The 100983-nt window shown below is 46.5% G+C and carries 64 protein-coding genes, 5 tRNA genes and 1 other RNA gene; 19 read left to right on the top strand and 51 right to left on the bottom strand.

The window, feature by feature from the left end; genetic code table 11:
- Positions 1 to 64: 64 nt before the first annotated feature.
- From ltaE to C7R92_RS25915, 16 genes are all read right to left on the bottom strand, one after another.
- Positions 65 to 1120: a low-specificity L-threonine aldolase gene (gene ltaE, locus C7R92_RS25990; RefSeq protein ID WP_106836146.1), complete on the bottom strand. Its 1056-nt coding sequence runs from the start codon at positions 1118 to 1120 to the stop codon at positions 65 to 67.
- The gene (locus C7R92_RS25985; RefSeq protein WP_106836145.1) at positions 1117 to 2373 is read right to left on the bottom strand and encodes an ATP-grasp domain-containing protein; all 1257 of its coding nucleotides are present in this window, start codon (positions 2371 to 2373) and stop codon (positions 1117 to 1119) included. Before C7R92_RS25985 ends, ltaE begins: the two co-directional genes overlap by 4 nt.
- A complete protein-coding gene (locus tag C7R92_RS25980) occupies positions 2348 to 3400 on the bottom strand; it encodes a PLP-dependent cysteine synthase family protein (protein ID WP_069851620.1) in 1053 nt (350 codons plus the stop codon). Before C7R92_RS25980 ends, C7R92_RS25985 begins: the two co-directional genes overlap by 26 nt.
- Positions 3390 to 4916, bottom strand: a complete 1527-nt coding sequence (locus C7R92_RS25975) for an argininosuccinate lyase (protein ID WP_106836144.1) — start codon at positions 4914 to 4916, stop codon at positions 3390 to 3392. The genes C7R92_RS25980 and C7R92_RS25975 overlap by 11 nt, the downstream gene beginning before the upstream one ends.
- Before the next feature lie 52 nt (positions 4917 to 4968).
- On the bottom strand, positions 4969 to 6240 hold the full coding sequence (locus tag C7R92_RS25970) for an MFS transporter (protein ID WP_106836143.1): 1272 nt from the start codon (positions 6238 to 6240) through the stop codon (positions 4969 to 4971).
- Positions 6241 to 6330: 90 nt separating this feature from the next.
- On the bottom strand, positions 6331 to 7230 hold the full coding sequence (locus C7R92_RS25965; RefSeq protein ID WP_106836142.1) for a GHMP family kinase ATP-binding protein: 900 nt from the start codon (positions 7228 to 7230) through the stop codon (positions 6331 to 6333).
- 29 nt (positions 7231 to 7259) lie between these two features.
- Positions 7260 to 16022 carry a non-ribosomal peptide synthetase gene (locus C7R92_RS25960; RefSeq protein WP_106836141.1) on the bottom strand — a complete coding sequence of 2921 codons (8763 nt, stop codon included), beginning with the start codon at positions 16020 to 16022 and terminating at the stop codon, positions 7260 to 7262.
- An 18-nt stretch (positions 16023 to 16040) separates the two neighbouring features.
- A complete protein-coding gene (locus tag C7R92_RS25955) occupies positions 16041 to 18068 on the bottom strand; it encodes a condensation domain-containing protein (protein ID WP_106836140.1) in 2028 nt (675 codons plus the stop codon).
- A 79-nt stretch (positions 18069 to 18147) separates the two neighbouring features.
- Entirely contained in the window at positions 18148 to 27714 is a 9567-nt protein-coding gene (locus C7R92_RS25950; protein ID WP_106836139.1) for a non-ribosomal peptide synthetase, read from the bottom strand.
- 10 nt (positions 27715 to 27724) lie between these two features.
- Positions 27725 to 34840, bottom strand: a complete 7116-nt coding sequence (locus C7R92_RS25945) for an amino acid adenylation domain-containing protein (protein WP_106836138.1) — start codon at positions 34838 to 34840, stop codon at positions 27725 to 27727.
- 936 nt (positions 34841 to 35776) lie between these two features.
- Positions 35777 to 40993, bottom strand: coding sequence for an Ig-like domain-containing protein (locus C7R92_RS25940; protein ID WP_106836137.1), 5217 nt, complete (start codon positions 40991 to 40993; stop codon positions 35777 to 35779).
- A 233-nt stretch (positions 40994 to 41226) separates the two neighbouring features.
- On the bottom strand, positions 41227 to 41754 hold the full coding sequence (locus C7R92_RS25935; protein ID WP_106836136.1) for a hypothetical protein: 528 nt from the start codon (positions 41752 to 41754) through the stop codon (positions 41227 to 41229).
- On the bottom strand, positions 41735 to 43519 hold the full coding sequence (locus C7R92_RS25930; protein WP_106836135.1) for a sensor histidine kinase: 1785 nt from the start codon (positions 43517 to 43519) through the stop codon (positions 41735 to 41737). Before C7R92_RS25930 ends, C7R92_RS25935 begins: the two co-directional genes overlap by 20 nt.
- Positions 43516 to 44196: a response regulator transcription factor gene (locus C7R92_RS25925; RefSeq protein WP_017251702.1), complete on the bottom strand. Its 681-nt coding sequence runs from the start codon at positions 44194 to 44196 to the stop codon at positions 43516 to 43518. The genes C7R92_RS25930 and C7R92_RS25925 overlap by 4 nt, the downstream gene beginning before the upstream one ends.
- Positions 44197 to 44447: 251 nt before the next feature.
- A complete protein-coding gene (locus tag C7R92_RS33185; RefSeq protein ID WP_106836134.1) occupies positions 44448 to 47018 on the bottom strand; it encodes a winged helix-turn-helix domain-containing protein in 2571 nt (856 codons plus the stop codon).
- A 241-nt stretch (positions 47019 to 47259) separates the two neighbouring features.
- Positions 47260 to 48378, bottom strand: a complete 1119-nt coding sequence (locus C7R92_RS25915; RefSeq protein ID WP_106836133.1) for a hypothetical protein — start codon at positions 48376 to 48378, stop codon at positions 47260 to 47262.
- A gap of 136 nt (positions 48379 to 48514) precedes the next feature.
- On the opposite strand from C7R92_RS25915, the gene C7R92_RS25910 reads away from it, so the two are divergent.
- The gene (locus C7R92_RS25910; protein ID WP_106836132.1) at positions 48515 to 49588 is read left to right on the top strand and encodes an RDD family protein; all 1074 of its coding nucleotides are present in this window, start codon (positions 48515 to 48517) and stop codon (positions 49586 to 49588) included.
- 107 nt (positions 49589 to 49695) lie between these two features.
- Here C7R92_RS25910 and C7R92_RS25905 read toward each other — a convergent pair whose 3' ends face one another.
- The 4 genes from C7R92_RS25905 to brnQ form a co-directional block, all read right to left on the bottom strand.
- Positions 49696 to 52017, bottom strand: coding sequence for a S9 family peptidase (locus C7R92_RS25905; protein WP_106836131.1), 2322 nt, complete (start codon positions 52015 to 52017; stop codon positions 49696 to 49698).
- Positions 52018 to 52213: 196 nt separating this feature from the next.
- The gene (locus tag C7R92_RS25900; protein ID WP_106836130.1) at positions 52214 to 53815 is read right to left on the bottom strand and encodes a sensor domain-containing diguanylate cyclase; all 1602 of its coding nucleotides are present in this window, start codon (positions 53813 to 53815) and stop codon (positions 52214 to 52216) included.
- A 166-nt stretch (positions 53816 to 53981) separates the two neighbouring features.
- Complete coding sequence (locus tag C7R92_RS25895; protein ID WP_106836129.1) at positions 53982 to 54629, bottom strand: 2OG-Fe(II) oxygenase; 648 nt, start codon at positions 54627 to 54629, stop codon at positions 53982 to 53984.
- A gap of 175 nt (positions 54630 to 54804) precedes the next feature.
- Positions 54805 to 56151, bottom strand: coding sequence for a branched-chain amino acid transport system II carrier protein (brnQ, locus tag C7R92_RS25890; protein WP_106836128.1), 1347 nt, complete (start codon positions 56149 to 56151; stop codon positions 54805 to 54807).
- 784 nt (positions 56152 to 56935) lie between these two features.
- On the opposite strand from brnQ, the gene C7R92_RS25885 reads away from it, so the two are divergent.
- The 3 genes from C7R92_RS25885 (at position 56936) to C7R92_RS25875 (ending at position 59635) form a co-directional block, all read left to right on the top strand.
- The gene (locus C7R92_RS25885) at positions 56936 to 58414 is read left to right on the top strand and encodes a hypothetical protein (RefSeq protein WP_106836127.1); all 1479 of its coding nucleotides are present in this window, start codon (positions 56936 to 56938) and stop codon (positions 58412 to 58414) included.
- A 244-nt stretch (positions 58415 to 58658) separates the two neighbouring features.
- Positions 58659 to 59015, top strand: a complete 357-nt coding sequence (locus C7R92_RS25880; protein WP_244195826.1) for a DUF6220 domain-containing protein — start codon at positions 58659 to 58661, stop codon at positions 59013 to 59015.
- Entirely contained in the window at positions 59012 to 59635 is a 624-nt protein-coding gene (locus C7R92_RS25875) for a DUF2306 domain-containing protein (protein ID WP_106836125.1), read from the top strand. Before C7R92_RS25880 ends, C7R92_RS25875 begins: the two co-directional genes overlap by 4 nt.
- Before the next feature lie 138 nt (positions 59636 to 59773).
- On the opposite strand, the gene C7R92_RS25870 is transcribed toward C7R92_RS25875, so the two are convergent.
- Positions 59774 to 60067, bottom strand: coding sequence for a hypothetical protein (locus C7R92_RS25870; protein WP_244195825.1), 294 nt, complete (start codon positions 60065 to 60067; stop codon positions 59774 to 59776).
- Between the two features lie 160 nt (positions 60068 to 60227).
- On the opposite strand from C7R92_RS25870, the gene C7R92_RS31910 reads away from it, so the two are divergent.
- The gene (locus tag C7R92_RS31910; RefSeq protein WP_146147629.1) at positions 60228 to 60923 is read left to right on the top strand and encodes a hypothetical protein; all 696 of its coding nucleotides are present in this window, start codon (positions 60228 to 60230) and stop codon (positions 60921 to 60923) included.
- Positions 60924 to 61163: 240 nt separating this feature from the next.
- On the opposite strand, the gene ssrA is transcribed toward C7R92_RS31910, so the two are convergent.
- The 4 genes from ssrA to secG form a co-directional block, all read right to left on the bottom strand.
- Positions 61164 to 61519: a transfer-messenger RNA gene (gene ssrA / locus C7R92_RS25860) on the bottom strand.
- Positions 61520 to 61678: 159 nt separating this feature from the next.
- Positions 61679 to 62152, bottom strand: a complete 474-nt coding sequence (gene smpB / locus C7R92_RS25855) for an SsrA-binding protein SmpB (protein ID WP_106836123.1) — start codon at positions 62150 to 62152, stop codon at positions 61679 to 61681.
- Between the two features lie 148 nt (positions 62153 to 62300).
- Entirely contained in the window at positions 62301 to 64832 is a 2532-nt protein-coding gene (gene rnr, locus C7R92_RS25850; protein ID WP_106836122.1) for a ribonuclease R, read from the bottom strand.
- A gap of 142 nt (positions 64833 to 64974) precedes the next feature.
- Positions 64975 to 65217, bottom strand: a complete 243-nt coding sequence (secG, locus tag C7R92_RS25845) for a preprotein translocase subunit SecG (RefSeq protein WP_007728789.1) — start codon at positions 65215 to 65217, stop codon at positions 64975 to 64977.
- A 281-nt stretch (positions 65218 to 65498) separates the two neighbouring features.
- Here secG and C7R92_RS25840 point away from each other — a divergent pair, with 281 nt between their 5' ends.
- From C7R92_RS25840 to C7R92_RS25820, 5 genes are all read left to right on the top strand, one after another.
- A complete protein-coding gene (locus tag C7R92_RS25840; protein WP_007728788.1) occupies positions 65499 to 65894 on the top strand; it encodes a YqzM family protein in 396 nt (131 codons plus the stop codon).
- Positions 65895 to 66033: 139 nt separating this feature from the next.
- The gene (locus C7R92_RS25835; RefSeq protein ID WP_244195824.1) at positions 66034 to 66729 is read left to right on the top strand and encodes an ABC transporter ATP-binding protein; all 696 of its coding nucleotides are present in this window, start codon (positions 66034 to 66036) and stop codon (positions 66727 to 66729) included.
- Positions 66726 to 67490 carry an ABC transporter permease gene (locus tag C7R92_RS25830; protein WP_106836121.1) on the top strand — a complete coding sequence of 255 codons (765 nt, stop codon included), beginning with the start codon at positions 66726 to 66728 and terminating at the stop codon, positions 67488 to 67490. Before C7R92_RS25835 ends, C7R92_RS25830 begins: the two co-directional genes overlap by 4 nt.
- 107 nt (positions 67491 to 67597) lie before the next feature.
- A complete protein-coding gene (locus tag C7R92_RS25825; RefSeq protein ID WP_106836120.1) occupies positions 67598 to 68122 on the top strand; it encodes an RNA polymerase sigma factor in 525 nt (174 codons plus the stop codon).
- Positions 68112 to 69350 carry a YjgB family protein gene (locus C7R92_RS25820; protein WP_106836119.1) on the top strand — a complete coding sequence of 413 codons (1239 nt, stop codon included), beginning with the start codon at positions 68112 to 68114 and terminating at the stop codon, positions 69348 to 69350. Before C7R92_RS25825 ends, C7R92_RS25820 begins: the two co-directional genes overlap by 11 nt.
- Positions 69351 to 69391: 41 nt before the next feature.
- Here C7R92_RS25820 and C7R92_RS25815 read toward each other — a convergent pair whose 3' ends face one another.
- On the bottom strand, positions 69392 to 70402 hold the full coding sequence (locus C7R92_RS25815; RefSeq protein ID WP_106836118.1) for an ABC transporter substrate-binding protein: 1011 nt from the start codon (positions 70400 to 70402) through the stop codon (positions 69392 to 69394).
- Positions 70403 to 70585: 183 nt separating this feature from the next.
- Between C7R92_RS25815 and C7R92_RS25810 the strand changes: the two genes are divergently transcribed.
- The 3 genes from C7R92_RS25810 to C7R92_RS25800 all read left to right on the top strand — a co-directional run bounded on the left by C7R92_RS25810 (position 70586) and on the right by C7R92_RS25800 (position 74025).
- The gene (locus tag C7R92_RS25810) at positions 70586 to 71593 is read left to right on the top strand and encodes a FecCD family ABC transporter permease (RefSeq protein WP_106836117.1); all 1008 of its coding nucleotides are present in this window, start codon (positions 70586 to 70588) and stop codon (positions 71591 to 71593) included.
- On the top strand, positions 71593 to 72630 hold the full coding sequence (locus C7R92_RS25805; protein ID WP_106836116.1) for a FecCD family ABC transporter permease: 1038 nt from the start codon (positions 71593 to 71595) through the stop codon (positions 72628 to 72630). The genes C7R92_RS25810 and C7R92_RS25805 overlap by 1 nt, the downstream gene beginning before the upstream one ends.
- 567 nt (positions 72631 to 73197) lie before the next feature.
- Positions 73198 to 74025 (top strand): ABC transporter ATP-binding protein, encoded by an 828-nt coding sequence (locus C7R92_RS25800; protein ID WP_106836115.1) that lies wholly within the window; start codon positions 73198 to 73200, stop codon positions 74023 to 74025.
- Positions 74026 to 74198: 173 nt separating this feature from the next.
- Here C7R92_RS25800 and eno read toward each other — a convergent pair whose 3' ends face one another.
- The 9 genes from eno to rpoN form a co-directional block, all read right to left on the bottom strand.
- Positions 74199 to 75485, bottom strand: a complete 1287-nt coding sequence (eno, locus tag C7R92_RS25795) for a phosphopyruvate hydratase (RefSeq protein WP_069851539.1) — start codon at positions 75483 to 75485, stop codon at positions 74199 to 74201.
- 85 nt (positions 75486 to 75570) lie between these two features.
- The gene (gene gpmI, locus C7R92_RS25790; RefSeq protein WP_106836114.1) at positions 75571 to 77112 is read right to left on the bottom strand and encodes a 2,3-bisphosphoglycerate-independent phosphoglycerate mutase; all 1542 of its coding nucleotides are present in this window, start codon (positions 77110 to 77112) and stop codon (positions 75571 to 75573) included.
- Positions 77113 to 77124: 12 nt separating this feature from the next.
- A complete protein-coding gene (gene tpiA, locus C7R92_RS25785) occupies positions 77125 to 77883 on the bottom strand; it encodes a triose-phosphate isomerase (RefSeq protein ID WP_069851535.1) in 759 nt (252 codons plus the stop codon).
- Positions 77884 to 77904: 21 nt separating this feature from the next.
- Complete coding sequence (locus tag C7R92_RS25780; protein ID WP_106836113.1) at positions 77905 to 79089, bottom strand: phosphoglycerate kinase; 1185 nt, start codon at positions 79087 to 79089, stop codon at positions 77905 to 77907.
- Positions 79090 to 79188: 99 nt separating this feature from the next.
- Entirely contained in the window at positions 79189 to 80193 is a 1005-nt protein-coding gene (gene gap / locus C7R92_RS25775; protein WP_048034950.1) for a type I glyceraldehyde-3-phosphate dehydrogenase, read from the bottom strand.
- Between the two features lie 19 nt (positions 80194 to 80212).
- Positions 80213 to 81577 (bottom strand): Na+/H+ antiporter NhaC family protein, encoded by a 1365-nt coding sequence (locus C7R92_RS25770; RefSeq protein ID WP_069851531.1) that lies wholly within the window; start codon positions 81575 to 81577, stop codon positions 80213 to 80215.
- An 18-nt stretch (positions 81578 to 81595) separates the two neighbouring features.
- Positions 81596 to 82621 carry a sugar-binding transcriptional regulator gene (locus C7R92_RS25765; RefSeq protein WP_069851529.1) on the bottom strand — a complete coding sequence of 342 codons (1026 nt, stop codon included), beginning with the start codon at positions 82619 to 82621 and terminating at the stop codon, positions 81596 to 81598.
- A 167-nt stretch (positions 82622 to 82788) separates the two neighbouring features.
- Positions 82789 to 83061, bottom strand: a complete 273-nt coding sequence (locus C7R92_RS25760; RefSeq protein ID WP_106836112.1) for a glutaredoxin family protein — start codon at positions 83059 to 83061, stop codon at positions 82789 to 82791.
- Positions 83062 to 83066: 5 nt separating this feature from the next.
- Positions 83067 to 84440, bottom strand: a complete 1374-nt coding sequence (gene rpoN, locus C7R92_RS25755; protein ID WP_106836111.1) for an RNA polymerase factor sigma-54 — start codon at positions 84438 to 84440, stop codon at positions 83067 to 83069.
- Positions 84441 to 84682: 242 nt separating this feature from the next.
- Here rpoN and C7R92_RS25750 point away from each other — a divergent pair.
- Positions 84683 to 84757, top strand: a tRNA-Arg gene (locus C7R92_RS25750).
- 148 nt (positions 84758 to 84905) lie between these two features.
- Here C7R92_RS25750 and C7R92_RS25745 read toward each other — a convergent pair.
- Positions 84906 to 85946, bottom strand: a complete 1041-nt coding sequence (locus tag C7R92_RS25745) for a FecCD family ABC transporter permease (RefSeq protein ID WP_069851523.1) — start codon at positions 85944 to 85946, stop codon at positions 84906 to 84908.
- Positions 85939 to 86955 carry a FecCD family ABC transporter permease gene (locus C7R92_RS25740; RefSeq protein ID WP_106836110.1) on the bottom strand — a complete coding sequence of 339 codons (1017 nt, stop codon included), beginning with the start codon at positions 86953 to 86955 and terminating at the stop codon, positions 85939 to 85941. Before C7R92_RS25740 ends, C7R92_RS25745 begins: the two co-directional genes overlap by 8 nt.
- Positions 86956 to 87220: 265 nt before the next feature.
- On the opposite strand from C7R92_RS25740, the gene C7R92_RS25735 reads away from it, so the two are divergent.
- Positions 87221 to 88237 (top strand): ABC transporter substrate-binding protein, encoded by a 1017-nt coding sequence (locus tag C7R92_RS25735; RefSeq protein ID WP_106836109.1) that lies wholly within the window; start codon positions 87221 to 87223, stop codon positions 88235 to 88237.
- A gap of 75 nt (positions 88238 to 88312) precedes the next feature.
- Here the strand turns inward: C7R92_RS25735 and C7R92_RS32445 are convergent, their stop codons facing one another.
- Positions 88313 to 88471: a hypothetical protein gene (locus C7R92_RS32445; protein ID WP_017251628.1), complete on the bottom strand. Its 159-nt coding sequence runs from the start codon at positions 88469 to 88471 to the stop codon at positions 88313 to 88315.
- A gap of 194 nt (positions 88472 to 88665) precedes the next feature.
- Between C7R92_RS32445 and C7R92_RS25730 the strand changes: the two genes are divergently transcribed.
- Both C7R92_RS25730 and C7R92_RS25725 read left to right on the top strand, forming a co-directional pair.
- The gene (locus C7R92_RS25730) at positions 88666 to 90534 is read left to right on the top strand and encodes a PAS domain-containing sensor histidine kinase (RefSeq protein WP_106836108.1); all 1869 of its coding nucleotides are present in this window, start codon (positions 88666 to 88668) and stop codon (positions 90532 to 90534) included.
- 35 nt (positions 90535 to 90569) lie between these two features.
- Positions 90570 to 90704 (top strand): DUF4023 domain-containing protein, encoded by a 135-nt coding sequence (locus C7R92_RS25725; protein WP_017251626.1) that lies wholly within the window; start codon positions 90570 to 90572, stop codon positions 90702 to 90704.
- A gap of 249 nt (positions 90705 to 90953) precedes the next feature.
- Here C7R92_RS25725 and C7R92_RS25715 read toward each other — a convergent pair whose 3' ends face one another.
- The gene (locus C7R92_RS25715; protein WP_069851513.1) at positions 90954 to 92189 is read right to left on the bottom strand and encodes a branched-chain amino acid ABC transporter substrate-binding protein; all 1236 of its coding nucleotides are present in this window, start codon (positions 92187 to 92189) and stop codon (positions 90954 to 90956) included.
- Between the two features lie 521 nt (positions 92190 to 92710).
- On the opposite strand from C7R92_RS25715, the gene C7R92_RS25710 reads away from it, so the two are divergent.
- Positions 92711 to 92932, top strand: coding sequence for a hypothetical protein (locus tag C7R92_RS25710; RefSeq protein WP_026043328.1), 222 nt, complete (start codon positions 92711 to 92713; stop codon positions 92930 to 92932).
- Positions 92933 to 93063: 131 nt separating this feature from the next.
- Positions 93064 to 93666 (top strand): ATP-dependent Clp endopeptidase proteolytic subunit ClpP, encoded by a 603-nt coding sequence (gene clpP, locus C7R92_RS25705; protein ID WP_007720441.1) that lies wholly within the window; start codon positions 93064 to 93066, stop codon positions 93664 to 93666.
- A gap of 111 nt (positions 93667 to 93777) precedes the next feature.
- On the opposite strand, the gene C7R92_RS25700 is transcribed toward clpP, so the two are convergent.
- The 12 genes from C7R92_RS25700 to C7R92_RS25645 form a co-directional block, all read right to left on the bottom strand.
- Positions 93778 to 93963, bottom strand: coding sequence for an H-type small acid-soluble spore protein (locus C7R92_RS25700; RefSeq protein WP_017251623.1), 186 nt, complete (start codon positions 93961 to 93963; stop codon positions 93778 to 93780).
- 10 nt (positions 93964 to 93973) lie between these two features.
- Positions 93974 to 94156, bottom strand: a complete 183-nt coding sequence (locus tag C7R92_RS25695; RefSeq protein ID WP_017251622.1) for a hypothetical protein — start codon at positions 94154 to 94156, stop codon at positions 93974 to 93976.
- A gap of 127 nt (positions 94157 to 94283) precedes the next feature.
- Entirely contained in the window at positions 94284 to 94541 is a 258-nt protein-coding gene (locus C7R92_RS25690) for an HPr family phosphocarrier protein (RefSeq protein ID WP_048034964.1), read from the bottom strand.
- Positions 94542 to 94590: 49 nt separating this feature from the next.
- Positions 94591 to 95538: a DNA-binding protein WhiA gene (gene whiA / locus C7R92_RS25685; RefSeq protein WP_106836107.1), complete on the bottom strand. Its 948-nt coding sequence runs from the start codon at positions 95536 to 95538 to the stop codon at positions 94591 to 94593.
- 8 nt (positions 95539 to 95546) lie between these two features.
- Positions 95547 to 96557: a gluconeogenesis factor YvcK family protein gene (locus C7R92_RS25680; protein WP_017251619.1), complete on the bottom strand. Its 1011-nt coding sequence runs from the start codon at positions 96555 to 96557 to the stop codon at positions 95547 to 95549.
- 78 nt (positions 96558 to 96635) lie between these two features.
- The gene (gene rapZ, locus C7R92_RS25675) at positions 96636 to 97517 is read right to left on the bottom strand and encodes an RNase adapter RapZ (protein ID WP_106836106.1); all 882 of its coding nucleotides are present in this window, start codon (positions 97515 to 97517) and stop codon (positions 96636 to 96638) included.
- Positions 97518 to 97752: 235 nt separating this feature from the next.
- Positions 97753 to 98712: a thioredoxin-disulfide reductase gene (trxB, locus tag C7R92_RS25670; RefSeq protein ID WP_048034968.1), complete on the bottom strand. Its 960-nt coding sequence runs from the start codon at positions 98710 to 98712 to the stop codon at positions 97753 to 97755.
- Between the two features lie 64 nt (positions 98713 to 98776).
- Positions 98777 to 100420 carry a tetratricopeptide repeat protein gene (locus C7R92_RS25665; RefSeq protein ID WP_106836105.1) on the bottom strand — a complete coding sequence of 548 codons (1644 nt, stop codon included), beginning with the start codon at positions 100418 to 100420 and terminating at the stop codon, positions 98777 to 98779.
- Positions 100421 to 100566: 146 nt separating this feature from the next.
- Positions 100567 to 100642, bottom strand: a tRNA-Gly gene (locus tag C7R92_RS25660).
- Positions 100643 to 100683: 41 nt separating this feature from the next.
- Positions 100684 to 100759: transfer RNA gene (locus C7R92_RS25655), tRNA-Lys, on the bottom strand.
- 5 nt (positions 100760 to 100764) lie between these two features.
- Positions 100765 to 100840 (bottom strand) — tRNA-Phe (locus C7R92_RS25650).
- 31 nt (positions 100841 to 100871) lie between these two features.
- Positions 100872 to 100948, bottom strand: a tRNA-Asp gene (locus tag C7R92_RS25645).
- Positions 100949 to 100983: the final 35 nt, after the last annotated feature.

Genomic DNA, 100983 nt, shown 5'->3' with positions numbered 1-100983 from the left:
CGCCCATGCTGGGCGCACTAATAAATCCCCCTTCTTACTGAAGGGGGGAGCGTACATGTCTGCTCTACACAGTTTGGAACTGCAACAGTTCACGTACAATGCTTAGCGCCTTGTCGATATCCGCCGTCTCAATACCGGAATGCGTCACCGCTCGAATTCGGCCGTGACCGAGCTCAGCTACGCGCAGCCCATGTGCTTGCGCTGCTTCTATGAAGGTCTGCCACGTATGGATTGGGTGTTCTATCCGGAAGAACACAATATTGGTCTCTACATCTTCCACATGAGTCACGATTCCTGGAATCTCCGCAAGACCACGCACTAAGCGAAGGGCGTTTGCGTGATCGACTGCCAATCGATCCGTCATCTGCTGCAAGGCAACCAGACCTGGCGCTGCAATAATCCCAGCCTGGCGCATACCGCCACCCAGCATTTTGCGAAGACGATACACTTTCTGAATAAAATCTTTTGACCCGACGACAAGGGAACCAATCGGTGCTGACAACCCTTTCGACAAACATATTTGCACGGAATCCGCATAACGCGCAATCTCAGCCGCATCCACGTCAAGAGCAACTGCCGCATTGAACAAACGCGCACCGTCCATATGAACAGGCACAGCCTTTTCGTTTGCAAATGCGCGAACCTCTGCCAAATAAGACAGCGGTAGGACACGTCCCCCCATTCGGTTATGCGGGTTTTCCAAGCAGATCAGGGAGGGCAATGCGAATTGTGGATCTTCTGGCTCCACCGGAAAGACCCGCTCCATATCTGAGATGTCCAGCCTTCCATCTGGCTGCGTCGGAATCGGTTCGTACATAATACCGCCGCACACAGCCGCGCCACCCGCTTCATAGATGTAAATGTCGGTCTCATTGCCTACAATTACTTTGGAACCGCGAGGACAATGCGCCATTAAGGATGCCAGATTGGCCATCGTTCCACTCGGCATGAGAATGGCTGCCTCCTTGCCCAGCTTTTGGGCCGCTTCTTGCTCCAATTGGCGAACCGTAGGATCTTCCCCATACACATCGTCACCGAGTACCGCCTCTTGAATGGCATCCATCATCTGACTTGTCGGCAAAGTGAATGTATCGCTTCTCAATTCTATCAACGGTTTCATACCCCACTCTCCAATTGCTGAACTACTTGTACCTTTAGGTTGTCATTTACCTGTTGGATCAGCTCAGCGGTCTCGCTGTAATGCTTCCCTTCCACGATGACATAGCCGAGACGATGCGAGAAATTTTGCGGCGGTTGGACGTTTTGACCAATTTTTGCATGAATCGCTACTTCAGCAATCCCCGGCAGGTTGCGAACGGTATCCATTCCATGTATCCTGCTAAAGGCTCCCTGACTCTCAGACACGAGAAAATGAATGCCTGCATATCGTTGCACTTCGACTGTTTGAGACAATTCAGGCGCAAGACCAGCCGCACACCGAATCTGTTGCAAAAGCAGATCAATCCCTGTTGAACGGCGAACCAGCTCTGGAATCATTCCACCGGCAAGCCTTGCGTTGACCTCGATGACAACACAGCCTGCTGATGTCCACTTCACTTCTGTATGGGCAGCACCGAACTGGTAGTTCACCGCCGCTAACGCCCTTTCCACTGTTCTCTCGATCTCCTGCTTATCTTCTGCCGACAGCGGTGCAGGGAAAATGTGCCCTGCTTCCACGAAAAATGGATATCCCGTTAACCGTTTCTGGGTAATCCCGATGACAAAGCATTGCCCTTGCCACGAGAACGTCTCCACGCTAAATTCAGGGCCCTCGACATACTGCTCCAGAAGAACTGTTCGTGCTGTTTCCTGGCCGCGCGCATTGTACGTGATCGCAAGAATTTCCGCTGCCATATGCTCCACTTCATCCCAGCTAAAGCACAGCCGTACGTTATTTGATCCGCTATCATCAGCGGGCTTCACCACGCAGGGCAGGGAAATGGAAGAGCGCGCTTCCATCAATGCCTCCATAGAGCCTATTGCCAAAAATTCAGGCTGAGGCACTTGATACCCCTGAAGCTTCTCGCGAAACATCGCTTTATTTCGGCAGGTCTCAATCGCCTCCAGAGAATTGCCTGTCCAACCGAATTTCCGGGCCAGCTTGGCTACCGATTCGAGGTAATAATCGCTGGTCGACATGATTCCGACTATCTCTCTGCCTTCCTTACTCACTTGTGCTACACTGTCAGTCAGCTCTGCTTGGGAATTCGTATCTGTCACGACTACGTGACATTCCAACTCATTCAAACCGTGGTAACGTTCAGGCTTCTCTGTGAAAAATACGGGCGTAAACCCCAATTCGCGCGCCTTTTTAATAGCGAGCATACCTGTCCCCGTCGTATTGGCTTCAACGAACAGAAAGTGTTTGTTCATTCGGATACATCCCCATTAATTTAGAATAGGACCAGCTAGTCACGACTGTCTTTGGTTCCACACATTGCGGCGTGTCTGGCAGGTTCGTTTGCATCAGACCTTTGCTCTCACGGTAGGAGTCGCTATAGATCGTATCGACATAACGATCCCCTCGATCCGGCAATATAGCCACGATATTGCACTCACTCCCAACCTGGCTCGCTAACCAGTTGGCTACGGCATACACGGAACCCGAGCTGTTGCCAGCAAAAATATGCTCATTACGGGCCAGCTGCAGCGTAGCCGCAAATGCCTCCGCATCGTTCAACCAATGCACTTCATCGATCATGGAAAAATCTACATTCTTGGCGACCAAACTGTTTCCCAAGCCACCCTGTAGACGCGTAGGCTGATCGGGCTGTCCGAATATCACACTCCCCGCTGCATCAACCGCTACGACGCGCAGCTCCTTATAATGACGCTTCAGCTCTCTGGCGGTCCCAGACAAGGAGCCTCCGCTGCCGACTGCACCAACAAGCACATCAATTCGTTCGAGGTCTTGCATCAACTCAGACGCCAGCGCAACGTACGAACGCGGATTCTCCGGATTTTCGTATTGTCGAGGCCAGAACGCTCCTGGATACTCCCTCATTAATTCTTGGAGTCGTTCCAGTCTGGCGCTTTGCCACCCTTGTTTTCCCATCTGCGAAACTACGTGAACATGGCAGCCAAGCGAGGTCAACTTGGCATAGGTAATCGGGTCAATTCTCGGATCAGTCACGATGTGTACGTCATGCCCCAATTGGCGCCCAACCAAGGCCAAGCCACACGCCAACGTTCCTGACGAGCTTTCGATAATCGGCATGCCTGCCTGAAGCTCTCCTGACTGTATCGCTGCCAAGACCGATTGCTTGGCTACGCGATCCTTCATACCAAACGGGTTCATTAACTCGAGCTTTGCATATACAGAACCGACTGCTCCTTCATCAAGCCTCAGCTTGACTAGAGGGGTATCCCCGATAGTATCTGCCAGCTGTTCATACCGCATCTACGCTCACATCCTTCCCTTGCTTGCCAGAAAGAAACCTCTTGATGAACCTCTCCCGCCTTTCTTCGATCGCCTGCAATTGCCCTTGTCGATCCTGCCACTCCCGTTGCAGCTTCTCTGCATGCTCCCTCTGTGCACTCAGCATCTGCTGTACTTCCTCCGGGTTCGTGGAGCCCGTTGATTTCTTCGCGTACAAGCCCCCCTGCACATCGAAGGAAGCAGCGAGGAGCGAAGCCGTATCCGGTACTTGAAAGCCTGCTTCCGCGCAAGCGTCATCGAGTAGCCGTGGATCTCCCGGCTCCGGCGATACACCGTGTTCTAGCGCGCTAACGATGTATCCGCCTGCGATTACCTGTGCTGTGCGATACGGAATCTCATGCTCCAACGTCAGCAAATTCGCAAGAGTAAATCCTCCATAAAAGTCCCGTTTACATATATGGAGCAAACGATCCTCATTGAATTGCAAATGATCGATCACCGCTTTTAACAGGCGCAACAATGTTTTGGTTTGTTGAAACAACGTCAGAAGATGAGTGCCTGCCTCTTTGGACGTCTCTACCAAATTCGTGAAAGCTGTATTGCGCTGACCTAGCACCATATCCATATAAAATCCGGTTAGATGCGCACTCTTCCCCCGGATACGCTCCAGGATCGGGAAGTTTCTTTTCTGTGGCATGGCAGAAGATATACCTGATAGCTCATCCGGCAATTGGAGGAAGTTCATTTCGCTGCTGCCCCATTGAATCAAATCCGTTGTAAACCGGGAGACCAATACCGAGAAGGTGGACAGCTCTCCTGCCATCCTCAAAACCCATTCCCGAGACGCGACCGCCGACAACGCACTCATTCGAGGCTGTCTGAACCCAAGCAGCTTGGACAACTGTTGACGGTTCCACGGCAGTTCAACCCCAGCCATGGCCCCTGCCCCAAGCGGGCACTGGTTCATGTCGTCATAGATTTGTATCCATCGATTCATGGCTTGCAAAAATTCACCGTTAATAGAGGAAAGATAGAATCCAGGGGTAATCAATTGTGCGGATTGGTAATGCGTATATCCTGGCATGGGAACCGAACGATATTGAACAGCCAATGTATGCATCGATTGAATAAGCTGTCCCAATTCCCCCATCGTCTCCAGCCATTGCACACGACCAAACATCACCTGGGCGCACGCTTGAACATCATTGCGGCTGCGATCCATATGCCAACACGGTACTGGTCTCGGGAGTAAACCTTCAATATAACGCTCGAGGGCAAAAGAAATATCAGACATGTTTCGTCCAGGGTCAGGAGCTATTGTTTCTGGTGTAGCACCCTGAAGTGCCTTTGCGATAAGCAAAGCGTCTTGTCGTGTAATCAAGCCCATTCTGACATATTCCAAAAGCATGGCGAATTCAATCTGAATATACCCAGGCAACAAGTGATCGACTTCATATTTGAACTGCGGTTCCAATACTTCATCATGCAAGAGGCGGCTTGGTGTCGAAGCAATTCTGCCCGTTAATTTTACACTCATGCAAAAAATACACCTCGCTTCCGACTGAGTAACGATCCAACCAGGAGTTGCACTAAAGAGAGATTCCCCCTGATTTCTGTTCCGCATAATCGTAGTGATGTTCTTTTTTCATTCTCAAGTGTGGGTTCATCAGCATAAGAACCACAATGAGAAGTCCCGCTCCACCAATGATTCCAAAGATCGTAAAGATGGAAACAAGACCAGTAGTCAGACCTACCAGAAAGACGGAGACTGGCATGGCGCACATAACCATTACACTGATCAAGCTCGATGCTCTTCCCAAGACTTCCTTAGGCACCATCAAGGTGATTAACGTACTAATTTTGATATTGACGAATGCCGAGCCTATCCCATTCACGAATACACATATGACTTGCCATACAAGTGGAATACCAAACGCAAACATTCCGATTCCGATACTGAACAGACTAATGCCGCAGCAAATGTAAATAATCGCATCATATCGATTCAAATAATTAATACATAGCGACCCAAGCATAATCCCGATAAAAAAACTAATCTCGAGCATGGCTAATTCGGTAACATTGGTAACGACCAGTGGCAGCAAGATCGCTTCTGGAGCCGTCAAAAAATTGAGGATGGTGAAATAAATCATGCAGTTTCGCAAAAAATCATGCTTCGTAATCGCATGGATTCCATCCTTCAAATCCGTCATGATCATTCTTGCTGTAAACTCACTGACAGAAGAAATGACAAGCTCCCTCTCGCTTATCCATAAAAGAATCAGTGCACCTAACAAATAGGTGACGACATTCAAAATAAAAGCATATTCCATTCCAAACGCGATCAACCCCGCTGCCAATGCCGGAGCCGCCAAACTGACAATCGTTTGAATCATCTGCGATAAACTTTGGGCTTGCGTCATATGTTGTTCGGGAACCAGCGTCCGTATCGCTACCGTGAGTGCTGGCCTGAAGAAAGCACTAACCGTAGTCAGCAAAACGGCAATGATGATCAGTACAGCAGGATGCAGCATGTTAAACAAGAACAACAGGACGATGCATAAAATGAGCGCAGCTCTCAATATATGCGAAACGACCATGATCCTCTTTTTATTTCCTCGATCAACAAAAACTCCCGCGAACAATCCGAATATGATCAATGGGATGGTCTCCGCTGCCAATAAAATCGCCATTAACAAAGGACTTTCCGTCAAAACCTTCATTAGCCAAATAAGCGCTAATCGATATACTCCATCTCCCATGTTCGATACAAATTGAGAAAAGATTAAATAGCGATAACTTTTCAAGCCAAGCAACGCCCGAAAAGATACCTTTTCATTAACGCTTACTGGCTGTTCCATCTCGATAATCCACTCCCAATACGAACGAAATCAATTTTTGGGGAAGATGACTTCCGAGCATGCCAGAAGCCATCTCTTGGATCTGATCCTCTAGGTGTGGTACACATGCACTTCTTTATTCAGTTCACTTAACCATCTATACCCCAGTTCCAGCTTTTGATAGAAATCAGTTTCTTCTTTCAACAATAAAATACCGAGGCTGGTCCCACTATGTGCCACAACAGTACCTAACCCGCCAATTTTCTCGTTGATCTCCATGACTTCCGGCAATAATTTTTTGGGCAGAATCTTTTGATTCAAGATCGCACTTCGGGAAGAGACGGCACCTATCATGTGGACATCTCTTTCTCTGATTGCTTTCGTGATTTTTTGTAACAACACGCTGTACTCCATCTTGTCTTCTTGGGTATAGGGCTTTGTTCGCTTATTGAACTCAACGGTATCGATGGTTCCTCCCTCATCAATACTTAAAATGCATAATGCCGGCAGTTCCCCGATGTATTCTCGCAATCTGACTTCTTTATGGTAGTAAGAAACCGCCCCCTCATACATAACGCCATCCGTCGGCTCAATACTCGACAAAAACCACTCTAGTAAGGAAGGCTCAATGCTTATATCGAAACAATCTCCAACCGCTCTGGAGGCAGCCACCAAATCTGCTGATGAGCTTGCCAAGCCTTTTCCAACCGGGAGTTCAGAGTTGATCTCTAAAATTCCACCTGCCGGCAATCCATAGTGCTGAATGATTTTTTCCGCCAACCTTTTTGATTTTTGCTTGGAGCGTGGCACGATGATGATCTCCTGTAAGGTTGGAATCGAATAAAAAGTAGCGTAGGATGCATTTTTGATAGGCAAAGTCACCAGAAAATCCAGATTATTTTCCTCTAGAATCCCCTGCAGTAGTTCCCCAAAAGTACCGATAGATACACCGATTCCTACGTCATTCGTATTAGGAAAACGACTAATGGAACTAGTCTTTATCATGCTCATAGTGGCCCCCCCGTTTACACGAATATGATTTACATGATGATCGCTTCCGCAGGACGATAGCGCTTCATAAAGTAATCGAAAAATTCGATTTTGTTGAATTGACTTTTATTTGTACTAACAAAGACCCCCATTTGTTTTTCTGGCAGGAACCACATAAAGGAGTTAAAGCCTATGACCTCGCCTGCCTTCGCCAAAATATTCTCATGTACGTATTCTGGGTGGAATTTCACTGTAAATCCATACCCTGTATTTGCCCCTGTTGGATGTGGTACTGATTTACTGGAGAACATTTTGTCTATCGAATCCGCCTCTAAAATCGATTCTTTGCCATCAGCGCCTCCACGTAAGAGAGCCAGCATGAATGTGGCGATATCGTGCCCCGTGGAGAGCATGCTGCCGTCTGGTGAGATTGCAGGGCTGAAATCGTACTTTTGCACGGCCTGATTTTCTAGATCATAGCCTGTGGCCATCTTCGCCTCTAATTCTGGTTGTAGTAGAAAACTGCTGTCTGTCATTTCGAGAGGCGTAAAGAAATGCTCTCTTACATAGTGATCAAAGGAAACTCCCGTAACTCTTTCCACAAGATAACCCGCCAGCATAAAGGCAAAATTCTCATTCCCATATTGTTCGCCAGGCTTGTAAATCACGGTTGGCATATAGCGGTGAATATACTCTCGTAACGTTAGGGAGTCACGCCCGCCAAGATGATAGCTTTGATCATTTCCCGCGTCTGGCGAGTCAAACCCTGTTGTATAACTGAGTAAATGTTCTACCGTTAGTGGGCCCTCAACCCTTCTCGGTATTTCCATATCGAGGTATTGCTGAACATCCTCGTTCCATCCAATCAGACCTTGCTCCACTAGCTTCATAATGGCAGCGACTGTTACGAGTTTGGAAATCGAACCTACCTTGACTACGGTTTCATCTGCACTCATGGGCACTTTCTCTGATAGATTAGCGTAACCGTAAGCCTTCTTTACTTTCACTTGACCGTGTTGGACTACCACCGCAATTGCGCCAGGAAGATCACTCATCGTAGAAGAGTCGAAAAATCCGTCTATCACTGCTTCGAAGTCCACCCATTCTCCAGCGATTTCGTGGTCAGGATTGTTGCGCAATTTCATCATGCAGTGTTGGAGGACTTCCCTAAGACTATCCTGAAGGCATGCAGTAAGTCGTTCGATGGTTTCCGTTTTATACTGTGCCTCGCTGTAAGCTACCATAAAGTGAAAGCTTCCATTTAACACCACGCACTCAATGTCAATCTTGCATTCCCGGAACTGCTCCAGACTCATTGATTCTCCGCCTGAGAATGTGGACAATTGAATGTCGTCATCCTTTTCTTTTCGATCCATATCAAATTGTCCCAAATAATTAAAACTGACCTCAGGATGTACATTCATGGTGGTGTTTGGCGATTTTGCAGACAAATATTTCAATATACCGTAGTGAATCCCTTTATGTGGGATTCGTCGTACATCTTTTTTGATTTTAGGAATGATAGCTGACGGATTCATTTCGTTCCCGACATCTACCATCACTGGATATTCACTCGTGAACCATCCCACTGTGCGGTTAATGTTCAGATCTGGTAAAATCGATTCCCTACCATGCCCTTCCATATTCAAGACGACGCGATCGATATTTGCCCATTTTTTAAAGCCCATTCCAATAGCAGCCAACAAAAGTTCATCGATTTCCGTCTGATAGGCGCGATTGGCTTGTTTTAGCAATTCCTCGGTTTGCTGCTGATCCATCATGACCGTTTTCGTCCTGGTTGTTTTCCGAAGCGGTTTTTGCTCATCGTAATCCGTTGGCAACGCTTGAGTGTCCCTTTCCTCGATTCGATTCCAATATTCACGCTCTTGCTCGAGCCTTTCGCTATTGGCATACTCGTTCAATTGTTGCGCCCATAATTGGACTGAATCACTTTTTAAAGGGAAACGAATCTCTTCATTACGGAGGAGCTGCCCATAAGCTGTTTTGAAATCGTCGATTAAAATGCGCCATGATACCCCGTCTACGACTAAATGATGAACAGCAATAAGCAAGTGATCGCCATCCGAGCATTGGAATAACCCTAGCCTCATTAATGGGCCATCAAAAATGTTAAGCCTCGATTGAATTTCACTGCATTTCAAGTCCATCGCTTGTTCGATCTCAGACCCATTCTTGTTTTGATAGTCCCAAATCTCCAGACGATACATGTCGCTAGTGTTGACGCCTCGATTATAAGCCTCATAACCTGTCTCGGTTTGGCGGAAAATCATTCGCAGTGCATCATGGTGCTGTACGAGCTTATCGACGACTTTGCGAACTATCTCCTCGTCAAACCGCTCTTTGCGGTACAACACAAAAGATTGGTTATAGTGATGGAGATGCTGACTGTGTTCTTGTATCAACCAATGCTGAATCGGGGTCAGCGGTACAACGCCTTCAGTATCCTTCTGGTCAATTTTCCTATTCATCAGTTTCAGTTTTGTACTCAGTTCTGCGATCGTTGGATATTTGAAAAGATCTCGAATCTCCATCTTGTATCCCAAAGCTGCTAATTGCGATGAAACTTGAATCGATTTGATAGAGTCGCCACCAAGTTCAAAGAAATGATCCAAAGTCCCAATCTTTTTCTCATGTAAAACGTCTTGCCACACAGCTACCAATATCTTCTCGTCGTCCGTTTGGGGCTCCACATATTCCATTTCACTCTGCAAGACGATGTTGATATCCACTAACGCTTTTCGATCAATCTTTCCATTCGGCGTTACTGGTATTTCATCTAGCTGAACAAAATGGGCTGGGACCATAAATGCCGGTAACGACTTCCGCAACGACTCTCTCAATACGTTCGATTCCACAGCTTTTGCAGCTACATAGAATGCAACCAGCCTTTTTTGACCGGATTCATCCGCTCTTGCAATAACGACCGCGTCGCGAATATCGCCCATCTTTCGTAATTCCGCTTCGATTTCTTCCAATTCGATTCGATTCCCACGTATTTTTACCTGATTATCCAATCGCCTTAAAAATTCAATATCTCCGCTGGGGAGCCATCGAGCCATATCCCCTGTCTTATACATGCTTTCACCGATACAAAACGGATTGGGAACGAATTTTTCATTCGTCAAATCTGGCCGCTTGAAATATCCTTTTCCTACTCCCAAGCCTCCAATATACAGTTCTCCTGGGACACCCACAGGCTGCACATGAAGATTGGCGTCCAGAATATACATCTTCACCCCTGGCAAAGGCTTGCCAATCGGCAAAAATTTGTAATCTTGCTGTTTATCTCTTTCATAATAGGAGGAATCAATGGTAGCCTCCGTCACTCCATAGCTGTTTAAGATTCTCATTGTGCTTCCGTATCGATCGACAAGCTTGTGAAAGGCATGTAACGGGCATTGATCCGAGCCAAGAATCAATATTTTCATGAAGTCTATGTTGAGCCCATTTTCATAGAGATAGTCCATGAAAGGAATCACCAGGACGGGAGTCGATTCAAACAGATTAATCTCATGCTTTTCCATCAGGTGGTAAAGGCGCTCCAAATCCACTCTCGCATCTTTTGGGCAAATAACCAGTTTCCCACCGTTTAACAGACATCTTATATAATCACCCGTAAACACATCAAAAGAAAAACTTGCCCATTGCAAACTCCTGACGGGGAATTCATCCAGCTTGTATTCTTGTTTCCATGCCTGCGCAAGCGAATGAAGCTGTCGGTGTTCAATCATGACTCCCTTTGGCGTTCCCGTAGTGCCTGATGTATAAATCACATAAGCAAGCTGATCAAACTGAACAGGTAACCCCAGATTCGTATTCTCCTGATGATAGGACTCCTCATCGTCAAGCATGATCATTTTTTTGTCAGTATTCACTTTGTTGCGTACCGACTGATGCAACAGCAAAACTTCTGCTCCCGAATGTTCCAGCATGTACCGTATGCGCTCTTCCGGATAATCAGGGTCAATGGGGACGTAGGCTCCACCCGCTTTCACAATCGCCAATACGCCAACGATCATCTCTATGGACCGTTCTGCGATGATCCCCACCATTTGATTTGCATGGACGCCCGCAGCTACCAATGTCCGCGCCAGCTGATTCACCCGTTTATTCAGTTCTGAATAAGACAGTTCTTGCTCTTCAAAAGCGAGAGCAATGCGATCCGGGGTTTTCTCTGTTTGCTCCTCGAATAGCTCGATGATTGTTTTATGCTCATCCCCATTGGTAAAAGAAACTTCCTTATAGGCAGAGATCATTGCCTGTTTTTCTTCCACTGACAACAATTCGATATGCTTGAAATGGATATCTGGTTGATTGGCTACCTGTTCGATGATGTTGCCCAAATATTTGAGCATCCGTTGAACCGTTTCTGGCTTACATAAATCCGTGCGATATTCGACAGTCAAACCCGCTCCATTTTCTAGGTCCATGCATACGAGCGATAAATCGAAATTCGTCATGGAGTTATAGGATTCAACAGCTGTCATTTCCAAGCCATTTATTTCATTTTCCTCTTCCGTTTTTTCAATATATTGGAACATGAAAGAAAAAATAGGATTGCGGCTAACATCTCTTTCCGGATTAATTTTTTCGACCAATTTATCGAATGGATACTCATGATGCATGTAAGACTCCAGTGCTTGCTGGCGCCAAACCTGCAACGCCTCGATAAAGGTATGCTCCTGATTGACTTCTAGTCTCAACGGGAGTGTGTTAATAAAAAATCCAATGACCTGTTCAATATCCATGTGGTTCCGGCCAGCCTCCGGAGTACCGATGATGATATCCTGTTGATTGGTCAGCTTGGACAGCCAAATGCCTATCGTTGATAAAATCACCATAAACATGGATGCATCATGTTGCTGAGCAATCTCTTTCATGCGGCTAAACGCTTTTTCCGGAATTTGATAAGATTCCGTTGCCGAAAAATACGTTTGTACAGGCTGTCGCTGGAAATCTGTCGGCAAGTCCAATACTGGGATCTCTTTTTCGAATGTCTTCAGCCAATACGCTTCTGATTCTGCCAGCTCTCCATGATGAATCGACTGATTTTGCCAGACTGCGTAATCTTTATACTGGATGCTCAACTCCGGCAATTCGAGGTCTATCCCTTGATGCAAGGATTCGTAGATGGTGCCCAAATCCTTCATCAATATCCCCCACGACCATTGATCACTGATCATGTGATGCATGTTCATTAACAATACGTATTTTTCTTCCGCAGCCTTGCATAACTTCACCCGAAACAATGTATCCCTGTCAAAATCAAAGCTGGTTTCCGTCTCTTTTTGGATAATCAGATCAATCGCTTCTTGCTTCGACGCTTCTGACTCATTGGAAAGATCGACAAATGCATAGGTGAAGTCATTGCTCGGCAGCACCTGTTGAACGGGGCGTCCGTCTCTTAACAGGAACTTTGTTCGCAGCACTTCATGTCTTTTTACGAGCAACCCGAATGCCTGATGCAGGACACGCTCCTTCAATAGTCCCGTGATATGGTAGATCGTCGGCATATTATAAGCCGTATTCTCAGGCTCTAGCTGCTGAATGAAAAACAGTCTCCTCTGCGCATGTGACACCGGGTAATACGCTTGCTCTGTTGCTTTGGGGATCGTTAATCGATCATGTTGCGTATGGAGCTCACCTGTGGACAGCGCTTCCTCGTGATGAAACAGGGAGGATAATTCCCGAATGGTTCGATGCTCGAATAAGTCCTTGATGGTAACTTCTATGCCCATCTCTCTTTTCATGCGCAAGCGAACCTGAATCGTTTTCATAGAATGCCCGCCAAGCTGGAAAAAGTCATCGTCAATCCCAATGTCCTCTATGTTTAGTACGGTACGCCAGATAGCTGCCAAGCTTCGTTCCAGATCGTTGCGCGGAGCGACGAATGCTTCAGACTTCTTTTGAATCACGTCTGTCTCTGGCAATGCTTTTTTGTCTACTTTTCCGTTGCGATTCAGTGGCATTGCATCCAGAATGACGATTCGCTCCGGAACCATATACTCCGGCAAGATCGTTCTGAGATAGGCTTGCAGCTCATGCTCACTCTGCTGTTCATGCATGACCACATAGCAAGCAATTCCGTTCTGCCCATTTTCATCTTCCCGTGCAACCGCTACACACTGTCTCACCAGCGTGTGACGTAAAAGGGCATTTTCTATCTCGCCGAGCTCTATGCGATGTCCGCGTACTTTCACCTGAAAATCAGCACGCGTAACAAATACGAGTCTCCCATTTGACAAATAACGTCCCAAATCGCCTGTTTTATATAGCCGTTCTTTTCTACCCTGCAAAAATGGATTTTCTGAAAATGCTAGCTCAGTGCGTTCAGCATCATGGAGATACCCCCGCCCTACGCCAGTTCCAGAAATGTAGATTTCCCCGACACAACCAACTGGAACGGAGCGCATCCATTTGTCCAGCACATAGTGCTTCATATTGGCGATCGAGCTTCCCAAGGCCACATAAGGATAATCATCATGCGAATACGAACGATCAATGATTTCATGCATCGTATCATCTGAGCACTCCGTAGCTCCATACGTGTTCACTACAATCACATCGGGATACAGGCTTTGCCACTTTTGGCACAGGGTTACCGGCAATCCTTCACCAGTAGAAATCATGTATTGCAATTGAGGTAACACATGCTGTTCCGGTGGAAGAGTCAGTGCAACATTGTGCAATGCTTCTATCATCGCCGGTACCATTTGAATTACGGTGACACCGTCTCGATTCAAGGCTTGGAGCAATGCATCCGGATCAGTAGCCGTCTCGTTGTCGTAAATCACTAGCTTACCCCCTGCCATCAAAGGAGCCAGGAATTGCCACACCGATATATCAAAGCAATGAGAAGCATTCTGCGCTACGATGCTATCTTCATTCAGTCCAAGGACATCCATTTTGGCGTAAAGATGATTCAGCATGCCGCTATGCTCGATCATTGCCCCTTTTGGCATACCAGTGGAGCCTGAGGTAAAAAAGACGTTTGCCAAATCATCATGCGCATGGATGATCTCTGGATTCGATGTATCCGACGCTTGCAAGGAAGAAATGTCCGAGCTTGTCCCGTCCCCCTTATTCAGGCAAAACACAACTGGCTTGTGCTCCAATCTGTCTGCCAAGGCCATGCTACGCGATTGGAAACGCGCCTCGGTCAGTAAAACCTTCGCCTTGCTGTTATCAAGAATCGTAAGGAGTCGTTGATCGGGATGGGCTGTATCAAGCGGGACATAGGCCCCTCCTGCTTTCAGCACAGCCAGAATGCCAAGCAGCATGTCGACGCTTCTCTCAGCAAATAGGCAAGCAAGATCATTTCGGCCAAATCCTTGTCTTCGCAACCAATGCGCCAATCGGTTCGAATCCTCATTCAATTCCCGGTAGGTGATGGATTGCTTCCCATCGATAGCAGCAACAGCGTCAGGATTGCGCTTGACCTGCTCTTCTATGATATGGTGCGCAAATTGCTCCATATTGCGATTCGACATGGCGAAATTGCCCATCACCTTCGTCATGATCTCTTGTTCTTCATCCGTCACGATGTTCAGATCGCTGATGTTCCTGTCTGCCTCTGAGCAAATCTGCTCGAGCATATGGATGTAATGGGACTGCAATCGTTCCAGATCGCTCGTAGAGGACGCATTCATATGGAAAAATTGAATTTTCATGAGCTGCCCGACCGTCACCACTATCTCCCCTGTTTGGAGGCCGCCGCGATAAAGCATGGCAGATTCTTGGTGATCTTCTGCACCATTCCGTATCGTCAATGTCGTTCCAAATATAAGATCAGTTTCTCGGATGCCTGCATAGTTACGGACCATGTCTAGTGTGGCCATATCATTTTGCTGTAGTTGTTCCCAGCTTTCCTCGACATCCTTTACGACATCACGCACTTTTTGATTCGCATGCACGGTCTGGAAAACAGGTAAGCTGTGAGCCAGTGGCCCAATAATGGTATTCGCCTCTTTCCATGTTTCCGGTCTGCCAGAGACGGTAACCCCAATGACCAGCTTGTCCTCGCCACTGTACATATTCTCCAAGAGGAGCCAAGCAGCCTGAAAGATGGCCTCTATGGATACTCGCTGCTCGAATGCCATCCTTCTGATGGACGTGGTTACCGCTTCGGAAAGAACAGCGTTGCAAGTGATCGGATGGCTCGCATCCTTCTGTGCCCCTTGTACTGGATAAAACACATTCTCGCTTTCATAGCCTTGGAATTGATCTGCCCAAAAGCTTTTGACATTGGAGCCATCTTGGCTTGACTCCCAAGCAACGTACTCTTTGAATGAGGCCCGCTGGTCGGCAGATGGCTGATTACCCCGTACCCGTTTCAGCCATTCCGCTACAAGAAGCTCGCGACTGGCATCGTCCATACATAATGCATGATGAGTCCAGATGAGGACGGATTGATTGGCGTCCATCTTCAAAATCGATACCCGGATCAATGGCCCCTCCTCATACGGAATGGGCTCCTGATGAGATGTAAGTGTAGAGAGATACACTTGCTCTTGCTGTTCAGGAGATAATTCCCGTACATCGTGCCAGTCAATAGGAATGGGTAGCTCCTTCAATACGACTTGTACATGTTTATTTTTGAGCTGGCGGAAAACTGTTCGCATCACCGGCGTCTGGCTGACTAATTCCTTCCACGTTTCTTGAATGCGTTCCAGTTCGAGACGGTGCTCGATGAGATAGCGCATGGTTGTCATCTTGTCAGGACGTAATAATTGCTTTTGCACCATGGAAAGCTCTATGACTTCCAGTACGTTCTCTTTCGTTAAATGCTTCAAGCCAGTGCACCTCTTTCGCTACAGAAATAATTGTTCAAAATCATCACTGGTTAGAAATTGGCTGTTCAGATGACTGACAATCTCGCGGATTCTTTGATGCGACTCGGCTGTCACACTTTCCAACAAGTATTCATATTGGGTGCAGATCCGTTGCACTGTCTCCCTCTTGAATACATTCGATTTATAGGTAATGGCGCCATGTATGTGGTTGTTAGATTCATGGATGCGGAATTGAAAATCAATCGTGGAGGGATATTCATTCTTACTCATTTCAAATAAGAGTTGAGGCTCGTGAGGTTTAGGAAAGGACGCTTGATGATAATGGGCTTCTTTTAACTTGCTTTGTACTTGCAAAACCAAATCGCCAAGTAGTGGATTGCCTGTCAGATCAGCTCGTAAAAGCAGGGCGCTTGGGACATCCTCGCTCTCGTCCCACCCCGCACGAAATGCCAAAGCCAAATCCTCCTTCTCGGTTTCTGCATACAAAAGTACGAGAAATACGGTCATGAATATCGCATAGGAAGAGGCATCCCAAACTTTAGCCAGATGAGATATCCCAGCCTCCCGCAAGCATGTCCATTCAAACGTCACTTCCTCGAACTTTATTGAGTCGGTAGAGAGTGGGATGACGTCCTCTGGCAATATCTTGAGGGAAGGCAAAGTGGAAAGACTCTCCATCCAATCAGCGGGCTTGCCTGCATGTGCAGGGATGTTTTCACCATCATTTTTCAAAAGAGAAAGACTGGTGCGTTCAAAGTCGGAAACCCATTTGGCAATGGTTTCTTCATCCAAAATATCCGAATTGTATTCGAACCCTGCCAGTATGTCATGATGGTTGTCCTTTTCAACGACCAAACATAAATCATACTGGGACACATCTTTGCCAATCGGATAGGTGCTTACGGTAAGATCATTGCTATGAAAAGTATTTTGCGCATTGCCCAGCATAATCGCTGCATCTTGCTTAATCGCTTTTTGATGGACGAAAGCTGTTGAAAAAAAGGAAGCATATTTTTTATCGCGCTCATATTGCAATTCAGCTGTAATCAAAGAGATTGGATAGTTTTGATACTGGGAACATAAAGACAATTCTTCATGAATCTGCTTTGCCAACTCACGAAGCGAGCTGTTCTTAGGAATTTTGATTCGCAGAGGAAGCATTACCATACACGGTCCCATGATCGTATGAAACTCTCTTTTTGGCCTGCCGTATCTCGGTACGCCAACAATGAGGTCGTCTTGCCCAGTTATCCGATAAAGAAAAGCACTAAAAAGGGATAAATAAATGACATCCGTAGGATATTTGTGATGTTTATGATAAGCAATCAACTCATCCCGGAGTTGGCGGGTAAACGTAAAGAATGATATCCCCCCTTTAAACGAAGGGGTACTCGGACGCTTTTTATCTGGCGGTACTTCTACCCTCTCAAGAGTCCCACCCAATTTCTTTTTCCAAAAACCTCTCGCAGCTTCGCCTTCTGGGCTCGCTATGTAATTCTGTTCCCACTCCACAAAGTCCGCGTATTGGTGTATTTGTGGTTGCAACTCGTGATCATTGCCCGTGATCAGTAGTTGGTAGATCATCGTAAATTCATCGAGCGTGAGCGAAACACTCCACCCATCAAAGCAGATATGGTGATACTTGAAACATAAAATACTCCCGCTTTCTTTATAATCGAGCAATCTGCAACTGAATAACCGCCCCTCTTCCAGCGTAAAAGGCTTGCTGAACTCCTCATTGAAATATTCTCTAATCATCGTGTCGTCCCAGGTCGTGGAAGACACATGTTCAAAATCCAATACGGGCTCGCTATATACTTTTTGGATGGGCTCGTCTTCCAAAACAAAAATGGAACGATAGATTTCGTGGCGTTTCACGATCTCGTGAAGTGTACGGATCGTAACCGATACATCCAATCGGCTTTCGAAGTGGAACAGATACTGCTCCTGATAATATGGACTCATTGGATAGACTAAATAGTGTAGATAGTAATCTTTTTGAGCCTCAGACAGAGGGATGGTTTTGATAAAAGTTTTATCCATCATTCGTAGTCTCCCCGATACGCAACTGCGTAATGGTTGGGCATGCGGCTCTCACCAGCATGCCCCAACAGCCATAAACTAGTTAGCTGAATAGTTCATTGAAATCATATTCTTCCACCAAGTTTATTTGAGACAAGCGCTGCATTGGATTGTCAATCATTTGGCAAATGACATGCTTTAACTGATCCAGTAACGTATCCATGGCATTTTCACTGAATGCTTCCGTGTTGTAATGTGCCGTTAACGTCAGTTGGTCATGACGCGTGGACAAAAATAACATCATATCCAATTGATCGTCTTGAACAAAGTGACTGCCTTCATATGCTTTGATAATCGTTTCATCCAGAAAACGACGTAACGGACATTCTGTAAAGGTCATTTCATCTGATTCAGGCTGATTGTTCGATACATGCTGTCCAATAAAAACAAGGGAATACAAACTCTTCTTATCTCCTGTGGCAGCTAGTTGATCCTCTACAACCAAATTGTACGGATACTCTTGATTCTCGTACGCACCATATGCGGTTTCTCTTGTTCTGTTCATCATTTCCAATACAGTCGGGTTGCCAGACAAGTCTGTACGCATGGCGACCGGATTGATGAGCGGACCAATAATTCCTTCTAGATCCGTCTGCGTGCGGCCAGATAATGTCGAGCCGACAGTTATGATGGTTTGATCTGTGAGGAGTGACAGCCAAATGTTGATCGCCGCAAGCAAGCTCGTATAGACGGTACCACCAGTCATTCGAGTCAATTCTAAAAGCGATTGTCCCTTCACTTGCTCGATTGGAAGCGAAGCTACGTTTGAAATTCGGTTGCCGTGTGCGAACGATTGTGTCTCTCGCGGTATGAACGGTGCATCTACATTTTGTTGCAGTTGTTTTAACCAATAGTCCCGTTGTCGGTTCAGTTCTCCATTTTGCAACCGTGCTTGCTGCCACAAGGTGTAATCCATATAATCCAATGGTTTGGAAAACTCCTGTTGCACCCCACTCTTTACTTGTTGATAAATGCCCGCGAGATCATTCATAAACACATCTAACGACCAGCCATCAAATCCAATATGATGCGCGCTCAAAATGAAGAAGTGCTTCGTTGATGAGATTCGATACAAAGTCATCCGGAAGAAAGACTCTCGCGAAAAATCAAATGGCTTGTACAGAGCAGCTTGCAAATCCATTTTGATACGCTGCTCGCCTTCCGTCACAGATAACGAAGACAAATCTACAAACGCATTCTCCACCTCAAGGTCGTCATGCACTTTTTGATACAATTGCCCTTCGTTTTCTATAATCGTCGTGCGCATGATTCTGTGACGTTCAAACATGAGGCCCATAGATCTGTGCAGAGAATGACTGTCAACGGGACCGTCTACTTCAAAGAGGTACACCCCTCCTACTGCTTCTTGGTCACTGAATTTTGCATGGAACCATTGTCTCCTTTGCCCATGGGATACTTCGAATAAGGAGACATCTGTCTGATTTTCCACGCGCGATACTTCATGGATGCGGGTATTCGTCTCACTGCCTTGCTTAATCTCAGAAATACGGGCGGCAATCGCTTCAATGGTTGGAAACTCAAAAATCGTGCGCAAAGGTATGTCCATCCCCAAAACATTTCGCATGCGGGAAATGACTTGCGTAGCCAATAAGGAATGTCCACCCCTATCAAAGAATGAGTCCTTGATCGAAATCCGATCCAGCTGTAATATATCGCACCAGATGGAGTGGATAAGTTCTTCAGGTATCGTGCGCGGCTCAATGATCGAGAAATCGCTTGGTTTCATGACTGGTAATTCCAGTAGATTTCGGTCAATTTTTCCACTCGTGGTTTTAGGAATGCTGTCCAACTTCATGAAATAAGTTGGAATCATATAAGCAGGCAAATGCTCCTTCAGGAATGCCCGCCATTCGTTTACATCCCCGTCCCCCACGATATAAGCAGCCAATTCGGTAGCTGACCTGTCGTTTTTCACAGAAATAACGGCTGCTTCACGAACGGACGGATGCCTGCTTAATGTGGATTCAATTTCACCCAATTCAACCCGCATGCCTCTAATCTTGATTTGATTATCTTGTCTGCCTACGAATTTAATGTTGCCCGAAGGCAGGAAGTACCCCTTGTCGCCGGTCCGATATATTCTTTCCCCAGGTACAAACGGATTCTCCATAAATACTTCTTGGGTTTTCTCGCTATTATGCAGATAGCCTCTGGCCAATCCAAGGCCACCAATATAGAGGTCGCCAATGACGCCAATTGGGACAGCCTTCCTATTTTGGTCAAGAACATAGACTCTGTTGTTATCAATCGGCTTGCCTACACTCACACAATCCTTTTCCAGCACGTCCATTGGTGAGCATGTGTAAATGGTGGAGTCGATCGATACTTCTGTGGCCCCCCACGTATTATGGAGTTTGGCATTTAGCTTTTTAAAGAACTTGCCTACTGTTTCGGGTAATAGCGCCTCCCCACTGGAGATGACATTTTTTAATTTGTGCAAGTTAGATGCATCTTCTGGAGTAAGGGCGTCCACAAACATATTGAGCATGCTTGGTACAAATTGAATGCACGCAACTTGATAGTGAATAGCAGCCTGGATAATCGCCTCAGGGTCCCGATGCAGCCATGGTTCCAAGAGTGATATCCGTCCCCCTACAGACAATGGCCAAAAAAACTCAACAGCTGCATCATCAAATGTTAAGGTTGTTTTTTGCAGAACAGACTCTCCCTGCCCCAAGCCATGTTGTCGCTGCATCCATAACATGCGATTTACCCAACCATAATGGAGGTTTTCAACGCCTTTCGGATTTCCGGTCGAACCTGACGTGTAATAAATCGAAACTAAATCTGTCGGTTTTACGGTTTGCTCCGGCAATCCCTCCGGCATGCTTGCTATTTTTTCTTTTTCCGCTTGGGAATCTATACATCTCACATGAGTGGCTTGTCCGAACAGGTTCATGAACTCCGGCTCGGATATACAAATGTTGGTTTTGGAGCTTTCCAACAGTTTCGCCATCCTCGTTTGCGGCATTTCGGTATCCAAGGGGAGAAATGCTCCGCCAGCCTTTACGATGCCGAGAATCGAAATGACAAGCTCGATGGAGCGATTCATACATATCCCGACAGGCGTATTGGGTCCAACACCCAGCATAATCAGGTAGTGCGCTAACTGGTTAGAACGTCTATCCAGTTCTTGATAGGTCATCTTTTCACTGCCATATTCAGCTGCAATGAGTTCCGGTGTCTTTTTTGCTTGTTCGATAAACAAATCATGCAGGCATGTATTCTCTGGAATGGCGACTGCTGTATCATTCCACTCCACGAGGATTTTGTGACGTTCTTTCTCGCTCAACAATTCTAGCAAGGCCATCGGCACGTCCGGTGCATTCACAAGCTCTTGCAACCAATTTGCGAAGTACTCTGTCATTTTTTCAATCGTGGATGCATCAAATAAATCCGTGTTGTAGATCATGTTCATCACGAGACCGTCCTCAGACTCACCCATAGATAACTGAAGATCAAATTTCGCCACATTGATCTGAACCGGCATTTTTTCTAATTGCCCACTGAACGAATGATAGACATCCGCTGTCATTTCTGCCCATGTGAACACTGTCTGAAATACCGGGGAGTAGCTTGTATTGCGTTCCAGTTGCAGCATTTCTACGATTTTTTCAAACGGGACATCTTGGTACTCCTGTGCCTGTAGAGCTTTTTCTTTTACTTGGGCAAGTAATTGCTGGAACGTTGAATTGTCTTGGAAGTTCGTCCGGTAGACGAGCGTATTGACGAAAAAGCCAATCAATCCTTCGATTTCCTTTACATGTCGATTCGCTATGGGGCTTCCCACCAAAATATCGGTCTGTCCGGTATATCTGGATAAAAAGCCTTGGTAAGCGGCCATCAGGGTCATAAATAAGGTGGTATTCTCTTGCCGACTAAACGCTTTCAGCTTCTCAAGCAATTCGGATGTCAGCACCATCTTATGCATACTTCCAGCGTAGGTTTGAATGCTTGGTCTTGGTCGATCAATCGGCAATTGCAAGACAGGAAGCTCTCCAGACAACTCCGCTTTCCAATAGTCCAGTTGTCGGCCCATCACTTCATCCGTCAGCCATTCACGCTGCCATACCGCGAAATCAGCGTATTGAATCGGCAATTCTCTCAGCTCCGTACGTGTTCCACTTTCTACTTCCTCGTAAAAGGCCAACCATTCTTCCAATAAGATATCCTCAGACCAGCCATCCGTAATGACATGATGCATCGTGCACAGCAAAAGGAACTGATCCTCTTCGACGACGATTAACTTTGCTTGAATCAAGGGTCCCCGCTGTAGATCAAACCTTCTGTCTGCTTCCTGCATGATAATATCGTGAATTTGCTCTTCTTTTTCGGCGGCAGGTCGATCGCGTAGATCAGTCACTGGCAACGTTCGAGACACATGGGGTTCAATGACTTGGAAAGGTTGACCCCCTTCATTCGAAAACACAGTGCGCAAGATGTCATGGCGTTGAAGAAGCGCATTCCATCCCATTTCCAACGCCTGCGCATTCCACTGCCCTGTTAAGCGCCACATGTGAGGAACATTGTACGCCGTACTCTCCGGTTCTAATTGATGTAAAAACCATAGACGCTGCTGGGCATGCGATAACGGCAGCTTTTCAAGATGCGAGGCTTTCACAATAGCTGGTGTCCGTTCTTTTTTTCCATCCCGGCCAAGCTCCATCATTTTGGCATCTAGACTTGCGATGGTCGGGCATTCAAACAGGATGCGCAACGGGATCGACAGATGAAAGGCTTCCTGCAAGCGGGATATGACCTGCGTCGCAAGCAACGAGTGTCCACCCAAATCGAAAAAGGAATCGTGGATACTCAATCGTTCCGTTTCCGTTTTTAAAACTTCACGCCAAATCTCTGCGATCCGATTCTCTGTACCCGTACGTGGTGCGACAAATTCGTCCTTCATCGTGCGCATTTCTGGAAGCGGCAATGCTTGACGGTCCACCTTCCCGTTAGCTGTAAGTGGGAAAACGTCCATTTTCACAAAATAGGAAGGGACCATGAAAGATGGCAATTGTTCACTCGCATACCGTTTCCATTCATCGACATCCCCGTCTCCCGCGATATAAGCAATCAGACGTTTATCGTCCGCTCCATATTCATGTATAAGGACGACGGCGTCTCTTACGCTCTCATGATGACTGAGGACAGCTACAATCTCACCGAGCTCAATCCTGTTCCCTCTTATTTTCACTTGATTATCTTTTCGACCGATAAATTCGATTCCTCGCCCCGGCACATATTTCACCAGGTCGCCCGTCCTGTATAATCTCGCTTCAGAGTCTTGTTGAAAAGGATGCGGAATAAACTTCTCTTGGCTCATTTCCGTTCGGTTCCAGTATCCGAAAGCTAGTCCCTTGCCTCCCACATACAACTCCCCCACGAGACCGTCAGGAACTACCTTTAACATTTCGCTTAAGATATACACCTCCGTATCATTGATCGGTCGACCGATCGGAACGGAGTGCTGGATTTCGCTCTTATTTTTTATAGGATAATAGCAAGTAAATGTCGTGTTTTCTGTCGGGCCATACCCGTTAATCACCAATGTATCTGGTAACATATCCAAGGCACGTTGCGCATGCTTGGCAGACACGATGTCGCCGCCAGCCAACAATTGACGCACCCCTTTTAAATACTCGATCCGGTAATCGATCATTTGATGAAAAACGCCTGCGGTTAGCCATAACGTGCTGATTTCCTCGTCACGCAGCACTTGTCCCAACTCTTCAAGAGACAGGCCGTGAAATGGATAAATCACCAATTTCGCGCCATTGAGCAAGCTCCCCCATATTTCGAAGGTAGCTGCATCAAATGAGATCGACGCGAGTTGCAGCATGGTTTCTTCCGGTGTGAGTGATACATAAGAGGCATGCTTCGTAAGTCGGATCACCCCTCGATGAGGGATGAGTACCCCCTTCGGATTTCCTGTCGAACCGGACGTATACATCAAATAGGCAAGGCTTTCCGAAGTCGTACTCTCGCCTAGATTTGTATCTGATTCCTTGTTGATCTCACGAGCTTGCAGGTCGGGACAAACGATTTTCAATCCATCTGGCAGTCTGGACATCAAGCTTTCTTGTGTCAGTACAATCGAGATGCTTGCATCTTGCAGCATATAAAGCAAGCGTTGCTCAGGGTAAGCAGGGTCAAGCGGAACATAGGCACCGCCTGCCTTTAAAATAGCGACCATACTGATGATCATTTCAAACGAGCGATCCATGTACAAACCAACTCGGCTATCTGCGCCTACTCCGCACGATTTTAAATAATGCGCCAATTGATTCGCTCTGCTATTAAGCTCTCTATAGGACAGGCTCGTGCCTTTGTATGCTAATGCAGTGGCGTCAGGATGAAGCTCCACTTGTTCTTCAAATAATGTGGAGATGGAATCTTGCATAAAGACTGTAGCCCCATCATTTTTTCCAAAGTCACCACTAATATGATTCCATTCGAGTAAGAGTTTGTGACGTTCTTCCTCAGTCAACAATTCCAGCAAGGCAATCGGCACATCCGGTGTGTTTACAAGCTCTTGCAACCAATGCGCGAAGCGGGCTGTCATTTTTTCAATGGTGGATGGATCAAATAGATCCGTGTTGTAGATCATGTTCATCACGAGGCCGTCTTCGGACTCACCCATGGATAACTGAAGATCAAATTTCGCCACATTGATCTGAACCGGCATTTTTTCTAATTGCCCACTGGACGTGCGATAGACATCCGCTGTCATTTCCGCCCATGTGAACACCGTCTGAAATGCCGGGGAGTAGCTTGTATTGCGCTCCAGTTGCAGCATTTCTACGATTTTTTCAAACGGGACATCTTGGTATTCCTGTGCCTGTAGAGCTTTTTCTTTTACTTGGGCAAGTAATTGCTTGAACGTAGGATTGTCTTGGAGGTTCGCCCGGTAGACGAGCGTATTGACGAAAAAGCCAATCAATCCTTCGATTTCCTTTACATTACGGTTCGCTATCGGGCTGCCCACCAAAATATCGTTTTGCCCGGTATATCTGGATAAAAAGCCTTGGTATGCGGCCATCAGGGTCATAAATAGGGTGGTATTCTCTTGCCGACTGAACGCTTTCAGCTTCTCAAGCAATTCGGATGCCAGTACAATTTTATGCATATCTCCGGCATAGGTTTGAATGCTTGGTCTTGGTCGATCGATCGGCAATTGCAAGGCAGGTAGCTCCCCGGACAACTCCGCTTTCCAATAGTCGAGTTGTTGGCTCATCACTTCATCCGTCAGCCATTCGCGCTGCCATACCGAGAAATCAGCGTATTGAATCGACAATTCTGGTAGTTCCGCACGTGCCCCGCTCTCTGCTTCCTCATAAAAGGCCAGCCATTCTTCCAATAAGATATCTTCAGACCAACCATCCGTAATGACATGATGCATCGTGCACAGCAAAAGGAACTGATCCTCTTCGACGACGATTAATTTGACTTGAATCAAGGGTCCTCGCTGTAGATCAAATCTTGTGTCTGCTTCCTGTTTGATATAGTCGTGGATTTGCTCTTCTTTTTCTGAAGCAGGTCGATCGCGTAGATCGATCACTGGTAACGTTTGATACACATAGGGTTCAATGGCCTGGAAAGGTTGACCCCCTTCATTCGGAAACACAGTACGCAAGATGTCATGGCGTTGAAGGAGCGCATTCCATCCCGTTTCCAACGCACGCACATTCCACTGCCCTGTTAAGCGCCACATGTGAGGAACGTTGTAGGCCGTACTTTCCGGTTCCAATTGATGCAAAAACCATAGACGCTGCTGGGCATGCGATAACGGCAGCTTGTCTCGATGAGAGACTCTCGCAATAGCTGGTGTCCGTTCTCTTTTGCCATCCCGGCCAAGCTCCATGATTTTGGCATCTAGGCTTGCGATTGTCGGGCATTCAAACAAGATGCGCAACGGGATCGACAGATGAAAGGCATCCTGCAAGCGAGATATGACCTGCGTCGCAAGTAGCGAGTGTCCACCCAAATCAAAGAAGGAGTCATGGATGCTAAGACGCTCCACCTTTAAAATTTCATACCAAATCTCTGCGATCCGATTCTCTGTACCCGTACGTGGTGCGACAAATTCATCCCTCATCGTGCGCATTTCTGGCAACGGCAATGCTTGACGGTCTACCTTCCCGTTAGCTGTAAGCGGGAAAGCGTCCATTTTCACAAAATAGGAAGGGACCATGAAAGGCGGCAATTGTTCATTCGCATACCGCTTCGATTCATCGACATCCCCATCTCCCGTGATATAAGCAATCAGGCGTTTATCATCGGATCCATATTCATGTACAAGGACGACGGCTTCCCTTACGCTCTCATGCTGATTGAGAACAGCTACGATCTCACCGAGCTCGATACGGTTTCCTCTTATTTTTACTTGATTATCTTTTCGACCAATAAATTCGATTCCTCTGCCTGGCACATATTTCACCAGGTCGCCCGTCCTGTATAATCTCGCTTCAGGGTCTTGTTGAAATGGATGCGGAATAAATTTCTCTTGATTCAACTCCGGTCGATTCCAGTATCCGAAAGCGAGTCCCTTTCCCCCCACGTATAATTCGCCCACAAGACCAACAGGAACGAGCTTTTGCTTATCGTTTAGGATAAAGACCTCGGTATCATTGATCGGTCGGCCGATTGGAACGGAATGTTGAATCTCACTCTTCTCTTTTATGGGATAGTAACACGTAAATGTCGTATTCTCTGTCGGACCATACCCATTAATCACCAGTGTTTCTGGTAACATGTCTAAAGCTCGTTGCGCATGTTTGGCGGACACGATGTCGCCACCAGTCAACAATTGACGCACTCCTCTTAAGTCTTCGATCCGATAATCGATCATTTGATGAAAAATGCCTGCGGTTAGCCATAGCGTACTGATTTTTTCGTCACGCAGCACTTGTCCCAACTCGTCAAGAGAAAGGCCGTGAAATGGATAAATCACCAATCTCGCGCCATTGAGCAAGCTCCCCCATATCTCGAAGGTAGCCGCATCGAATGAGATCGACGCTAGTTGCAATATCGTTTCTTCCGGTGTGAGTGATACATAGGAGGCGTGCTTCGTAAGTCGGATCACCCCTCGGTGAGGGATGAGTACTCCTTTGGGATTTCCTGTCGAACCGGACGTATACATCAAATAGGCTAGACTTTCCGAAGTCGTACTCTCGCCTACATTCGCATCTGATTCCTTGTTGATCTTGCTAGCGTCCAGATCAGGACAAACGATTTTCATTCCGTCCGGCAGTCTGGACTTCAAGCTTTCTTGTGTCAGCACAATCGAAATGCTTGCATCTTGCAGCATATAAAGCAATCGTTGCTCAGGGTAGGCAGGGTCAAGCGGGACATAGGCCCCGCCTGCCTTTAAAATAGCGACCATACTGATGATCATTTCAAACGAGCGATCCATGTACAAGCCAACTCGGCTCTCTGCTCCAACCCCGCACGATTTTAAATAATGGGCCAATCGATTCGCTCTGCTGTTAAGCTCCTTGTAGGTAAGGCTTGCATCTTTGTATACCAATGCAATGGCATCAGGATGAAGTTCCACTTGTTCTTCCAATAATGCGGTAATGGAATCTTGCATACAGCACCTCCTAATGATTACTCCACATTTCCAGCAGTTGTTTTTCTTCCTCTTCTGAAATCAATCGCAAGCCTTCTATTGACTCCTCAGGATATGCCATCACTTGTTCGAGCCAATTCACAAAATGTCCGATCATTCGTTCTATGCTGGACGGATTAAATAGGTCTGTATTGTAGCCGAATGAAATCGTCAACGAGTGCTCTGAATGGACTTCTATTGAAATGGACAAATCAAATTTGGCAACCTTGATGGTGCTTTTCACTGGCTCAATTTTTCTATTTGGCCATTGCTTTACGTTTCTCAGGTGGGTTTGCATCGTAAAAATCGTTTGGAAAACAGGGGAGTAACTTGCATTTCGCTCTGGCTTGCGAGCCTCTACTATTTTTTCAAAGGGCACATCCTGATTTTCTTGCCCTCGCAACGTTTTTTCTTTGACTTGGGCGACCAATTCCCTGAAGCTTGGATTGTCTTCGACGTTCACTCTGTAGACCAGCGTGTTTACAAAGCACCCGATTAACCCTTCCATTTCTTTTCGAGTGCGATTCGCAACCGGGCTTCCTACTAAAATGTCTGTTTGTCCCGTATAGCGAGAGAGAAAGCTCTGATAGGCAGCCAGTAATGTCATGAACAAGGAAGCGCCCTCTTGCTTGCTGAAAGCTTTTAGTTTTTCTAATAATGAAGGGGCCAAATCGATATGCTGCATGTCTCCTGCATACGTTTGAATGGCTGGTCGTGGACGATCGAATGGCAACTGAAGCACCGTAAGATCATCTGCAAGTTCATTTTCCCAATACGCCACTTGCTCTTTCATCGTCTCATCTGATAGCCATTGTCTTTGCCAGACAGCAAAGTCCCCGTATTGAATGGATAACGGTGGCAGATCAGCAGGTGTTCCGCTGACTGCTGCTTCATAAAATGCCATCCACTCGTCCAACAAGATATCCTCTGACCAGCCATCGAATACAATATGATGTACAGTACAAAGCAGAACATACTCTGATTCATCCTGCTTAATCAGCTCGGCTTCAATCAACGGTCCTTGGCTCAAGTCAAATACGCGATCAGCACTCTGTTGAATATAATGCTGGACCTGCTTTTCACTTTCATCCGCGGAGAGACTACTTACATGTATGACAGGCAGTGATCTCGATTGATGCGGCTTAACGAGCTGTACAGGAACGCCATTTTGTTTTGCGAATACGGTACGAAGCATTTCATGACGTTCAACCAATTGATTAAATCCTGTTTCTAATGCGGCAACATCCCATGAACCGCTTAAGCGCCATACATAAGGAATGTTATAGACGTTGCTTCCTGGCTCCAGTTGGTCAAAAAACCACAACCGCTGCTGCGCAAAAGATAACGGAATGGGTTCCGTTCTATCCACTTGCAGGAGCGCAGGCAGTTGAACCATTTTTTCGCCTTGTCGCAATTCGGTTAGCCGCTTAGCCAACCCCTCAATGGTCGGGCAATCAAAGATCGCTCGGAGAGGTAGATGTTGACCAAACACTTCTCGTATGCGCGATACAACCTGTGTTGCCAACAGGGAATGCCCGCCCAATTCAAAGAACGAATCAAATACCCCTATTTGGTTTACTCTTAAAATTTCACTCCATATGAGTGCGAGCAATTCTTCCGTTGAGTTTCGCGGCGCTGTGTAGTGATGGCTTACTATGTGGATCTCAGGCAGTGGCAATGCTTTACGATCCAATTTGCCACTCGATGTGAGCGGCATTTCCCCCACCCGTACAAAATAAGAAGGAATCATATAAGGCGGTAACTGTTTCTGTAAATGGCTTTTTACTGTCTCTGCCTCTGATGCCCCACTGTAATAAGCAATTAATCGTTTATCTCCCGGCTCATATTCATGGGCAATGATTGCCACTTCTCCTACCCCTTGCTGCTTCCTCATAACCGCTTCGATTTCACCTAATTCAATCCGATAACCGCGAATTTTCACTTGATTATCCATACGGCCGATGTACTCAATATTGCCGTCTGGCATCCACCGAGCGTAGTCACCTGTCTTGTATAACCTTTCAGATGGATTGCCAAAAGGATTCGGGACAAAACGTTCAGCTGTTAACTCAGGCTTTCCGATATACCCTCGTGCAAGACCAATGCCCCCAATAACCAATTCGCCCATCACGCCTATTGGTTGCAGGTCCCCTTCCTTATTGAGGATGTAGGCTTGAATATTATCCATAGGCTTACCAATGGGGATTACCTTGCTATCGGTCTGGCAATCATAGTAGGTCACTTCAATGGTCGTTTCCGTAGGACCATACAGATTAATAAGAGTCGTATGATTCCTTTGCCCGATTAATCGATGAAAACGTTGAACCTGTTCCGCACTCAAAGCTTCCCCGGTTGTATAGACTCGCTGTAAAGTTTTGATTTCCTCTGCGCAATCCACGTTTTCCAAATGGTCTAAAAAGATGCTGAGCATCGATGGAACAAAATGAATATAAGTTATCTGATGCTGGGCAACCGTTTTGACAATAAGCTCCGGGTCTTTCTCTGCATGGGGAGCGAGGAAACATAATTTACTACCAGTGAAAAACCATAGGACTAATTCCGTTACGGAAACATCAAAACAATAGGGAGTCTTTTGCAAGATGGTGTCATCCTCGTTCATGGGGTAGCGATGGACCATCCAGTTCATCCGATTGACAACCGAGCAATGCTCGATCATGACTCCTTTTGGTGCCCCCGTCGAACCTGAGGTATAGATGACGTACGCCAAATTTTTCGAATGGGCAACGGACTCCAGATTCTCGCATTCTACATCCTGATCCGGCCTATTCTCTTCCAATAACAGGACGGGTCCATTGAAATCGATCGCTGTCTTGAATTTCTCTTGCATGACGACGACCTTCGTATCGCTATCCCGGAGAATATAGGACAGTCTATCTTTCGGAGCCACTGTGTCCATCGGCATATAGGCTCCACCCGCTTTTAGAATGGCAAGAATACCAATCATCATGTCGGGAGAACGCTCACTCAGTAATCCTACTAATGTATCCGGCTTCACTCCCTGATTTCGCAATTTGCTTGCCAGGAAGTTTGCCCTGTTGTTTATTTGCCTGTAGGTCCATTGTTCGTTGCCGAATACAACCGCCATTCGCTCTGGCGTCCGGGCAGCTTGCTCTTCGAATATTTGATGGAGCGTTTTCTGATCCTCAAACGCAACTTCCGTGTCATTCCACTCTTGGAGAATTTGGTTCTCTTCAGAAGCGGTCAGCATAGGCATGGAATGCAACGTCTGGTCACTGTGCGTAAGAACGCTTTTTAGCAATTCAATATAATGCGCAAACATGCGGCGCATCGTAGATTCCTCATACAAATCCGTATTGTATTCCCAGTCAAGGCTTATACTTCCGTATTCATCCTTTGTTAAAAGGGAAGAAGAGAGCTCCTCATGATTCGTCACTACTACGTTGATATCAAATTTGGCCGATCCGTTGCTAATGCCTTCGGTGAGTTGAATATTCAGATTGGATACAGGTAAATGCGTGACTTTTGCATCCTGGAAACTAAACATGACTTGGAATAGAGGGTTACGGCTTTGATCACGCTTCAGTTTTAAGGCATCGACTATTTGGTCAAAAGGAATCTCTTGATTTTCGTACGCTTCCAAGGCCGATCTCTTCACATCTTGCAATACATCCTGGAACGTCATATTGTCGGTAAATTGCGTACGGATCACAATATTGTTGACAAACATCCCGATCAATTCTTCCGTGTCTTTCCAGCGGCGATTCGCGATACCCGAACCTACAATAATGTCTTCTTGATTGGAATAACGATGGAGCAAGGTTTGAAACGCAGACATCATGACCATGAATAAGGTCGTATTTGTTTTCATGCAGTAATCACGCAATTGAAGATACAGTTCTTCCGGTATTAATTGGGTGAACATATTCCCGTGAAAGGTTTGATTTACTGGTCGTGGCCTGTCAGTGGGCAGTTCCAGAAGCCCATTGGCCCCTTGCAGTAGATTCTTCCAGTACGTTAACTGCTTGTTTTCCTTGCCGCGCTTAAACAGCTCATTCTGCCATACGCAATAGTCTGCGAATTGAATCGGCAACTCAGCCAGTGGAGATGGTTTCTTTTCAAGATAGGCACTGTATAGCGTAAACAGTTCTTTTAAAAATTTGCGGAATGACCATCCATCATGAATCAGATGATGCTCCACAAACAAAATGACAGACTCCAACTCAGAAATCTTATAAACAATCCATCGCGCCAATGGCAGCTGTGCGATATCAATCGGATTTTTGATCTCCATTTGAATGAGCCTTTGGACTTCGGCGGCACGATCACTCTCAGGTAAGTGCGAAACATCTATAACAGGCAATTCCACATCGAATGGTTCATAGATCACCTGATAGGGTTGTCCATTTTTCTCATGAAAAACCGTTCGGAATATTTCATGTCTGCGAACAATCTCTGTAAAACACTTATTGAGTATGGGGAGATCCAGCATCCCGCGCACTTTCATTGTGGCTTGAAAAATATAAGCCAAATTATTCGCGCTTAACTGTTCTAAAAACCACACTCTTTCTTGCGAATAAGAAAGCGGCAATTCTCGATCTCGTGATACCCTCTTGATGGCAGGTAACGCATCCACTGCATCTACCTCATCTGCAGCAGTTACGATCGGCACGATGCTCCGAATCGTCGGATGGGTAAACAGAGCAGACAACGGAATCTCTTTCTTGAAAAGAGCACGGATTCTGGCAATAACCTGAGTCCCCAACAGCGAATGTCCGCCTAATTCAAAGAAATTATCCTCGACTCCAATCTCATCGTATCCGAACAAATCCTTCCAAATGTCCAGGAGCTTCGTTTCCCATTCTGTTTCCGGTTTTACATATTCCGTCGAAACATGCGGACGACTATTACCTACCTCTGGCAGTGACTTCAGGTCAATTTTTCCACTGGGAGTAAGCGGGAAAACATCCATTTTCACAAAATACGCTGGAACCATGAACTCTGGAAGCTGAGCCTTCAGATAATCACGCCATTCTGTTACCGTTCCAGACCCTATCACATAAGCGATCAGCTTGTTATTTTCATAGGCGTCTTTTTTCGCGACAATGATTGCTTGCTCAACAGTCGAATGATTGCCTAAAGTGACTTCAATTTCCTCCAGCTCAATTCTGTACCCTCTCACTTTTACCTGGTTGTCATTGCGCCCGATATACTCCAAGTTTCCGTCGGCCAAGTACCGAACCAAATCTCCCGTTCGATACAAACGCGAGTCTGATTCTGGACAATACGGGTTGGAAATAAATCGTTCCTCTGTCAATTCAGGACGGTTCAAGTAACCTCTTGCTACGCCTGATCCGCCGACATACAGTTCTCCGGCAACTCCGACAGGTTGCATTTGCAAATGCTCGTTCAACACGTATAACTGTGTATTGGCATTCGGTTTTCCAATGGGTATTTGCGCGTGTTTTTCATCTGGATGGCATTTGAAGCTGGCAACCTCGACTGTCGTCTCTGTCGGCCCATATGTGTTGTATAAGGTTGTACCATGAGGAATGGTCAACAGATCGGTACATTTCGTAACAACATGAGGCGGAAGTACTTCCCCTCCAACTGTGACGTATTTCAAGGAGGATAATGCAAAAGAAGAACCCAGATTTTCTATATAATCCAATACAGCTTTCAACATAGATGGCACAAACTCGAGATGGGTAATTTTATGCATCTCGACTGCTTTCACAAGCAAGGCAGGGTCTTTCTCATCGCTGTTCGGGAGGATGTACAAGCTAGCTCCTTTCAACATCCACCAAAAGAGCTCCCAAACAGAAGCATCAAAGGAAACAGACGTTTTTTGTAAAAGCCTGTCCGTTTGTAAAAGCGGACTGCGCCTCTCCAGCGTTTGAAGAAAATTCATAACGGAATGGTGCTCAATCATTACCCCTTTCGGATTTCCTGTCGAGCCGGAGGTATAGATGACATAAGCAAGATTGTGGCCGTTTACTTCCATTGCAGGGGGCTCCGTGCTTTCATTCGGCAAAATTTCACAATAATCCGACAATTTTACCACTTTTATTCCGTCAGGCACTTTCGTCGCGGACGCTTCATCCGCAATCACTACTTGTAAAGCAGCATCTTCCATAATATAGTGGAGTCTTTGAACGGGATAAGCAGGATCGATCGGTACATAAGCGCCTCCTGCTTTCAACACACCTAATATGCTCACGATCATTTCCATGGAACGCTCTTGGCATATTCCCACCAGCACTTCACTCGTTACACCAATCTTTCGGAGGTAATTCGCCAATTGATTTGAGCGGATATCCAATTCCCGATAGGTCATCTTCTCTTGCTTATAAACGAGCGCAATGGCATCGGGATTCCGATTGGCTTGGAAATCAAAGGCATTCAAGATTGTGTCAGGAACATTCGTGGGTTCATCATTCCTGCACCACTCGTCTACCAGTTCTCTCTCCTGGTTTTTGGTTATTAGTCTCAATAAATCAATAGGAGTTTCGACATCCGTGATTACTTGTTCGATCCAGTTACAAAAGTTCTCGATCATTCGTCGTATCGTCTGTTGTGTAAATAGGAAGGAATTATATGTAAATGTGATGCGCATTCCCTCAGCTTCTTCGACATCAACACGCAGCTCTACCTTTGCTATTTGGGAATCGACAAAAAGTTTGATATCCCCATCCCCAGCTTTTCCTACTCTTAAAAAGGTATGAAATAATTTCGTAGTTTCGGAGTTGCTGGTAAGCTTCTCCTCCATCCTATTCTCTTTGACCTCGTTCAACAGCTGCTTAAAATTCGTCGTTCCACCCATAATCACTCGACTTGCAAAAAAGGCAGAGCTATCACTCGCTATCGCACCAATCCGAATGTCGTTTTGCCCCGTATATCTGTAAAGATAGCTATGGTATGCAGCCAAGAATAGCGTAAACATGTCGGTCTCTTCTTGCATGCAAAGTAATCTTGCTTTCTCCCCCACTGGTTTTGACAGATCAATCGATTGCCACTCTTCTTCATAGCGAACATTTTTTTGTCTGGGGATATCAAACGGAAGCTGTAGCAATGGAGCCTCTCCTGCCAATTCTGAAAGCCAATGACTCACTTGATCTTCCATGGTCATGGTTATCCTCCCTTTTTGAGCTTGATAATGAAGGGGGAACCCTCTAAAATTATGAAGTTCCTCACCCGCTCTGCTTGATCAGACTTTTAAAATGGATAGTAGTCGGTAAGCCTCCCCCTCCTTTACAAAGTAGGCGTTGACTCATCGAATCGTCCACGATAAAGACTGGACACCCGATTAGTTAAGGTGAAGCAAATAGAAAAAGGGAAAAACATAGGAATAGTTGACCAAACAAACATGTTGTTTTCAAATATTATCGTGCATGTTCAAAGCGGCTACAAACGAGATGTGAAAGGGAAGGTAACTGAATCGAATTGCTATGAATTCGTGAAAAAAGTGGAGTAGTGTTTGAATACAGTTGAGTATGAAACACCTATGCAGGGAAGCCTTGCAATTGAATGGTGAATTGTTCTTTCGAATCGTGGAAAGGCAGCTTCAGATTCTACTAGGAAAAGGGGAATTTTTAGAACAATTACCTATTAAAAGTATAAAATGTAATAGATTACCATTTAAGGTCATTATATCATATCTGAATTTTATGTCAAATATTAGCCTAGACATTGGTTCATCATCAAACAAAAATAGACATGTTTACCTTCTCGGGTAGGCTGGTGTAGAAATTGATCGATACCTGAGAAGGTTGAACATGTCTATTTTTCTTTGTAGAAATTTGCTTACTCGATACGTTCAATCATTACCCTTGAAAAAGGGTATACCCTCCTACTACTATCGAGACTGCAAATAAAATACCGAAGTACCACTTCGTAAACCGAAGACTGAACCACGAGCCTTCCCACCATAAAATTCCAAAGAAAATAGCCCCAACCATCATGCTAGTGACAAAAGCAATGAATGCGTTTTCCATATTTCTTCACCTTTGAAAACAGAATGGAAAAGAGGCTGCCCTCCACAGTAGATCGAACAGCCCCTTTTCATTTACCAGACCGTAATGTTAATCGTAATGGTCTCGCCGCCGTATTCCACTGTAATCGTTGTTTTACCAGATTCCAGTGCGGTCACGACACCATTTTCTACAGTCACAATCTCAGGATCTTCCACTGTCCATTCGGCATCCTTGGTGACGATCTCCTCGTACCTATTTTTATAGACCGCATACAGGACGATCTCTCCAGTATTGTCTGCCTTCAAGCGCAGCGAAGAGCGCGATACTCGCAAATCTTTTACTTTCTTTTCCTCTACTACGAGCACACGATTGGTTACCTTTTTACCGCCATATTTCGCAGTAATGACAGCCTTCCCTTCAGCCAGCGCTGTCACTTTTCCCTCTTTTGTTACTTCGATGACCTCTTCGTTGCTTGAGGACCAAGTTGCTTTTTCTGTCACCTCTTCGGTGTTCTTGTCACTGAAGACGGCTGTCAACGTTAGCTGCTTCTCCTCATCGATCTCCAGCACCAAATCCTTGAGGGAAGTCGTCAATGAACGAATGGTTTTCTTAGAAACCGTCACCGGAATCTCCAGTTCCTCGCCCATATAGCGAACGGTAACGATGTCTTCTCCCTCTTCTTTTCCTGCCGTAATGCGGCCCTGCTTGACGGTAACCAACCCGTTTTCCGTGTCGTATTCAACATTTTTGTCTCGCGTGATGTCTTTGCGTTTTTTGCCTTCTACTTTATAAAGGCGTAAGGTCGTGGTTCCCTTTGGCTTCATCCAGAAGGACGGTTCGTTTGTTTCCAACTGGAAGGTTGCTATTTCCTTAACGGTTACTTCCACCGAATCGGTTTTGTTCCCATCCTCGGTCGTCACTGTAATCGTCGCGGTCCCAGGAGCTACAGCCGTGATCTTGCCTTCCTTATCTACATCGACGATCTCAGAGTCGCTGCTTTTCCACTTGACTCGTTTGTTGGTGGCATTCGCTGGTTTTACAGTGGCTCTAAGGCTTTCTGTAGCGCCAACACGCAGCGTTAACTCCTCTTCCTCCAACTCTACTCCGGTGACCGACTCTCCTATTTCCTTAACGGTTACTTCCACCGAATCGGTTTTGTTCCCATCCTCGGTCGTCACTGTAATCGTCGCGGTCCCAGAAGCTACAGCCGTGATCTTGCCTTCCTTATCTACCTCGACGATCTCAGAGTCGCTGCTTTCCCACTTGACTCGTTTGTTGGTGGCGTTCGTTGGTTTTACAGTAGCACGAAGGCTTTCTGTATCGCCAACACGCAGCGTTAACTCCTCTTCCTCCAACTCAACTCCGGTGACAGGCTCTCCCGTTGGCGGATTCGACACATATAGCTCAATGGAATCATCCAGTTCGACGGTGTTTCCTGCCTGGTCGCGAAGCTGGATCAGAACTTTTTTCGTGCCATTGCCATACGTCAAGTTCCACGGCACTGTTCCCGTCACTTTTTCCCAGCTGCTCCACTTGCCTTGGTCATTGGAGATGCGCATGTCGACATCTCCCAAATTGTCCGTAGCAGTAACATGCAGTCTCACGCTGGTGGAGCTAGTTAGACGATCATCATTGTTGATGACGAACGTTCCCGTTGGTGCTGTCTTATCCAAGGTAAACGTGATCTTGGTTTCGTTTCCGGAAGAATCTACGACCCGCAGTTCATGCTTGCCTTCACTTGTTACCTGGTCGCCACTTGCGAACGGAGCACTATTCAATGTCGCGGTTCCTTCATTGAAGGTGATGGTCACGTCATCTTTGTAAATGCCTTTGTCCTCGACTCCTGTAACAACTGGCGCATCTGCATCCAGCTCGATCGTATCGGAAACGGTTGTGATGTGCCCTGCCTTGTCCGTAATCTGCATTTCGACAGTCTTGGTTCCATCACCGGACTTCAATTGCCATGCTTTGGTCGCAGTTACTGCCTCCCAATCGCTCCAGTCGTTGTCACCATTGGCGAAGCGGATTTGCACATCGCTCGTACTGTCATTCGCTGTTATGGCGAGCGTAACATCACGAGACTTGGTATAGTTGTCTCCGTTATTAATCGTGATAGATCCAGTTGGCGCCACCACATCTAGCTCAATCGTATCGCTTAGCTTTGTGACGTTCCCCGCTTTGTCCCGCAGCTTGACATAAACCGTTTTGGTGCCGTTTGTACTGCCATTAGCCAGCTTCCATGCTTTTGACTCTGCGAAACGCTCCCACGTACCCGAATTGTCATCCGCGTTTGAGACCAGCATTTCGATATCGTCTGTATTCCCTGGGGAAGTAAGGTGTAGCGTCACATCTTCTGTTTTCGCAAATTCGGCTCCGTTATCGATGCTGAGCGTTCCTGTCGGTGGTGTTTTATCCAGCGTGAAACGAATCGTCGTGCGATTTTGTGCCTCATCTGTGACGACCAACTCATACGATCCTTCCACAGTGACGACAGAACCGCTCGTAAACGGACTGCCATTCAGTAATGCCGTTCCCTCGTTGAAGGAAATCGTTACGTCGCTCGCATAGACACCATTCTGGGCGACTCCTGTGACGACTGGTCCAGCTGAATCCAGCGTGATTTGCTTTTGAAGGGCCAATTGGTTTCCGGCTGGATCTCTCAGCTCGACATAGACCGTTTTGGCTCCATCAACACCGCTCAGCTCCCATAGAACGTCGCCTTTTGATGGTGCCGTTTTCCAATCGCTCCACGTCAGGTTGTCATTGGACAAGCGCAATTCCACACCATGAGCATCAGCCGACTCCACACTCAACGTAACCTTGCTCGAGTTGGTATACAACTGGCCTTGATTGATTTCGAAGGCACCCGTAGGGTTGGTCATATCGAGCGTGATCTCATCGGTAAAGCTGGCAATATTCCCTGCTTTGTCCTTTACTTCCATGTAAACCGACTTGGTTCCGTCCCCAGTCGGCAAGGTCCACGCCTTTGTCGTGGTCAGCGTTTCCCAGGAAGTCCAATTGGCTGGATCACTCGTATCATGGGAAAAGCGCATCTGTAGTTCATTACTGAAATCGGTAACGGCAATTTGTAATGTAGTTGCCAGTGTATGGGTATAATTGGCGTCACCATTGATCTTGAGACTGCCTGACGGCTTCGTTTGATCGATGGAAAATGGAAGGATAGTCGTATTGCCCGCTTCATCTGTGACAATCAGCGTATAGGCTCCATCCTCATTGACGATTTCTCCGTCAGCTATCGGCTTTCCGTTCAAGGTCGCCTTTCCTTCGTTGAAGCTGATCGTAACACTCTGATTGTACAGCTTGTTGTTCTCTACCCCTGTGACAACAGGTGCAACCGTGTCGAGTGTAATCGATGCCTGTAAATCATGGGTGTTGCCCGCTTCGTCGATCAACTGTACATAGACCGTTTTCTGTCCATCCCCAGTTGTTAGCTTCCAAGCCTTGGTGGTCGCAACATCCTCTGGAGCACTCCAGCTGGTGTTATCGTTGGACAGCTTCATTTTTACCTTGCTGGTAGCGTCCGTGCCATCAATTTGCAAAGTAACATCCTGGTTATTCGTATGGGTGGCTCCGTTATTGATCGCAAGAGTTCCAGTAGGTGCGGTTTTATCCAAGGTAAAGGTTACCGCCGTCGTATTCCCCGCTGTATCCGTCACGACCAACGTGTACTTGCCCTCCACACTCACCTTTGTCCCGCTGGCAAAAGGAGCACCATTCAATGTTGCTGTGCCATCGTCGAAGACAGGGGTGACATCCGCCGTGTAGAAGCTGTCATTCGCAACCCCCGTCACAATAGGCGGCGTTTTGTCTAACACGATGGTATCGGATGTCGTAAACAGATTCCCTACACCATCACGGAACTTCGCGTAGACTGTTTTTTGTCCGTCTCCACTAGCCAAGTTCCATTCCAGCTTGTTATTGGCTGGGATTGGCAGCCAACTACCTGTAAAGTTGTTATCATTCGATAACATCAGTTCTACCGGGCCGTTCACATCGCTTCCCAGAATGGTAAGCTCTACCTTTTCCGATGAAGTGGCTACGTTCCCGTTATTGATCTCGATAGTTCCTACCGGAGGTGTCGTATCCAGCACAATACTATCCTGCGCTTGCAAGACAGTTCCTGTTCCGTCACGCAGCTCCATGAAGACCGATTTGGTCCCTTCTCCTGTTGTGAGAGTCCACGTCACAGGTGTCACAAACGACTTCCATTCGCTCCAAGGACCACCTTCCACGTTCGTCAAACGGTACTCTGGCTTGGCCGCGTCAGGGTCATCATGGGTCATAGTAAGCGTCACATTTGCTGAATTCGTAATCGCAGCACCGCCATTGATGGTAACCGTCGCTGTCGTAGGTGGTTCATTTACATCTGTCACCTGGATGGTCATCATCTTGGTAAAGAAATTGCCAGCCGAGTCTGTTGCGGTTATCGGTACGTAGTAAGTCGACTTCGTTTCAAAATCAAATTTTTCCGTTACCTTCAGTTGATTTCCCTCAACAGTAAATGGCACCGAATTGTTTAGAATGCTGAACGTAACGGTATCTCCTTGATCAGGATCTACTGCCGACAGCGTACCAACTACCGCTCCTATTTGATTGTTTTCAGGAATCGAATTGGACGATAAGAGGATATCGGTTGGTGGAGTGTTAGCAGCATAAGTGATTTCCAGCTGAGAAGCGTAGCTACTATTTCTTTTGTCGTAGAAAACGATTTGAGGCTGATACAAAAGTGGTGCTGGCGGCGCTGTTTGTCGTCCTCTTAAAACAAAGGTAGCTTTTTTGTCTGGAATCTGGCTCTTAACAAAGCTGGTTACATCAAACGATTTCCACCCTGTGAAATTATCGGGAAGCATCTCATTTGTTATGATTCTTTCACTATGCATAGGTATCGTCAACGTAGAATCATCGTTCCAGCTGTCATCAGACGAGCCCCATAGATCAATAAAGGGCTTATCTCCACCTGTTGATTCTACCTTATGCACATAAATTTTCAGGTTGGCGGACTCAATTTTCTTCTCACTTTTCACGCCGCTCAGGTCAAAACGCAGGGCAGCATTCGCAGCCCCATAGTCCCCGCCAGAGTCTCGCGCATAGCCAACGATCAACGCGTTCTGAATCAATTCATATTGCATTCCCTCTGGATAGGCACCAGACGCATCCACGAACTTGTCCGCCTCTACTCGAATCACATCTGTAAGATTAGCTGCGTTCACTTTTTCTTGAATAAACACAGGTTGGACAATTGCAAACAGCAAAGTAAATACCAATAAACGAGCAATCATTCTTTTCATCAATAACACTGTCCTCCTTCCTTCTTCATTTGAACTCCCCCTACTGTCGACACACTCCCCTAGCAAAACATCTAGGTGAAACAAAAATATGGTAACAACAGTCTATTGCAAAAAATACTAACTAAAGTTATGTCTTTTCGTGATTATTTTCTTCCCAATAAAAAGCCCCACCGTAAACATGTGCCAAACAAAATAAAAAGAACCCCAAAAATGAGGTTCCAATTGATCGGGCGCTATTTAAGGGTTAGCTCCTTCTCCCATGTCTTTTCATTGCCTTGCTCATTTTGAAAGACCAAAATCAATTTCCCCTTTTCCCCCTTCAACTCATCCTTGTAAAAGAAACCAGTGAACTGTCCATTGCCACTGATGTAAAATCCATTCCCACCAGGGATACCTTCTGTGTCGTTTTTGATCGCTTGCTCTATCGTGCTTACGATGTCAGTTTTCTCAGACTTCCACTGCATGCTAGCTAACGAATAGCCGGCAGGTACCTGTTCGATAAAGAAATCGAAGCTATTCCCATCGATGGGTTTCGGTTCTTGGTCGACCACGACGAGAATTTCTTTTTCCTGCTGTTCTGCGGCCATGTCTTGTGCAACGTTCTCCGGTTGTTTCTCCTTGTTTTCTTTGTTTTCCTGAGGAACTTGCGGCGGCACTTGACCAGTCGATTCTGGAGGAAGCGGTGCGCCACAAGCACTCGTAACGAGTGATAGGACCAATACAGCCAGTAAGCTTTTCATTTTATTCTTTTTCAGATTCATTGTCATTTCCACCTTTGTTTTCATTTTCAACCAACGTGAAGGTAAAAGCGACTCCATTCACGGTATTTTCCGCACCATAATCACTGCCATGCAGATCGAGGATATGTTTACAGATCGCCAATCCGAGACCCGTGCCGCCAGATTTCCGCCAGCGAGAGCTATCTACTCGATAAAATTGCTCCCATATCCGCGTGAGTTGATCGTCTGGGATGTGCGCTCCTTCATTTTCGATTCGAAACCGGATGCACTCCCGCTCGCGGGCCCCCGTAATCCGAATCTCACTTGATGGATTGGCGTGCCGGACTGCATTGCCGAGCAAATTCACGATCACTTGCTCGATACGTCTTGGATCTGCCCATACGTTGTTCTCTTCAGGTAAGGCGAGACATAGTCGTACCTGCTTGTTTGCCAGCTGTAGTTGGAAGGAAGCGGCTACACGATCTATTACTTCCGATACGGGAAACGATTGTCTACGAAGCAAAATGGCTTTGGCTTCGAATTTGGACAACTCCAGCATATCCATAATGAGCTCGTTCATCTTGTCGACTTCGCTTAAAATGACGTCCATGTATCGCTCCCGCTTTTCATGTGCGACATCATCTTTTAACCCTTCCGCAAAGCCCTTCACAATGCCAAGCGGGGTCTTGAGTTCATGAGAGATGTTTGCAATCAATTCTTTGCGAAGCTGCTCCATTTTTTCCTTATGCTCTAGATCCTCGCGAAGAGTGACGTTGGCATTCGTCAGGTCTTTTAATGTCTGATCCAGCTTGCCAGCTAACGTATTCAGATGGCGAGAGAGCTCACCGAATTCATCCTGAGAATGAATCGAAGCATGTTCTGTGAAGTCCAGATTAGCCATACGTGAAGCGGAATGATTCAGCGTAACTAATGGTTTCGTGATCATCTTCGAAAAGACAAAGGACAGCAGCAATAAGATGACGAGGATGACTGGCGTCGCGTATAGGGAATAGCTGGTCAGCATACTTACCGCATCGCTCACTGGTTGCAACGTCGTCACCGCCAGTATGAAACTCGCCCCGCCCTGATAGGAGAACCGATGAATCACGATGGCATAGTTTACACCACTCCACGGATCAGTCCACTTCCGCTGGATGAATGATCCGCTTTTCATCTGTGTAATCTCGTCGTATTGCTGCTCCAGCCATGGTCCGATTTGATCCGCTACGAGAGAATCCTGATAAAAAGGATTATGTGCCCGCTGCTGACTAGGCAGCATGAGTTCAGAAATAACAGCCGTGACCCGGGTTAGTCCATTCTCGGACACATTTGTGGATGGACTTTGCCCTGCAATCCGTATCGGCTTCATGATCGTATCGTTCTCATCCATATAGATTCCGTCGATGGTAATCGTATCTCCAACACGGAGTCCTTCAGGGAGATCGGTGCTTTGCATTTCTTTTAGCGGTAAGGTAATCACTTGATTTTTATTTGCTACTTTTATTTCTAGAAAATAGGGGGCGAGATTCAATTGCCTGAGCTGCTCATCTACGATCCCGATGCTGGCATCTGTGCGATTCATCAATGTACCCACCAGCTTATCCAGCTTGTGCTTGTCGGGAGGGAGTTTGGCGTACTCATCTGGAAAAGATGCCATTGCTTGTGAGAGCTCGCTTACTTTCGCATTTAAATAAAAGCGCTCAAAGAAAAACTTTTCCCCTATCAAAATCAAAGCGTAGAGCAAAAAGACAAAAACAAAAGTGGCGGCAAATAATTTTGTCACAACGTTTAGTCGAAGGCGTTTCATCGTTTTGCCTCAAACTTATATCCAAAACGGATCATCGTCTGAATCAGATGCTGCTCTGTATCCAGCTTGGCACGCAGTTTTTTCACGTGGGTATCAACGGTGCGATGGTCGCCAAAGTAGTCCATCCCCCAAACCCCATTCAAAATGCTATCTCGGGACAAGACCGTCCCTTCATGCTTAATGAAGAACAGAAGCAGCTCATACTCTTTTGGTGTCAATGAAATCGGGACGCCTGCAATCGTAACGGTGTGAGCTCGTTTGTTTACCGTCAATGCTCCAAACTGAGCGATATCATCTCCCCGCCCGATGCTCCCCTCTGCCCTTTTCATCAGAGCTTTGGCACGGGCCACTAATACTTTTGGGCTAAACGGTTTGGTGACGTATTCGTCCGCGCCAAGCTCGAAACCCATCAACTGGTCATCGTCGTCTACTCTTGCTGTAATGATCATGATGGGAATGTCGGATTGTTGGCGGATTTTTCTGCACACCGACCAGCCATCCATCTCGGGCATCATAATATCTAGCACAACTAAATCGACAGGGTGCAGAGCGAAAAGTTCCATCGCCATTTTACCGTGCTGCGCTTCGTACACTTCCCAAGCTTCTTTTTTAAAATAATCCGATACAAATTCACGTATGAGCTCGTCGTCCTCTACGAGTAACACTTTCCGTTTCATTTCCGCACTCCTTACTCGTGGTTGTGCATTTACTGCATAGATTACCAGTTTATTGTGAAACTTACGAATCCATATCTCACCGCCACCATTCCGATGACCGCCAACCTTGGTTTTACAAGATGAGTATAGATGGCTGATGTGACCGTTGTGTGTACATGAGATGGATTTGTAAAGAAAACAAACACCCGAAAATGGCTGAGGCCACTGAAAGAGTGGACTTTTTCAGTGGCCTCCGTATAGGCGGGGTGATTCTAATGGTCGATCTCACTTTCTCTTAATCTGACGATGGCTTGTGCCCGATTTTTCACCTGGAGCTTGCTAAAAACTTGATGCACATGCCCTTTTACCGTCCCCAGTGTGAGATGCAGCTTGTCCGCAATCTCCGAGTTGGATAACCCTTCACCGATCAGTGCCAGTACTTCCGACTCTCTTTCCGTCAATTTTTCCAATGCAGGGGATACCCGGATTTGAATATCAAGCGTAGGGAATTCCTTCTCTACACTTTTGAGCAGCATCGAAAGATAAGCCATCTCTTGCTTGGATACGTTTTTGCTTTTATAGAGCGAATAGAGCATTTTGGCAACGCCAGGGCCTTCATCCAAAAAAGTGCGTACATAGCCTTCTGGCGCGGCTAACGTTACCGCCATGCGCATACACGCCGTCGCTTCATGATGCTGTTTTTGGACCATGTAAGCTTGGCTGAGCAGAAGAAAGGCTTCAATCCTACTCCCGAGCCGATCCTTTATTTCCGCTTCGTGCTTTAAGCTGGTTAGTAGCATGATGGCTGCACTGTCGTTTTTTAAATAGATGTATACCCGGGCCAACGTCATTCGCTCAAATTCATGTCGGGAAGCGACAATATCGACATTCATTTTCCTGTAGGGCTCAGCCCATTTTTCTATTTCTTCCCGTCGATTTTCTTCGATCCATAATCGGACGCGGAATGTTTCTACAAAAGACATCCAATGGGGAGGCGCATCGTGCTGGCGGCATAGCAATGTGATTTCCTCCATGGCCAGCCACATCTCTTCGTGACGACGCTCTGCTTTTCTCCATCGGGCCAAAGTCAGATACACGGGGACCAATACGCCAAAATTCAAGGAGATGGTGCCTAACTGGATTGCTCGCGGTACGAAATATTTTAACTGCTCAAAATCATTTTTCTCATAATAGAGCTCAGCCATCACGATGGAACCGTAGGCTAATATGCCAAGACCACTGTGCTTCCAGATCGCCCGCAGTTTTGGATAGTATTCATTCACGTTGGACAAATACCCGCTCAAGGCCACACGACTACGCAGCACGTACGGCTCATCTGAATTCAGCTCTATGCCGACGATGAAGTAGCGGCTGAATTTTGGCTTCATTTGAACTGATTCTTCCATATATTTGAGGGAAAGATCTACACTTCCCCGCATCACTTCGATATATCCCCGAAGCACACATATTTCTACTCGACAGTCGTCAAAGCTCCCATGGTTGGTCCGTGTTGCTTCGTCAGCCAATTGAAGGAGGATTTCCGCCTGATCAATTTCGTTGGATACAGCATGCAGCCAAGCAAAAGCAATGCACAGCTCAGGGTTGCATTCCAACCAGGACTTCTCAAAGTATTTCATCCATCTGCGCAATGTTATATTTTCGTACTGTTTCAACATCCACGGCGCATGTGCAACGATCAAACGGCTCGCTCGGGTCCAATCTTTTCCGAGAAACGCATGCTCAGTCGCCTCCATGATCCACCCGTGACTTTCAAACCAACAGCTTGCAGAGATATGTAGGGCAGGAAGCAATTCGTTATAGGTTTTTCTTACATGGGAAAGCAGAAGTTCTGCGAACAAATGGTGATAACGATACCACTCATTTACGCCATCCAGTGCGATGACAAATGAATTCGTTCTCTCCAGCATGCGAAGGATGTCGTGAGCATCCGGCTCTCCCGTAACGGCTGCGCATAGATCGCCTGTCAGACGCGGCAGTATGGACGTTTTCAACAAAAACTTCTGCACCTTTTCTGGAAGTCGTTTCAATACTTCTTCCGACAAATATTCCCCGACATACTTGTCATTACCGGAAAATTGATGAATGACCTTAGACGCTTCGGGCTTTCCTTGCATGGACAAGGCTGCTAACTGCAAACCGGCCACCCATCCCTCCGTTCGTTTGCTTAGCATGCCAATATCTTGTTCCGACAGACTCAGACCCAGCTGCTCATGGAATAAGCGCCGACACTCCTCCTCATTGAACCGTAGAGTGTCAGAGCCCAGTTGCTTCAACTGTTTCCGAACGCGTAGACGGTGTAGGGCAAAAGGAGGTTCCTCCCGCGTAATTAGAACGACATGCATATATAAGGAAGCATGCTGGATCAGTGTCTGCAGTCCTTCATGAATGGAAGGCTCCTTAATGAGATGGTAATCGTCCAATACCAGATAAAAATCACGTTCAAATCCCGCAATTTCTTCGAGTAACACGGACATCAACTGCTCAGCAGAAGCCGTGTACTGTGGGTGAAGTACCGAGGAGGCTTCTTTGCCCAAGCCTTCCTGTGCCCTATCAATCGCCCTAGCAAAATATCGCCAAAAGCGCACGGGATCATTATCGGATTCATCCAGGGAGATCCAACCGGTCGGTTTGCCTGAATTTTGCGTCCATTGACTGACTGCTGTCGTTTTACCGAAACCGGCTGGCGCGCACACGAGAATCAATCTTGCAGCGCCCGCGTCATCGATTTCTTTCAATATTTGATGCCGAAGTAACAAGTCCGAACCATACTTCGGAACATGAAGCTTGGTTGCGATAAGTGGACTGTACGTTAATAAATCCATACGCATCTCCTGCCTAGAAGTAAAATGACATTCATGAAGGAAACATGGAAAGTAGCCTTACTATCGATGACCTGAAGCGCAATGAGGTTGGCTAACGGGGAAAAAGAGTCTATATAAAGATAGGAAATATTGCTCAGATTAAAGATACAGCAAAGTGATCTCTGAGTGGATATTTTTTTTATGAACGTTGCTTCCAAACAGAGAAAAACCCGACCGTTACAAATGTCGGGTTTACCTTGAGTCATCGAAGCATTCTGTTGATTCGTCTGGCTTCTATCGCGACTTTTTTACTGTACAGCCTTTTATCCTGCTTGAGTTGCAGCACCTTGGCACACTGATGCGCCTTTTTCAAAACATTACTGCTGTAGTTGTTAGTCGACTTCAACATCTGGTCGGCCCAGCGGTACGCTTCTCTAGCCAAAGACTCGTCGCTATCCTTTGCCATCAAGCTGATATCCAACAAGGTCTCGCTCAAGCTTCTGCCCAAACCGGCACTCCTCCAGGAAGAAAAGAGCTTGAGCTCTGGTTCGCACTGCTTAACGCTGGCAAAAGCCTGGACCCAGTCCTGCTTGAGCAAATGGATTTCGGCCATTTTTAACCAAAGAAATACTTTGTCAAACGAATCTTCTTGTTCCGGAAGATCCTGTGTGAGATAGTGAAGTGCCTTGTCGTACTCTTCCAATTGTTTTGCCTGATGATACAGCAGAGAATAATTCTTTTTGTCAGAGCCCAGCTGCTCTTCTAGCTTCCCCAGTAATTCTCTGGCTTCTGCACTATTACCGAAATCGCTTGCTCTGTCCATTAACGTAATCAAGGACTCATCCTCGAGATTGGCAGGGTAATTCCTTGCCTTGGATTGAAACCATCGTTCCATATGTTCAGCCGTATACATCGTTTCCAGCTCCTCTTTCTTATTCTGAAAGAAAGAGCTGATTCGGTACAGATCGTTCTCTTCGATATACGTGATCGCCTCTTCAATCCCCGCCGAAATGATATACTCGGTGTCAAAGCCATAGTAGGTATCGAAATTACTTAATTTTGCCTGCTCAAACAGTGGGATATGGTTCACATCCTGACACTTCGCCAACAAATAAGCCACAATGTCCATGGATTCATGTAATCCCTGATACGGATGGAATTTATGCATCTCAATCTCTTGGCTCATCAAATAGTGCAGGAACTCTTTGTCTGCTTCTGTCACAGTCTGATCGTATTGAAGTTGAACAATCAGTGCGTATCTTTTCAGCCCGTTCTTGTCATAACCGTATGCATCCTTACACTTGCTATATGCAAAAGAGCCCCAGATGTCTTTTGAATGTTTGATCAATGGCAATTGCTCGGGTATTTGGTGGATTTCCATATGCTATTCTCCTCTCCCCGGAGTGGGATGGCAGCGCCTTACTCATCTTTTCCCATTCTAATCGTCTACATTTGACAATACAATTTTCAAAGTGGTTAAATGTAATATGTTTACATTTTTCAGGAGGTGCACAAAATTGGAGCAACAACCGTCATCATCATCGGTACCGACAGAATTTTCTCCTCTTGCCCAACAAGAGCCACCAAAAAACATGGGAGATTTATCGAAATCGTACGACAGGGCGACGATTTTTTTCACGAGATGGGGAGCCCATATTCTGGATCATATTCTTCTCGCTTGTTTTCTACTCGGACTCCTCTCCCTTGGGATTTCCATTGCTAAAGACGCCAACGCACTTTACTTCTTCATCCTAGCCGCCATTATCCTATGTTCTTATTATGTACTGTTAGAAGGACTTACCGGATATACGATCGGAAAATTTACTTTTCGCATCATTGCTGTCAATGCAGAAGGACAGCCGCCGGGGTTATGGAAATCATTCATCCGTTCCCTCATTCGTCTATTCGAAGCAAATGCGTTTCTTCTAGGCGGGTTGCCTGCCGGTATCAGTGTGTTGGCTTCCGACAAAAGACAACGGTTAGGCGATCTAGCAGCGAATACATACGTCGTTAAGGTGAAGGATCTGAACAACGTCAGCAAAAAGCAAACAACCGTACTCGCTGTTGTCTTCTCCAGCGTAGCTGTTTTATCCATCATTAGTATGATTTTTGGGATAATCGATCTCGCATCAAAAACGCCTACCGAAGAAATTTTCTATAGCAAGGATAAAAAGCTTCAAATAACAGCCCCTTCCGATTGGAGCAAGGATTCAGCCCTTCATGATGAAGCTGATATAGCCATCTCCAATCGAATCAGCGAAAAGTATTTACTCATACTATCAGATGCCAAACAGAATCTCGACAGTTCATTCACACTTCAGGACTATGCAGACTTCGTTGAAGCAAACATTGAAGATTCAGTAGAAAATGTATCCGTTGATAAACCGATTCGTACCGTAGTAAATAACCAGGTCGCCATCCAATTCAATGCCAAAGGGGAAGGAGACGGCGTCAAAATCGCGTATATTGTAACAGTGTTCGAAACGCCTACGCATTTTTATCAAATCATGGCTTGGACTGAGCAGAAAAGGTTTGATTCGCTCAAACAAGAACTGCAAAAGGTCAGTGCAAGTTTTCGCGAGGTAAAATAGCGACTGCCTTCTCCTCGGAAAAAAACTCCATAGTTTTAATAAAAAATGAAAAGAGGAGCTCTTCTTAGGGCTCCTCTTCGCATTTCACCGTTTTCATTCCTCACACACTATTTCTCTATCGGCTCTTTATCAATGGCCTTTTTGCTGGCTATTTGATTCCCCCACGGAGGCTCTGCTCTCATTAAGTGCCTTACAAAATAATCCCACTTTCTGCGAATAAAGTACGGTTCCAAAGAAAAGCCGTGATGTCGGTTGGGCAATAGCAACATATCAAAATCTTTATCCGCTTTAATCAGCGCATTCGCCATCCGAATCGTTTGGGAAGGATGCACATTTTCATCCATATCTCCGCTCACCAGTAAGAGCTTTCCTGTCAGATTGGCTGCCAGACGTGCATTGTCTTGATCCTTGTACAAGTCCGGGTCATACAGACCTTGATAGCGTTCCGCCCATGCTGCTATATACAGCCGTTGATCATGATTACCACACGCGGAAACCGCAGCTTTGTAAAACGCTGGAAATGAGAGCATGGCCCTTGTTGAAGCGTAGCCTCCCCCTGACGAGCCCCAAATGCCTACCCGATCAACATCCACATACGGGTAGCGCTCAGCCAATTGCCTTACCGCAGTCACATGGTCAAGCAAACCTCCTGCTTCCTCCAATTTTCCGTTCGAGATATCATGGAACCATTTGGAACGATAAGGTGTCCCCATTCCATCTAGGATCAATACGATAAAACCCAGCTGCGCCAAAGATTGTCCACCACCCAGCGGGTCATGACTTCGACCGGGATCGAGCGCGAAAGCTTTCGGCGTATTGATGATCTGTGGTCCCCCGTAAATGTAATCGACGACCGGATACTTGCGTGAAGGATCAAACGGGAATGGACGCAGCATCACCCCATAAAGATCGGTCACACCGTCTCGTGCTTTAACGGTAATCCTTTCTGGAAATTGGTACCCCATCTCGAGCAGCATTTCTACATCAGCGTGCTCCAATTCGCGAATCAGGGTGCCATCTATCGAGCGGAGAACAGAAACAGGCGGCAAATCAACTCGCGAAAACGTATCGACGAAATACTTCAGATTGGGAGAAAACACAACATCATGCTCTGCATCTTCTGGCGTCAGCAACGACAGATCCGTTCCATCCAGACGAACGCGATACAGGTGTTGATAATAAGGATCGCGCCCCTCTTCTAGCCCCCCTCCAGTGATATACACCCATCCCTGCTGCTCGTCCACTGCCATCAATTTTCGTACCGTCCAGGAACCCGATGTGATCGGATTGCGAATTTCCCCCGTTTTGCCATCGCAATGGTAGAGGTGGCTCCACCCATCACGCTCTGAGTGCCAGATGAACGAACCATCAGCCAATAACCGAATATTCGGATTAGTTTCTCCGAGATTATGCAGGTCTTGATTCAAAAACGTATCGCTTTGTTCCCGGAGTAGTGTGCAAACCTCACCGGAGCAAGGATCAGCCACGGAAAAATCGACAGAGCGAGCATCACGGGACATCCGGGCAAAATATACCTGTTTACTGTCGGCTGACCATCCGGCCATTTGCATCCCCGGAGTGAGGGGTGAGACTGGACATGCCAGTAAAGGCTCGCTTTCAATCTTAACTGTGGTTCGCCTTTCCAAATCACAGACGACCAGCTCTGCCAACGGTACGTGTGGATCGCCAACTAGTGGATAACGGTACGAGTGGAGTACCGGTCTGACTTCTTCGCCTTTCGGAACCGATTGAATCAGATACAAATCGCGCACCTTTCTTTGATCAAGCCGATGGGTCAACAGCATCTTGGAATCGGGTGACCAAATCGCTACTGGAGGAAGCTTTATGTTATTCAATCGCTCCCCCACCGTCGAGAGCCGACATTCAGGTTGGGTTCCGTAATCATAGTAAGCCTTGCCGTCGCGAGTTAGCCTGAAACGCTTTCCGGTCTCGAGTGACCGAACATACAAGTTGTGATCATATACGAACGCCACCCACTTTCCATCTGGAGACGGCAGTTCATCCATCGACGGCTTATCCATATGATCTATCGGCTTGCAGCTGTATTCCTGTAAATCACAGTTCCAGACAGTACCGCCCACCTTAAACTGGAATGACGATCCATTCTCGGTAAATAAAAGTTCCCCGAGTGGCAATGTTTCTGCGCTATACGTTTCTCCTGCCCTTCTTGACAAACAGACAGCTAATCGTGCGTGATCGAATGCTGGCTGACTCGTATTCTGTTCAGCATCCACGATCACATATTGCCTGCCAGTCCCCTTTTCCAAACGGATTTCTCGGATGTACCAGAACCGATTCCCACTGATCCAGTTTGGCCTGACAAAAGCATTGAATACTGCGTCGTAATAATTGGCAGGATGCAAGCGTTGTGCCCTCTCATACTGTTCCCCTGTGACAACATTCTCCATATGAATCCCCCTCTTCCAAAGTGAGATACAAGAATCATGTGCTTCACAATTTCGAACCAGAAGTTTCCTTAATTATCCATTTGTTACATGCATATGTAAATCGCGAGATAATATATCTCTGAATTTACTTTTTTAGCACCGAACAAGTGATTTTTTTTTCAAAAAAGAAAGAGGCGCTCTCTCGCCTCTTCGCTCCTCACATAGATTCCTCCACTTCCGCTATCATTGTTTGGTTCCTACCCGATCTCTTCGCCTTGTACATGGCCTCGTCAGCTACATGCATCAGATCTTCAGCAGAAACAGCATGGGAAGGATAGTGCGCAATGCCTTGTGACACGGTTAGCGGCTGCCCGATTGGATTTGTACTTGTTTCTAAGGTATGGCGTACTCGTTCGGCCACCTGATAGGCCTCCTCCAAGCCAGCATGGGAAACAAGGACAACAAATTCCTCACCGCCAAAGCGACTGCTCACATCTTCGGGCCGAAGTGATGAAGAAATCATTTTCGCAAAATGTTTCAACACCTCATCTCCAGACTGATGACCATACGTATCATTAATGGATTTAAATCGATCAAGGTCCATCATAATAAGAGAAAAGGGGATTTGCTCCATCATCCATTTTTGCATGGTTTCCTCGAGCGTTCTTCGGTTTGTTAGCCCTGTCAACGGATCTGTTCGCGCATCATGAGCCAACTGATCTGTCTGTTTTTTGATATCGTTTAATGTATAGCGAATGGCTCGAGTTAACAGCTCAGCCTCTCGATTCCAATGCTGTTTACCTTCCGAGAACTCTACCTCTTCTCTACCTGCCTTGCTCACAAGATCGGCCAGGGATACGAAAGGTCTTGCTACTTTGCGCGCAAGTCCAATCACAACTAGCATTAATAGTAGAAAGGGAGGCAGCGTATACAACAAAACGAATTGAATATCACGATTTATTTGTTCATAAACAACACTGATAGGGGACACAACAATGACACCCCAGTCATTCTCTGGAACCTTCACGTAAGCGGCCAATTCCGTCTGTCCCCTCAAGTTGACGATCTGTTCATAGCCACTTTGTCCTTGAATGAGCTTGTGCACAGCTGGATTCGCACTGATATCCTCTCCGATCCGGCTTGCATCACGATGGAACAACAAATGACCATCAGATCCTACGATGTAGAAAGATGAACCTAGTTCGTCTGTTGGGTTGCTCCCTAAGATCGCATTCAATATGTTATCTTCATGAAGATAAATCGTTCCCCCGATAAACCCCCGGTAGAGCCCGTCCTTATCAAATATGGGCTCGCTCATCAGTACGATGAGTCGCTTGGTGTTTGAAGTTACGTAAGGCTTAGAAATGTATGGCTTTTGTAAAGCCAATGCCGATTTCGCTGTTTCCGTTTTAATATAGCTTCCTACGGTACCAATATATCCGGGAGACACACTTCGAACCGACCCGGTTTCATCTATCACGGTAACCGAATTAAAATAGTTGTTTGTACGGCGGATCAATTCAAGCTTTGAATATACCTCATCTGCATTCATCTCGTTCCTATTGGAAAAGATGCTCGCCGAATACTGTAAGCTACTGCGCATGGATTTTATCAAAGAGTCTATGGTGTGGCTCATTTTGGTTGCACTTGTGTGATTCAAGGTCAACGTGGTGTGAATCAGTGCCTGTTTTTTGGACTGATAGAATGAGATAAGGAGAATGGTAACAGTCAGAACAACGGATAAAGAGACTAGTCCTGTTAATAGTGTCACGAGGCTAATCTTTTTCGAGTGGTTTGCTTTTTTTTGTAAGACAGGCATTGGATGCCCCCTTATATTTTGCATGTAGCTTATGCAATAAATAAAAAACAGTCTAACACTTGATAATATTCATTTCAAGTACATGAGATGGTTCAAACTGCCAACTCTTGGCATTTGGACATAAAAAAGCCACCTTTGTCAGGTGGTAGTTTTAGTACATCATTATCTAGGAAACCCGAAAGCTTTGTCTTCTCATCCACATCGTTGCGACCCACTTTTCCCCATGGATCACTTGTGTCCCAGCATGCAAAGTGAACTCGTTTAATTCTTGATTGCTATAAAAATATTCAAAGTAGACAGCCATGCCTTTGGTAGGGAAAACAGATAAATTAAGCAAAGGGAACACCGTTCCTCCGCCTTGCTCCACATCATTCAAATACATTACGAGCGTACTAATGCGATTGTTCGTACTTGCTCGACTCGTTTCTGCAAAGAAATCATAATGGGGTTTATATTCTTGGCCAGGGGTATATCGTAGAACTTGCAAGCCATCACCATGCTCAATCGGAATGTTCATGATTTGGGAGATACGCTTCTCGATTCTTGTAATCGTCTCCGTCTGCTCGCAGAACACCCCGCTGCTCGTTCGAATAGAATTGACTGAACGATCTTCGCCTATTTTTGAACGTTGCAATCGTTCTCTGGAATGTTCGATTAGCTCATCGCATTCGCTATCGCTAAGCACATTTCCTAACACGACAACCAGTGGTTCCTCATACTTAGCAAGAATTCGAATCTCTCGATCTTCTGTCTTAATCCTATTTCCAGTATGATCAAAAATCGTCCGTTCTTTCTCTGTCGTGTGCTCTTTCACCCTATGCACCCCATATATATGACATCCATCGCAAAAAATAGAATACCATAAAATAGGCAATTCCAATCCGCAAACTTTAGAAAAATAAAAATATTTTCAACTCTCACTCGATGCTGATTGACTTATGAACAAAACCCGTCTCCTATATGGTAAGAGACGGGTTTGTAAGTTATTTTCATGCCTCTTTTTGTTTTTGAACGTGGTACGTATTCTTCCGGAATACACTGATCATGTATCCGCATACCCCGCCTATAAGAGAAGGCAGCAACCAACCCAAACCTACGTCATACAGTGGTAGGTACTGAGCAAAATAATGATGGACAACACTGTTTTCGAGTCCAGCAGCCTTTAAGCCATCAAACAGACTAATCAGAAAAGTGAAAAGTAAACTTCCTTGATACACTTCTGGTCTGCCATTGAATGCTTTGTGCAGAAACGTCAAGAAGAGTAACGAGATCGCAATCGGATACATGGTCATTAAGATCGGAACGGAGACCTTAATGAGTTGCGTTAATCCAATATTGGCAACGAGTGTACTGAAAACAGACAAAATAACCGCGAATTTTTTGTAAGAGATCTTCGGAAACCATGCATGAAAAAATGAAGAGCAGGCTGTAATAAGCCCTACACTAGTAGTCAAACATGCCACTGTAATCATTAATCCCAATAAAATGGCACCATAAGAACCAAAGTAGTAATTCGAAACTTTCGCCAAAACTTCAGCGCCATTTTCTAAGTGGCCCAACTTTTCTACACTAGAGGCACCCATAAAGGAAAGTGCGGTATAGAAAAGAGCGAGAAGTAAACCGGCTATCATTGTTGCTTTTGCGCACGCAGCCAATACCTGTTTTTTGGCAGTAACTCCCTTTTCTTTAATCGCATTCACGATGATCATTCCAAAAACAAAAGCTACAAGCGCATCCAATGTTAAATACCCTTCTTGAAAACCCTTGAAAAATACATGGGATGTGTAATCTGCTTGCGGGGTTTGAAGGGCTCCAATTGGATAAATAATAGCCGTTACTGCAATAATTCCAATAAACGTTAATTTAATTGGAGTTAAGATTTTTCCGACTACATGGATAATTTTCATAGGATTGAGCGATAAGAAGCAGGCAATTGCGAAAAACAGGATGGTAAATAGAATCAGCGGTGCCGGACCTGCCTGTTCTGATAGGAAAGGCTTTACCCCAATATCAAACGATACATTGCCTGATCTCGGTATCGCAAAAAACGGACCGATTGCTAGATATAGAACAATCGTGAATACCATTCCGAATACGGGATGCACGCGACTGGCTAAAGAGCGCAAGTCGTCTTTTCCCGAATAAACAAAGGCTGTGATCGCTAACAAAGGTAACCCGACCCCTGTAACTAAAAAACCTGCATTGGCTATCCATACATTTGTTCCTGCTAACTGGCCAAGCATGGGCGGAAAAATTAAATTACCCGCTCCAAAAAACAAAGCAAATAACATGAATCCTATCGTAACTACAAAAGAAAATGGCGCTTTCTGTGACACAAAAATCCTCCTAATTGTTCTCTATCTCTCATTCATAAATGTTCATTCAGATGGTTGCTTACCCAACCCTCATTTATTCATTCTGATACTATACTCTAAATAAACATTCTTTTCAAACATACATAACTCAAATTACCGCTCCGATCGCAAGAGAAAGACACTCCAATCGCTATGAGCTCAGCTACTCCAAGTTGCTGGAAATCAAGCTTACACCCCTGATACAGTTTACTACAAGCACCCCTATTGTCGCAGCAGGAAGTACCTTCCCTGGAATAAGCCGCCATTAACCAAATTTATATATTTCAGAAAATATTTATTTTTCTTAACTTGAAATGAATTGTCAATTTTCCTTATAATTACAATTAAGCCTTTTGTTGATAGAGAGGTCATATAATTCCACTTCTGTGGAAAGGAGGTATAGACTCATGAAAAAGGTCGTAAAAGTAGCAGTAAACAAGAACAAACAAGTGCAAGAAATGAAAGCGCTGAAATGGCGTGTAGTTGTTGATGTGTGCTTGTAAGAGAATCAAAAAACCATGCATTATCTCCGTATATAAAATTTGGAAGGGACGGGATTTCTCATGAAACAGGTAGTGAAAGTACAACTTTCTAACAATCAAAACGTTCAAGAAATGAAATTGCTTTTCCATCCAATTATGACACTCGCGTGTAAAAAGTAATCGAAAGTAATCGATTGTTCAAGAGCACCTCGTGTGCTCTTGAATTTTTTGCAAACAGTTCTCGCTTTCTAGCAGTAAGCAAACAGGACGGGATGGTGCAGTTTATGAAACAGGCGCATTTGTTGGAAAGATATCATCAGTTGAGAGAACTTGCCGAGGATCAAGACGCATGGCTAGAATCAGAGATCGGTTCCGATCTTTGGGTGGATGGAATTAACGTATTTTTAACGGTATCACCAGAGGATTTCATTGAGGGACTTGAGAGATTCGAGGGTAACTACGGTTTTAACAACCATGGAATGGTAAGCGATATACGTCAATTTCAACGTTATTGTAGAGAGGCAGCAGCGGATGGTGAATTTCCTTTATATCAGGCTCTAGCAGTTGGGATGACCTGGTTAAGCTTGCAGCCTCAAATAAACGGCGGCTATTTCAATTTGCCCGTTCAAATTACCAATCACTCCATCGCTTTGTTGTTAAGCCCAACCTATTTAGCTGTTTGGGCACATAGTTACAATGAAGGGATTGGATTATACTTAGATTTACATTCGACGCTACCAACATTATTCCGACCAGAACATGGGCGGATCTATCAAAATGCAGGATCGTATTTGGAAGGAAGTCACATCAAGTTTCCTTTTCAAAATTACTTCCACGAAATTGCTCATATCCTCTTCTTCCATGATGTCTATCAACGTGTACTGGGGAGCGAAGACGAATGCAGAAGCTACTGGACACATATCGAAGCATGCATTTATGGACTTGAGGAGCAGGTGCTCGCTGAAATGATGGAAGTGCAACCAGATTTGCATGCCATTGATGATGGATTCGGAAGTAGTAAAGGATTCGAGGATTTTATCTCTTATCGATTTGGAATTCTTGGTGCTCAAGAGGATAGATCGATATCAAAAGACACGGTTCGAACGTACATCAAAAGAAACATGCAATTAGGCGAAGCGAATGAAAACATCCCTGATAATGAGGTAAAAGCGAGGATTCTTGCTAGTCATAAGCTAAATGAGGAACAATTACAAGAACTCGATACTCACTGCAAGTCATTTGCTACTGCATTGCAAGTACATAGCTTGTGGGGAATCAAAAGCTATCAACGAAACTCGATTCCAGCGTTTCGTGAAGTGGTAGAGTTACTCTCTCCTGATGCGTACTGCCTACAAAAACTCGAAGAATCCCTGCGACCAGATTCATGGAGTACAGTAGAAGATTTGTTATCGAAAAATCCTTTTGTTGAGATATGCTCTCAAACAAGAGAAAAAAATATTCAAGTATGGAACTGGCGTGATACCCTGTCTCGATTGGCAGAAATGCGCGGATATTTGGCAAACGCTAATGAACCTGGTTATGGTGAGACCAATCAAGAGCTATTTGGGATAGCAAAGCGTTTGGCTAGCGTCATTCACGAGGAGAAACAAAAAGTGGGCCTGGAAGAGCAGTATGAAATCCAGTACGCCGACATGAACCGAGAAATTAGCGAATCATTAAACCGACTGCCTAACGTGGAAGTACGCGATCATTTGCACAATCTCCTCTCCAAACCGTATTACTTTGTGTTAGAGCCCAATTAATAGCTGATAATGAGTCAAAGACCGGCGATATTTACTATGTTGGTCTTTGTTTTTTTATGCATGTGTACATAATTCGTTATGTGGTTCAGATTTTATCCTTTTTTTAGAAATCGTTTAGGGTTTGTTTTGAACTCGCGTTTAGGATGGGGGTAATACAAATTATTCAGATGGGAGAGGTTTTTACATGCTTGAGATGAATGAGAAGATTCCCCTTCCCCCTCCTCGTGTGAAAATATGGAGGTACATGTTTATTGTCCTCGCATGGGTGTTTTTTGCTTTCATTATTGTTCAGGTATCACTGGCAGGTCTTGGGCTGTTCGTCAACGGAGAACATTGGGAACTGCATAGAACCCTGGCTCACTATTTTGCATGGATTCCAGTCGGCATGTTGGTTCTTTCTTTCCTTGGAAAGCTGCCTGTACATCTTCGTTGGATTTGTCTCGGATTATACCTAATGATCGTTGCACAGTTCCTGACCGTTATTTATTCCTCTCACTTAGGAATCCTCTCTGCGCTTCATCCTGTTATTGCCTTGTTTCTCTCCTGGGGCTCTCTCTCCACCGTAAAACATTCTCATAATCTAGGGGGGAAGAAGGTATGAAAATCCCTAAAATTTGGTGGGTATTATTTCTAATATCTCTATTGGTTATCGTTCCATTTCTATTTCCCTATTTAACATTAGATCCTGCAAACAGTCGAATAACGATTATTCCCGGCACTATTCACTATCCTTTATTAGTTGCTCATATCGTTGCTGCTTTCATTGCTCTTCTCACTGGTTTTTTTCAGTTTGTCGACCGAATTCGCCTAAAGAACCCAAGCATACATCGTTTTCTTGGGAGGATTTATGTGTACAGTGTGTTTATCAACGGACTCCTCTCTTTAGCGAGTATCTTTTATGCAGAAAATTTCATGAAGGCAACAAGCTTCCTTGTGTTATCTTTCGCTTGGCTTTTCACATGCTGGAAAGGGTACCTTACCGCAATCAACAGGGAATTTGAGGAACACCGAAAGTGGATGATTCGCAGTTTTGGAATGACATTGGTTGCCATAAGCGCGCGTCTTTTGGTGCCAGTATTACTCCTTCTTTACTATATTTTTCATGGTTTTTCTCTTCCGCATGGTATGGAAACCGTTATTGGAGAGGTATTGAATGTAAACATTTGGGCTGGTCTCATTCTTAATTTTGTGATAGTAGAGTGGGCTATATTGAAGAAATAGGCTTGCTTAGTCACGCCTGGAGTCGTAGCGCAATGAAGGACTGTCTCGATCGTTGAATCGGGACAGTTCTTCTTGTAGATCGGTTTCGTGAGACACAGCTTTCCCTCCCCGAATCAGAAAACGAACGAGGAAAGTGACCTAGAAATAAGAGCTCTGATGCAGATTGCGTTTGCTTTTTTCAAGTGTCTTGATCATTAGATACTTTTGTACGCCCTTGGATTCGGCAATGGCTAGTTGACCGTATTTTTCTGCTTCTGCCATGTTTCCTTGGTGATAGGCCACTTCAGCATCGAGTGACAACTGGTAGATACGATTGTTGATCTCGGATCGGTGTTGGTTGTAGGCATCTTGGCTGTTTTTTAGTAGTGCTAAATGTGCGAAGTTTATTGGTAGTAATTTTGAAGCGATCAAGAAAAAGGTAATCCATACCATAGGGGTAGGCTCTATGTCTAGGAAGGAGATCGTTAAGCCACCATTAAGTCTATAACATTTTATGGAAAAATATTGAAATAACACCAAATGATCGAAGGAGCTTAATAAAACAAAAGCGAATCCTAACAGAAAATATTTCTCATGAAGGGGTGTTCTGTTCATGCTTAAAAAAAGTATGGTTTCTGCTTTAGGTCTACTAGTAGTTACAATGTCTCTAACCATTCCTACCAAGGCAACTGAACTCACAACATCTTCTCAGGAAACGTTACTTCAAAATCATTCAACCGACTCTCGTAAAGTATCAAGAGTAACTAGTGTTAATTTTGGAGCTACAAGACAAATTTCAAAATCAACTCCGATTCCTCCAGATTGGGTCATTACAACAGTAATGAGTGACTACTACGTCATCCAATATGTAGGTGGAGCAAAGTTGGGTCAGACAGTACAGACTGCTAGAACGACTCCCATTCCAAAAGACTGGGTGATCACTGTTGCAACAAGTGATTTCTTTGTATGGACGTATGTAGGAGGGGCAAGCTTCGGATATACAATTCAGACCGCAAAAATAACCCAAGTTCCAGAAAACTGGGTGATTACTCTAGCAACTTCGGATTTTTATCAACTGAAGTATGTAGGAGGGGCAAGCTTTGGACAGACCGTACAGACCGCAAAGTTCACTCGAATTCCAGCAAATTGGGTGATCACCCAAGCAACAACGGATTTCTTTGTATGGCAGTATGTGGGAGGAGCAAGCTATGGAACGACCGTACAAACCGCAAAAATTACCCCAATTCCACCAGGCTGGATCATTACAACCGCTACATCAGACTTTTATATCCTTACTTTTAGAGGATAGTGGTAGTTAGAGAAAACATGCATAATGACAATGACACCTACTCGTGAGAACGGGTATTTTTTCTCTTCATCTGTCATTGCTATATGTTTACTGTCAACCTGGACTCCAGATTATCGTCGTTCATCTTCATTTACACGCCTTAAAATTTCCCAAGGTTTCTCACGCCAGTATGTCCAGAGAACAGTTCCCCCATAAACGCAAAAAAACCACCCTCATCAGGTGGATTCACTTTATGTATTTTGGTGGAGGCGGGGGGATTCGAACCCCCGTCCGAAAACAGCGATACATGAGCATCTCCGAGCGCAGTCACTCATTTAAATTTCGGTACCGGATTCGCGGAGTGACGCGCTGACCCGTTACCTAGCCTGATTGATCTTCTTCCTTCGGCTCCAGGCGGAAGCCTCCGGCGTATCCCACTAAAGTTGAGCGCTAGTCATGCCACATGGGCGATGGAATGGTAGCGCCTCACTGGTTATTAAGCAGCGAGAGAAAGTTGTTTGTTGCCAGTTAATGGCGTTCCGCGTTGTTGACGAGGTCCGCAGCCCCCCGGCTCGCTTCTCATGCTCTACCATCCCCGTCGAATCCAGAACGCCCCCAGGTAAGGTGAGAAAAAGTCTAGGTGAAGAGCCATTAAATCCGCACCTAGACTATATTGTAACTAACAGTGTATTGGCTTGTTGTTGCTTATTAAATATAGCACAGGCGACAACCAAAACTCAACGTTGATTGCTGCCAAGCCTGCCAGTGCAATCCAATCAACCTTTTTGACGTTCGCGCAGAGCACGCTCGATATCACGCGTGGACTCTTTTTTCTTGAGGTCTTCGCGCTTGTCGTAGTTCTTTTTCCCTTTGACAAGTGCGAGCTCGACCTTGGCCCAGCCGCCCTTCAAATAAATGCTGAGTGGGACCAGTGAGTAGCCTCTTTCGCGAATCAGACCATTGAGCTTGAGGATTTCCAAGCGGCGCATCAGCAGCTTGCGAGTCCGCTCTGGCTCATGGTTAAAACGATTTCCCTGCTCGTACGGACTGATGTGCACATTGTACAGAAGCAATTCGCCATTCTGCACACGGGCAAAGCTGTCCTTGAGCTGGACACGCGCCGCACGCACGGACTTGATCTCCGTACCGGTCAGCTCAATGCCTGCCTCGTATACTTGCTCGATGTGGTAATCGTGGCGCGCTTTTCGGTTTTGGGCGATTGTCTTGGTTCCGGCCTTCTCTTTTGACATGGAGATCACCTCACTTGTACGTACTGCGTTTCGTACCAGTTAGTCTAGCAAATTTTGCCCATTGTGGCAAGTCATTTACCCGGTAAATAGCCATCCCCGAAAAGGGAAACGGATCGCTCCGAGTACTTTTCGGGGTTTAAACAATTGTTTAACGGCGTTTCCGTTTCACCTGACTGGCTACATTTTTGCGATTCTTTTTCTTGGACTTGACGAGATCTTCCCAGAATCCCTTCTGGCGTTTCGCTGGGGTATCTCCTTCTCCTGTACCGATTGGCAGCACTTCTTCACCGTTCGATGCTTTGCCCGATCCAGTACGACGAGGAGGTTTGTTCCCTTCCGTTTTGCGGCGATCCTTGTATTTCTGACGGATTTCCGCTGGATGCTTTTTGTCCTTTTGACGATCTGGTCGATCTGGTCGATCTGGTCTGCCAGGACGATCTGGACGGCCTGTACGTGAACGTTCTTGTTGCTTTCCACGTGTCGGCTTACGATCCCCACCGCGACCATCTATGACGCGAGGCGTACGCTCACGGCTACCACGGAAGCCAGCCTTCGGCATCCCGACGATTTCGAAGTCGATGGTGCGTTCATCCACGTTGACATTCGCTACACGTACCTCGACGACATCCCCGATCCGGTACTGCTTTCCAGTACGCTCACCGACCAGCGCAAACATTTTCTCATGGTAATGATAGTAGTCGTCGGTCAAAAAGCTGACGTGCACCAAGCCTTCAATGGTATTAGGCAGCTCGACAAAAATCCCAAACGAAGTGACGCTGGAGATGACACCTTCGAATTCTTCTCCCACTCGCTCAAGCATGAACTCCGCTTTTTTCAGATCGTCTGTTTCACGCTCGGCATCGACAGCCAACCGTTCACGCTGTGACGCATGCTCTGCGATTACTGGCATTTGCTCTGCCCAGTACCCCAGACGTTTTTCTGATATTTGATTCCCCAACTCGATCCATTCGCGAATACGGCGGTGGACGATCAGGTCGGGATAACGGCGAATCGGCGAAGTAAAATGGGTATAAAACTCCGTAGACAAGCCGTAATGCCCCAAGCTTTCCGCGTCGTAACGCGCTTGCTTCATCGAACGCAGCATGACCGTGCTGATAATAATTTCTTCCGGCGTTCCTTTTACCTCTTCCAGCAGCTGCTGCAACGCACGTGGATGAACAGAATTGCCCTTCCCGCGGATCGAGTAGCCAAAATTCGTGATGAACTCCATGAAGGCCATGAGCTTTTCAGCGTTCGGGTCTTCGTGAATCCGGTACATGAACGGCTGCTTCATCCAGTGGAAGTGCTCCGCCACTGTTTCGTTGGCAGCGAGCATGAACTCCTCGATAATCTGCTCCGCAATCGATCTCGTACGGAAGCCGATTTCCGTAGGTGTACCCGCTTCATCCACATAAATTTTCGCTTCGCGGAAGTCAAAGTCAATGGCACCACGCTGCATACGTTTTCCACGCAACTTCAATGCCAAATTCTTCATTTCCTCGAACATCGGGACGAGCTGGCTGTACTTCTCGATCAGTGCTTCGTCCTTGTCGTCCAAAATACTTCGTACATCCGCATATGTCATTCGCTCATCTGTACGAATCACGCTCAAAAATATATCGTACTTAACGGTGTTCCCGCCTGCATCCATCTCCATATCACAAGAAATCGTCAAGCGATCCACCTGCGGATTGAGACTGCATATTCCGTTGGACAAGCGATGTGGCAGCATCGGAATGACGCGGTCAACCAAGTAGACACTGGTACCGCGACGATACGCCTCATTATCCAGCTGGGACTTATCGCGAACGTAATAGCTCACGTCAGCGATATGAACGCCGAGTCTTACGTTTCCATTTGGCAGCTTCTCAAGAGACACCGCATCATCCAAGTCTTTGGCATCTGCTCCATCAATGGTGACCATCATACGATCACGTAAGTCACGACGACCCTTGATCTCTTCCTCGGATATCTCATCTGGTGCCGCCTCAGCCTCAGCTAATACGTCCTCAGGAAAAGCCTCAGGCAAGTTAAACTTGCGGATGATCGACAGAATATCGACGCCCGGATCGTTCTTATGTCCGAGAATCTCAACGACTTCACCCTCTGGATTCACACGCCCCTCTGGATAGCGAACGATGTTCACGACTACCTTGTGACCATCTACTGCTCCGTTAAAGGAGTCTTTCGGGATGAAAATATCTTTGCCGATTCGCTTTTCGTCGGGGATGACAAACGCGTAATGCCTCTCATCCTTGAATGTCCCTACGACCTGCTTGATTCCGCGCTCGACAATGCGGATGATCTGCCCTTCCAGGCGATTGCCGCCTGCTTCTTTTTCCACGCGGACAAAAACCGTATCGCCATGGAGTGCACCATTCATATCATTCGCATGTACATATACGTCATCCGAGTCAGGTGTCTCCGGGATCACAAATCCAAAGCCCTTTGGATGACTTTGCAGACGTCCGCGTACCAGATTCATTTTTTCAGGCACGCCATACCGATTCGCTCTGGTGCGGATCACCTCTCCGCTCGCTTCCAGTGCATTCAGCGTTTTCACAAGCTCCTTGAACGTGGCAGAATCCTTGATTCCAAACGCTTCTTCCAGTTCCCTCACCGTCATCGGGTGGTATGCTTGCTCTCGCATAAACGCGAGTATTTTTTCTTGGTCTTCCATTCACAAACCTCCTTTTTCGCGTGGCATTCCCGCGTTTCTCCATGACCATCCTATTATGTAGTATTCACCGTTCCCGCATATCGCAATCGGAATAGAGAAAAAGACAGCAAGTTGCACTCGCTGTCTTTCGGCCGTTCGTCTATTACGCTCCTGATTTCAAGAAATACCCGAGCAAAATCGCAAAAATCATGAAGCCAACCGCAAATACAACGGTCAGTTTCCCTAAAAGTGCGTCAATCCCGCGGGCTTTTTGTTTGCCCATCAGTTGCTCTGCGCCGCCACCAATCGCTCCGGAAAGGCCGGCACTTTTTCCCGATTGCAGCAACACGACGATAATTAAGCCAATACTTGCGATCACAAGTAAAATTTTCGCAGCCAATGCCATTTTCATTCACCTCAAAACGTATTTCCAAGGCGGAAAAAACCAATACAACAACTTTATCACACTTATCTGGTAACAGCAACCCGCTATCCCTTCCATTATAAGAGAAATTCTCTCAAATAATATTGACCGTTATAAGGTAGACTAAGAGCAACGTGTTTTTACGAAAAAATGGCAAATTGTGTACTTTCTTTGTCTTGTTTGGTAGTCGCCTTGATATTGTCAAACTTTTGCCGTAAAATTACCATGAAACTTTATAATTTGCTTTGGGAGGTCTTTGTCAGATGGCTGGGTCCAACAAAAAAGACATGAATCAAAACGATGTAATTGATTCCGCGAAGGCCTTTTTCACTTCGTTTGGTATCTTGTTTCTAGTTTTTCTCATTGCACTTGTAGGATCAATCATTTTCCCACCAAAACATGGCGAAGAAGCCAATGGTGGCGGCGCACCAACTGCACAAATTGACGCTGCTGCTGTATTTAAACAAAATTGCGCTTCCTGTCACGGTCAAAATCTCGAAGGCATTGCAGGTCCAAACCTGACGAAAATTGGAGCTACGCTCAGCGCTGACGACATTGCTAAAATCATCAAAGATGGTAAGGGCGGCATGCCTCCTGGAATGCTGAAGAAACAACCAGAAATTCAAGCGGTTTCACAGTGGCTGTCAGAGAAAAAATAAGTACATAGATAGCCAGTAAGAAAGAAACACCGAAGACTCGTCCTCTTCGGTGTTTTCCGCGTTAATGGGGAGGCTTTTACATATGACCATCAAGATCGAAGCTTTGGGGAAACACATCCACTCTCCCACGAGTACATAGTTGTTTCGTGACGTAAACGCTAGTATTAAAGAACCTACGATTATTGGAATTCTGGGAAGATCAGGCCAAGGAAAAAGCACCTTGCTCCGTATTTTGGGTCGTCTTCTGCACCCTGATGCGGGTAAGGTTTTTTTAGAGAAGAAAGAAATGGCATTGTGGGACGCGAAAGCTTGGCGAATGAAAATCAGTTATGTGGCACAGCAGGCTGTTATGCTGCCAGGCAGTGTGGAAGACAACCTGCGGACAGTAAGTACTTTGCATCAACGTCCTTTTGATAAGAAGTTCGCCTCTGACTTGATGGAGCAGTTATATATGGAAGAAATCGATTGGTCAAAACCAGCCGCTCAACTGTCCGGTGGTGAAAAACAACGGCTCGCTCTCGTTCGCAGCTTGTTGCTTCAGCCACCTGTCCTGCTGCTGGATGAGGTCACCGCTTCACTCGATATGAAAAGCAAGCAGGCTGCTGAGCGTCTCCTCGTCAATTTGCACCGGCAAACGGGCACGACCTTAATTTGGGTCACGCATGATTTAGAAGAAGCGCGAGTGGCTTGCAAGCGCATTTGGTTTATGGCCAACCACCAGCTTGCAGAAGACGCTGAATGTGAAGCGTTTTTCCACTCGCCCCAATCCGTTGAAGCTCGTGAATTTTTGCAAGATGGAAATGTCCATGCTGCTCTAAGCGAGGTGAAGCGATGACGCATACTTTTACGTTTTCATACATGTGGCTACTCTTTGCCTATGCCTTTGTTTTCATTGCCCTTCTGCTCTCTGTTTGGCAGAAGCTCGGTTTGGAAAAAGACATTTTGATTGGCACCATCCGTTCGACCGTTCAGTTGCTCGCGATCGGCTATGTCCTACATTTTGTCTTTGCTGCCGATAGTGTCTGGTTTATTTTCGTGATCATTCTCATGATGATCTTGGTCGCTTCGTGGAACGCTACCAGCAGAGCGAAGCATTTATCGGGGATCTTTTGGCGGATCTCCCTTTCACTTGGGATAACAGAGATCATCACCATGGGACTGTTGGTTGTACTCGGGCTTGTCTCTCCTACGCCGCAGTACCTCATCCCGATGAGCGGCATGATTATTGGCAGCTCTATGATCGTCACGAGCCTTTTTCTCACGCATATGAACAGAGAAGTAGAAGCCTCTCGTGGGGAAATCGAGACACTGCTTTGTCTGGGAGCCACTACACGCCAAGCCGTACATGTGGTGTTGAAGCGCGCTGTCAAAGCGAGCATGATTCCTACCTTTGACACGATGAAAACAATCGGACTCGTCCAATTGCCAGGGATGATGACCGGAATGATCGTCGCGGGTGCCAGTCCCATCGAGGCCGTGCGCTACCAAATCCTTATTATGCTCAGCTTCAGCTCCTCTGCGGCTATTTCGGCGGTTCTGATCAGCATGCTCAGTTATCAGCTCTGGTTTACTCGGGATTCCATGCTCCACTCGTAAATGCACACACTGCCGGACCTTTGCTTCCGGCAGTTTTTTTGTTTTTGTAATGAAATGCACCCTGAGTCGTCAAATTACAAGTAGAACGTACAAAAGGTGGTTCAGCTATGGACAAAAACGGTTTAATGGAGCAATGGTTCCTGCGCTATGGCGATGATATTTACAAATTTCTTATTTACTACACAGGAACCCGCGATGTAGAAGACCTCGTTCAGGATGTCTTTTTAAAAGCGCTTCGGTCTCTGGATGCATTCGAAGGCAGATCGCAACCGAAAACATGGCTATTGACGATCGCGAGGAATACCGCCATCGATCATAAACGAAAGCAACGTCTTCGTAATTGGCTGCCAGATAAATGGCTGGCGAATGTAGAGACGGAAGAAAAAACACCGGAAGAAATTCTGCATGTACATGAGGAGCACCAAGCACTTTATCATGCAATCCGTGAAGTAAAGCCCGCTTTTCGCGAGGTGCTCATTTTGCGTGGAGTCAAAGGACTGTCCTCCAAGGAGACGGCTGAAATACTTGGGTGGTCCGAAAACAAAGTAAACGTGACACTGCACCGTGCCATGAAGGCTGTCAGGGAAATACTTGAGCGTGAGAAAAAGGAGATGATTGGCGATGCGATCTAATTCAGACCATGACCTACTAGGGAAATTACAAGGAATGCCGGATATGAAAATGAGTGGAGAAAAAAAGCAAGAGATCGTATCTGCTATTCGCCAAACAAATGGAAGCAAATCTGGAAGGACTGCTTCTTATCGTGGTTTCTCTGCGCTTGGCAAGGGATTGGCCCTCTGCTCCGTACTCGCTGCGACCGTCTGGCTAGGAGCCTCACTCCTTACGAACCAACACCAGAGCACATTGCCAGACTCCGTTGCGCCTATTGCTCCTGGCTCTCCTACCGCTTCTCCGGGACCGGGTCCAAACAACATCGTGACGACACCGCCTATTCCGCAGTCAGAGGAGCTCTTGTCACAAATTCGCTCAAATGCGAAAGAAGGCAGAGTCATCTCCCTTCCTTTCGTTCTGGAAAAAACCGTAGATGAAGTCGAAAAGGGCTGGGGAAAGCCTGAGAAAACCTACACAGCAAATGGACTGACCTACTCCGCCTACCCGAAAAAAGAAGTCGTGTTTGGCTACAACAAAGGTATGCAGATTGTAGACATCCACAGGACAGATTCGCGTTTGCAGCAAATCAGCCTGTCTGCCGTAGAAAAGAGCTGGGGAAAGCCGGGGCGTATCAGCGAGTTTGGCAATCAAACGATTTACACCTACGACGTCACAAACAACTATCAGGTGAAATTCCACTTCCAAGGAACAAAAAGCACGAACAAGGAAGACCTGATTCTTGTTGAATACCATCTGTATTATCCGCAAGGAAACAAAAATCTCATGCTGTATGCGGACAATGCCGAGATGTTGCAAAGCGTGCGTGATCTCGCTCAGAAAGGCCAAATCTTTGGCAGTCAGTATCGTGTAGAAAACGATATGTTCGATGACGCAGAAAAACAGCTGGGCAAACCGGATGTCGTCTCCTTCATCAATGGCATCACGTACAATACGTACCGGGATCTCAATCTAGTCTTCGCCTTTAACAAAGGAATGCAGATCGTTGATATTCGTTCCTACGACCCACGCCTGCAAGCAATCACACTTGCCGAGGTACGTGAAACACTTGGGGAGCCAGCTAGCAAAACCACAACGGGAGGCCAAACTATCTACACCTACAAGGTAACTCCTGATTATGAATTGAAATTCATTTTCTCAGGTATCATGACGGATGATCCAAACACCCTCTACATCGATCACGTAAACATTTACTACCCACGAGGAACATTCAACAACATGGCAGGATAACAACACAAAAAAGACGGGAGCATCAGTCCCGTCTTTTCTCATTATTTACCGATGATGTAGCCTTCCAGCTCATCCAGTACTTTATTGGCTGCGATTACGCCACCGGAAGTATTCCAGATGGTGTCATCCACTTTGAATGCTTTATTGTTTTTCACGACGTTCAGGTTTTTCCAGAGAGGATCGTTCGTCCACTCTTGCTCCAGCTTGGAAGCCTCGCCTTTGCCTGTTTCGTACGTGAAGTAGAACATGATGTCGCCGTCCATTTCTGGAATGCGCTCTTTGGTTACTTCTGCTGCGAAATCGTCTTTGTCTTGGGAAGCTGGACGTGCCAGGCCAAGGTCTTTGAAGATCGCGCCTGTGAAGGTTTTTGTATAGTAGATGCGAACTTTACCAGGCATGAAGCGTACAACGGAAACTTTTGTGTTCAGCTTGTCGCCAGCTTTTGCTTTAAATTCTTCTACGCGCTTGTTCCAATCAGCGAGGACTTTTTCTCCCTCAGCCTTTTTGTTTACCGCTTCTGCGAACAAGGAGAAGTTTTCTTTCCAATCGCCGCGTGGCTCTTCAACGAATACGGTTGGAGCGATTGCAGTCAATTGTTGATAAATTTTTTCGTGACGGAATTTCATACCCAGAATCAGGTCAGGTTTCAGTGCAGCGATTGCTTCCAGGTTAGGTTGACCTTCTGTACCTACGGATTTTGTCCCCTCAAGGAAAGACTTGGTGAAATCGTAGAATTGTGTTGGATCATGAGCAGCACCCACAGCCCCTACTGGCTTCACACCGAGAGCCATCAAGGTTTCTGTACCTTGGTTGGTCAACATGACGATGCGTTTTGGTGTACCTTTAATGGTTGTTTCGCCCATCGCGTGTTTCACTGTGTAGCTTTGGCCGGAACCCTCCGAATTGCCTGTTGCTTGATCAGCAGGCTTTTGTTCTGCAGGCTTTTGTTCACTTGCTTGCGGAGTACCACAACCTGTAACAACCAGCAAGAGCGCCATTAAGACAGCAAAGAAAGCTTTACCGCCTACGGTCCGATATGTACGTGAAAACATGATGAAAGGACCCCTTTCCCTTTTCTATAATGAGAATTCATATCAATGACAGAGTCTATCCTACTCCCCTGCTTGTCAAAAGTCAATCATAAAATGATAATGACTATCAACGTCATTGACACTTCCTTTATGTAGCTCTACACTTAACTATGAAACCATCTAAGAAATAAGGATGTAGCCATCATGAATTCCTTTTTAGCTAGCAACTTTCGTAAGATTCTGGGAGTGGCATTCGCCCTTCTTCTCCTGACTTACCTCAGTTATGCCAGCCTCATCTTTGGCGTCATTGACACGAGTTGGCAAACTGCGATTGATGCCTACACGAATTTCAACGGCTCCAATGAACACATCGTCATTAAAGAAGTGCGAGTACCGCGTGTGCTCAATGCGCTTACGGTCGGTTTTTGCCTCGGCTTGGCCGGAACTCTTCTCCAATCCTTGACGAGAAACCCTGTTGCAGACGTTGAACTGTTCGGTCTTAATGCAGGTGCTTCTCTTTTTGTTGTGTTCGCCGTTACTTTTGTCGGAATCAGCTCCTTGACTCAGTTTACGTGGATTTCCTTTTTAGGAGCCGCTGTAGCAGGTTTGATCGTTTACTTGCTCGGTTCATTCGGCAGAGATGGGCTTTCACCTGTGAAGCTGGTTCTAGCGGGTGCAGCTATCACCGCTTTGGCTTCCTCGATCCGACACGGCATGATGGTCCTTAATGAAAAGGCTACTGACGAGGTGCTTTTCTGGCTAGCAGGGTCAGTCGGAGGCAGAAAGCTGGAGTATTTAGCCACTGTCTTTCCTTATATGATCATCGCCTGGATCGCTGCTTTTGTCCTCGCACGTCCGATTCAAACCTTATTGATGGGTGATGACGTAGCAAAAGGTCTCGGACAACGCACATTATTGGTCAAATTCAGTGTTGGAATCGTCATTGTCCTCTTATCCGGTTGCGCGGTTGCTGTTGCTGGACCCATTGGTTTTGTCGGATTGGTTACTCCGCATCTGGCCCGCTATCTCGTTGGAATCGACACTCGCTGGGTGCTTTTGTACAGCGGTCTGCTTGGTTCCATCCTACTGCTGTTAGCAGACATAGGCGCTCGGTATATCGCAATGCCTGCAGAAGTTCCTATTGGAGTAATGACAGCCCTGATCGGGATTCCTTTCTTCATCTATGTCGCACGCAAGGGGCTGGATAAATAATGAAAGACTACCTGTCTCTTCGCATCGGCAAGCGCTTTTCATCGTTTCAGCTACATAGAAAGACGATCTGGTTTTCGCTACTCGCCTTGCTGATCGTCATCGCAGTGGCGGTTGTCAGTCTCGGAATGGGTGAAATGAAAATCGCCCCGCTCGATGTGGTCAAAGTTTTGTTGGGAATTGGTTCAGAAGAGAATGCTTTGATTGTGGAGCAATTTCGCCTGCCGCGCATCGTCATCGCTATTCTGGTAGGTGCCGCACTTGCCGTTGCTGGTGCCATCATGCAGGGCCTCGTCCGCAATCCGTTGGCTTCCCCAGATATTCTTGGAGTATCCGGTGGAGCATCTGTTTTTGCAGTCGGCTTTTTGATCCTATTTGAAACAGCGAGCATCAAATGGCTTCCTCCCATCGCTTTTTTGGGAGCGACATTGACAACATTCCTGCTGTACGCCCTCTCTTGGAAAAAAGGAGTTACGCCGCTTCGTCTCGTCATGATCGGTGTTGGAATCAAAATCGCAGCGGGTGCCATTGTCACCATGCTGATCATGTTCAGCCCGTTTTTGCTGCAAAATAAGGCATTGCTCTGGCTGACAGGAAGCATCTACGGCGTTGCCTGGAACGACGTATTCATGATTTTGCCGTGGGTCGTCGGACTGATTCTCGTAGCCGCCTTACTTGCTAGACGCGTGAACATTCAACAGCTCGGGGATGATCTGGCGACGAGTCTCGGCAGTTCCTTGCAATTGGATCGCTTCCTCCTGCTCATGATTTGCGCGGCTTTGACGGGAACAGCCGTCTCTGTTGGAGGAGACATCAGCTTTGTGGCTTTGCTGGCGCCACACATTGCCAAACAACTGATTGGTCCGTCCTTTGGCGGTGCCATGACACTCTCGGCTTTCTTGGGTGCCATTATCGTATTGCTTGCGGATTTGATTGCACGCATGGCTTTTTCACCAATCGAAGTGCCTGTAGGGGTATTCACCTCTGCCATCGGCGCTCCCTTTTTCATCTACTTGCTGTACAAAAACCGAAATCGCTAGTAAAGAACTTTGTCCCGCTGTGGTGGTGGGAGGAAACAGGAAAAAACGCTCAGCTTCTTGTCCCACCCACTGAGGGATTCACTGCCCGACTCCATGCAAAAAGCGAAACCGCGTCCAAAGTGGTTCTTTCAGGAAGTTTTTCAGAGGTGGACGCTTAAGATCGTGTTTCGCTTTTTGCATTCCGTCTCGGTCGGTGTACCAAAGATCTTCGCTTATTTCTCCTGTTTCCTCTACGAGCTTTCTGTGTTATCCATGTTTTTAAAGATTGAAAAGACTAAAAAATGTCATCGGTTACGCTAGAGAAGAATATTTCCAGACGTAGCGACTTGTGGAGTCCTACCGAGCGGAGAAGGGATTAGCGGGCAAAAGAAACGCAACCCTGCCTATTCGACGTAGCGGCTACCACTTTTGCGTTTCCCCGCTAATCACTTCGGAGCGGGCAGTCCATGCTTCCCCGAGGGACGGAGCACTGAGCCTAGTCTGGAAATATTCTTCTCCCCACCACAGCCACATGCTGCCTGAATATATTTTTTAACTTCCTATACGTTTGAAAGGAGTCCAACCCATATGCAAGCTTTGGAAACCCAACGGCTTACGTTATCGTACGGAGAACGCAACATCATTGAAGCATTAGATTTAAACATCCCGCGTGGAAAAATCACCGTTTTCATTGGCAGTAATGGCAGTGGCAAATCGACATTGCTGCGCTCTCTGGCACGTTTACTCAAACCAAAGGAAGGCGCCATCCTGCTTGAAGGAGAATCGATCGCGAAACGCTCTACCAAAGAGGTAGCCAAACGTCTTGCCATCCTTCCTCAAGGCCCATCTGCACCAGAAGGATTAACGATTCTGCAATTGGTCAAGCAAGGACGCTATCCTTATCAAAACTGGCTACAGCAATGGTCAGAAGAAGACGAGCAGATGGTCAGCAAAGCATTGGCAGCTACTCAACTCACGGATATGGCTAACCGTGCCGTCGACAGTCTCTCTGGCGGACAACGTCAACGCGCCTGGATCGCAATGACGCTCGCCCAAGGTACCGAAACGATTTTGCTGGATGAGCCTACGACTTATTTGGATATGTCGCATCAGATTGAGATTTTGGACCTGTTGTTTGAACTGAATCAAACAGAACAGCGCACCATCGTCATGGTTCTTCACGATCTGAATCTCGCTTGCCGCTATGCCCATCATATCGTTGCCGTTCACAATCAGACCGTAGTGGCAGAAGGGGCTCCAAACGAAGTACTGACGACCGACCTTGTCCGTACGGTTTTCGATATGGATTGTCAAATTACCCAAGACCCGCTGTACGGAACTCCTATGTGCATCCCGTACAGTAAAAGCCGCCTGGGCTTTGTGCAGGCCGAACCAAAAGCATTCGCCATGTCTTAAGCGCCAAACAACAAAAAGACTGTCCATCGAGTTGTATGGGCAGTCTTTTTTCGTATGCAAAAACTTGAGTGCGGTGGCATGTTTCTTTCATCCTACAAAAAGAACAGCGGCAGTCCCGGACTTTCTTGCATCCTGGACTGCCACTGTTCTTTTTATCTATCAATCATGTAAGCTTACTTCTTCAGGTTGTAGAATGCAGAACGACCGCCAAAACGAGCTGTATCAGCGAGTTCGTCTTCAATACGCAGCAATTGGTTGTACTTCGCTACGCGGTCAGTGCGGGAAGGCGCACCAGTCTTGATTTGACCTGCATTTGTAGCCACTGCGATATCCGAAATCGTAGAGTCTTCGGTTTCACCGGAACGGTGGGAGATCACCGCAGTATAGCCAGCCAGCTTCGCCATTTCGATTGCTTCAAAGGTTTCTGTCAGCGTACCGATTTGGTTTACTTTTACCAGAATGGAGTTACCTGTAGAGGTCTCGATTCCGCGAGCCAGACGCTCCGTGTTCGTTACGAACAAGTCGTCACCTACCAGCTGAACTTTGCTACCCAGCTTGTCAGTCAGTGCTTTCCAGCCATCCCAGTCGTCTTCAGACAGACCGTCTTCGATAGAGATGATTGGGTATTTGCTTACCAGATCTTCGTAGAACGCGATCATTTCTTCTGTTGTTTTCACAACGCCTTCGCCTTCGAAGTGGTATTTGCCATCTTTGAACATTTCTGTAGCTGCAACGTCCAGCGCGAGGAACACGTCTTTGCCTGGCTCATAGCCTGCTGCCTTGATCGCATCCAAAATGGTTGTGATCGCTTCTTCGTTGGATTTCAGGTTTGGAGCGAAGCCACCTTCATCCCCTACTGCTGTGCTCAGACCTTTTTCACCCAATACTTTTTTCAGGGAGTGGAAAATTTCCGCACCTGTGCGCAGCGCTTCCTTAAAGGAAGTAGCACCTACTGGCATGACCATGAATTCCTGAATGTCTACAGTGTTGTCTGCGTGCTTACCACCGTTCAGGATGTTCATCATAGGAACTGGCAACATTCTCGCGTTGAAGCCACCGAGGTAGTTGTAGAGAGGAACGCCGAGAGAGTCTGCAGCTGCACGTGCTACTGCCATGGACACGCCGAGAATCGCGTTTGCGCCCAGCTTGGCTTTGTTTGGTGTACCGTCGAGCTGAATCATCGCCATATCGATGCCAACTTGATCGAGGGCGTCCATGCCGATCAGTTCAGGAGCAATGATTTCATTCACGTTCTCTACGGCTTTCAGAACGCCTTTACCCAAGTAGCGGGATTTGTCACCGTCGCGAAGCTCAACTGCTTCATACGCACCTGTAGACGCTCCAGATGGAACATCTGCGCGACCCATCGAGCCATCTTCGAGATACACTTCTACTTCCACAGTTGGATTACCGCGGGAGTCCATAATTTCGCGTGCATAAATGTCAGTAATCATTGCCATTTCTCGTCCATCTCCTTTTTTCATGTGCACTTACAATCTATTTCGATAAACGCCAAGCTACCCTTACAGTGTGTCCCAGTAAAGCCTATTTTGCAAGTAACGATTTGCCTGTCATTTCAACCGGTTGCGCTACCCCCAAAAGCTCCAAAAGCGTTGGCGACAAGTCGGCCAAAATACCGTCTTCGCGCAGAGCAGCCCCGTCTTTAGTCACGATTACAGGCACCGGATACGTACTGTGTGAAGTAATCGGACGTCCCGCTTCATCCAGCATCAGATCCGCGTTGCCGTGGTCAGCTGTGATGACGGCTACGCCGCCTTTTGCTACGATGGCATCGACCACTCGGCCCAAGCATGCATCGACCGTCTCGACTGCTTTGATCGTTGGCTCCATCATACCGGAATGACCAACCATGTCGCAGTTGGCAAAGTTCAGGATGATCGCATCAAAATTTTCCGCCTCGATCTCAGCGACAACCGCGTCTGTCAGCTCTGGAGCACTCATCTCCGGCTGCAAATCGTACGTCGCCACTTTTGGCGAAGGAATTAAGATACGCGTCTCACCTGGAAACTCCTTTTCCCGCCCGCCACTAAAGAAGAACGTCACATGCGGATATTTCTCCGTCTCGGCAATGCGCAACTGCTTCAAGCCTTGCTGGGAAAGCACCTCTCCCAACGTGTTATCCAGATTGGAAGGCTTGTAAGCGACATACCCGTCAACTGTCTCGGAAAAATGCGTCAAGCACACAAAATGCAGATCGCGTGGACGCTCATCTCCGCGGTCAAAGCCACGGAAATCTTCATTCGTAAAGGCTTGCGACATTTGAATCGCACGATCCGGGCGGAAATTATAAAAAATAACCGAATCGCCGCTTTGAACGGTCGTCACTGGTTTTCCTGCCTCATCGAGAATCACGGTTGGCATGACAAACTCATCCATAATGGACTTTTCGTAGGATTCTTTTACTGCTTGAACCGGATCACGATAAGCCGGAGCATCTGCGTACACCATGGCACGATACGCCTTCTCTACGCGCTCCCAGCGTTTGTCCCGATCCATCGCGTAGTAGCGACCTTGTACGGTAGCAATGCGACCAACGCCGATCTCTGCGATTTTGGCTTGCAGCTGTTCGATATATCCCACTGCACTGTCAGGCGATACATCGCGACCATCGAGGAAACCGTGGATGAACACATCCACAAAGTCCTGCTTTTTCGCCAACTCGAGCATTGCAAACAGGTGGTTAATATGACTGTGTACACCACCATCGGACAAAAGCCCGAACAGATGAAGCTGCTTGCCGTTTTGCTTCGCGTGCTGGAAAGCAGCGATCAGTGTTTCGTTTTCAAAAAAAGCGCCTTCTTGAATCGACTTGGTAATGCGCGTCAAATCCTGATAAACAACACGCCCTGCGCCGATATTGAGATGGCCTACTTCGGAGTTCCCCATCTGTCCTTCTGGAAGCCCAACAGCCAGCCCGCTTGCCTCCAGTGTCGCGTGAGGGTATTGGTTCCAGTAACGGTCGAAATTCGGCTTGTTGGCTTGTGCTACTGCGTTTCCATGCGTCTCGTTACGCAGAGCAAAACCATCTACAATCAAAAGGGCAACCGGTTTTGGTCTTTGTGCCATTGCTTTCTCCTCCTATCGCGACGTAGCTCCTGCCACAAGCTGCAAGTAACTGTCCGCTACAAGACTCGCTCCACCGACCAATGCTCCGTCGATATCCGGCTGTGACATGTAGCTTGCGATGTTTTCCGGCTTTACGCTTCCGCCGTATTGAATGCGCACTTTTTCAGCTGTCGCTTGTCCGAAGCGTTCACCGATTACGCTACGAATAATGGCAATCGTTTCATTGGCATCCTCTGCCGTGGAAGACTTGCCTGTGCCAATCGCCCAAATCGGCTCGTATGCAATAACGGTATCTGCCACTTGTGCAGCGTCCACTCCAGCAAAGGCACCTTCTGTCTGCGTACGAACGACGTCAGCTGTCTCGCCCGCTTCCCGCTGCTCCAGACTCTCGCCTACGCACACAATCGGTACGAGACCTGCTGCTAATGCGGCTACAACCTTTTTGTTCACGGTCTCATCTGTTTCATTGAAATACTGACGGCGCTCGGAGTGACCAAGGATCACGTACTCCACACCGATTTCTTTCAGCATAGAGGCGCTGATTTCACCTGTATAAGCACCTTGCTCTTCAAAATGCATGTTTTGCGCGCCGATGGCAATATCCGTGCCCGCCAGTTCTTCCTTAAGTGAAGCCAACGCTGTAAATGGTGCGCAAATGACTTTTTGTACCCCGGAAGTATTGTTGCCTGCCTTGGCGTCCTGCGCAAATGCTCTTGCCTCGGCCATCGTCTTGAACATCTTCCAGTTCCCCGCGATAATTGGTGTTCGCATGCAAACTCCCCCTCTTCGCTCTTATTGATTATCTGCCAACACAGCTACGCCTGGCAGTTCCTTGCCTTCCATGAATTCCAGAGACGCTCCGCCACCTGTAGAAATGTGTGTCATCTGCTCGGCAACGCCTGCTTTCTCCACAGCTGCTACGGAATCCCCGCCACCGATGATGGTCGTACCGCTGCATGCTGCCATCGCCTTGGCTACACCAATCGTGCCGCCTGCAAAAGCATCCATTTCAAATACGCCCATCGGACCGTTCCACACCACTGTTTTGGATTCTACAATGGCGCTGTGGTACTGCTCCACTGTTTTTGGCCCGATATCGAGTGCCATCCAGCCCTCTGGAATCGCATCAATTGCTACGACCTTCTTCTCGGCATCTGCCGCAAAACGATCAGCTACCACAACATCAACTGGCATCAGCAATTGAACGCCGCGCTCTTTCGCCTGATCCATCAACGTACGTGCGAGATCGAGCTTGTCGTCTTCACACAGAGAAGCACCAATACCGTAACCTTGTGCTTTGAGGAATGTATTCGCCATACCGCCGCCGATAATCAGGTGATCGACTTTGGTCAACAAATTTTCAATGACAGCAATCTTATCTTTTACTTTTGCACCGCCGACAATCGCTGTAAACGGACGCTCCGGATTGGACAAGGCTCCGCCCATGAAGCGAATCTCCTTTTCCATCAACAAGCCCGCAACTGCTGGTATGTACTCAGCGATTCCCGCTGTAGAAGCATGTGCCCGGTGAGCTGTCCCGAAAGCATCATTGACAAACAGATCAGCCAAGGCCGCAAAGCTTTTTGCCAGTTCTGGATCGTTCTTTTCTTCTCCCGCATGGAAGCGCACGTTTTCCAACAGGATGACGTCGCCAGACTCCATCCGTTCTACTGCCGCTTCTACGTCAGCACCATGGCAATCCTCCAGCTTACGCACGTCCTTGCCCAAGAGCGAGGATAGATGTGCTGCGACAGGAGTAAGACGCATCTCTTCCACTACTTGGCCTTTAGGTCGCCCAAAATGGCTCGCCAGGATTACTTTGGCTCCTGCCTCCATCATGAAACGGATGGTTGGTACAGCAGCACGAATGCGTGTATCGTCGGTGATTACCCCGTCCTGCATCGGCACGTTAAAGTCGACGCGGCAGAATACGCGCTTGCCTGCCAGCTCAACATCGCGGATAGATTTCTTGTTCATGAACGATCCTCCCAAATCATTGGCTTTTTATTCGGAAAAAAGATATGGGAAAAGGGAGATTGCTCTCCCTTTTTTTCCACAACAGTTCTATTTTACGTGTTAGAAGCCGCGCTGTGCAACATAATGACACAAGTCTACGACACGATTGGAGTAACCCCACTCGTTATCGTACCAGGAAACGACTTTCACCATGTTTCCTTCCAGTACCATTGTAGACAAAGCATCAATTGTGGAGGATGCAGGGTTTCCATTGTAATCAGACGATACGAGTGGCTCTTCGGAGTAGCCGAGAATGCCTTTGAGTGGGCCTTCTGCCGCTTCTTTCAGAGCGTTGTTGATTTCTTCAACAGTTGCATCAGTCTTCAACTCAACTACCAAGTCTACTACAGATACGTTTGGAGTTGGTACGCGCATTGCGAAACCATTCAGCTTGCCTTTCAGCTCAGGCAGTACGAGTGCTACCGCTTTTGCCGCTCCTGTAGAGGTTGGAATGATGTTCTCCGCAGCTGCACGGGCACGGCGCAAATCTTTGTGCGGCAGGTCGAGAATTTGTTGGTCATTGGTGTAAGAGTGAACGGTTGTCATCAATCCGCGTACGATACCGAATTTTTCATTGAGAACCTTCGCATAAGGCGCCAAGCAGTTCGTTGTGCAGGATGCGTTGGAGATCACAGTGTGTTGAGCTGGATCGTACTTGTCTTCGTTTACACCGATTACGACTGTAATGTCTTCGTTTGTTGCTGGAGCGGAGATGATGACTTTTTTCGCGCCACCTTCCAGGTGCTTCGCTGCATCTTCGCGCTTCGTGAAGCGTCCAGTCGATTCCACTACAATTTCAACACCGTAATCTGCCCATTTGAGTTGAGCTGGGTCGCGCTCTGCCAACACCTTGATTTCTTTGCCGTCAACGATGAGCGTGTTTTCGGAAGCTTCAACGCTCACGTTCAGAACACCATGAACAGAGTCATATTTCAAAAGGTGAGCCAGTGTGTGTGCATCTGTCAGGTCATTGACCGCCACGATTTCTACATTCGGATTGTTCAGTGCTGCACGAAATACGTTACGACCGATACGACCAAATCCGTTAATACCTACTTTTACCATAATGTATACCTCCTGCTCATTAGCTAGCTTTATTCTTCATCGCGAGAAACCTGCCCTCTGGCGAAAACCAGCGGGTCGATAATATCGTAACAATCGGTAATAAGATTGGAAAAAACACAAAGGGCAATGTCTGGATCGTCGAAACACCTAACGTGAGTGCCATCATCATCGATAGACCGTTCCACGGGATCAGTACAGGCATGACAACTGTGGAGTCCAACATCGTCTTGCCCAACAGCTCGCGCCCTCCCTCCCATTGGGAGAACCGTCCGAGAAGAGTAGAGCCGAGAACCAGTATTGGAATGGTTTGATTACAGCTGATGATGACCACTAACAACGATAATGCCGCTGCCTTCGCTACCAATACCGTCTTATTTTTTGTATGGCCCATCATTTTGTCTACGATGGGGGTTAATAAATTGGCTCTGTTCAAAATGCCGTTTAAAAAGCCTGCGAGAATGATTAACGCCAGAACACTGAATATGGCGAACATCCCGCCCCCATGGACCAGTTGATCCAGCGGCGTTCCTGAATGAAGCTCAAATCCAACTAACATCGATGTAAAAAACGTCTTCACATCCAAATTCCCATTGATCCCGACTAGAATCGCACTGGCTCCAATACCGTAAAACAATGCCTTCACCGCTTTTACTCTCAGTGCGAAAGATGCAATTAACACGACGAGAGGCAGCATGAGTAGCCAATGTACAGAAAAATGGCTGACTAACAGCTCTTGGTACATTTGAATGGTATCCGTCGAGCTCGCCTGAGGTCGAAACAGATCAAGAATCAGGAAAAGTAACGCGCAAATCGCTACCGTAAGCAAAGCAGGACGCCGTATTCTTCTTTCCTGCTCTTCTGTCATACCGACATTGGAAAGCACCAGTAAACGACTGCTCGATATCGGTGAGAAACGTTCCCCCACCATCGCTCCAGAGATGAGCGCACCTCCTACGATCGCAGGTGATATCCCTGCTGCGTGTGCGATGCCCATCAGAGACAGCCCAATCGTACTCAGCGTACCGATTGATGTACCCAATAAATAACTGACGCCTGCGGTCAACAGAAAAGAGAGAACGAACAAATACTCGACATTCACAATCGACAATCCGTAGTAAATGATGGCGGGTATAGTTCCTCCCATCATTAAAAGCGGAATCAAGAGTCCTACTAAAAACAGAATCGTAAGGACGGGCTTTGCCTTTTGGACACCTTCCCAGCCAAACACGAACTGCTGCTTCCACGGATAACCCAATCTTTTTACACTAACCAGTGTGACCAAGATCGCAAAAACAATCCCCCATGCGATCGGAAAACCGAGCGATAGGCTCAAAATGATGCCAGCGATCATTGCCAAGATGGGTGTTACCGATGTGATAGACATGCGACCGACTTCCTTCCGTTACAATCGTGCGGACAACAGCGTGTAAGCTGCCCCTTCGTCCGTAATGAGTACATTCTGACACGATTGCTTAGCAAAGGAAAGAATCGCTTTTGCCTTGCTTTCGCCCCCCGCAATGGAGAGCACGGTTTCTGCCTTGTGCACTTCCTCTAGCTGTAAACCAATTGTCGGCATTCTGTGGACCGTTTCTCCCGCTTCATTAAAGTAGTAGCCGAATGCTTCTGATACAGCACCCGTCTCCACTAATTCTGCGAGCTCTTCCTCCGAATAATTCCGCCTTCTCGCCATCGTGACGGCATCCCCGATTCCATGCAAAACGATTCGAGTCTCGCCCAAGAGCGACAACACATCTTGCACTTGCGGCTCTTTGACCAATGTCTGCAAGGCTTCTGGATGAAGGCGATCCGGTACGTGAAGAAGCCGATAAGAAGCACCTGTTTTCGCTGCCATGGCGGAAGCGAGCGTATTCGCTTGTAGCTCTACGCGTTCTCCCAGTCCACCGCGAGCAGGGACAAACTGAACGTTTTTGAACGAAGCAGAAGGCGTCAGATGACTTGCTACGCTGGCGATGGATGAACCACCTGTTACCGCTACAATGTCTCCTTCTTGCACGACCTGTTTGAGTACCCTTGCCCCTACCCGTCCCAGCTCTTCCTTTACCCAAGGCGATTGGTCTGCATTGCCCTGCACCACAATGACTTCTGATATGCCCAGCTTTTTTTGCAGGCGCTCCGCCAAGTCAGTAAGGCCGAATAGGTCTCCGACGAGAGGCTCCATGTCGTCCAAGACTTGTTGCCCTTCTTCACTCAGGCTCATTCCCGCAGCCGTTACATGAAGGAGCCCCGTCTCTTTTAGCAGTTCCACTTCTGCCCGCAAAATACGCTCAGTAGTATCCATGGCTTGAGCTAGACCTCTTCTGCCAATCGGCTGCAAATGATAGATGGATCGGAGCAACATGTACCGCTGACGCAAAACCTGAATCAAGTCAGGCAACAATTTTTGTTGCAGTTCCAGTAAACGTCGCATTTTGCCTTCTTCCTTGGTTACAAATTGTTGATCGGGACGTTTTATGTCCCTGTATATACATTTTTTGTCCCACTTGGTGCAAAAAAAAGATCACTTGCTACAACTTGAATGTATCATATTTAACAATATCTTGCAAGTTCCCCCGAGTCCCTATAAAAAAGTGCCACTCATGACCGAGCGGCACGTCTATGTAATTCGTTTCGCAGCTCCTCTAGCGTCACCACATGTGTAATGGAACGAAACACGATTTCTCCATCAATCTCGACTACTGGAATGACAAACATCATTTCTTCATGCAAGACCGGATCACTTTCAATATCAACCATGCGCATACGAAGGGGGAACTCCTCCGCCAAACTGCGGATGTAGAGCTCCACCTCGTCGCACAAATGACATTTTTTTCTCCCGTACAAGACAATTTCAAACGTTATTTCATTCATGCCCGTTAAAACCTCTTTCGTTTAGCCGACGATGGGATCAGCATTTCTTCCCGGTACTTGGCAACCGTACGGCGGGAGATTTCAATCCCCTCTGTAAGCAGCATCTCACCCAGCTTTTGATCAGATAACGGAGACTTCCGATCTTCTTGTTCGATCAGTGCTTTGATTCTTCGCTTAACACTCTCAGAAGAAGTCACTTCCCCGCTGGATGTAGAGAGTGCTGACGTAAAGAAATACTTCAGTTCAAAGATTCCACGCGGTGTCTGGACGTATTTGTTGCTGGTTGCCCGGCTGATCGTCGATTCATGCAGGCCGACCCGCTCTGCTATTTCTTTTTGTGTCATGGGCTTTAAGTAATGAATCCCCCGATCAAAAAACTCCCGTTGCATATCGAGGATGGCCTGAGTTACACGCATGAGCGTCAGGCGGCGCTGCTCCAGACTTTTTGCCAGCCACATGGCAGCATTCAGCTTATCGTGAATGAACTGCTTGGCTTCATCCTGACTTTTTTGCTGGCTCAGCATCTTTTCATAGAAGCTGTTGATTTTCAGCCGCGGTGCAGCAACATCATTGACCAATACTACATAATCATTCCCGACCTTCTCTACCGTCACATCTGGAATGACATATCTTGTGTCTACTGCGGAAAAGGCCGCACCTGGACGCGGATTCAGCGTACGGATCAAGTCTGCCATCGCCTGTACCTCTTGCGGTGTACACCCGATTTTGTCTGCAATCCGCTGATAGCGATTGTCCGCCAAATCTTGCAGGTGGTTGCGAACGACCTGAACGATCTTTTCATCATCGAGTGCCAAATGCCCGAGCTGCAGCAAAAGACATTCTTCTAGGCTGCGTGAAGCTACGCCTACTGGATCAAAATGCTGCAAGACGGACAACACGTCCTCAATCTCCAGCATTTCAGCACCTAGGCGCGTACTCGCTTCCTCCAGTGAAATTTCCAAATACCCCTTCTCATCCAGATTCCCGATCAAAAAGAGAGCGATCTGTTTTTGCAGCGACGAGAATCCTTTTACATAGCCGAGTTGACGCTCCAGATGTTCGTACAGCGTCTCCGCACCTTGCTGGACGTAATCCAACGGATTGTAAGTGCTTTCATTTTTCAACGAACCGTACTCACCTGTCGCGCGATTGCCCACAATTTCTTTCCAGTCAATCTCAGGAGCTGGTTTCTCTGCTTTTGCAGAAGCGACTTCTCCAGCAACTTCAAGGTCAAAAACAGGATTTTCATTGGCCTGATCCTGCAAATAGGAGATGAGATCAATGGCTGAATACTGCAATATGGTAATCGCTTGGCGTAATTCCGGCGTCATCACTAATTTCAGTGTTTGTTCTTGAAATAACCCCAATCCCATGTTCATGAAGCCCGCCTCCTTCGCACTTGCTCATGCTGCTCGATGACTCTTTATTTTCATTATATTCGTTCTCTCATGCAATTTTCCTGCCAAATTGATGAAGCAGAACACAAAAAACGTCGAAAGATCTTCACCAATGGACTTTTTCACTCTCGCTTACCTTATCACTAGTTTTTTCTGCTGAACTACTTTTTTTCGTTTGCATTGAGATTCTCGATGTTTTATAATGAAAATTGTCGTCACAATATACGCCTGTAGCTCAGTGGATAGAGCAATGGTCTCCGGAACCATGTGCGGGGGTTCGATTCCCTTCAGGCGTACCATACTTATAAAGACAAAGCGATCTCTTGGACTTCCAGAGGTCGCTTTTTTATGTTGAATCCCCATGGGAACAAAAAAAAACAGCCCGATTATGAACTGTTTCTCTTGCGTGACATTTACTCGTTAAAAATCGCCTTGACATCAGGGGACCTATTGATGATTCCTCGTTTTATACAAAAGATAAACAAAAAACGGCGCTCCAATCGCTGCGGTAAAAATCCCAGCTGGTAAATCATGCGGTAAAAACACCGTTCTCCCAATCAAATCAGCCAAGACGACAAGCATCCCGCCCAAAACAGCGGAAGCCGGCAGCAAGTAGCCATACGCTGAGCCAACTAGCCTACGCGCAATATGTGGAGCCATCAAACCGATAAAACTGATTCCTCCTGCCACACCTACCGCAGCACCTGCCAGTGCCACACTGATCGCAATCAAGAGCAATCTCTTTTTATCAATTGCTACGCCAATGCCTCTGGCGATATCATCACCGAGCTCCTGGGCATTTAAATAGCGGATTTGGAAAATCGTAGCCACGAGAAACAAAACGGTCCATGGAAGCAACGTCATGACATTTACCCAAGACATACCGTACACCGTTCCAGTCATCCACCCTAGAGCGTTTGATGCTTTGTGGGTTTGGGTGATCACCATGAAAAAGATCGTTAATGCTCCCATCCCCGCGGATATACATACACCGACAAGCGCGAGGCGAAAAGGTGAGACTCCCTCCTTCCACGCAGTGAGATACGTAAGCGTAGCGGTTAGCAATCCACCGATCAAGGCCACCAATGGCATCCATTGCACACTTACATCTTTTGCGAATGTGATAAATGCTACCGCTGCTGCCGTCGCTCCCGCTGTAGTTCCGATCAAATCAGGCGAAGCTAACGGATTTCGTACCAAGGACTGTAAGATGGCCCCCGATACCGCCAGGGAAGCCCCCACCATGACTGAAACGACAACGCGAGGCAACCGCCAATCGAGCACGATCAATTCATTCTGTTCACTGCCCGCTCCCACAAAAGCTTTGATGACTTCCCACACAGGAATATGCAAGCTTCCTAAGCCAATACTCAATACAATCACAACAGATAACAGCAAAAATAGTATGAAATTAATTCCTAACGCCCGCTTATTTACATGAAACGAGAGCGCTGGCTTTTTGGTCCGAATGACTACATGTCTATGCATACGCCCTCCTCCTGACCAGCGGGATGATAAAGGCCACTCCGATCATGGCGGTTGCTACGCCTACTGGTACTTCCAAACGCAGCGGCATCAATACAAGGCGAGAAAGCAAATCAGCGCAAACCAGAAAAGCTCCACCGAAGACAATCGAATAGGGAATCAACCATCGATGATCAAGACCGACTAAAAAACGACAAAGATGCGGGATGATGATGCCCACAAATGCAATCGGTCCGGCGAGCGCGACACTCCCACCTGCCAAGAGCACCACGATCAATATCGCTGTAGCTTTTACCAAGATAATCTTTTGGCCCAGACCAGTCGCCACATCATCACCGAGTACCATCAAGTTTAACGAACCGGTCAGTAGCATAGCGCCTAACCAACCTACTAGCAAATAAGGAATGATCATAACAAAATGATCGAGCTGTCTTCCCTCCACAGAACCAACTAACCAATAAAAAGCCTCTGTCATCGTCTTTTCTTGCAGCAGCATAAACAGAGAGGTCACAGACGAAGCAAAAGCGGCAACCGCTGCACCCGAAAGTGTCAGCTTAATCGGAGTCATGCCTCCCCGCCCAGCGGAAGCCAATCCGTATACAAGCAGAGCAGTCACACCCGCTCCGATAAAGCCTGCCCACATCATTTGCGACACTGGGAATTGCGAGCCAAAAACAACAATTGTTGTCACAATAGCTGCTGCAGCTCCAGCGTTCACGCCGATAAGAGATGGTGAAGCCAAAGGATTTCGAGTCAACGCCTGCAACAAAACACCTGCTACAGCGAGGCTGCTCCCCACCGCTACCGCTGTAAGTGTACGCGGCATTCGGGAAGTCGTAATAATCAAATGTTCCTCTGAACCGGAAAATTGGGTGTATGCCTCTACTGCAGTAGTGAGCGAATACCGATTGATTCCGAAAAGGATACTAGCAACCATCACGACTGCCAGGACGACGAGTCCTACTATGAGTACAGTAGTCTTTTGCAGTCGGCTGGACAAAATCACATTCACGCCTGTTCCCTTCTTTCCGTTGCATTCTACCTATTCTGTCTATTCGCTACATATGTATGTAAGTTTCTCCCACTAATCAGTCTAAGCTTGCGGATAGGGCTAGTCAATGATATTGATTTTTATTATCGCTATTGGAAAATTCAGCACAAAAATATCTATACTTTTCCTTTCATTCCAAAAAATATATTGACACATTGTCATATAAGCATATACAGTAGTGAAGAAAAATGATAATCATTATCAGTTAAAAGGGGGATTTTCCATCATGCGCAAAACTTCCCTGCGTTTGATGCTCGGGGCTATGCTTTCCGCTGTGATGCTCGTAACAGGTTGCGGGGGACAGGCAACGTCTACATCCAGCTCATCTTCTTCTACTCCAGCTGCGTCAACATCTACACCAGCACCTGCGCCGGCAGCGTCTGAAGAGAGAGAAGTAAAGCACTTTATGGGGTCAACAAAAATAAAAGGGACTCCTCAGCGTGTCGTCGCTCTTACCAGTGAAAGCACAGAGGCTGTTCTCGCATTAGGGATTACGCCAGTTGGGGCTGTCATGAGTGGCCTCGGTAAACCTGGTGACCCATGGCATCCACATATTAAAGAGAAAATGAAGGATGCAGTTGAATTGGGTGACGAGAACCAACCGAATGTTGAACTGATCGCCAGCCTGAAGCCAGACCTGATTCTGGGAACAAAAGGACGCCAAGGACAAGAAAAAGTATACGCTCAGCTTTCCGCGATTGCCCCAACCGTCTTCTCCGAGGATCTCGTAGGCAGATGGAAAATCAACTTTGCACTTTACTCCGAAGCGTTGAATAAAAAAGCTGAAGGCGACAAGCTGATGGCTGATTTCGATAAGAAGATTGAAGAGGCAAAAGGAAAACTGGGTGACAAGACGAAGATGAAAGTCTCTGTCGTTCGTTTCGTAGCTGGCAAAACTCGTCTTTACTTGAAAGACACTTTCTCTGGCGTTGTTCTGAGCCAGCTCGGCCTTGCTCGACCAGCCTCCCAAGACATCGATGAGTTCAAAAAAGACATTCCAAAAGAGCTCATGACTGAAATGGATGGCGATGTCATGTTTTACTGGATCGGTGATTATTCCGGTGATGGATCTGCCAATAAATACACCGAGGAATGGATGAAAGATCCGCTCTATCAAAAACTGAATGTCGCGAAAAACAATAAGGCATTCCAAGTTGACGAAGTGATCTGGAACGTAGGTGGCGGTATCCTTTCTGCTGAACTGCTTGTTGATGACATCGTAGAACGCTTCTCCAAACTGTAGGCTATATACTTTCCGATACCGTCAATAAAGCAGGAGTGGTTGAGATAACCACTCCTTTTCTTTTACCTACTGGCATTATTGATCGAGTTCCTTACTTCCAGCAGTATCCTTACTGGGCAGAATCGGATCTATTTGTTCAGGTTTACGCGAATAAGCTTTGTTTGTAACCAAAATCGTCGCACCGATGATGACGATAAAAATGAGCACCAACGCAACGATAAAACCAGTTGTCATGCATACACCCCCGACTTTTTTCTAACTCTCATTATAGCTGATTTCCATGCGAGTCAGAACCTTCATGCATAACCAATTCATTATGGAATAACAAACTATTCCAAATTTTGATAGGAAAATGGGTCTTATATCTCGAATAGTTACGACAACGCTATCTCACTCAAATACTTGATAGACTATGCGGGGGAACTCTGATGAACAAGCTTAATACCCCTTTCTTATGGAAAAAGAAACGCTCAAAAAAGGAAATCACGCAAGTGTTATTTCCAGATCAAATATTAAAAGCATTTTTTCACTTTACGACGGATGCCATCTCGATTAGTGATCTCGATAACAATATCGTCTTGGTGAATCATGCTTTTGAGCAATACTACGGTTGGTCCATGGAGGAGATTTACGCTTCACCGCTCTGCTTCATTCCAGACGAGTATAGGAGCGAGACCAAACAGTTATTTGATGCGGTCAGGAGCATGGGTGTCTTACTAACCAATTACGAAACCATCAGGCAGCGAAAAGATGGCACGAAGATGGATGTCATTCTGTCGGCTGCTCCAATCAAAGATGAAACGGGAAAAATTATTGGTGCTTCCTGTATTACCCGTGACATTTCCGACCGCAAAAAAATTGAAGAGGCCTTGCGTCAAACCGAAGCCAAATATCGTCTCCTCATCGATCATACCCAGGATATCGTGACGATTTATGATTTATCTATGCGACGCATCTATGCATCCCCATCAATCGAGCAATTGGGATTTGTTCCAGCCGAGGTTACTTCCCCTAACAATCTGCAACTCACACATCCAGAGGATATCCCTATGTTCAGGGACAAATTTCAAGAGATCATGGCAACGAAACAACCCGTTCATTTCGAGACGCGCTCTATGGATAGGAACGGAAACGAGGTTTCCTTCGAAACACGCGGTATCCCCATTTTAAGCGCGGTAGGAGACGTACAAAACATCATGTTAGTCTCGCGAAATGTCACAGAACGCAAATACTCTGAGGCCGCCTTGTTTAAAAGCGAGAAAACGAACAAAATCATCTCGGAATACACAGATGATCTTATTCTGATTACGGACAAAAATGGGGATATCCTCTATCTCTCCCCTTCTCATTCACGCGTAATCGAAACGAGTGAAAATTGCCGTCAGCTCACCTTTGCTGACATTCATCCAGAAGATCGGCAAACAGTCATTGACCACTTTCATCATTTGCTGGTGACCCAAGAACCAAAGATATGCGAGTTCCGTTTTCAAACGAAAAATAACAAATGGATCGTTCTCGAATCAAAGGGTGCCCCTATCCTGACGAAAACGGGAGATTGTGATGGCTTTATCATCGTATCGCGGGATATTACAGAACGCCGAAATAACGAGGAATTATTACGGAAGGCTGAAAAGCTGTCCGTGATTGGGGAGCTGGCTGCTGGGATCGCCCATGAGATTCGCAATCCCCTAACATCCTTGAAGGGCTTTATCCAATTTCTTTATCCGAGCATGAATGATAACCAGCAGTACGCAGATATCATGCTCTCTGAACTGGACCGGATCAATTTTATTGTGAGTGAATTACTAGTCTTGGCAAAGCCTCATAGCATTCAAATCAAGCCTCTTCCGCTCATCCCTTTGCTGGAAAGCGTCTTGGCACTATTGAGGTCGGAAGCAAACTTGAAAAACATCGATTTCCGAACCGCATTTGCTTACCATCCGATCATTGCGGGAGAAGAAAACCAGCTCAAGCAAGTCTTTATCAATATCATTAAAAATGCCATCGAAGCGATCGACGGACATGGAGAGGTTCATATTGCCACCTCCTTAAAAGACAATCATCAGGTGCTCATTACGCTCACGGATACTGGCTGTGGAATCTCTGAAGAAATGATTCACAAGCTGGGCGCCCCTTTTTTCACGACAAAAGAAAACGGGACTGGCCTCGGCCTCATGATCAGCAGCAAAATCATGAAAGACCACAACGGTAGCCTGGAAATTAAAAGCAGGGAGCACGAAGGTACAGTGGTAGAGATTACACTGCCGATTGTACAGGACCAAATTGGGTCATCCTAGAAAGGTGTACATCCCATTATCAGCGGAGGTGCCCTATGGATTTCACCAAAATGAGCACAAGTGAGTTTGTGGCCAAAATTCGCGAATCCCAAGCGAAAAACCTGCGCAGCAGACAGCATCAGGGCTATGGTCACCCGGAACAGCGGCTGCCCAGCAAGCAACGAGTATAACAAAACAAAAACCCACCTGCGAGCTCACTGCTGGGCCAGGTGGGTTTTTGTTTGTTATTGTGGATCCTGCTTATTCAGGTTACGATCTCTTTCAGACTTTTGCTTTTGGGTGCCTTGCGTCTTGCTGCTGTGTCCTTGGTTGCCGCCATTCTTCGTATTACGATTGTTTGACATCAGAATCCCTTCCTTTTCATTCTGGTATTCATGCCAAACGTAGTATGTCCCAAACGGCTGATTCATAATGAAGAATTACTTCGCTTCACCCATAAATACTTTCTTTCCATCCTCATACTTGTACACATATACGGAAGCAAAGTCGTTGTCGCCTTTTTCATTGAATGTTACGTTGACGAATTTGCCTTTGTAATCTTTGGTTTTGTGAACAGCTTCCAGCACTTGTTCACGAGTTGGCTTTTTGCCGCCGTTTGCTTTGATCGCTTCTTCCAGACCGTTCAGCATAACCCCCATGGAGTCATAACCAAACGAAGTGAAGATCCCTACTTTGTTGCCAGTCGCGCTCTCGAAATCTGTGATCCATTTCTTGCCGTCTTCGGTAGCACCAATATCACCAACAGTAGAAGTAAAGACTACGTTATTAGCATTTTCCGCACCAGCAATTTTCACCATGTCAGCGGAGTCGTAGCCATCGCCACCCATGAAGACACCCTTGAAGCCTTTTTCACGTGCTTGCTTCACAATGATCCCTGCATCAGAGTAGTATCCACCGAAGTAGATCATCTCTGGATTTTTCGCAAGGATTTGGGTGATGATCGCACTATAATCCTTCTCGCCTGCCGTTACCCCTTCATAGCCGAGAACTTGTACACCGTCTTTTTCAAACTGCTTTTTCACTTCTTCCGCAAGACCCTGTCCATAAGCAGCCTTGTCATGCATAACGAAAGCCGTTTTTACATTCAATTGATTTTTGGCAAAAATAGCAGCCTTAGAGCCTTGTTGATCATCACGGGCACAAATGCGGTGTACGATCTTCTTGCCTTGCTCAGTCAAATCGGATCCCGTTGCGGAAGGAGATACCATTACGAGCTTTTCTTGTTCATATTGCGCTGCTGCTGTAATCGAAGCACCTGTTGTAGCATGGCCAACTACTCCGACTACGTCAGGATTTGAAATCAACATTTGTGCGACTGCTACCCCTTGTTTCGGGTCAGCTTGGTCGTCTTGCGCGGACAATTCAACATCAAAGCCAAGTGCTTTGAATGCCTCCTTTTTTTCTTTCAACGCATATTCAGCACCAGCTTTTGCTGTGCTTCCGTAGTCGGAGTACTGACCAGACATCGGACCAACTACAGCAATCACAAGCTTCTCAGTAGATCCGCTTGCACCGCCTGTGCTTCCTCCGCTATTGTTGCTCGGCTGTGGTGTCGCGCTTTGTCCACCAGTCCCCGTACCTCCACCGCAGCCCGCGAGCAATGTGCTCAGAGCAAATGTTGCAGCCAGTATCGACAATGATTTCTGTTTTTTCATAGCAAAAACATCCCCCTCTTTATTTATGAGCAAACTATGAATCACAATCTTATTGTAGGATATTTTAGAAAATTTGCAATAGAAATGATTAAAAGAAGAATCAATCAAAAGACCTCTATCGCTGTCTGTTAATAGAGGTGTATGACGTATTGCATCAAGGAAATAGCCACTTCTTCGCATAGAAATGGCTATCTTGATGAAAAGCATCTCATTGATTTCAGGAAAAAATTGGAATAATCAGCTTGTAAGTGCGCGTTTTGCATCGTGATCTAGGTCGAGAACTTGTGAAGCATACACACCCCTCTACTCTTTCCATATATCTCCTATGCAACTCTCCCGACAAACATGACCAGACTATAAGAAAACCTTTAGCGACGCCTGTTCATGAGCAAACGCGTTTTAGTGGAACGTTTTCATGTGCTCTGGAAAGTACGTTGAAAAAATAAATATCCCACGAACAAATGTTTTTGTGCACAACCTGTGCATAACATTGTGGATAACTTTCGAAAGTGAGGCTTGCCATGGCAGGGGAACGTTTTTTTCTCATTTATCAAGAGGCCAGTGACGAAGAATGCTTATTGACCATTGAACCATACAAAGATCAACAGGAGCTGGCAGAAGCCATCAATCAGCTGCAAGCCAAACAAGTCGATGAGTATACGATCATCAAGGGAAAAAAGATGAAGGCCACGCTGAAACTCGCCGTCGATTTGACCGAGGCCGATGAGAATTCTAAGGAATGAATGTTTTCTTTTTGGAGTAGGTTTAGACAAAGGGAATTTGGCAAACATGGTAGTGAGGGCGCGCACTTATGTGTTTGACCTTCATTGACCTTTTGTGTATGATATTGTTACAAAGAGAGGAGGAAGACTAGATGCATATGAATTTAATTCCAACCGTCATTGAACAGACGAACCGCGGGGAACGTGCTTACGACATTTATTCCCGCCTGCTCAAAGACCGCATCATCTTTCTGGGAACCCCAATCAACGACACCGTAGCCAATATCGTTGTGGCACAGTTGTTGTTCCTTCAGGCGGAAGATCCGGAGAAAGACATTCACTTGTACATAAACAGCCCAGGCGGTTCTATTACTGCTGGTATGGCAATTTACGATACTATGCACTTCATCAAGCCAGATGTATCCACCATTTGTATCGGAATGGCTGCTTCGATGGGAGCATTCCTGCTGGCTGCTGGGGCAAAAGGCAAACGCTTTGCTCTGCCAAACAGTGAAGTCATGATTCACCAACCATTGGGTGGTGCCCAAGGACAAGCGAGCGACATTGAGATCGCCGCAAAACGTATTTTGAAGATGCGTGATCATCTGAACACTATCCTGGCTGAACGCACTGGACAGCCTTTGGAGCGCATCCAAAAGGATACCGATCGTGACAACTTCCTCTCTGCCGCAGAAGCAGTAGAGTACGGATTGATTGACAAAGTAATCACTTCCGAACCGTCTTCCAAAAAATAAGAGATACGTAGTAAAAAAAGCACTCGTGCCTGGACTACTGGCCGAGTGTTTTTTTGTATGCCGAGCAAACCCCAAGAGGCTTCCCTTGATTTGCCCGGCTTTTTCGCTGGATCATTGTGATACTTCCATTAACTGACTGACATACACCGTCCGGCTATGTCCTGGATTTTTTTCCTCATGCACACGTGCTGTTGACGTTTTTTCGTCTACAGCATCGATCCAAACGGCTTGTCCTTCGTACTCTACCTTGATATGGTCGTCGGAGCTCATAATGGCTTGTGCTCTCGTTACATTCATAAGCGGCTCCCTATTGCTCATCTTCAAGGGCTTGCTTGGCTGACGACGCCCCTGTCATTGTGTCTACACTGGTTTCTTCAATCAAGCCGTTCTGATCGGAAACGATCCCTCCCCCTAATCCTTCGTTAATCATCCGGTCAATGTCCATGTCAAAGCAATCGCGGCCTTCGTGGCATGAATCACGGTTACTCATGTCTGATTCCTCCTTCATGCAATATACATGGTTAGAAATGCCCTGCCCGAAGTGAATTGATACATATTCATCAAGATGACCAACAAAAAAAGACACCTCCCTTAAGGGAAAAGTGTCTCTCGTGACTCTATTCTTCCTTGCTTACCAGATTCGTAAGGCTAGTAACTGCCTGGGAGGCATCCGGCCCTTCTGCCAAAATGGTAATTTCTGTTCCAGAGCTGATTGCGAGGCTCATGATACCCATGATGCTTTTCGCATTAACCTTCTTGTTGCCTTTTTCTACGAATACTTCCGATGCAAAACGGTTAGCCTCCTGTACGAAAAAGGCTGCTGGACGAGCTTGCAAACCGGTCTTTAACTGAACCACGACCTGCTGTTGAACCATGAACGGACCTCCTTACTTGTAGACTATTATCCTTTAGTATAACATGCATCTACATCGAAATATTTTGTTTTTCTCGTATTTTGTCAGCGATTTCGTTAATTTTTCGCAAGCGGTGGTTAATGCCCGATTTGCTCACTACTCCGCTTGGCACCATCTCGCCCAATTCTTTCAAATTGATATCAGGATGAGCCAATCGTAGCTCCGCGACCTCGCGCAGACGTTTTGGCAAATTCTCCAACCCCATCTCTTGATCGATGAGCTGAATACTTTCCATTTGTCTGGTGGCTGCATTCACCGTTTTGTTTATGTTGGCGATCTCACAATTGTGTAATCGGTTTACTGAGTTCCGCATGTCCTTTACGATTCGGACGTCCTCGAAATACAGAAGCGCCTGATGAGCCCCAATCAAGCTCAAAAACTCTGTAATCTTTTCGCCTTCTTTAATATAGAGAACATACCCTTTTTTCCGCTCGATGCACTTGGCATTTAGTTTATACCGATTGGCGATCTTGGTCAATGCTTCGCAAAAATCCTGATAGGAAGTGAAAATCTCCAGATGATAGCTGGATGCCTCTGGATGATTCACAGATCCCCCCGCCAAAAAAGCCCCCCGCAAATAAGCAGCGCGGCAACAGGACTTTTTCACGATCTCAGGAGCGATTCCTGGGATAAACGACAGGCTTTGATCCATTAGCCCCAAGTCTTGCAAGATATCATTGGCCTTATTCGGAATACGCACAATGTAGACGTTGTTCTTTTTCAATCGCATTTTTTTGCGAACCAGCAGTTCAGCATGTATTTGAAACAACCTCTTGATTAGCGTGTAAATGCGTCGGGCAATCGCCGCGTTCTCTGTCGTCACATCCAGCACCAGTCGTCCGGCTCCAAACTGCAGACTTCCATTCATTCGAATCAAGGCTGAGAGCTCTGCCTTGCTGCAGCAATCGGCACCCTCCGTCATGGTAAGTTCTTTTTTGGTATGCGCGGCGAATGACATCGACTTCACTACTCCTTCTCTATCTTCAGCACCTTCCGTCTACGTTTGACGAGTGACACAACCTGCTTGCTGACAGCATGTGCATCATGACGTAGGTATCCGTCCTCAAATGTGACTAACGGCTTCGCCACCACATTTAAACCGAGTTGGCGCAATTGCTTTAAGTCACATCGGACAGGAGCTGCTCCTTTTTCCGTATATTTGTCCAATACATGGGTAGGCAGCTCGGCTGAATTGACAATGATCGTATCCAGAAATGGTCTATCTACATGGTCATACATGACATTGACGTGCCTGGATGCAGAAAAACCGTCTGTCTCCCCCGGTTGTGTCATGACATTACAAATGTAGATTTTCGGGGCTTGTGCGCGTGTAATCGCTTCAAATAACCCGCGTACTAATAAATTGGGCAGGATGCTCGTATACAAGCTGCCAGGCCCAATCAAAATGGCATCCGCGTCGGCAATGGCCATCAGGGCTTCGCTCAGAGGAACAGCGTCCTCCGGATCAAGGAACACCCGCTTGATTTCTTTGCCAGTCAACGGTATTTGGGATTCTCCGATTACGAGAGATCCATCTGTCATTTCCGCTTTCAACTGAATCGACTGCGTGGAAGCTGGCAATACATCTCCACGCACTGCCAAAACTCCGCTTAGTGTTTTGACTGCGGTGACAAAATCTCCAGTGATTTCGTTCATCGCTGCAAGTAATAGATTTCCCAAATTATGCCCTGCTAATCCCGTGCCTGTGGAAAAACGATATTGCATGACTTTTTCCATCAACGGCTCTGTATCGGCCAGAGCAGTCAAGACGTTTCGAATGTCGCCAGGTGGTAGCATATCCATTTCTTCTCGCAAACGTCCAGAGCTTCCCCCATCGTCTGCTACCGTCACAATCGCTGTGATATGCACCGGCTCGTGCTTCAAACCGCGTAAAAGGACGGACAAACCCGTTCCTCCGCCAATAACGACTACCCGTAATGGCCTTGACTGTAGCCTCCCGACTCCCTTAGTAGGCATATGTCACCTCATTATTTCTAATACACATACCACAGGTGGCTTTTTATGCACGCTTCAGTCTTTCCTGCCATCTTATGCTCATTTGTTCTTTTCCATGTCTCGATGACTGACACGGACAGAAAAATCTTTACCAAAGGTTTCTCCCAAATGTTCTGCAATGGCGACCGAGCGGTGCTTGCCACCGGTGCATCCAATTCCTATCACAAGTTGACTTTTTCCTTCTCGCTGGTAATGTGGCAGGGTGTACCCCAAAAAGTCTGTAAGCTTTTCTAAGAATTCTTTTGTGTCCTTGTGCTTCATCACATACTCTGCCACGTCTGGATCACATCCTGTTTTCGGACGCAAATCCTCCACATAATGCGGGTTAGGCAAAAAACGGACATCGAACATCAAGTCAGCGTCTATTGGTGCGCCGTATTTGAAACCAAACGACAAAACATTAATCGTAAGTGGTGATCCTTGTTGACCGTATTGGTTGATGATTTTTTCTCGAAGCTGAACTGGCTTCATTTGACTCGTATCGATAATCTGATGCGCCCAGCCCTTCATTTCCTCCAACAAACGGCGCTCAGCGTGAATTCCTTCCAAAGGCGAACCGTTCGGGGAAAGCGGATGTCTGCGACGTGTTTCCTTATAGCGAGAAACCAATGTCTGATCGTTCGCATCCAGATAAAGGATGTGGTACGATAATCCATTCATCTGATTGAGGCTCTCTATGGTTACGGCTAGATTTTCAAAAAACTCACGCCCTCGCAAGTCAATCACCAATGCGACTCGCTCAATACTCCCACCAGACTGTTTGACCAACTCAGCAAATTTGGGAATCAGTACAGGGGGTAGGTTGTCTACACAAAAAAAGCCCAGGTCCTCCAAGCTTTGTACAGCAACTGTCTTTCCCGCACCTGACATTCCGGTAATAATCAGGAGATTCATGGCCTTGTCGTTTCCCAATTCCGTCACGCAACTCGCCTCCTACGATTCTGACAATAGCATACCATATTGTCCACCTTATTCGCACCTTTTTGAACCGCTTCCCCTGTTTTTCCATTGATGTCTTCTACAGGCGTATAAGCTTTTTTAGAAAAAAAGATGCGTGACTGAATGCCAGCCACGCAACAATTGTTTATATAGATAAGGGGGTCAATTCATTGTCTATAGATTACTCTTGAATTATTTCACCCATGTTACAAGCAGGTTAAGAGATTGTGACATTTTGTTCCTTTAGCTTTTCATTAAGCTCTTCTACATAGTGTTGAGCAGATTGAGCAGCGATTGAACCGTCTCCAGTAGCTGTCACGACTTGACGTAGCATTTTTTCACGTACATCTCCTGCTGCAAAAACACCTTTTACTTTGGTGTTCATTTTTTCGTCTGTCAATACGTAGCCCGCGTCGTTGGTGATACCCAGTGGACGTACGCTTGCAGTCAATGGGTCCATACCAACGTAGATGAACACCCCATCTGCTGGGTATTCTCTTTGTTCACCTGTTTTGGTGTTTTCCAAGAGAACCGCTTGTACTTTGCCTTCACCACGGATTTCTTTTAGTTCTGTATCCCAGATCACTTCGATTTTTTCGTTATCGAAAGCGCGTTTTTGCAGGATTTTCTGTGCACGGAACTGATCACGACGGTGTACGATCGTCACTTTGGAAGCGAAGCGAGTAAGGAACACAGCCTCTTCCACTGCGGAGTCTCCTCCACCAACAACCACCAGCTCTTTATTGCGGAAAAATGCACCGTCGCATACCGCGCAGTAAGAAACGCCACGGCCGGACAATTCTTTTTCGCCTTGTACACCGAGCAAACGATGCTCTGCACCAGTTGCCACAATAACAGACTTGGTCAAGTATTCCTTGTCACCCGTGATAACGCGCTTGTACGGCTCTTCATCACGGATTTCTTTGATTTCGCCATATGCATACTCCGCACCGAATTGCTGTGCATGCTCAAACATTTTTGTAGAGAGATCAGGGCCAAGAATAGAAGTGAAGCCTGGGTAGTTCTCGATATCTTCCGTGTTCGCCATTTGACCGCCTGGAATTCCTCTCTCCAGCATCAATGTGCTCATGTTCGCACGGGATGTATATACAGCAGCCGTCATTCCAGCAGGGCCAGCTCCGGCGATAATCACATCATAAATTTTTTGATCGCTCATGGTTGTTGCCTCCTCATCTCACACAGTTCTGTTTCCTTATTTAAATTAATTATAATGTAATAATCTATTTAAAATCAAGTGTCGACAAAACTTTGACGCACTTTGCCAAGGTAGCGGCAGAAATGCCGTATTTTTGAGCTAGAAGGGCTTGTGACTGTTTTTCGTTCGTTATCGTTCCGTATACATATTCTAATGCTGCGACCCACGCTACTTCTTTTCGCACTTGTACAAGACTTTGGGCATATTCATGATGCTTGCGCCATACATCGAGGCACCATTCTCCGGCCTCTTGCTTGCCCTGTAAGAGCAAATAACGGCTTATACCTTCTTCTATACTGCCCTTTTGCTCATCCGTCGCGGGTGAACCATTCGATCCATCAGGAGTTCCTTCCGGCATGTCTGCACCCATATCAGCCAAAGCCAGCAACGCCAACTTTTGCAGCTGTTGGTTATCCGTCTGGTAATAAAATTGACGGACCGCGGTTTCAGCTTCATCGTCTCCGATCAGAGACAAGGTTTGCAACACCGCGAATTTCACTTCATCGCGTCCATGCTGCAATGCCCAGAGAAGGGAAGCTCGGATCATCGGGTCTGTTTTAAAATCTTCCACTCCCGTGAATGAAGCCTTTTCCCAAGAAACATCACGTTGGGTCGTATTGTATTGGTAGGGGATCGGTTTTATAGTCTCCCCTTCTTGTTCGTTTTTTACCATTTGAATGTACTGATCTGCGATTCCTGCTTCTGGGTCTAACTGCTTGGCTTTTTGCCACCAGCGCAGTGCCTGATCCTTTTTCCCGCTCAAATAAGCTGAGATCGCAGCATAGTGGTACGTGCACGCTTCATGCGGCCGTCCATTTCGCAGCATGCGTTGGTAATGGAAATACGCTTCATCATGCTGGCCAAGCACTCCCATTGTTGTTGCGAGCTTATAGGTATTTTCCGGATGGAACGGAACGACCTTTTTCAGCATATCAATCAAGCTCAACAGCTCTGTCGTTTGATTGTGATGGGAGAGCAAAACCGCCAAATTGCACAGTGCATGCAGATTTCCTTCTTCCTTATCCAGCGTCTGTTCGATTGTCTCCATCGCCTTCTGGAATTCCCCAGCATAATAGTAGGCGAGAGACAAATTGTTCCACGCTGGCAAAAAGTCAGGATCGGCTTCGACGATTTCTTTTAAGGTATCCAGTGCCTCCAAGAAACGTCCCTCTTCCAAACTCCGACGAGCTCGTTCATGCTTGCTGTATACATCCTCTTTTTCACTTGGGAGGAAGTGTCGCGGTGGCATGTCCAGCTCAAAGTAAATATAGTCGAGGAGCTCTTCGGCCTCTTCCCGATACGGTCCAGTGCTATCTTCTTGTAAATAACGAACAGCCATTTCTTCAGCCATAGGGTAATCTTCTAAGTTGGCATAGTTGTTCGCCATGTAGAAATACACTTCTGTCATAGATGGGTCCCATTTTTCTATCACTTCATAGAGGACTTCATTTGACGCTTCAAACTGTCCGGTTTCAGCTAAAGCACTTGCCAAATGGCAGTGGCATTCTGCATTCGTTGGCTCCATTTCAACTGCTCGGCGAAATGAACGCAATGCTTTATCATAGTCGTACCGATTCAAACAACGCATTCCCCGGTCAACAAAAAAAGCAGCATCTTGCTTAAAGTCAACGACGGTCGTTTTCTTCAAAATACTTTTGTTATGTTTCATAAAACCTCCAACATCGTAGGAGCTTACACTCCAAGTATCGTACCAGAAGCATCGGCACCCTACAAGCTGACTCGTCTTTTAAAGTGTTCAGCGGATAAAGCAAGAAACACCACTGGCACATAGCAAGTGGTGTTTACGAACAAAAATGGAGCGGACGAAGGGTCTCGAACCCTCGACCTTCGCCTTGGCAAGGCGACGCTCTACCAATTGAGCTACGTCCGCACATCTTATCAACTATTCATATTTTGTCCGATTGAAAAAACTGGTGAGCCATGAAGGACTCGAACCTTCGACCCTCTGATTAAAAGTCAGATGCTCTACCAACTGAGCTAATGGCTCGTACATGGTGGCTCGGGACGGAATCGAACCGCCGACACGAGGATTTTCAGTCCTCTGCTCTACCGACTGAGCTACCGAGCCATATACTTTGTTCGCCACTCTTGAATAAGAATGGCGGAGCTGACGGGACTCGAACCCGCGACCTCCGGTGTGACAGACCGGCGTGAACTCCAACTTCACCACAGCTCCATATAGAAGGCTTGTTCCTTCAAAACTGAATACGC

Source organism: Brevibacillus porteri, from assembly GCF_003013475.1.
GTDB classification, from domain to species: Bacteria; Bacillota; Bacilli; order Brevibacillales; family Brevibacillaceae; genus Brevibacillus; species Brevibacillus porteri.
The sequence above is the reverse complement of the archived record's forward strand: the minus strand, read 5'-3'. Positions and strand labels throughout refer to the sequence as shown.

What these genes read in the sequence shown, in the direction of transcription:
- C7R92_RS25955 (WP_106836140.1), bottom strand. Translation starts at nt 18,068, where the DNA reads ATGATGGATAAAACTTTTATCAAAACCATCCCTCTGTCTGAGGCTCAA.
- C7R92_RS25980 (WP_069851620.1), bottom strand. Translation starts at nt 3,400, where the DNA reads ATGCGGTATGAACAGCTGGCAGATACTATCGGGGATACCCCTCTAGTC.
- ltaE (WP_106836146.1), bottom strand. Translation starts at nt 1,120, where the DNA reads ATGAAACCGTTGATAGAATTGAGAAGCGATACATTCACTTTGCCGACA.
- C7R92_RS25900 (WP_106836130.1), bottom strand. Translation starts at nt 53,815, where the DNA reads ATGCCTGTCTTACAAAAAAAAGCAAACCACTCGAAAAAGATTAGCCTC.
- C7R92_RS25925 (WP_017251702.1), bottom strand. Translation starts at nt 44,196, where the DNA reads ATGAAACGGAAAGTGTTACTCGTAGAGGACGACGAGCTCATACGTGAA.
- C7R92_RS25700 (WP_017251623.1), bottom strand. Translation starts at nt 93,963, where the DNA reads ATGAATGTAACGAGAGCACAAGCCATTATGAGCTCCGACGACCATATC.
- C7R92_RS25715 (WP_069851513.1), bottom strand. Translation starts at nt 92,189, where the DNA reads ATGAAAAAACAGAAATCATTGTCGATACTGGCTGCAACATTTGCTCTG.
- C7R92_RS25745 (WP_069851523.1), bottom strand. Translation starts at nt 85,946, where the DNA reads ATGCATAGACATGTAGTCATTCGGACCAAAAAGCCAGCGCTCTCGTTT.
- rnr (WP_106836122.1), bottom strand. Translation starts at nt 64,832, where the DNA reads ATGGAAGACCAAGAAAAAATACTCGCGTTTATGCGAGAGCAAGCATAC.
- C7R92_RS25760 (WP_106836112.1), bottom strand. Translation starts at nt 83,061, where the DNA reads ATGAATGAAATAACGTTTGAAATTGTCTTGTACGGGAGAAAAAAATGT.
- secG (WP_007728789.1), bottom strand. Translation starts at nt 65,217, where the DNA reads ATGGCATTGGCTGCGAAAATTTTACTTGTGATCGCAAGTATTGGCTTA.
- C7R92_RS25810 (WP_106836117.1), top strand. Translation starts at nt 70,586, where the DNA reads ATGAATTCCTTTTTAGCTAGCAACTTTCGTAAGATTCTGGGAGTGGCA.
- C7R92_RS25965 (WP_106836142.1), bottom strand. Translation starts at nt 7,230, where the DNA reads ATGAGCATGATAAAGACTAGTTCCATTAGTCGTTTTCCTAATACGAAT.
- C7R92_RS25935 (WP_106836136.1), bottom strand. Translation starts at nt 41,754, where the DNA reads ATGAATCTGAAAAAGAATAAAATGAAAAGCTTACTGGCTGTATTGGTC.
- C7R92_RS25780 (WP_106836113.1), bottom strand. Translation starts at nt 79,089, where the DNA reads ATGAACAAGAAATCTATCCGCGATGTTGAGCTGGCAGGCAAGCGCGTA.
- C7R92_RS25945 (WP_106836138.1), bottom strand. Translation starts at nt 34,840, where the DNA reads ATGACCATGGAAGATCAAGTGAGTCATTGGCTTTCAGAATTGGCAGGA.
- trxB (WP_048034968.1), bottom strand. Translation starts at nt 98,712, where the DNA reads ATGAGCGATCAAAAAATTTATGATGTGATTATCGCCGGAGCTGGCCCT.
- C7R92_RS25820 (WP_106836119.1), top strand. Translation starts at nt 68,112, where the DNA reads ATGCGATCTAATTCAGACCATGACCTACTAGGGAAATTACAAGGAATG.
- C7R92_RS32445 (WP_017251628.1), bottom strand. Translation starts at nt 88,471, where the DNA reads ATGACAACTGGTTTTATCGTTGCGTTGGTGCTCATTTTTATCGTCATC.
- C7R92_RS25840 (WP_007728788.1), top strand. Translation starts at nt 65,499, where the DNA reads ATGGCTGGGTCCAACAAAAAAGACATGAATCAAAACGATGTAATTGAT.
- C7R92_RS25915 (WP_106836133.1), bottom strand. Translation starts at nt 48,378, where the DNA reads ATGGAAATCCACCAAATACCCGAGCAATTGCCATTGATCAAACATTCA.
- C7R92_RS25830 (WP_106836121.1), top strand. Translation starts at nt 66,726, where the DNA reads ATGACGCATACTTTTACGTTTTCATACATGTGGCTACTCTTTGCCTAT.
- C7R92_RS25690 (WP_048034964.1), bottom strand. Translation starts at nt 94,541, where the DNA reads ATGGTTCAACAGCAGGTCGTGGTTCAGTTAAAGACCGGTTTGCAAGCT.
- tpiA (WP_069851535.1), bottom strand. Translation starts at nt 77,883, where the DNA reads ATGCGAACACCAATTATCGCGGGGAACTGGAAGATGTTCAAGACGATG.
- whiA (WP_106836107.1), bottom strand. Translation starts at nt 95,538, where the DNA reads ATGTCATTCGCCGCGCATACCAAAAAAGAACTTACCATGACGGAGGGT.
- C7R92_RS25770 (WP_069851531.1), bottom strand. Translation starts at nt 81,577, where the DNA reads ATGTCTATCACATCGGTAACACCCATCTTGGCAATGATCGCTGGCATC.
- rpoN (WP_106836111.1), bottom strand. Translation starts at nt 84,440, where the DNA reads ATGAACATGGGATTGGGGTTATTTCAAGAACAAACACTGAAATTAGTG.
- C7R92_RS25970 (WP_106836143.1), bottom strand. Translation starts at nt 6,240, where the DNA reads ATGGAACAGCCAGTAAGCGTTAATGAAAAGGTATCTTTTCGGGCGTTG.
- smpB (WP_106836123.1), bottom strand. Translation starts at nt 62,152, where the DNA reads ATGTCAAAAGAGAAGGCCGGAACCAAGACAATCGCCCAAAACCGAAAA.
- C7R92_RS25930 (WP_106836135.1), bottom strand. Translation starts at nt 43,519, where the DNA reads ATGAAACGCCTTCGACTAAACGTTGTGACAAAATTATTTGCCGCCACT.
- clpP (WP_007720441.1), top strand. Translation starts at nt 93,064, where the DNA reads ATGCATATGAATTTAATTCCAACCGTCATTGAACAGACGAACCGCGGG.
- C7R92_RS25905 (WP_106836131.1), bottom strand. Translation starts at nt 52,017, where the DNA reads ATGGAGAATGTTGTCACAGGGGAACAGTATGAGAGGGCACAACGCTTG.
- eno (WP_069851539.1), bottom strand. Translation starts at nt 75,485, where the DNA reads ATGGCAATGATTACTGACATTTATGCACGCGAAATTATGGACTCCCGC.
- C7R92_RS25800 (WP_106836115.1), top strand. Translation starts at nt 73,198, where the DNA reads ATGCAAGCTTTGGAAACCCAACGGCTTACGTTATCGTACGGAGAACGC.
- C7R92_RS25825 (WP_106836120.1), top strand. Translation starts at nt 67,598, where the DNA reads ATGGACAAAAACGGTTTAATGGAGCAATGGTTCCTGCGCTATGGCGAT.
- C7R92_RS25735 (WP_106836109.1), top strand. Translation starts at nt 87,221, where the DNA reads ATGCGCAAAACTTCCCTGCGTTTGATGCTCGGGGCTATGCTTTCCGCT.
- C7R92_RS25805 (WP_106836116.1), top strand. Translation starts at nt 71,593, where the DNA reads ATGAAAGACTACCTGTCTCTTCGCATCGGCAAGCGCTTTTCATCGTTT.
- C7R92_RS25815 (WP_106836118.1), bottom strand. Translation starts at nt 70,402, where the DNA reads ATGTTTTCACGTACATATCGGACCGTAGGCGGTAAAGCTTTCTTTGCT.
- C7R92_RS25940 (WP_106836137.1), bottom strand. Translation starts at nt 40,993, where the DNA reads ATGAAAAGAATGATTGCTCGTTTATTGGTATTTACTTTGCTGTTTGCA.
- C7R92_RS25875 (WP_106836125.1), top strand. Translation starts at nt 59,012, where the DNA reads ATGAAAATCCCTAAAATTTGGTGGGTATTATTTCTAATATCTCTATTG.
- C7R92_RS25950 (WP_106836139.1), bottom strand. Translation starts at nt 27,714, where the DNA reads ATGCAAGATTCCATTACCGCATTATTGGAAGAACAAGTGGAACTTCAT.
- C7R92_RS25975 (WP_106836144.1), bottom strand. Translation starts at nt 4,916, where the DNA reads ATGAGTGTAAAATTAACGGGCAGAATTGCTTCGACACCAAGCCGCCTC.
- C7R92_RS33185 (WP_106836134.1), bottom strand. Translation starts at nt 47,018, where the DNA reads ATGGATTTATTAACGTACAGTCCACTTATCGCAACCAAGCTTCATGTT.
- gpmI (WP_106836114.1), bottom strand. Translation starts at nt 77,112, where the DNA reads ATGGCACAAAGACCAAAACCGGTTGCCCTTTTGATTGTAGATGGTTTT.
- C7R92_RS25695 (WP_017251622.1), bottom strand. Translation starts at nt 94,156, where the DNA reads ATGAGTAACCGTGATTCATGCCACGAAGGCCGCGATTGCTTTGACATG.
- C7R92_RS31910 (WP_146147629.1), top strand. Translation starts at nt 60,228, where the DNA reads ATGCTTAAAAAAAGTATGGTTTCTGCTTTAGGTCTACTAGTAGTTACA.
- C7R92_RS25725 (WP_017251626.1), top strand. Translation starts at nt 90,570, where the DNA reads ATGGATTTCACCAAAATGAGCACAAGTGAGTTTGTGGCCAAAATTCGC.
- C7R92_RS25665 (WP_106836105.1), bottom strand. Translation starts at nt 100,420, where the DNA reads ATGAAACATAACAAAAGTATTTTGAAGAAAACGACCGTCGTTGACTTT.
- C7R92_RS25885 (WP_106836127.1), top strand. Translation starts at nt 56,936, where the DNA reads ATGAAACAGGCGCATTTGTTGGAAAGATATCATCAGTTGAGAGAACTT.
- C7R92_RS25765 (WP_069851529.1), bottom strand. Translation starts at nt 82,621, where the DNA reads ATGCGACGTTTACTGGAACTGCAACAAAAATTGTTGCCTGACTTGATT.
- C7R92_RS25880 (WP_244195826.1), top strand. Translation starts at nt 58,659, where the DNA reads ATGTTTATTGTCCTCGCATGGGTGTTTTTTGCTTTCATTATTGTTCAG.
- C7R92_RS25870 (WP_244195825.1), bottom strand. Translation starts at nt 60,067, where the DNA reads ATGGTATGGATTACCTTTTTCTTGATCGCTTCAAAATTACTACCAATA.
- gap (WP_048034950.1), bottom strand. Translation starts at nt 80,193, where the DNA reads ATGGTAAAAGTAGGTATTAACGGATTTGGTCGTATCGGTCGTAACGTA.
- C7R92_RS25985 (WP_106836145.1), bottom strand. Translation starts at nt 2,373, where the DNA reads ATGAACAAACACTTTCTGTTCGTTGAAGCCAATACGACGGGGACAGGT.
- C7R92_RS25730 (WP_106836108.1), top strand. Translation starts at nt 88,666, where the DNA reads ATGAACAAGCTTAATACCCCTTTCTTATGGAAAAAGAAACGCTCAAAA.
- C7R92_RS25680 (WP_017251619.1), bottom strand. Translation starts at nt 96,557, where the DNA reads ATGCCTACTAAGGGAGTCGGGAGGCTACAGTCAAGGCCATTACGGGTA.
- C7R92_RS25710 (WP_026043328.1), top strand. Translation starts at nt 92,711, where the DNA reads ATGGCAGGGGAACGTTTTTTTCTCATTTATCAAGAGGCCAGTGACGAA.